Here is a 114489-nt window from a genome sequence, read left to right as displayed (position 1 = left end):
CTGTTTACCCAGCAGGGTATCGCGGTGCAGCAACTGGAATGGCAACTGACCGCGCAACGCATCATGCCGCAGTTCGATGCTAAATGCCGACGTATCGTACGGTTGCCGGAGGTGCCATGAAAGAGGTGATCTATCGCCTATGGCAAATGCTGCTGGGTTGGGGCTTTGTCGGCCTGATTTATAACAGCACTGACCGATGGCAAGGCGCTGGTTATCAGCTGACGCCGAGTTGGCTGGATCGTGCCATTCCCTTCAGTCCGCATGCTATCTGGCTATACCTGTCTTTTTTCCTGATCGTTCCGCTGTGCTATCTGCTGTGTCCGCTGAGCCGGATCAAATGGCTTAGAAGCTCAATGCAGCTTGCCGCTCTTGTTGCGGGGGCCATCTATCTGCTGTGGCCGACGACGATGGACTACCCGGTCGATCAGGGCAGTTCACTCAGCTCAACCATGCTGGCGGCATTGATCGGGATTGATTCCAAACAAAACTGTTTACCTTCTTTGCATATAGCCTTGACGGCCCTGGCCGTGTGGGCCGTGGCGGACAGCCGGAAAAAATGGCGCAGCGTACTGTTGTCGGTTTGGGGAGTGGCGATTGCCTTCTCTATTCTGCAACTGCGCCGTCACCTGTTGGTGGATTTGCTCAGTGGAGCGGTGTTGGCCATGGCCGTAGGCTATGCCTGCCAGCATGTTCGATGGATTGTCAGTGATTATCGTCAGGGAGAACGACCATGACCGATCTGGTAATACCGATAATATTTATGCTGTGCGTGGTGCTGGGCGAAGCCCTGTGGCTGCAAAAGCGCAACCGGGGCAGCGTTGATTGGCACGATGTGATCTTCAACCTCAACTCCGGGCATATCATGCTGTGGCTGTTCCGGGGGCTGGAGATCTTCTGCTATGGCTATGTGGCGACCCATTACAGCCTGGGTCTGGTAGATAGCTGGCCGGTCGCGCTGGTGTGGCTGTTTGCCCTGCTGGCGTGGGACTTTGGTTTTTACTGGTTACACCGTCTGCATCACCGTTTCCGCCTGCTGTGGGCGGTGCATGTGGTGCATCACCAGGGCGAACACTTCAATCTGTCGTTGGGCGTACGTAACTCGTGGTATTCGTCATTAACGTCGATCCCGTTCTTTATGCTGCTGGCGTTGGCCGGTGTGCCGCTTTCGGTGTTTATCACCGTTTCGATCCTGCATTACGGCATTCAGCTGTTTAACCATAATGCGCTGACCCCAAAGCTGGGCTGGCTGGAAAAAATCTTCGTTACCCCGGCGCACCATCGGGTACATCACGTCAACGATCTGGCCTATTCCAACCGTAATTTTGGCGGCAGCTTTATCTTCTGGGACAAGCTGTTTGGCACCTTTGGACCGTCGCTGCCAACCGAGCCTTTCGCCTATGGCGTACGCGGGGAGAAATCGTCGGCTAACCCGTTCTGGGCCAGCAATCAGCCGTTTTTGCGCTACTTCAAACTGCCTTTCAAACCCTCGGCCAATAGCACCCGTTTCCGCAGTTCCGCCTGGTGTATGGTGAGTGGTGCGTTGCTGCTGTTCGCCCTGGTGCTGGGCTACGTGTATCGTTTCGGTTACGGCTACAACGGCCTGACCGGCGAGCAGGCGATACTGTTTATGCTGTTGGCGGTAGGTGCGGTGGCGCTGGGTGGGATTGCCGAAGGCCGTAGCTGGGGCGTAAAGGTCTGGTTACTGGTGGCGTTGGCCGCTCCACTGCTGTTGCTGCTGGCGCTGGGTTGGCACCAACCTTACTGGTGGCTGATGACCTGCGGCATTGCCGTGCATGGCTGCGCCGTTGCTGCTGGCTGGGGACGCCAGAAGGAGGCAGTGCATGGTTGATTCGTTGCCGCCACTCTCTTTCCCTGCCGATGGGGAACAGGCGTTTCATCGTGAACTGAAACGACGGACCTATGCTTATCTGAGCGGCCGTAACGATCACCGCTTTGCCGATGTGGCCCGTTGGGTCAAGGCTATCGTCCTGCTTTTGTTGTGCGTGGGGTTCTACCTGCTTAGCCTGGTGCAGCAGCAGGGACTGGCGTTTATGCTGTGCTACTTTGCCTTTGTCATGATGGGCATGTTGCTGAACGTCAACGTCAATCATGACGCTTCGCATAACGCGTTCGCCCGCACTCCTTGGGTGAATCGTCTGGCGGGGCGTTTGGTGACGATCCCGCTGGGGGTCGATCCGGACTATTGGCGGACAAGGCACGTCAGCTATCATCATGTGTATGCCAACGTCGAACATTACGATCTGGACACCGAAGAGAACGGCTTTTTCCGCCAGACGCCGTTCCAGCAATGGCGAGCGCACATGCGCTATCAGCACCTTTACTGGCCGCTGATTGCCGCCTTGTCGCTGCCCTATATCGCGCTGGTGTTTGATTGGTCAGACCGGTTGGGCAAAACCCCGTTGGCCGCCGAGGGTGTGCTGGCCGGACGCAAGGGCTGGGCGGTGTTTATTGCCAGCAAACTGTGTCACATAGTGGTGGTGCTGGTGATCCCGTTGGTGGTTTGCCAGCAACACGGCATTGGCTGGCAAACGGTGCTGATCGCCTATCTGTTGAGCCAGATGTTAGCCTCGCTGCTGGTGGTGTTCTTACTGCTGGGTACCCACTGGGCGCAGGCTGAGTTTTACGCGGTGCCAGAAGGAGGCCAAATGCCGCAGGGCTGGTATCGGCACAACTTTGCCACTGCCTGCGACTGGGAAACCTCGCCGAAGTGGTTGCATCATCTGACCGGCGGGCTGAATTATCATCTCACCCATCATCTGTTCCCCGGCTGGAATCACCGCCATTATCCAGCGCTAGCCGCCATTCTGGCTGAACTCGCGCCACGCTATGCCATGGATTATCGCTGCATCAGCTATCGTGAGCTGTTGCAACAGCAGCAACGCTTCCTACGTACGATGGGGCAACAGCCTCTATGAAGATGCCAGACACCACGCCGCTGCGGCCCTTGGCGTTCCAAAGGGAGAACCGAGACATTCATCTGGCGCTGATGCGTGGCAGCCAGGCTTATCTGGCGGAGCGGGGCGACCACCGCTTTGCCGACCGAGGGATGTTCGCCAAGGTGTTGCTGCTGATCCTGGTGTGCGCGGGCTTTTATGCACTCAGTTTGCAGCAGCAAAACGCCTGGGCCTATTTCGGCTGCTACGTCGGCTTTATTTTCTCCGCCATGATGTTGACGGTGAACGTGGTGCACGACGCCTCACACAATGCCTTTTTCAAACGGGCACGGCTGAACCACTGGCTTAACTTTATTGTGAGCATCCCGTTGGGGTTGGATGCGGACTGTTGGCGGGTGCGTCACGTTATCTTCCACCATGCCTACAACAATATCGAAGGTTACGATCCGGATATTGAGCCTAACGGCGTACTGCGGCAAACGCCGTTCCAGCAGCGCAAAACCTTTATGCGTTTGCAGCAATACTACTGGCCGATGGTGGCGGCACTGACTTTCCCGTATTACATCTGGCTGTTTGACTGGTTGGATCGGGCTGGCAAAACGCGCATGACGCCCAAGATGATGTTGCAGGGGAGCAAAGGCTGGGGCGTTTTCTTGCTGAGCAAGCTGGCACACTTCACGTTGGCGTTGGCAATCCCGCTATGGCTGATGCCGCCTGAGGTTAGCGCCACCGCGATCTGGCTAACTTACCTGCTGAGCCAGATGCTGTCGTCGTTGGTGTTTGTGATGCTGATTGTGGGTACCCATTGGGCCAAAGCCAATTTTTATCAGGCTCCCGAGCAGGGCAAGATGGTGCATGGCTGGTATCAACATCTGTTTGCCACCACCTTCGACTGGCAGGCCACGCCACGCTGGGTTGGTTACTGGCTGGGCGGTGCCAACCTGCACCTGACCCATCATCTGTTCCCACATTGGAGCCATCGGCATTACCCTGCCTTGGCGAAGATCATTGCCGAGGTTGCGGCCCAACACGGGCTGGATTATCAGTGCCTGGATCTGAAAACGCTGTTGCGGATGCAACAGCGTTTTTTGGGGGCGATGGGGAAGCAGTAGGAACTATTCCGGCTTCATCCCGGCGGCGGTCATCAGCAGGCGAAATAGCGAAGCGACCAAAAACAGCCCCAGGACGCTGGCACTCCAGATAACCACCAGCCAGCCGACGCGTTTCCACCAGGGAATGGTAGCGGTGTTCTCATTCATCGTCTTATTCATCATCAGTGATACCCATCCTCATGGCTCACCTTGCCGCGGAACACGTAGTAGCTCCAGAAGGTGTAGACCAAAATAATCGGAATAATAAACAGCGCGCCCACCAGCATAAAGCCCAGGCTTTGTAGCGGCGCTGCGGCTTGCCACAGGGTGATGGTCGGTGGGATCAGCAGCGGCCAGATGCTGATACCCAGACCGCTTAGTCCCAGAAACACCAGCAGCAGCGTCAGCAGGAACGGTGAATAGTGGGCATCGTGACGTACGCCGTGCCAGATCCCCCAGGCGCTGAGCAGCACCAGCAGCGGCACCGGCAGCAGCCAGAACAGGTTCGGCAGGCTGAACCAGCGGGTCGCAATTTCAGGGTGAGCGATCGGCGTCCAGACGCTGACGGCCAGCAGGATTAGCAGTAGGCTAACCAGCAGGGGAGTGGTCAGACGATGCATCCGGGTCTGCAAGCTTCCGGCAGTCTTCATCACCAACCAGGTGCAGCCGAGTAACGCATAGGTCACTACCAGGCCCAAACCGCAGAACAGGGCGAACGGAGTGAACCAGTCGAAGGGGCCACCGACATAGGCGCGGCCTTCCACCGGGAAGCCGTCGATAATCGCCCCGACGACCACGCCCTGGCAGAAGGTGGCCAGGATTGAACCGCCGATAAACGCCTTATCCCAGATATGGCGCTTTTCCGGTTTGGCTTTGAAGCGGAACTCAAAGGCCACGCCGCGGAAGATCAGGCCAAACAGCATCAGCGTGAGGGGAATGGCCAACGCATCCAGGATCACCGCATACGCCAGTGGGAAAGCGCCAAACAGGGCAGCCCCGCCAAGCACCAGCCAGGTTTCGTTGCCGTCCCATACCGGTGCTACGGTGTTCATCATCACATTGCGATCGTGGCTATCTTTCACCCATGGGAACAGAATGCCGATGCCCAGATCAAAGCCGTCCATGACCACGTACATCATGGTGCTAAACACGATGATCACAAACCAAATCAACGGAAGATCGATACCCATGTTCAGCTCCTGTCGTCCAAAGTTTCGTGTACCGCTGAGAGCGGACGTGCCGGAGTGCCGTGGCCGCTTGGCTCGTCACCTTCATGGGCCTGCGGGCCTTTGCGGATCAGGCGCATCATGTAGGAATAACCGACGCCAAACACCGAGCAGTAGACGGCGATAAAGGCCAACAGGCTCACGCTCATATGGATGTCGCCATGGGCAGAGACGGCATCGGCGGTGCGTTGCAGCCCGTAGACGACCCATGGCTGGCGGCCAATCTCGGTGGTGAACCACCCCGCCAGCAAGGCGATCAGCCCCGAAGGCCCCATCCACAGAATGAAGTACAGGAAGGGTTTGGACTGATACAGTCCGCCGCGCCAGCGTAGCCACAGGCTCCACACGCCAGCCAGGATCATCAGCATGCCCAGCGCCACCATGATCCGGAACGACCAGAACACTACGGTGGAGTTAGGGCGATCTTCTGGTGCGAAGGATTTCAACGCCGGAACCTGCTCGGTAAGGCTGTGGGTGAGGATCAGGCTGCCTAGGTAAGGGATTTCCACCTTAAAGCGGGTTTCTTCACGCTCCATATCCGGCCATCCGAACAGGATCAGCGGAGTGGCCTCTCCCGGCGGGTTTTCCCAGTGGCCTTCGATGGCGGCGATTTTGGCCGGTTGATATTTCAGCGTATTGAGGCCGTGTGCGTCGCCGATCACCGCCTGGATAGGGGCGACGATCAGCGCCATCCACATAGCCATTGACAGCATCTTGCGCATGGCTGGCGTATCACGGCCACGCAACAGGTGCCAGGCCGCCGAGGCACCGATAAAGAAGGCCGACGACAGGAATGCCGCGGTGGTCATATGCAGCAGGCGGTAAGGGAAGGACGGGTTGAAGATCACTTTGAACCAGTCAACCGGCACGACCACGCCGTTGATGATCTCATGCCCCTGCGGGGTCTGCATCCAGCTGTTGGAGGCCAGGATCCAGAAGGTGGAGATCAGCGTGCCGAGTGCTACCATGCTGGTGGCAAAGAAGTGCAGGCCGGGGCCAACACGACTCCAGCCAAACAGCATCACGCCCAGGAATCCGGCTTCGAGGAAGAAGGCAGTCAGCACTTCATAGGTCAGCAGTGGGCCGGTGATACTGCCGGCAAATTCGGAGAAAAAGCTCCAGTTGGTGCCGAACTGATAGGCCATCACCAGGCCGGAAACCACGCCCATGCCGAAGTTGACGGCGAAGATTTTGGACCAGAAATGGTACAAATCCCGGTAAGCCTGATTGCCGGTTTTCAGCCATAGGCCTTCGAGCACCGCCAGATAGCTGGCCATGCCGATGGTGATCGCCGGAAAGATAATGTGGAAGGAAACGGTGAAGGCGAACTGGATCCGTGCCAGCTCCAATGCATCAAGTCCGAACATGGAGCCTCCTTGATTTGTTCATAATCGGCCTCTTAGGAAAGCGAAAGCTTGCTTATTAAAACTTGCGCTAAGTAGAGCATGGAGTAGAGTAACGATAACAGTGACAGTTATTTTACTTTTTCCTATAACAGTTGGAATTGTATGACCAGATATGAACAGCTTGCCCAGCAGATCCGCGAACAGATCCAGAACCGGGTATGGCGTGCCGGGGATAAACTGCCCTCGCTGCGGGAAAGTGGCAAACGTGCCGGGCTGAGCCTGATGACGGTGGTGCAGTCATACCAGCTACTGGAAAGCCAGGGCTGGATCGTAGCGCGGCCGCAGTCTGGTTACTATGTGGCGGCCCGTTCACAGGCGTTACCACAGCCCATTCGGGGTGAGAAACTGCTGGTGAGCGAACAGGTGGATATCAACGCCTTTATCTTTGACGTGCTGCAAGCCTGTAAGGATCCAGAGATTGTGCCCTTCGGTTCGGCTTTCCCGGATGCCACCCTGTTTATGCAACCCAAGTTGGCCAGGGCGCTGAGCAGCGTAGCCCGAAAATTCACACCTCACAGTTCCCTTGCCAATCTGCCGCCCGGCAACGAGGCATTGCGTCGCCATATTGCCCAACGCTATGCGCTGAATGGGATGCAGGTCTCCCCTGATGAGATTGTGATCACCGCCGGAGCGATGGAGTCGTTAAGCCTAAGCCTGCAAGCGGTGACGCAGCCGGGGGACACGGTGGCGATTGAATCCCCGGCATTTTACGGCGCGTTGCAGGCGCTGGAACGCCTGAAACTGAAAGCGGTGGCGATCGCTGCCCACCCGCAGCACGGAATCGATCTAGATTCGTTACAGCAGGCGATTGAGCAGTATCCGATCAAGGCCTGCTGGCTGATGACCCATTTCCAGAATCCGCAAGGGTCGAGCATGTCGGACGAGAATAAACAACGGCTGGTTACGATGCTGCGCGAGCATCAGATCTCGTTGTTGGAAGACGATGTGTACGGCGAGCTCTATTTCAGCGCTGAGCGCCCCTTGCCAGCCAAGGCGTTGGATCAGGGCGGGCAGATTTTGCACTGCTCGTCGTTCTCAAAATGTCTGGCTCCGGGATTTCGCGTGGGTTGGGTAGCCGCAGGGCGATATGCACCGCAAATTCAGCGCTTGCAGTTGATGAGCACTGTTTCAACCAGCGTGCCGACCCAGATGGCGATTGCCGATTATCTGCTGCATGGTGGTTATGATACCCATCTGCGTCGCCTGAGGCGTTTATTGGCCCAGCGCCAAAGTGCCATGCATCAGGCGATCGCCCAACACTTCCCGCCGACGGTGAAGGTCAGCCAGCCGGACGGAGGCTATTTCCTGTGGCTGGAGCTGGAGGCGACACAGTCATCCATGGAGCTCTACCAGCGTGCGCTGGCGGAGGGCATCAGTATTGCGCCGGGGCGAATGTTCACCACCGGCGATCGTTTCAACCACTGTTTCCGCCTGAACGCCTCCTTTGAGTGGAGCGACAGGCTTGAAACCGCCATCAAGACCTTGGCCAGGCTGATCCGTAGCCTGGGCTAGGCCAGGTAATGCTTCAATGCACGTCCTGCCTGATGAATAGCCGAATGCACCGCCGGAACCTGGGCGAGGGGGTTTAACAGGCCGTAATCGTGGATCAGCCCATTGTAGCGGGTGGCGGTCACCTCGACGCCAGCCGCGTTCAGCAGGCGGGCGTAGGCCTCCCCCTCATCCCGCAGTACGTCCAGCTCGGCGGTCTGGATCAGCGCGGGTGGCAGCCCTTGCAGCTGTTCCAGGCTCGCATTGAGCGGTGAGGCGTAGATCTCCTTACGCTGGGCCTTGTCGGTGGTGTAGTTGTCCCAAAACCACTTCATCATATTGCGCGTCAGGAAATGGCCTTCAGCAAACTGATGATAGGAATCGCGATCAAAACTGGCGTGGGTGACCGGCCACAGCAGGATTTGGCAGCGCAGTGCCGGCGTGCCTCGCTCTTTAGCCATCAGGCTGACCACCGTCGCCATGTTACCGCCAACGCTATTACCTACTACCGCCAGCCGGGTACCGTCGACGTTGATTTTTTCTCCGTATTCCGCCACCCATTCCGTGGCCGCGTAGGCTTGCTCGATGGCGGTGGGATACTGGGCTTCTGGTGACGGTGTGTAATTGACAAATACCGCTACCGCTCCGGAACTGTAAACCAGGTCGCGCACCAATCGTTCGTGAGTTGGGAAGTCACCCAAGACCCAACCACCGCCGTGGAAAAACATGAATACCGGCAATTTCCCTTTCACTCGTGGCGGGCGCACGATGTGCAGCAGGATGTCCTGACCGGCCACGTGAATGGTTTTCTCTTCGATCTCGACCTCACGCTGTACCACCTCGACGCTGCGTTGCGCGCCTTCCAACACCTTACGTGCCTCCTTCGGCTTCATCTGTTCCATCGGTTTGCCGCCGCTGGCATTCAACTCCGCCAGAAAGGCGGCTACGTCTTTGACCGCTGCGGGCTGGGTGGCATCAAAGGTTTTCTTGCTCATGTTGGGATCCTTAAGGTTGAGGAGGAACATTGAGTACGGGCTAACTTATCAGTGTAGTCAAAGACTGGGGGTGTGCCCTCACCCCAACCCTCTCCCATAGGGAGAGGGAGCTGATAGCTCCTGCTCATTTGGAAGTAAAGTGGTCCTCTCAGCAAACTCATCTCTCAGGCAAAGGTGAATCACCACAGTTTCAAATCCACTCGATCGGCCCCCCAACAAAAGGACGAACACCCAGATAAATTGTGGCACGGACTGTCCCCGGTCTGTACACCCATAGGGAGAGGGAGCTGATAGCTCCTGCTCATTTGGAAGTAAAGTGGTCCTCTCAGCAAACTCATCTCTCAGGCAAAGGTGAATCACCACAGTTTCAAATCCACTCGATCGGCCCCCCAACAAAAGGACGAACACCCAGATAAATTGTGGCACGGACTGTCCCCGGTCTGTACACCATAGGGAGAGGGAGCTGATAGCTCCTGCTCATTTGGAAGTAAAGTGGTCCTCTCAGCAAACGCATCTCCTCATGCAAAGGTGAATCACCACAGTTTCAAATCCACTCGATCGGCCCCCAACAAAAGGACGAACACCCAGATAAATTGTGGCACGGACTGTCCCCGGTCTGTACACCCATAGGGAGAGGGAGCTGATAGCTCCTGCTCATTTGGAAGTAAAGTGGTCCTCTCAGCAAACTCATCTCTCAGGCAAAGGTGAATCACCACAGTTTCAAATCCACTCGATCGGCCCCCCAACAAAAGGACGAACACCCAGATAAATTGTGGCACGGACTGTCCCCTCTCCCTGTGGGAGAGGGTTAGGGTGAGGGGCATTTTGCTGCGCTAAATGAGGGCGCATTGCACAATTGCGGTGCAAAAGGGCGCCGATCCCGCCATCTCACGCAATTATTTTTGCGAGCAGGATCAGAAAAGCGGAAGAATTTTGCGATTGAATAGGATTTCTCCGTCGCTGATGATTTTAGGCCCTATTTTTGCCATTAATCATTACAAATGCATAATTATTGAATATTTATGCAATATAACTCCTTGTTTTAACGAAAAAAAATAGTAAATCCGTCAAAAACCCCGTTCTGGCACGATAGCTGCTCTACACTATTTATCAAATGGGCTGTATTTTAACTACTCATTAACATTTATTCCCCGCTCCGGGGCGCTAAATGCGGCATTAATAGTGAATAACCGATTTTATGTAACAGGTTTGTATCTGAATAGGCGGCGCTGAGCAGCATTATCGTCGGCCAGAAAAGACACCGGATAATAGGGTTAATTTGCTTTTTCGCCGGCCTTGCGCCACCAGAGCGGTCCTTACCGCCAAAATTCAGCCTTTGCTGACGTTATGAGGTCATTATGGAACAGCCAATCGCAGTTACCCGCCAGTCTTTCGACGACTGGATGATCCCGGTTTATGCCCCTGCGGACTTTATTTTGGTGCGGGGAGAAGGCTCACAGGTTTGGGATCAGCAGGGGAAATCCTATATTGATTTCGCCGGAGGCATTGCCGTCAACGCCCTGGGCCACGCCCATCCGCAGGTGTTGGCCGCGCTGGTCGAACAGGCCGGCAAGCTTTGGCATCTGGGCAACGGTTATACCAACGAGCCGGTGTTGCGCCTGGCCAAACAGCTGATTGATGCCACCTTTGCCGACAAGGTATTTTTCTGCAACTCCGGTGCGGAAGCCAACGAGGCCGCGCTGAAGCTAGCGCGAAAATATGCACTGGATAGTGGTAACAGAGAAAAGAACCAGATCGTCGCGTTCAATAACGCGTTTCATGGTCGCACCCTGTTTACCGTTTCTGCCGGGGGCCAACCAAAATACTCACAGGATTTTGCGCCACTGCCTGGCGGTATTACCCACACGCCGTTTAACGATCTGGCCGCCGCTGCTCAGGTGATTAACGACCGTACCTGCGCGGTGATCGTTGAGCCGATTCAGGGCGAGGGCGGTGTGGTACCGGCGCAACCGCAATTCCTGCAAGGGTTGCGTGAACTGTGCGATCGCCACGGCGCACTGCTGATCTTTGATGAGGTGCAAACCGGCGTGGGCCGAACTGGCTCGCTGTATGCCTATATGAATTACGGGGTGGTACCGGACGTGTTGACCACCGCCAAGGCGTTGGGCGGCGGTTTCCCGATCGGTGCGATGATCACCACCGACAAACTGGCAAAAACGCTGGGCGTCGGCACTCATGGTACCACCTACGGCGGCAATCCGCTGGCAGCGGCAGTGGCTGGGGTGGTGTTCTCGCTGATTAACACACCGGAGGTGCTCGATGGGGTGAAGCAGCGTATCGAATGGTTTATCGCCGGGCTGACGGAAATCAACCTACAGTATCCGATCTTTAGCGAAATCCGCGGGGCGGGTCTGTTAATTGGTTGCGCTCTGAACCCGGAATATGCCGGTAGAGCCAAGCAGATCACCCAACTGGCTAACGAGGAAGGGGTGATAGCCCTGATCGCGGGTCCGGACGTGGTGCGCTTTACGCCTTCGCTGATCATCCCGGAACAGGATGTGAAAGAGGGGCTGGCGCGATTCGCGCGTGCTGTGGCGCGGATTTGCAGCTAATCAAGGCGGCTGCGCCCGGTGCGCAGCCGATGACTTCCGAGGTTCGCATTATGATGATTATCCGCCCCATAGAGCGTCGTGACCTGGCTGACCTGCTGACGCTCGCCGGTAAATCCGGTATTGGCCTCACCTCTTTGCCGCAGAATGAAGAGACGCTGTCGGCACGTATTGAGCGGGCGTTAAAAACCTGGCAAGGCGAACTTCCCCAAAGCGATCGCTGCTATCTGTTTGTGATGGAGGATACCGAACGGCAACAGGTCGTTGGCGTCAGTGCGATCGAAGTCGCGGTTGGGCTGACCGAACCCTGGTACAGCTTCCGCGTCGGTACCCAGGTGCATGCCTCAAAGCAGCTTAATGTCTATAAATCGGTGCCAACGCTGTTTTTAAGCAACGATCATACCGGTCATTCGGAACTCTGTACGCTGTTTCTCGATCCGGACTATCGGCATGGTGAGAATGGCAAGCTGCTGTCAAAGGTTCGCTTCCTGTTTATGGCCGCATTTCGCAATCAATTCTCCCGCAAAGTGATAGCGGAGATGCGCGGTTATTCCGATGAAAATGGCCGTTCCCCCTTCTGGGAAAGCGTTGGCCGCCACTTCTTTTCTATCGAGTTCGCCAAGGCGGACTACCTCAGCGGCACCGGGCAAAAGGCGTTTATCGCCGAACTGATGCCAAAACACCCGCTGTATGTCGACTTTCTGGCCGAAGATGCGCAGAAGGTGATCGGCGAGGTTCACCCGCAAACCGCACCAGCGCGCAAGCTGCTGGAAGCCGAAGGGCTGCGCTATCAGGGCTACGTCGATATCTTTGACGGGGGCCCGACGCTGGAAGCCGAGATCGACGAGATCCGCGCGGTCAAGCGCAGCAAACTGGTGAAGGTGGTGCTGGATGAGGCACAGGTATTCAACGAAGCCTCAGCCTACCTGGTGGCCAACGACAACTATCAGAATTATCGCGCCCTGTTGGTGCATGCCCAACTGCATGATGATCGCCTGCGTATCAACGCCGAAACGGCAGCGGCGCTGGGCGTCGAGCAGGGGAGCCCGGTACGGGTCATCAAGCTTATCGCTCAGGAGAAAGTGTAATGTCGCATCCTGCATTGTTAATTAATGGCGTCTGGCTGGCTGGCCGAGGCGCTGAGTTCAGCAAAACCGATCCGTTGGATAACCTACCGCTATGGCAAGCCAATGCGGCCAATATTGACGACGTGGCTGCGGCCTGCGCAGCTGCACGCGAGGCTTTTCCTGCCTGGGCTCGCACGCCATTTGCGCAGCGCGAACAGTTGGTAAAACGCTTCGCGGCGTTACTGGAAGAGCATAAACAGCATCTGGCCGAGACCATCAGCCGTGAAACCAGCAAACCCCGCTGGGAAACCTTGACCGAAGTCCAGGCGATGATTGGCAAGGTGGGCATTTCATTACAGGCCTATCAGGCACGAACTGGGGTGACGGAAACCGCGATGGCCGACGGAGCCTCGGTGTTACGCCATCGGCCGCACGGCGTATTGGCGGTGTTTGGCCCGTATAACTTCCCTGGTCACTTACCGAATGGGCATATCGTTCCGGCGCTGTTGGCGGGCAACTGCGTGGTGTTCAAACCTAGCGAATTGACGCCGTTAACGGCGGAGGTGACGTTACAGCTATGGCTGCAGGCGGGGCTTCCGGACGGGGTGATCAATCTGGTACAGGGGGGGCGTGAAACCGGTGAGGCCTTGGCAAGCTGTGCTGATATTGATGGGCTGCTGTTTACCGGCAGCGCAGGCACCGGTTATCACCTGCATCGCCAGTTGGCCGGTCAGCCAGAAAAGATCCTGGCGTTGGAGATGGGTGGCAACAACGCGCTAATCGTCGAACAGGTTGAAGATTGTGACGCGGCGGTGAATCTGGCCATTCAATCGGCGTTTATTTCTGCCGGGCAGCGCTGTACCTGTGCTCGCCGCATCTTGGTGAAAAATGGGCCGCAGGGTGATGCCTTTATTACACGCCTGGTTCAGGTGGCATCTACACTGCGCATTGGCCGTTGGGATGCTGAACCTCAGCCGTTTATGGGCGGGGTGATTTCCTCCTCTGCGGCAGAGAACATGCTGGCAGCTCAGCACCATCTGTTGGCATTGGGTGGCAAAGCCTTGTTGACCATGAAATCGCTGGAGAGCGGTAGTGCGTTATTAAGCCCTGGGATTATCGATGTGACCGGCGTGGCGGACGTGCCAGACGAAGAATATTTTGGCCCGCTGACTACGATCATTCGTTACGACCATTTCGACCAGGCGTTGCGCATGGCTAATAACACGCGCTATGGCCTGTCTGTCGGGCTGGTGTCCCCGCAGCGGGAGCAGTTCGAACGGCTGCTGCTGGAGGCGCGAGCCGGTATTGTCAACTGGAACAAGCCGCTGACAGGGGCTTCTAGCGCAGCACCTTTCGGTGGTGTGGGGGCTTCCGGCAACCATCGGCCAAGTGCGTTCTATGCCGCAGATTACTGCGCCTGGCCGATGGCGTCGCTGGAAAGTGCCAGCCTGACGCTACCCACCAGCCTGTCACCGGGCCTGATATTTAACTGATCGTTCGGCAGTTTACAGGAGAGCAAAATGTCCGGATATGAAGTCAATTTCGATGGGTTGGTTGGCTTGACACACCACTATGCCGGGCTGTCGTTTGGCAATGAGGCATCGACGCAGCACCGCAACAGCGTGTCGAACCCCAAGCTGGCGGCAAAGCAGGGGCTGCTGAAAATGAAAGCGCTGGCGGATATGGGCTTCCAGCAGGGCGTGTTGCCACCGCAGGAACGGCCTCATCTCCCCACGCTGCGCAAATTGGGCTTCAGCGGTAGTGACGAGAGCGTGCTGGCCCAGGCGATGCGAACCTCACCGCGCCTGCTCTCGGCGCTTAGTTCGGCCTCATCCATGTGGACGGCCAATGCCGCGACGGTTTCGCCTTCGCCAGACAGTCAGGATGGGAAAGTGCATTTCACCGCCGCCAATCTGAATAACAAATTCCATCGTGCGATTGAGGCCGAAACCACCTCCAGCGTGCTGCGTGCCATCTTCAATGATGAGCAATACTTTGCTCACCACGATGCCTTACCGCAGGTGGCACTGTTTGGAGATGAGGGCGCTGCCAACCATAACCGCCTTGGGGGCGACTATGCCAAACGCGGGGTGCAGGTCTTTGTGTATGGCAAGCAGGAGTTTGGCGGGGAAAGTGCCCCCACGCGTTACCCAGCTCGCCAGACGCGCGAGGCCAGCGAGGCGATCGCCCGCCTGCATCAGTTGCACGAGCAACAAACGGTATTTCTGCAACAGAATCCGGCGGTGATCGACCAGGGCGTTTTTCATAACGACGTGATCGCCGTCAGCAATCAGCAGGTGCTGTTCCATCATCAGCAGGCGTTCCTGCATCAGCAGCAGGGGCTGGATCAAATCCGCCGTAAGATGGCCTTGCTGGAGACGGAGTTGGTGGCGATAGAAGTGCCAACCTCCCGTGTCAGCGTGGGGGATGCGGTGGCGACCTACCTGTTTAACAGCCAGATCCTGACCAAAGCCGATGGCAAGATGATGATCGTAGTGCCGGAAGAGTCCCGCCAGCATCCGGGCGTTTGGCATTATCTGTCGGAGATGGTGGCCAGCGGTGGGCCAATCGACGAGATCAAAGTGTTCGACCTGCGCGAAAGTATGCGCAACGGCGGCGGCCCGGCTTGCCTGCGTTTACGCGTGGCGCTGAACGATGCCGAGTTGGGGGCGGTGAACCCACGGGTGATGATGAACGATACGCTTTTCGCCACCCTGAACGACTGGGTAGACCGCTATTACCGCGATCGCTTGGTACAGGAGGATCTGGCAGACCCGCAACTGCTGCATGAAGGGCGTGCGGCACTGGATGCTCTGACTTCTATCCTTGGGCTGGGTAATGTTTACCCGTTCCAACAGTAACCGGAGGCAATAGTGAACAATTTATTGGCTCTGACGTTGGCAGGAACTCCACCAGCTACCACCCAGGGTGAAAACGCTGCACTGCGCTGGAAGTGGTTGGGGGAAGGGCTATTGGAGCTCACTCCACTGCAAGGCTATCGGCAAGCCGTGGTGCTTTCAGCCGGTATTCACGGCAATGAAACGGCCCCGATCGAACTGCTCGACCGGTTAGTGAACGAAATCTTCTCAGGTGTGCGGCCATTGGCGGTGCGCTTGCTGGTGGTGTTGGGCAATCCACCAGCGATGCGAACCAATCAACGTTATCTGGCAAGCGATATGAATCGCATGTTTGGTGGGCGCTATCAGCAGTTTGAGCCCTCTGGCGAAACGGCGCGGGCGCAGCAGTTAGAGCAAGTAGTCACCAGCTTCTTTGCCGGAGAGCAGGCTACTCGTTTTCATTACGATCTGCATACGGCGATCCGCGGATCGCTGTTGCCACGTTTTGGTATCCTGCCCTATCAACCACAGAGTTACAGCCCCGAGATGTTGGCGTTACTAGACGCCGCCGAGTTGGATGCACTGGTGATACACCAGGCGCCTGGTGGCACGTTCAGCCACTTTTCCAGCGAGCATGCGCAGGCGGCCAGCTGTACCCTCGAATTGGGCAAGGCGCGTCCCTTTGGCAGCAACGATCTGCAGCAGTTTTCCGCTATCAATGAAGCACTGCAGGCGTTGGTTTGCGGGCAATCTCTCCCTTTGCGGGGGGGGGCTCCGATTAGGGTGTTCCGTGTCGATCGGTCGCTGATTAAACGCAGTGAATCTTTCAAACTTCATTTGAGCGATGAGACTGCCAATTTTACCGCTCTGCCGCAGGGCACTTTATTGTATGAGCAACCGGGGGATAGTTATCGGGTGCAGCATGAAAAGGAGTGGGTCCTGTTTCCCAATCCCAAGGTGGCATTGGGGTTACGTGCAGGCATGATGTTGATAGAAGTACCGCGCAGCACCCTGTTTTAATCTCATCCGTTCATTACGCCACAGGTCGGTGACCTGTGGCGCCGTTTTTCCTTTCAAACATTAATAGCGTAATTTATTTAATCAGTTGATAGGGTATTTTGCCTGTTACGTGCCCTTACTTTCGATGATTTACCCCAATAAGTAAAAAACAGAGTAAAGATACAATTATTTGCACCATTCCTGGTAATCAGATTGATATAAGTAAAAAGTGTGAAATAAGTAACGCTATTGATTAGCATGCTAATTTTGTGGTTATTCAAAATCGTAGGTAAATCACACAAAATGAAACGTGGTTGCACTGTTTTGGTGCTTTTAAACGTGATCGTTATGGCTTATGCATTAAATATCTATTTAAATCATTATATTAGAATAGTGTTTTGATGTAATATTTAGTTACAAATAAACATGCTTTATGCGCGCTATTTCATGAACTTTTTTATTTTAAGTTTTTATTCATGATGCTAATGTCACATGGCGCTTTATTAAGGGGCGTAGATAAAAAACAAAATGATAAAAATCACAGCCCAAAGCATAAATTGGGCGTGACGGGCAGCTTTTAATAAAATCTAGGAAAATAAATGATGAAACGCAGTGTAGTAGCCCTGGCGGTTGTTCTTGCCACCGCCGCCTCAATGGCCAATGCGGCCGAAATCTACAACAAAGATGGCAATAAACTCGACCTGTACGGCCGTGTTAACGCCAAGCACTTGTTCAGCGATAACAAATCTGCCGATGGCGACGCGACCTATGTGCGTTTTGGTTTTAAAGGCGAAACGCAGATTAACAGCGATTTGACCGGTTATGGCCAATGGGAATACAACGTCCAGGCTAACCACGCCGAGTCAGCGGGTACCGAAGGCACCAAAACTCGTCTGGGCTTCGCTGGTCTGAAATTCGCCGAGTACGGTTCCTTTGACTATGGCCGTAACTACGGTGTGGTTTACGATGTCGAATCCTATACCGATATGCTGCCGGAGTTTGGCGGCGATACCTATACCTTCACCGATAACTTCATGAATGGCCGTTCTACCGGTCTGGCTACCTACCGTAACCGCAGCTTCTTCGGTCTGGTCGATGGTCTGAATATCGCCTTGCAGTACCAAGGTAAGAACGAGAATGACCGCAGCAACATCCACAAGCAGAACGGTGACGGCTATGGTATGTCTGTGGACTATCAGGACATCGGCGGTAGCGGCATTGGCGCTGCGGTAGCTTTCTCTGATTCTAACCGTACGAAAGATCAGAAGGCCGTTCAATACGGTAAAGGCGACAGCGCGACGGCCTGGACCACCGCGCTGAAGTATGACGCCAACCAGGTGTATCTGGCGGCCATGTATGCTGAAACCCGCAACATGACCCCGATCACGGTTAACAGCGTTGCTGGCTTTGCCAACAAGACGCAAAACTTTGAAGTGGTCGCGCAATACCAGTTCGAAAATGGCCTGCGTCCATCACTGGCTTACCTGCAATCCAAGGGTAAAGACATTGAGAACATCGGCGATGTCGATCTGGTGAAATATATCGATATCGGCGCGACTTACTACTTCAACAAAAACATGTACACCTACGTTGATTACAAAATCAACCAGTTGAATGACGATAACAAGCTGAAACTGAACACTGACAACATCGTGGCAGCCAGCTTGACCTACCGTTTCTAAGTCGTATTCAAACCTCATTCCTGTGTCGGAACGTGGTTCAAAAGGCAGGGCGCAAGCTCTGCCTTTTTCAGTTTGGCGTGTGGGATCAGAAAGGAGCGTACTCGCTGGCAGGCAGCCAGAAGCCGTCGATAAAGTCCTCGATCGGAAAACACCCAGCATGACGTAACCGTTGTTCTTTCATCGCTACCAGGCATTGATGCTCATCACGCAGCACGTCGACAACGATGTCGGCACAGCCACCATCCAGATAGCAAACGAACATCACCAATGCGTACATAACCTATTGCGTCCCCCCATTAAGGTTCCAATCCCTATTGTAGGTAAAATTTGGCTGAATTTAGCTAATTAATACAAAAAAATAATAATTGACCAGACAAAAACGGTATTTTCAGAATTATGGCAGCGTTTAATCATCCCTTAGAGGATTGAAGTTCCGCTCGGTACTGCTAAGCTTAACAAGTTTTAAAATTTCCTAACTATCCAATCATTAACGGGAGCGAATATGGGATTGTTTAACTTCGTCAAAGAAGCTGGCGCAAAACTGTGGGATACGGTGAGTGGTAACGCTGAAGATCAAAGCGCCAAGCTGAAAGCGCACCTTGATAACAGCGGCCTGCCAGATACGGACAAGGTGGATGTTCAGGTCGTTGATGGCAAGGCTGTGGTCACCGGGGACGGTATCAGCCAGGAACTGAAAGAAAAAATTCTGGTAGCCGTGGGTAACGTGGCAGGTATCAGCGGCGTGGAAGATAATGTGGCAGTGGCGCAACCAGAAGCGGAAAGCCGCTTTTACACCGTCAAGAAGGGCGATACCCTGAGTGCCGTTGCCAAAGAGATGTATGGCAATGCCAACCTGTACAACAAGATCTTTGAAGCCAACAAACCAATGCTAAGCCATCCAGATAAAATCTATCCGGGCCAGGTATTGCGCATCCCGCAATGATGCTGAAAGCCAGGGTAATTGACGCTCGAGCTTAGAACGGCGTAATCCGGCGCCCCATCTGGGGCGCTGTGCAGCAATCCCTCACCAATGCGTATGTTCATACATATGTTAACCCCTATAAGTTCCCCACCCGTAATTCGATAAACCCAAAGAATGTTTCCAGTCCACAAGCAGGTGACTAACCTCCAGAATCTTGACCCTGTTGCAGAAAATTGGTAGCGTCTGCATGCAAGAAAAATCTTAGCTATCTCTGGCGTAAATTGGGTTGTTGCTTGAGCCTAGGGTTATCCCTTTTTTGCATCAAGGCGTTATGCTAGGTGATAAGAGAGTAGAGGGTGTGAACGCCCCATTAGACAAAAAAACACCAGGAAAACCATGGACAATGCGCAACGGGTCAGCACAACGTTGACGGCGGTTGCTGCATATTGATCATTCTTACGTTGACGATCACACAGTGGGTGGGAGTTACTTACTGTTTTTAGGAGATAAAATGGAACATAATCCGCATGATGAAACCAAGCTTATTGCGGTCATTGCCTTATTGATCTCAGTGTTGCTTGTCGTGTCGATCTTGTTTGGCATCACGTATTTATCCGATCTGCGGCATAACGATCAAGAGGTCGATGCCAAAAGTTGTTACATCAAAGGCGGCTGAAGTCGGAGTTGCGTTTATCGCAATCCTTGATTCGACAATGAAATATTTTTGCCATATGCCTTGGTTTATTTGGGACTTAACGTACTAGCTGCGATTAAACCACTAATAAAGGTTATGGCGAATCATTCGTCGGTTGTGGGCCGTTAAATAGACAACGGATAGTTGGATGGCATTTTTTCTGCCACGGCAAAGCCGCTACAGCTCAGGTGTAGCAGGGAGACGACACACTTTTTGATGGCCTTTCCTTATGAGAGTCAGGCAGCATGGTCTGCGGACTTTATTGGTTAACTTATCTAAATAAATTCACTTTAATTATATTTAAGTCGCAATAAATTATTAAAGTGAATGTATTTCTTAAATGTGTTTGTGATGTTAATCAAATATTGTTATTTACCCCGAATGAGCACGCTGTCGTAACTAGTCAGGCCCTGCTAAGCTAAGACTAATCTGTACGGAAATCTCTGTCAGTTCTATTGCCGATGTAAGCGAGGTGTTTATGAGTCAATTACTCTCCCGTGCAAGATTATCCCATGTTGTGATCGCCACGGCGGTGTTTTGGGTTTGCATTGCTGTACTCGTGGCGGTAGCACTAAAGTAACGCTGGATGACTAATCAACAATCCTGACATAGCTGACATACTCAGCCAACGGCTCCTTTCTGGGGCCGTTTCTTTTGTAATAACTTAAGCAACCCGCTGCCGTCTCACGCCATCTTCTGGTGAATAATATGCAGCGGAGGCTCGATGTGCAGATCGACACTCAAATCCTGGCGGAAGTCATAGGGCGTAATGTTGAAACGCTTTCTGAACATGTAGGTGAAGTGAGATTGGGAACCGAAACCAAAATCCAAGGCGATATCAAAAATGGAAGCCTCGCTGCTACGCAACTGGTACACCGCTCCGGCAAGGCGGCGCTCGCGGATGTATTTGCCCAGCGAGATCCCCGTCGCTTCTTTGAACAGCTTCTGCATATGCCACAGTGAATAGCCGGAATACTCGGCCAACTCTTCAAGGTGGATCACTCGTCCCAGGTGGGTTTCGACCCATTTACTGAGTGCGCAGACTAGTGCGAGATGATGTTCTTGTATCAATAACTTTACCCAATTGATTTTGTCGTTTAACCGCAGCGCAGAGCTTACGGCAGGCTCACTTAGCGTACCTTACAGGCTCCGGGTTGTCACCTTCGTGCCGGTTAAAGCGGGATCGTTTTGACCTTTGCCATCAGGCGGTCAGCCAGACGAACAATCTCTTCCGGGTCGTCTGGAATAAACCCCATGGTGATCGCCATCCCCAACAGGACGTTATCCTGGCTGAAAATCGGGCAGGCAATCGCGCGTGCCCCTGGGATGCCTTCGGTAACATTGTAACGTACCGCATAGCCCTGCAGACGGATCTTTTCGAGCTCTTTAGCCTCAAGCAGGGGGGTAATAGAGCCATCAAACGCCTGATAGGCATAACCCGCCGCACTGGCATTCATAGGGATGAGGGTGTTTTCGAGGTAGTCGATATCGATATTTTTATGGCTGCGATTATAGCGCGTCAGCAAGATGCTACTTCCTTGTCGCACCGCCCAGCCGGTGGAGTAGTTCAACTCATCACGCAGCTCACACAGCGCATTATTGATGATTGTCGCCAACGTCTGCTGTTTGCCTGCCGCCGCCGCGAGCGCCAACAGCTTGCTGCCAAGCGAGTAGCGGCTGGTCTCCTGCTCTTGATACAGCATCTGGCTACGGCACAGTGAAACCAGATATTTATGCAGCCGGCTTTTCGAAAGCCCGCTGTGTTTGGCGATATCCGAAGCGCGGGCGTTTCCCCCCAGTGCGGTGACACTCTCTAATACCGACACGGCAATATCGACCGAATTTACGCCTTGAACTTCCGACATTCTGCTTACCTTGACTTGCTAATACTTCGATCCGCTCACTTTACCAGTTTAAGGCGGTGAATGCCCCAGTTAACCCGATCCTGGCTTCCGCAGCAGCAGCATTTTCAGCGCGCAAGGACTAACTATTTTGAGGTGGATTGATCTGCTTCAATATACTATGGGTTAACTCGGTTTATTTATAGTGAACACCAGGGCGTGTGATTACCGAGATAAAAACTATGAACGAACTTTCTTCACTCCGGCTCAAACGGCGTACTTTGCTAAAAGGACTTGGCGTTATTGGCCTGGCGTCAATCTCGCCTTGCGCTTTCTCCTTAACATCCGAACAAAAAGAACCCCTACGGCACATCCACCTTAAACTGACGGACTATCAAACTTTCCGCTCAACCTGTGCGATGGAGTGCCTGCACTGCAACCTGACCGCTTACGTCTATCAGAAAAAACTGATGAAGATTGAAGCGACGGAAGGTTTTAATGTGAAATGTTGCCTGCGGGGCATCAGCCGAACCAAATGGGTTTATCATCAGCAGCGAGTCACGACGCCTCTGCTGCGGGTAGGCAAAAAAGGTGAGGGTAAATTCGAGCCTATTACCTGGCAACAGGCACTGGATTTAATCGAAAAAAACATCCGTACCACCATCAAGGAACAGGGCAACGAAGGGCTGCTGTTGTCCACTCATGCTGGCAACATGGACTCGATAAAGAACGATATGGGCAAGGCGTTCTTCGACTATCTGGGCGGTTCGGTGAAACAGGCGGGTTCGCTCTGCTGCTCGGCAGTGACGGCGGCGATGATGCCAATGGTGGGGCTACGTTATGCCGATACCCGCGACACCATTGCCGACAGCCGTTTGATTATCTGCTGGGGTAACAACCCGGCGGTGACCATGCAGGCGTATTTTAAAAATTATCTACGTGCGCAAGAGCAGGGCGCTCGCATCGTGGTTATCGACCCACGTTTTAACGAGACCGCCGCCAAAGCAGACGAATGGATCCCGATTGTTCCAGGTACGGATACGGCTTTAGCGCTCGGGATGATGAAGATCATTATTGAAGAGCAGCATATTGACGCGGATTTCCTGCGTCAGCATACCGGCGCGGTGTATCTGGTGGATGCCAAAGATCAATTGGTGCGTGCCGATGCCAACGACACTGAAAGCTATCTGGTTTATGACTGCACCAGCCAGAGCCTGGTAAGGCATGACAAGGCGGGGATCACTCCGGCGTTGTTCCAGCACCAACTGCCAGCCGACAGCGGCTATCGCACCGTATTCGAAACCGTTTATCAGCAGGCTGCACCATGGACGCTTGACCGGGTTGCGGCTGAAACCGACATTCCCGCCCACACCATTTTGCGTTTGGCCCGCGACTATGCCACCACCGCTCCGGCGATGATTGTGCAAAATATGTCAGGCGCTCAGCGCACCGAATTTGGTACCTACGTGGCCGCCAGCCAATTCTACCTGGCCCTGCTAACTGGCAATATCGGCAAGCGAGGGGCGGGGGTCTGTGACGCAGGCGGAGCACGCCAAATGGCAAAATTCAGCCCGATCATTCCACCAGCGCCTGCGATGAAGAAAATCACCCCGATCCCGGTTGCCAAGGTGGGGGAGTGGGTGGTCAATGACCGGCCTTACCCAATTAAATTCTGGTGGATTATGACCATGGGGGTCATGACCCAACTGCCCAACACCAACGTGGTCAGGAAGGCGTTGGAAAAGGTTCCCTTCGTGGTGGTGGCCGATAACCTGATGAGTTCTACCGCGCTGTATGCTGATCTGGTGCTGCCGGTGACGACCATTTTTGAAGATGTCAGCCTGATGGCGGGCGTGCGTAGCCACTATGTGCAACTGATGGAGCAAGCGGTCGAGCCACCGGGTGAAGCCAAGCCGGATTATTGGATCTTTGCGCGTCTGGCTGAGCGTTTTGGCTTTGGCGACGTGTTTAACCAGCCGATTGAGCATTACATCAATGCGTGCCTGCAAGGTTCCGGTATTACCCTGGAACAGTTGAAAAAAGGGCCTGTGCTGCCGGTGAGCGGCGACTGGATCCCGTTTGAACATGGGGTGTTCCGCACGCCGACCCGTAAAGCCCACTTCTTTATTGAAGAGTGGCAGAAGAAAGAATTTTCGCCGGTTGTTACCTATCTGCGGGTGAATGAATCGCCGCAAGGCTCGCCGGAATTGGCCGCTAAATACCCGCTGATGGCGGTACAACGCAAGCTGGCGCGCAGCATTCATTCCAGCCACGGCATGAACGAATGGATCCTTGAGGTGCAGCGCAATAAGCCTAACGTGATGATCCATCCGCAGGATGCACAGCAGCGCCGGATCAAACATGGCGATTGGACCACCGTATTTAATGAGCGAGGGGCGCATCGGGCGATAGCCGTGGTGACGACACATATCAAGCGAGGAGTGGTTTCCCTGGATAACGGCTGGTGGGAACAACAGGGAGGCAGTAGCAGCCACGTCACCAATGACGCCGTAGAGGCGTTGGGTACAGGGCATTGCTGTAACAGTACGCTGGTTGATGTACGGGCGGAGGGATAACCCATGACCAAACAATATGGCTTTCTGATTGATATTAAACGTTGTTACGGCTGTAAAACCTGTTCCATGGCCTGTAAGTCAGAGAATCAGACGCCACCGGGCGTGCTTTGGCGGCGGGTGCGGGAGTATGAAACCGATGGCCCGAATTCTGAAGGGTTTATTTCGATGTCCTGCAATCATTGTGACGATCCGCAATGCATGAAGGTATGCCCGGCGGATACTTACCATAAGCGCCCGGACGGTATTGTGGTGCAGGATCATGAGAAATGCATCGGCTGCCGCATGTGCATTATGGCTTGTCCGTACAACGCCCCAGTCTTCGATCCGCAGGAAGGTAAAACCAGCAAATGCAATATGTGTGCCGAGCGTTTGGACGAAGGGTTACCGCCGCGTTGCGTGGCGTCTTGCCCCGCAGGCGTCTTGAAGTTTGGTGATATCGAGGAGTTAAGGAAAATCCACTCAACGGATTGGGCGGTACTGGAGGCTAGATATCACATGCCCGATCACCGAATCAGCGGCCCGAACGTGGTCATTATTCCAGCGGATAAATAATAGGGTGCTACCATGAACGAATATGAACTGCCGTTGGTGTTTTTTACCGTGCTCTGCCAATGGGGCATTGGCGGTATTATCGCCTTGACGCTCTATCGGTTGCGACCAACCTCCCAGATGTCCGTTGGGCAACTGAAATATCTGGTTCTGGGATTGTGGCTGGTGGAAGTCGTTGGCTCCAGCTTGTCACTGCTGCACCTGGGGAGCCCGTTTGGGGCTTACCGCGCGGTGCTGGGCCTGCCGCACTCCTGGCTAAGCCGTGAGGTGATCGCCTTTATCCTGGTGAATATCAGCCTGTTCCTGATGTTGGCAGTTTGCTGGCTGCGGCCGCAGAAGTCGGCCTTGATCACCACATTGGGAATGGTGACCTCGGTATTGGGGATTGCCGCCATTCTGGTCTCGGCACAAATCTACTACCAGATGGTCAGCCATCCGCTGTGGCATACGCCACTGACCCAATTGGCGTTTCTGAGTACCGCGTTACTGCTGGGGTTCGCTACCTTGGGGATCTATTTGAATGGCTGCGGCCTGGCCGTTCCGCGTACGGTTCGCTACGGTTTGCTGGTGGGCTGCCTGATGCTGCTGGCCACGCTGGTGGGGCGTTACCAAATTGCCGGGGCCAGCGCTCAAGGGATCATGCTTTGGTGGCAACTGGTTGGCAGCATGTTGGTGGGTGGTGTGCTGTTCGCGGTGCTTGGCCTGCGCACACGTTTGGCCCCGTCAATGGCCGTGATAGCCGGAGTGGTATTAGTGTCGGGGGAGATTGTCGGGCGTATGCTGTTTTATCATAACGTCATGGGCCAATTCCCCTGGTTCTGAGGCAATAAACTGAGGTCGGTCCAGCCGTGCAACCGCCGAGCGATGGGCCGACCCAACATCCTGCAGAAAAAAGCCTCAATACAGGGCTTGCCAGCATTCGGAAAAACCAGCTAATCTGAGATTGCCCGCTACCGCAAATGCCAAGTAGTCCAGGCCAGCAATGTAATTAACCAAAACAGAGAGTCAGCCGTAACAACGCCACGTTGATGGGGTGATCGCATGTTAATGACAGTGATTATTACTCTTTTTGTGATCGTGGGCGTCGCCGCTTTTCTGGCAATGCCAGTTATGATGGTCAATAACACGCAAGGCGTGGGAGGTGAAGAACCGTGAAACTGGCTAGCAACCGGAACCTGCAATGTTAACTCGAAATTCACTCACTACCTGTTGACCGGCTCAGATATGGGCCGAGTCATCAACACTTTGTCAGCACCGCAATTCCCGCACGTTCCGCAATAAATCAGCTCGAAACGCTAAATCACCGCGTGAAGTGATGCGCATACTGCACTAACTGCTTGATGGCGCTACAATGAGTCTTATCTCCTCAACTTGCTCACGTATCAACGCGCTATCCACTTTTCCGGCCACAGTAAAGAGACCATAGCATTATGGAAATCAAGGATTACTACGCCATTCTAGAGGTTAAACCCTCAGATGATATCAAGGCTATCAAAACCGCCTACCGCCGCCTGGCACGCAAATATCACCCCGATGTCAGTACCGAGCCCGATGCCGAAACGCGCTTTAAAGAAGTCGCAGAAGCCTATGAAGTGCTGAAAGACAGCGAACGCCGGGCCGAATATGACCAAATGCGGCTGCATCGTAACGAGCCCAATTTCGGCCGCCAGACCCGACGTGAAGAGTATGGTGGTGCCGAGGATTTCTCCGACATCTTCTCCTCGGTGTTTGGCCAGCGTGCGCGTGGCCGCCAGCAGGGCCAACCGCGTGCGGCCCGTGGGCAGGATGTTGAGATCGGCGTGGCGCTGTTCCTGGAGGAAACCCTCACTGAGCAAACCCGCACCCTGAGCTATAAGGTGCCGGTGTACAACGCATTTGGTCAGACAGAGAAAGAGATCGCTAAAACGCTGAACGTGAAAATCCCGGCGGGCGTGGCAGACGGGGAGCGTATCCGCGTGAAAGGCCAAGGCGTGCCTGGTATGGCTGGCGGAGCCAATGGCGATTTGTACCTGATCATTCAGCTGGCACCTCATCCGTTGTTTGAGGTGATCGGGCACGATCTGGAAATCGTTCTGCCCTTGGCACCTTGGGAGGCTGCGTTAGGAACCAAGGTTTCTGTCCCTACACTGGCGGACAATATCCTGTTGACCATCCCCGCGGGGAGCCAGACCGGGCAGCGGTTACGCGTCAAAGGGAAGGGGCTGGTCAGCAAAAAAGAGACCGGCAATTTGTATGCGGTGATCAAGATTGTCATGCCGGCCAAACCCGATGCAGACAGCGCCGCACTCTGGCAACGACTGGCCGAGGCGAATCAGGCCTTCGATCCTCGTACGCAATGGAGTAAAGCATAATGGCCAAGCTACAGATAACCCTCACCATTACCGAGTTTTGCCTGCATACTGGCGTAACGGAAAGTGAATTGGCCGAGGTGGTGGGGTTGGGAGTGATCCAGCCCCGCGATCTGACGGTGGATGATTGGCTGTTTGATGATGGGGCGGTGGCGGCGTTTAATCGCGCTCAGCGTCTGCAACGTGAACTGGCTCTGGATTGGCCCGGCATTGCGGTGGCGCTGACGCTGCTTGATGAGATTGAACAGTTGCGCAGGGAGAACGCTCAGCTACGCCATCGTCTTGAGCGCTTTATCGCAGAGTGATGCCCCTCACCCTAGCCCTCTCCCACAGGGAGAGGGGACCGATCGAGTGGGGTGAAAGTGCAGTGATTCATCATGAGCATCGGCTGACTCACCCTGGACTAAAGGGTGATCGAGTTTGCTGATATGACCTCTTTAGTTCCAAATGGGCAGGGGCAAACAACTCCCTCTCCCTGTGGGAGAGGGTTGGGGTGAGGGGGCCTCAGACGTTTTTACGCTCGATGGTTTCTTCACCCCAGTAAAGTTGGTCGGCTTCGGTTTTACTGAACGCCAGCGGTAACACTTCATCGCTGCCTTCCTCCCAAATTTTTTGCGCCAAAACCTCGTCATTACCGGCCAACTCAAAGATCGCTTCGGCAATTTCTACCGAGGTTTCACGCACTGTCGCCCAAGATTTCACATTATGATTTGCCATGACTGCTCTCCTGTTGAGTGTGAGGCACAGCCTAGTATAGGCCACAATTCTGCCGCTGGTTTTTGCAAGGCATGCGTATTATTGCCGAAAATTCAGGGCGGAACGCCTGCGGCAAAATGCAAAACGGCGTGGTATTCTTTGCCGCGTATAAATCAACAGAGGAAAAATTATGTCTAGCGCACTGAGCAACGATCAAGAACTGGTTTCCGATCTGGTTGCCTGCCAACTGGTTATCAAGCAGATCCTGGATGTGATCGACGTGATCGCGCCGACCGAAGTACGGGACAAAATGGCCAGCCAGCTCAAGAGTATCGATTTTAGCAGCCACCCGGCCGGCGCCGATCCGATCACCAAGCGGGCGATTGAAAAAGCGATTGCGCTGATTGAGATGAAATTTAACCGCGAGTAACCGGGTTATTTTTTGTTCCAGATGGCTGAGAAATCTAAACGGCCGGTTAAACTTCGTTTAAGTTGCCTATGCTAGCATCGATGATTAGGTTAACAACATAATCATAAGGCTGCTAAGGTTTGGGGCGTAAAAAACTGCTGGTGATAGCGGCAACGCTGTTTGCCTGCTTGCTTTTCTATCTGCTGGCTCTGGATAGCTATTGCGATCAAGGTGAGAAGTTTGCACTGGGCATTTGCTCAATCACGCGTATCGTTCCCTGGTAACATGGCGAAATAACAATTTTTCGCAAACTTGCCCCTGGCCTTGGTGAGAATGTTACTATGTCGGCTTGGTTGAGGCAGTAGAGTAGATAGGGTTGTTCATGTTTGATTTAGCTTCTGGCCCGTCCGGCCTGATTTCCATCGCCGTTGTGGTGTTGGCTGCATCGTTTGGCTTGTGGGTCTGGTTCATCGTGAATCGCGCCAGCGTACGCGCCAACGAACAGATCCAGCTGTTGCAGGAAATCGCCGAGCAGCAGCGCCAGCAAACGGCACTGTTAAAAACGTTGGTGCAAACCGCCCGCGGGGACAAGGCATCGGTTGACGATTATGATGATGACCTTAGCCCGGCACTGAGTTATAAAGGGTTTATCCCAGAGCGTTAATCGCGTCCCTCATTTGGTGAGAAGGTTAAGGACACGTCGGTTATCTCAGTTTCAGTTTTAACCGGATCGCCTTCTCACCATTCCGTTTCAGTAAAACACCATCCCCTGATAGGGTTTCTCCCGGCAGGCTGCCAACCGGCTTGCCAGATCGCCACAGTGAATTTCCAGCGCGTGCCGATCGGGATCGAGAAAATAGCAAGATTCGCCCTCACTGTGATTACTCTTCCACTCCTGTACGCCTGCTTTGCGCAAACGCTCCACAATGATGGTAAAGTTCTCCGGTGCCACGCTAAACGCGTAATGTGTATAGTCGCCCAACATCTGATTTTTTCGGGCATCATCCAATGACAGGCATAACCACAGTTCACCCAATACAAGATAGGCACCTTGATGCCAGCGGGCTTTAGGGATAAACCCCAGCACCTCAACATAAAAGCGAAAACTGCGTTCTACCTCACTTACCGCGAGCGTCAGGTGGTTAAGACCCAGCAACATAATCAATTTATCCGTTAGTAAAAATAATGTTTACGGCACGCGAGCTGTCATAAATCTGTCGTATTGGCATCGTAATGTAGCGCCAACTCTACGAAAGATGGATATCAGCAATGATTAGATGGTACGAAGAAAGCGACGCCGAAGTAAACCGCAGCATTGCGTTAATCACCGGGGAAAATCCGGACAAATGGTACCCTTACGGCGGCGTGAAAGGGAAAGATTACTGCAAGAACCCCTCCGATGCCTGGCCGATTATCTGCGCCAACAAAATAAGCCTTAATGCCCCCGAACAAAGTGACCAGCCACAGTGGCAAGCCAGTATGATCACCCAGCAAGGGGAGTGGCAAGCTGGCAGTCACAGCCCGTTGCGTGCCGCAATGATCTGTTTTTTATTGAGTCAGCAAGCGCAATAAATCAAATGTTAGTCGATAATGTAGATGACCCGTAATGATGAGACACCGCCTTATTCTGACAATGGACCTGTCGCTGACGGAGACTGTTTTATGAAGCGCATTATCAAAGGTGATACCACTCTCTCTCATTTAGTGATTGCCCATGCGGCGATCGATTGTCATGCCAAAAGCTATGGGCTGCACCGACAGGGCTGGCCCTCAACCTACCTGATAAAGTATCAAAACGATCGCGTGGCGGTGGAGGTCATCACCCGCCGTCAATCCTATGTGGCGACGCTGATGATCGGCGCACGTAACCTCAGCAAACTGTGCGGTATGCCAAGCTAGCTGGCGTAGCAAACCTCCTGCAACCCTCTGGCCCGGTTAACGATCGCCGGGCGCTAATCCTTGATGCCTGAAAGGTTAAGTGTTAAAACGCCCGCAGGTTTATTTATTGGTTGGCGATATCTTGCGCAATGCTGCCTGGATACTCAGCCGGACGAGGATAAGATGGGCGGTCAGCTTCAGGATACCCCGCTAAAACGCGGTTTAAAAAACAGACACATACAACTTATTGCCCTGGGCGGTGCCATCGGTACCGGCCTGTTCCTGGGTATTGCACAAACCATTCAGATGGCCGGGCCTTCCGTGCTGCTAGGCTATGCCATAGGTGGTTTTATTGCTTTTTTGATTATGCGCCAGCTGGGGGAAATGGTAGTGGAAGAGCCGGTGGCCGGTTCCTTTAGCCATTTTGCCTATAAATATTGGGGGGACTTTGCCGGTTTCTTATCCGGTTGGAACTACTGGGCGATGTTTATCCTGGTCGGTATGGCGGAACTGACCGCCGTAGGGATTTATATTCAATACTGGTGGCCGGAAATCCCAACCTGGGCATCGGCGGCCGTTTTCTTCGTCGTGATTAACCTGGTCAATCTGGTGAACGTACGCCTGTATGGGGAAACCGAGTTCTGGTTTGCTATCATCAAGGTGGCGGCGATCCTGGGGATGATCGTATTTGGTGCCTACCTGTTGGCCAGCGGTAACGGTGGCCCGGAAGCCAGCATTAGCAACCTGTGGGATCAGGGCGGTTTTATGCCACACGGCATTAGCGGCCTGGTGATGGCGATGGCGGTGATCATGTTCTCGTTTGGTGGACTGGAAATGGTGGGTATTACCGCAGCAGAAGCCGCCGATCCACGCCGTAGCATTCCTAAAGCCACCAATCAGGTGGTGTATCGTATCCTGATTTTCTATATCGGCTCGTTGACGGTGTTATTGTCACTTTATCCGTGGGGCAAGGTTGTGGAAGGGGGCAGTCCGTTTGTGATGATCTTCCATGCGCTCAACAGCAACCTGGTGGCGACCATGCTCAACGTAGTGGTACTCACGGCAGCGCTGTCGGTCTACAACAGCGGCGTGTATTGCAATAGCCGGATGCTGTTTGGCCTGGCGACACAAGGCAATGCGCCAAAGGCGCTGACCAAGGTTAACAAACGTGGCGTACCGGTGCTGTCTATCGCGTTATCGGCGTTGGCCACCTCGGTAGGCGTATTGATTAACTACGTCATGCCCGGCGAGGCGTTTGGCTTACTGATGGCGCTGGTAGTCTCGACGTTGGTGATTAACTGGGTGATGATTTGCCTGGCGCACCTGAAATTCCGCGCAGCCAAAGATCGCCAAGGGGTGATCACCAGCTTTAGGTCGCTATGGTATCCGTTTGGCAACTATCTGTGCCTGGTGTTCCTGTCGTTGATCCTGGTGATCATGTACTTCAGCCCAGGGATCCGCATCTCCGTACTGTTGATGCCGGTTTGGGTACTGTTGTTGTGGGTTGGATTTTTGCTGACCCGGCGTAAAAAGGCAGGTGGTAACAAGAGGTAGTATTCACGTTGGAGGCGCCTCAGCGCCTCCGAACGGTTAACGGGCGACGGCATTGCCCTGAGGGTGGCGCCCCAGCCGCAGCAGCTTTCTGCACAGCAGGAACAGGGTGCTGATAATATCAATCACCACCACGCTAAGCATCAGCAGGCCCAGCATAAAAAAGCCTGCCAGGGTGCTTGCCAGTAACAGCAGCGGTGACGGTACGCGTAGCCGGCGCAGCTTCATTGCCAGATACATTTTCCAGTATTGCCCTTGCGTCGCCAGCGCTCGGCGATAGCGGCCCATACGAACGCGTGACTTGCCTGATGCAGTCCGGCTCATAACTCCTCCTTTTTCAGAATGTCCTAGTAAGTAAATCACAAGGTTCTTAAGAAAGGCTTAACAGGTTCTTGGCGACCTTGGCCTTCTTACTCTGGCTATGACAACAACATCCACAAAAAGGTCAGTTGTTTGTCATTGCGATACTATAAGCTATTGGGTAGGCAATCTTGTAACGATTGCGGCACCACTATGGTACTACAGGGAGAGAATCGGTTGAAAATAACCAACAAATATTACGACGCCAGCAAAGCGCATCATACGCCACAGGGATTCTGCAACCCGGAGCCGTCGTTACACCAGCCCGGGGATCTGAAGCGCTGGCAAGACGAACGCAAGAAGCTCGGGCTGCCCAAACCTCCTCAGGCAGGCTACGAGCAGTTTATCGCCAACTGGTGGCAAGCCGCCGATCTGAGCGGCGATCAGGACCGTGTATGGTGGTTGGGCCATGCTTCTCTGCTATTGCGCCTGGGGGGCCGCCACGTGCTGATCGATCCCGTACTGTCGCCAAGGGCATCACCTGTGAGCTTCTACGGCCCACATCGCAAGACGCCGCCCCCGCTAACGGTAAAACAGCTGCCAGCGGTAGATGTGGTGCTGATTTCCCACAATCACTACGACCATCTGGATCGTCAAACCATCAGGGAACTGACCAAACGCTTTCGCAATGCCACCTTTGTCGTCCCGCTGGGCCTCAAACGCTGGTTCAGCCATTACCCGGCCAAACGGGTGGTCGAACTGGATTGGTGGGAGAGCCTGACGCTGGATGAGATGACGTTCTACGCCACGCCAGCACGCCACTGGAGCATGCGTACACCGTGGGATCGCAATCGTTCTCTATGGTGTGGCTGGGTGATCCATCACCCGGCGCTGCGTTTTTATTTCTCTGGTGACAGCGGTTACAGCGAACGGTTGGTTGATATCGGCACCCGCCTTGGGCCGTTCGATATCGCGGCGTTGCCCATTGGTGCTTACGCCCCAAGATGGTTCATGCAAGAGCAGCATATGGACCCACAGCAGTCGGTGAGGCTGTATCAGCAATTGAATGAACCCAGAGTGATCCCTATCCATTGGGGCGTGTTTGAATTGGCCGACGAGTCGTTGGATGAACCACCTGTGCAACTCAGCCTGGCACTACGCGAAGCCGGGGTCGAGCAGCACAGTTTTTATCCGCTGAAGATTGGTGAACATCTGGAGGTTAGCCCTAACTCCTAATGAGTATCATGGGGTTGCGGCGTACCCCGCATCGGGTGGCGCTGGGCGTGGTGCGGCTTTGCGGGGTTTACGGCGGGTAATGGATAAAACCGTCACGCCAAGAGTAGTGAAAAAAATGCCTTGGCGATTTCGTTAATCTTCGGCGGAAATAGCTGCTGAGTGGCTAGGTGGTATTTTTAATATTTTTTTTATCCTTACTAACTTAGCTACGGATATAAACCCGCAGGGTGGGGTGGCTATTTCGTCCAGTTGCACATTCTTGGTGCAAAATTTGGCTCGCTGCATGATTATGCACTGGCCTGTGTGAGCGTTTTGGCCCGAGTGAACGGTTCTGTTGCGGTGGCCAAAGCATAACTATCCTGCTATGACAGGCTTTGCTCCCCAAAGGTCGGATCAGTGGGCCGTTTGGCCCCCGGCCTTCGATATTCAATAGTTGCATATAAAATTCCATAAAGATTCAAATTTTTTTACGTTCTTTGGCCTGTCTGCGGCTTATATGTGGTCTAAATCGCTCGCTGTCGAGTTGAAAGAATTGTTAAAACTGAGGCGCCACGCGGAGTACAGCGCGGCGTCTTTACAAAGCAGAAAATAGCCAAGGCTTCAACCTCTTTTGCCCTATTTAAGCTATTCTTGCGGCTGACCGTTTCAAATATGTGCGACACGTCCATGAGTGATTAAAAATGGCTTGCCATCGATTCCAGAGTATGTGATAACGCACTTGGGTAAAACGAGGTACAGTTCTGTATATGTGTGGCATTTTCAGTAAAGAAGTTCTGAGTAAAGACGTTAGCGTTGAATACCGCTTCTCTGCCGATCCTTATCTTAGTGCCTCAAGCAGTAACGACTCTAGTTTGTCTATGTAACGCCTACGGGCGGTTTAAACAATCCAAAGGAAATACTCAAGATGGCAAAGATCAAAGGTCAAGTTAAGTGGTTCAACGAGTCTAAAGGTTTCGGTTTCATCACCCCAGCTGACGGCAGCAAAGACGTGTTCGTACACTTCTCTGCAATCCAGGGTAACGGTTTCAAAACCCTGGCTGAAGGCCAGAACGTTGAGTTCGAAATCCAAGATGGCCAGAAAGGCCCATCTGCAGTAAACGTTACTGCAATCTAATCAGCTTCAGCTGAACAAAAAACCCGCCTTAGTGCGGGTTTTTTCGTATCTGGCGTCGATGAATATCACCTGGTGATGATGATGCCGGAATACTGGTTGCGGCCTTTAATCCCCGGATGGTTGGGATCTTGTGCGCGGCGATGGCTGTTGCGGCGATAGCTGGTGTATTTAAAGCGCTGGGGCTGCCGTGGGTCGCTGTTGAGCGTGCAGATGGTGCAAGAGCCTGCGTGATCGACTGCGGCGAAGCCCAAGGCTTTGAGCTTGTTTACGGCGATGGCGGCCAGATCCAGATGGCGTTGGGTCGGGCTGATCAGCTCTGCTGGCAAGGGCAGCGCCTGCTGAAACTGTTCGACCAACTCCTGGTTAACCTGATAGCAGCAAGCGCCCGCAGCGGGGCCGATGGAGGCCAACCAGTTGGCGGTATCGTCATCCTGGCCGATACGTTTGGCCATCTGCTCCAGAATGCCATCCATCAGGCCGCGCCAGCCCGCATGTACCGCAGCAATGGCGCTACCGTCTTTACGGCTGAAAATCACCGGCAGGCAGTCTGCGGTTAATACGCTGATCAGGATCCCTGGCTCACGGGTAAAGAAGCCATCGGCCTCACCGCATTGCTGGCCCGCCTGATGGATATCGACTATGCGAGTACCGTGTACCTGTTTTTTCTCAGGCAGCGTATTGCGAAAGGGCTGTAACGGCGTTGGCAGCAGGGCACCTTTATTGCCAAAGCCATGAGCGATGCCAGGAACGCCGCTGAGCAGCGGGGAATAGTCGGTCATAGAACGTTTTTGCCTGTGGCTGAGAGGAGATATCCAGTGTAGCCAGCTTTTGGATTACTTGGCTAGTGGCAGATGGGCATCCGCCTTGCATCGTACACCAGCCTTCTTTAGACTACCCGCGCCATCTCTCTCTGGGATCTCATCCATGTCTTATCAGTGCCCCCTGTGCTTCCAACCGCTTGATTTCGCAAACCAACAGTGGCGTTGCGAAAATAACCATCAATTCGACCGTGCCAAAGAAGGGTACGTCAACTTAATGCCGGTGCAACACAAGCGTTCTAAACAGCCGGGTGACAGTGCCGAGATGATGCAGGCCCGCCGCGCATTTCTTGACGGCGGCTACTACCAGCCGTTGCAACAGCGGGTGGCTGAACTGTTAGCCAGCACTTTGCCTATTGAGCCACAGGCACTGCTGGATATTGGTTGTGGTGAAGGCTATTACACGGCCGCCGTGGCGGCACGCTTGTCTCAGGAGCGGACCGTAGCGGTGTATGGCCTGGATGTTGCCAAGGTGGCTATCCGCTCGGCAGCCAAACGCTACCCGGCGGTCTCTTTCTGCGTGGCTTCCAGCCATCGCCTGCCGTTTGCTGACGCGTCGCTCGATGCTGTGTTACGTATCTATGCCCCCTGTAAAGCCGAGGAGTTGGCGCGGGTCGTCAAGCCGGGTGGGGTGGTGGTGACAGTGTCACCGGGGCCGCGGCACCTTTATCAGCTAAAACAGCAGGTTTATCAGGAGGTTCAATTGCATGCGGAGCATGATGAGCAGCTTGAGGGCTTCAGCTGTGAATTGGCCGAGTCACTGGCTTATCCGATGGCGCTGCCGGGTGAACAGGCTGCCAATCTGTTGCAGATGACGCCGTTTGCCTGGCGCGCTTCGCCGGAGGTGCAGCAAGGTTTGCTCGACATGGCTACCTTTGCCTGCGAGACGGATTTCGCCATCCGCTTGTACCGTCGGATTACCCCTCACCCCAACCCTCTCCCTGTACAGACCGGGGACATGGTAGACAGGTGTTCAAGGACATGGTGAACACTTTTTAACATCCTTTACCCATGATGATCGACCTATTTCTCAGGTCGATCGTCCCCACTTTCGTGCTGTACCACCATACCTCGTAGTAGCCCTCTCTCTCACTTTCCTTCAGTCCGACATATTCACCGATAAAGGCCTTGCCCACTTTCAGACCCATCCCTTTCAGGCTCAGTTTTCCACTGACATCCACTTTCCTGACCAAAACCCCCTCGTCATACTCGGCTGCCGCCGGATTGCCATTGTACTGTCGCGATGAAGGCTGATAACGGGACGCCGGTACCGCCATTGACAGGGCTTCGTGTGGACGCTCCAGGTTGTAGGTATTTCGCCAGGCGTCGAACACCTCCTGCAACTGCGCGGCATGGGTAAACCACCGTCCCTGCAGGAGCTCTGCCTTCAGGCTGCGGTGGAAGCGCTCCAGCTTACCCTGAGTCTGAGGATGATAAGGCCGAGAGTGACCCACTCGGATACCCTGACGCATCAGCCACAGTTCCAGCGCGGTCCAACTGCCCGTCGTGTCGCCCCAGGGGGCCCCATTATCCATGGTCATTCTCTCCGGCAAGCCATAACGTTCGAACACCGCTATCAACTGAGACTGCACGGTGACACGTCGTTCGTCCGGGCAGTGCGCCAGACAGAGCGAGAAGCGCGAATGGTCATCCAGCAAGGTCAGCGGATGACAACGCCCTTCGGCGAAGGGGAAGTGGCCTTTAAAGTCCATCTGCCAGAGTCGGTTCGGTGCGTCATGTTCAAAGCGTCCGACGGTGGGCGTCGGTGACGGACCGCCCGGTAGCAGGTCATGGCGGCGCATGAGGTTATGCACGGTGCTGGCGGCCGGTAACGTATGCCCCTGCATCTCGAGCCACCGCTTGAGCTTGCGCGCGCCCCACATCGGATGGGTCAGGTGCGCAGCGCGGAGATGTTGGACAACGGTGTCAGAGGTTCTGCTGGGGGAATGGTGTGGCACTCGAGAACGTTCGTTCAGACCGGCCCTCCCATCAGACTGCCAGCGATGTAACCACTTGTATGCGGTAGCAGGCGCTATGCCGAACTGGCGGCATAGCGCACGGATATTAGCGCCTTCTTGCGAGGCGAAAAGCACAAACTCGGTACGTAATGACATGGCAGATCTCTCATCCCACGGCATAAGCAACTCCACTCAGAAGTACTCATACCTATGTTGTAAGTGTCTACCATGTCCCCGAACAAGTGTTCATGATGTCCCCGGTCTGTACACTCCCACAGGGAGAGGGAGCTGACCAGAGTAGGTAATTGGCCCGTGTAGTTTCGGAAACTAGGGTGTAAAAGCAAGAAAGTTGGGATATTACGCAGAAAGATCAACGAACTCGGTCGGTTCCCTCTCCTTGGGGAGAGGGTTAGGGTGAGGGAGTCTTCTTCTCTGCCAAGGATTAAGCCAGGTAGCCCAAGTGCTCCAGCAGGATATTAAAGCCAATCCCGATCAACACCACGCCGCCAAGAATTTCTGCGCGCTTGCCCAGCAGCGGGCCGATAAACCGGCCAACCATCATCCCCAGCGTCGCCATGATCATGGTCGCCATACCTATCGCCATCGCGGTATGCAGGATATTAACCTGTAGGAATGCCAGACCCACACCGATTGCCATCGCATCCAGACTGGTGGCGATGGCCGTAGCAACCAGCACCCAGAAACCATGACGATTGACTTTCTCTTCTTCCGGCTTGTTTTTCACCCCTTCAACGATCATGCGTGCGCCAAGGATAAACAGCAGGCTAAAGGCGACCCAGTGGTCCCATTCCATGATGTATTGGCTGGCAAACAGCCCGATACCCCAGCCGATAAGCGGGGTAATGGCTTCAATGATGCCAAAGATCAGACCGGTACGGATAGCTTCGCGAAAACGCGGTTGATGCAGAGTGGCACCTTTGCCGATCGACGCGGCAAACGCGTCCATAGACATGCCAAAAGCCAGGATAAGAGTTGCGGAAAGGTTCATTGAAATAGTCTCGGCCGGGTGGCTCCATATACACGTAACCCACCCCCAACCATACGACGGAGTTACGTGCCTATGGTCTCGCCAACCTACCTGGCTGCCCGCACCACGTTTCGCTGACGAAACGAGTATGTTGATACGGGCGTTTCTGGTTAAAACTCCCCCAGAAACCGGCTACTCCCCAATGACGGCGCAACCATACCATAATATTTTTGCTGCGGACAACGTTTAATTTCACCGGGGTATTGGGTGAAATTGAGACTTATTTTCATTAGCGGGCTTGGTGAGAGTAATAATGGCGATAGTTGCATCAATGGTGTGGAAAAAATAAGCAGGAAAAATACCAGCCATGCTGATTAATTATCCACAAAAACACTGTTAATTAATCAGGATGGGGTGAGGTGGATTTAACTCATTTATTTTCAAGGAAAAAATGATAGATTTTTTCCAGGTCATCCAGATGCGTAACCTGGATTAATAACCGGCGCTGTTCTAAGTCGATAACCAGAATGCCGTCTTCGGATAAATTCATGGCTTTGATGCGTCGATAGTCAATAAACGCATTTGCATAGAAGAAGCCCGTAGTTTTAAACAACATTTTGGGCTTGCGGATATAGGAGATATATACCGCCATCAACGCCAGGGAAATTAGCAGGTAGGTAGTTATCGGCGCTCCCTGCTCGACCAGGTTGCGGTAGATCAGGATGGCGATCAGACCGACGAAGATCAGGCAGTCCAGGCGGTTACCCCGCTTGAGCTGCACCTTTAACAGCGTTTTTCCTTTCAGAAGGTTCATGCCGAACTCGTCATACAGCGCATACGCCAGCATCAGCAGAATAAAAATCAGTATTACGCTATCGGTCAGCGACATCTCACCACTCCATAAATAAAAAAACCGGGGGTTGCCCCCCGGCTATCAATTGCTATTACAGACCTAACAGACCAATCCAGTAACCGAAGATACCGATGGCGAAGAAGCCGATAATGATCCACAGCGCGTTGACCTTCTTGCGCAGTAGCCACATACAGCCGAAGGTCAGCAGTAGCGGTACCAAGCCAGGCATCAACTGATCAAGGATGGTTTGTACCGTGGTGACGTGGGTTTGCCCGGTCTGGTCGGTAATTTTTGACACCACCAGCGGGATATTCACGTGCGTCCACTTGTTAACCAGAGCCCCCATGACAAACAGGCCGAGGATGGACGCCCCTTCCGTCAGTTTTTGCAGGAAACCACCGCCCATATCGCTAACGATATCGACCCCTTTTTGATAACCGTAGGCGACACCGTAGTAACGAACCAACAGGCGTACCAGGTTAAACAGTACGAAGAACAACAGCGGGCCGAGCAGGCTGCCACTCATGGCAATACCGGCACCCAATGCGGCAAATACCGGGCGAACGGTACCCCAGAATATCGGGTCACCGACGCCGGCCAGTGGCCCCATCAGACCTACTTTGATGCCGTTGATGGCCGCATCGTCGATCGGTGCGCCGTTGGCACGCTGTTCTTCCATCGCCATGGTAACGCCAAGTATTGGCGCTGCGACGAACGGTTGCGTATTGAAGAACTCAAGATGGCGTTTGATTGCCTGCTTGCGTTCGTCGTTGTTGTCCGGATACAGGCGACGGATCACCGGCACCATGGAGAAACAAAAACCTAGCGCCTGCATACGTTCGAAGTTCCATGAACCCTGGAACAGGTTGGAGCGTACGAATACGCCTCGAATATCGGCAGGTGTCAGTTTCTTTTGAGTCGTTGTATCAACCATTTCTTTCACCTATTCCTAGTCCAATTCGTTATCGAGGTCGTTGGCACCGGCAGGGTTGGCCTGAACCACCTGAGACTTGTTGTATTTAGGGCTGAGCTGGATGTAGAGCACCGCCATCACCACACCGATCACACCGAGTGCGACCAGGTTAAAGTTGGTGAAGGCTGCGGTAACAAAGCCCAGGTAGAAGAATGGCATCAGATAGCCGGCACGCATCATGTTGATGACCATCGCGTAACCAACTACCACGATCATGCCACCGGCGATATTCAGACCGCCTGTGACCACTTCCGGAATTGAGTTAAGCAGGGCGTGGACGCCAGCTGTACCGACAGAGACCGCCACGATCACCGCAGGAATAGCGACACGCATTGCCTGTACCAACAGGGCCGCGATGTGGATCACGGTAATACCGTTCAGGTTACCCCGTTCTGCCGCTTTGTCCGCCGCATGCTGGAAGGCCACGGTGATGGTACGCACGATAATGGTCAGTACCTGGCCTGCTGCTGCCAGTGGGATCGCCAGGGCGATACCGGCACCGATGTTTTGCCCACCGGCGATAACCAGAATGGTGGAAATAATCGATGCTAACGCCGCATCGGGTGCAACCGCAGCCCCGATGTTCATCCAACCCAGTGCGATCATCTCCAGCGTACCGCCGATGATGATACCGGTTTTGATGTCACCGAGAACGAAGCCAATCAGCGTACAGGCCACTAACGGGCGGTGGAATTGAAACTCATCCAGGACGGAACCCATCCCGGCGATACAGGCAACGATAAATATCAGTACAATCTGAAGAGTGGTGATCTCCATTGCACTTCTCCTATATGACCAAACAGCTCTGAGTAAAAAAATTAACGACGTTGCCGTTAATTGAGTTTGTTAATCAGGTCCATCATTTTTAGCTGACTGTCGGAAGAGACCTTACGGACTTCAAGTTCAATCCCGCGTTCGTTTAACTTCTTAAACGCCTCGATGTCTTTCTCATCGACGGACACCGCGTTATTCACCTGGGTTTTGCCCTGGCGGAACGCCATACCACCGATATTCACCGATTTGATATCCACCCCTTCCTCTACCAGACGCCAAACGTCGGTTGGATTGGTGAACAGCAGCATTACGCGCTCACCCGCATATTTCGGGTTGTTCCAGACGCGGATCGCCTTTGCCACGTCAACAACGTGAGCGGTAACGCCTGGAGGAGCAACCTGAGTCAGCAAGGTTTTACGGACGTGGTCGGCGGCTACTTCATCACTGACTACGATGATGCGGCTGACGTTGGTCTCTTTGGTCCAGCGGGTAGCAACCTGGCCGTGGATCAGACGATCGTCGATACGTGCCAGACAGATTTTCATATGGTCATTGGGGCCGAGAGGCGCTTGGGGCGCAGCGGCTTTTGGAGCAGGGGCACTTTGTGGCGCGACGGGCTTAACACTCTCTTCCACCGGTTTCTTCAGCGCTTTCACGCCTTCACGGCCGGTTTCCAACGCCAGCGCGACCAGTTCGTCAAAGCTTGGGTTGTCATCACGGGCCATGAATGTTTCCACCAGCATGGGAATGTTAACCCCGGTGATAACCTCATAGTGTGGTTTGTCTACTGCGATGCGGCTGGCCGCGTTAAACGGGCTGCCGCCCCAGGTATCAACCAGAAACAGGACGCCATCGCTGGTATCGAGTTCACTGATTTTCCCATTATATTTCTCAATTAACGTTTCAGCATTTTCACCGGGAACGAAATCTATGTAGGCGACGTTGGCTTGCTCACCCAATAGCATTTCTGCTGTTTTCAGCAGTTGTTCCGCTGCAGTCCCGTGTGTGCCGATGATAATAGCTATTGCCACTCGCTACCTCCTCGTTGAACTTAAGGCACGGATCGTGTCTTGACTCATCACCATCCTGGCAGTCACTTCCGCGGTTCAGATACGTTGGTTCAAATACATTATGGTAGAAAAAAAGAAACTCACACTTAACATTTATCACGCAGTTTCAAAAACCTGTGGCCGTTAATTCCTGTTAACGACATTTATTTTAGTGCGTGAAAAAATAAATTTTGTGACATTGCTCTGCTATTAGTGGATCGATTAAGCCGAATAGTTGGTTTGCGGAATTAAACAGCAAAGCTGTTACAAAATGAGACGTAAACTGAACAAAGCCACTTTTCTGGCGAAAAGTTTCCTGTTAGAGTGCATTCTTCTTTCATAACCAAGGAGTGAAGGGCCTCAGCCCTCCCTATGGACTGTCACCGAAGTTACTGTTTTACAAGGTTTCACCCGCCACCTGTTGGCGCCACAACGTTCGCTCGGCCTTATGGCTGCTTCCTGTTAGTGCCATCCTGTTTTCTCTCTGTCATCGCCAACGCCACGTCTGCGTTTGCTTCCCTACGTCTGAGCACAGCTCTGCCAACCTGTCTTTCTTCTGGAGTCTGATATGGAAATATTAATGGACCCCTCGATTTGGGCCGGGTTATTGACCCTGGTGGTCTTGGAAATCGTGCTGGGTATCGACAACCTGGTATTCATCGCCATTCTGGCCGACAAACTACCGCCCAAGCAGCGTGATAAAGCGCGCATTATCGGTCTTTCATTAGCCTTGGTGATGCGTCTTGGGTTGCTGTCGGTGATTTCATGGATGGTGACGCTGACCAAACCGCTGTTCAGCGTGGGGGAGTTCGCTTTCTCTGGCCGCGACCTGATCCTGCTGTTTGGTGGGGTATTCCTGTTGTTCAAAGCCACGATGGAGCTGCATGAACGGCTGGAGGGCAGCACCCATCAGGAAGGTGCCAACCGTGGCTACGCCAAATTCTGGGCGGTGGTGGTGCAGATTGTCATCCTTGATGCGGTGTTCTCGCTCGACGCGGTGATCACGGCGGTGGGGATGGTCAACGATTTGCCGGTCATGATGGCAGCGGTAGTGATTGCGATGGCGGTGATGTTGCTGGCCTCGAAACCTTTGACCAACTTCGTGAACGCCCATCCGACCATCGTGGTGCTCTGTTTGAGCTTCCTGCTGATGATCGGCCTGAGCCTGATTGCCGAAGGCCTTGGCGTGCACATTCCGAAAGGCTATCTGTATGCGGCGATTGGTTTCTCGATCCTGATCGAGATGTTTAACCAGATTGCACGGCGCAACTTCATCAAGCACGAGTCTCGTCGCCCGATGCGCGAACGCACGGCTGAAGCGATTATGCGCCTGATGGGGCAACAGCGTACCCAGCAGCAGGTGGATGAAGATAGCCTGCATAAGGTGAAAGAAACCTTTGCGCAGGAGGAACGCTATATGATCAGCGGCGTGCTGACGTTGGCTTCCCGTACCTTGCGCAGCGTCATGACGCCGCGCACCGAGATTTCGTGGGTAGATTGCGAACGCTCCCGCGACGAGGTGCGCGAACAGTTGCTAGATACCCCGCATAGCCTGTTCCCGGTTTGCCGCTATGAGCTGGACGAGTTTATCGGCGTAGTGCGAGCCAAGGATCTGCTGGTCGCGTTGGATCAGGGTGTGGATATCGCCGAGTTTGCCGCACGTACTCCACCGATCGTGGTGCCGGAAACCATGGACGTGATCAAGCTGCTGGCGGTATTGCGCCGGGCCAAGGGCCGTCTGGTGATGGTGACCAATGAGTTTGGCGTGGTGCAGGGGCTGGTCACGCCATTAGACGTGCTGGAAGCGATTGCCGGTGAGTTCCCGGATGAAGATGAAACGCCGGATATTATCGAGGATGGCGACCGTTGGCTGGTGAAAGGCGGAGCGGATCTCCACTCGTTGGAGCAGGCGTTGGACTGTGATGATCTGGTTAGCCCCACCGAGGATTACGCCTCGCTGGCGGGCTTCCTGCTCTCATATTCTGGCCAGATGCCAACGGTGGGCGACGTGGTCGAACTTCACGACCTGCGCTTTGAAATCCTTGAGATCTCGGATTATCGCATCGAGCTGGTCAGTATCACCAAGGTGAAACCGCTGCACGAACAAGACGAGTAAGTGTTCAGGCCGGGGGTACCTCCCGGCCACAGTTTGCCGCGTTGCTGGTCCATTGGCTAACGTACATAGCGAGCCGGTTGAATTGTATCAGCCGTCTCGCTTTTCTTTTGTTTGCGGCTTTTTATGCAGCGCGCGTTGGCGGGTTTCATACTGCTGCAGCCACAGCGGGAACACGTTGATCGGCATCGGCTTGGCAAAATAATATCCCTGTAAGGCATTTACTCCCTGTGAACGTAGATACTCAGCCTGTTCCTCTGTCTCAACCCCTTCGGCCACCAGTTTTAATTTCAGGCGCTGTGCCAACGTTATGATGGTATCGGTCACGGTGGCATTGACTGCGTCAGTACCAATGGCGGCGGTAAAGCCACGATCGATCTTCAACACGTCCGGGCTGAGCTTTTTCAGGTAACTGAGCGAGCTGTGGCCGGTACCGAAGTCGTCTATCGCCAGCATGATGCCCATCTCTTTGAGCGTTTTAATCTGCTCATACTGAATTTCTGACAGAGCGGTTCGCTCTGTCAGTTCCAGCATCAATGAAGGCATCGGATGGGCGGGCAGCCATATGCGGCGGATGTCATCGATAATGCTGACGGTATTGAAATGCTCAGCGGCGACGTTGATGCTGATATAGAAAGAGGGGCGGGGGGGGAACAGGTTGAGGTTTTCTACCACCGTGGTCATTAGATAACGCGTGAGGGGAATGATCAGGGCGTGTTGTTCGGCCAGCGGAATAAACACGTCTGGCGAAATCCAGCCTTGTCGCTTGTTCTTCCAGCGCATCAAGGTTTCAACACCGACGCAGCGCCCATTATCGCTGTTGATAATCGGCTGGCAATAAACGCGAAATTCGCGATGCGAAATGGCGTGGCCAATGTGGTAAGACAGGCTCATGCGGTTGGCGGTGATCAGATAGACCACGTAGGCCGCCAGCAGGCTCAGCATCAGCGCCAGAGGAATATGGCGGGGTAGTGCGGCCAGCGCCAGAGTTCGGGCATCAGGTCCAAACAGGGAGATGGAAAAAGGATATTTGGCGGATTTTGCAGTGTATTGCAGGCCGTCTGCATTGGCATCGCTCAGGGTAATTTCCTGTTGACCATATTCCAGCCTGTAGGCACCCACGTTCAGGGCTACGCGGTGAGCGTAAGGCTCTTGTGGTTCCAGCAGGAAATTGGACAATAGATCGATATTGAAAACGTTCAACACTCCGCTGGTACTTTGGTTGGGCAACGGAGTCCATAGCACCAGCGTTGGCGTTCCTTTTGCCACCATGAGGGAGGGGCGCAGTGCCAGCTGCATGCCGCCTTGGGTCATGGTCGGGAAAATGGTGGTAAACACATAGTGTCGCTGACCAAACAGGCTGGAGCAATAAATCGTACCATCCTTGACTAGCAGCAACGAGCGCAGCGCCTGATTCTGTGCGGCACGAAAGCGTAACGTTGGCATCACCGAATCGCAGGGTTGCCCGATTAGCGACATGGTGCTGAGAGCCTGTTGCTCTGCGGGCAGCAGCAACGCATTGAGTTTGGTGATCACTCGGCTGGCCAGGACGCGCTGGTTCTGCTCGGTATTACGGATTTCCTGATAGTAGCGGGTATAAAGCGAAATCAACAAAATAGCCAACCCAACCGCGCCGGCGAGAAGCCAACGGTAATAGCGGTATTTCGATGCGGCAAGTTGGGTCATCAACATCCGGTAAGTCCTTGTTCAGTCTAGCTGCCTGACGCCACTTCCAGGCGCAATTCAGTAATACTATGCTTGGCTAATTCTAGCCTGTTCGCATGGAAAATTGATGGTAACTCAACAAATTATTTCGGTTCGTGCAATCAAAGGGGAAATTTTGGGGTTAACCGGCGGATGGGCGAGGTGGTCAGGTTAGCAGTATTGCTGAATTTGTACGGGGCAACGAGGTTTTTCCCCAGCTACTCTATTGATTCTCTGAGTGTGCGCAGCACGCGGTTGCGTAGCCAGTTCAGGCTTTTTCAGCCGTTCCCCCTCGCCGGTGATGACGAGGGGGGACAGACTTAATCAGTCACACTGAACCTTGATCGCCAGACCGCCACGGGAGGTCTCACGATACTTGGCGTTCATGTCTTTACCGGTTTCGTACATGGTTTCGATCACCTTATCCAGCGACACACGCGGCTCGCTGGTGCGGCGCAATGCCATACGCGCCGAGTTGATCGCCTTCACCGAGGCAATGGCATTGCGCTCGATGCAAGGGACCTGTACCTGACCGGCAACGGGATCGCAGGTCAAGCCCAGGTTATGCTCCATGCCGATTTCGGCGGCGATGCAAACCTGCTCAGGGCTGCCGCCAAGCAATTCGGCCAAGCCCGCAGCGGCCATTGAACAGGCCACACCAACTTCGCCCTGGCAGCCCACTTCGGCACCGGAAATTGAGGCGTTCATTTTATACAGCGTGCCAATCGCACCGGATGCCATAAAGTAACGGACATAGGTTTCCGGGCTGACGGACTCGATGAAATGATCGTAGTAAGCCAGCACCGCAGGGACGATCCCGCAGGCTCCGTTGGTTGGGGCGGTCACCACGCGGCCACCGGCGGCGTTCTCTTCGTTCACCGCCAGCGCAAACATGTTGACCCAGTCGATCACGTTCATTGGGTCGCTGGACAGTTTGTCTGAGGAAACCAGCAAGCGGCGCAGGGCGGAGGCGCGGCGTGGAACCCGCAGAGGACCAGGCAGTACGCCTTCGGTGTTCAGACCACGATCGATACAGGCGCGCATGGTTTGCCAAACGTTACCGAAATAGGCTTCGATCTCCTGCTTGCTATGCAGTGCCAGTTCGTTTTGCATGACCATCCCGGAGAGGGACAGACCGGTGGCGTTGCAGTGGGCCAACATTTCACTTGCCGAGTGGAACGGATAGGGAACCGAGATTTCATTACTTTCGGCTTTGCCGAAATGTTCTTCGTCAACGATAAACCCGCCACCGATGGAGTAATAAGTTTTGCTGTAAATCTGCTTGTCTCCAGCAAAGGCATGGATCTGCATGGCGTTTTCGTGCAGCGGCATATTGTCGCTACGGAATACCATGCCGCCGTCGCGGGGGAAATCGACTTCGTGCAGGCCGTTGGCCAGCATCAGGCGTTGACGTTGCTCAACATCGCGAATAAAGCCTGGAATGCCATCGATATCGACGGTATCAGGCATATTGCCCGCCAGGCCGAGAATGATGGCGATATCGGTATGGTGACCTTTACCGGTCAATGAGAGTGAGCCGTAAACATCGACGGCAACACGCGTGACGGAAGGCATCAAGCCTTCGTTTACCAGATCGTCGACAAACTGTTTGCCGGCTTTCATCGGTCCAACCGTATGAGAGCTGGACGGGCCGATGCCGATCTTAAACATGTCGAAAACGCTAATCACGCTAAAACTCCTTAAAGAGGCATATTGTTATGGCTGCTGCGGTTAAAAACCGCGCAGGGAACGGCGATAGTGTAAAAGGGCCGTACGGGTTTTGCGGCCCTTTTCGCATGAAATAAAGTAATCCTTGGTATTGCTGTTAACGCCTTAAAACGCTACCGGGGTAATCCTTATAATATTAGTGGTTTATTCCGGTCGTGGCTATTTTACAGGTATTTCGTAAGGTTGAAGAGAGAGTTTACAGTTTTTTTAAAACATCGATAGCGGTAACGGTAGTTGATAAAACAGACTGCTGGAGTGATAGCGATCGCTTTATACTCAAAACGACAGGTAATCCCGGCTTTAACGTGATGTATGTCTCAAAAAATGCCCGATTCAAAGGCTGACTTGCTGTGCCAGGCGGCGAATAATCGCGGCCGTCAGACCCCAGACGAACTGGCTCTGATACCAGGAAAGATAGACTCGATGTGCGTGGCCGCCACGATGAATGTCCAGTGGATAATAGCGTGAGAGCCGCAGCGCTTCTTGCAGCGGGATTTCGAACACCTCGGCGACCTCATCTTCGTTGGCATGAAACGCCACATCTGCCGGGATCAGGCCCACCACCGGTGTCACCTGAAAACCGGTGCTGCTGTCGAGCGGGGCCAACTGGCCGAGGATGTGCACCCGCTGCGGCGGGATCGCCACTTCTTCCTGCGCTTCACGCAGTGCGGTAACGATGGGAGAACCGTCTTCAGCATCGGTTTTACCGCCGGGGAAGGCCACTTGACCCGCGTGTTTACGCAGTGAATCGGCGCGGCGGGTGAGCAACAGGGTCGGTTCTGGCCGACAAACGATCGGGATCAGCACGGCGGCTGGACGCGAGTTGTGGGAGATCTGCATCGCCTGCGGCTGTTGCAGTTGAAAGCGGCTGATAAAATCGGCCAATGAGGCCGGATAGTCCTGATGGCTCACGAAACGGTAAACTCCCCCAGCTGTGGCAAGATACGGCCTACCTTATCAAAGGTTTCCTGATACTCCGCCTGTTCCTGACTATCTGCAACGATGCCACCACCTGCAGAACAGCTGATGCGCCCGTTTTCGGCAATCAGGGTGCGGATGGTGATATTGGTGTCCATGGTACCGCAAACGCTGAGATAGCCAATGCTGCCACAATAGGCATTACGACGCTGCGGCTCCAACTCTTCGATGATTTCCATTGCTCGCACTTTGGGCGCGCCGGTAATCGATCCGCCGGGAAAACAGGCGCGCAACAGCTCGCTAGCCGAGCGGTTAGCGGGCAGGGTGGCCGTAATGGTACTGACCAGATGATGTACCGCCGGGAACGGCTCAACCACGAACAGTTCCGGCACCTTGACGCTGCCAGGCTCTGCCACACGGCCAATGTCATTACGCAGCAGATCGACAATCATCAGATTTTCGGCCCGGTCCTTGGGGGAATTGGCCAACTTTTGTGCCTGTTCTGCATCCAGCGCGGCATCGGCAAGGCGGGGTAGTGTGCCTTTGATGGGCCTGGTCTGGATCTGCCGATCGGCCAACCACAGGAAACGTTCTGGTGAAACGCTCAACACCGCGTTGGCGGGCAGGCGCAGGAACGCGGAGAACGGTGCACGGTTGCTGGCGCTTAGCTGCTGGAATGCCTGCCATTCGTCCCCTTGGTACGGGGCGGAAAAACGCTGAGCCAAATTGATCTGATAGCAATCGCCACTGCGCAGATAGCTCTGGATCCGCCGGAATTTTTCGCCATATTGTTGGCGCGTCATGTTGGCCTGCCAGTTGCCGGTCAGTGCGAAGGGGGGCTGTGGCACAACCCGCTGCTGGTTAAGCCATTGCCAGCGCTGTTCTACATCCCCATAGCTGAGCAGGGTCAGTTTTTGCTGATGATGATCGGCGATCAGGGCCCAGTCATAAATACCCACCGCCATATCCGGCAGCTTGATATCGGCCTGTGCCAACTGCGGCAATGCTTCGATACGTCGCCCCAAATCATAGCCAAATAGCCCCAGCGCTCCCCCTTGAAAGGGCAGTTCGCCGTTCAGTGGCGGATGCAGGTTGAGAGCATCTAGCTGTTGCTGCAACAGCACAAAGGGATCTTCCGGTGAGTGACTGCGAGTCTCTCCCTGCTGGATCTCGGTGCTGGCACCGCAAGTCGTCAGCGTGGTGCGCGGTTCTGCCACCAGAATGTCAAACCGGTTATGCGGGTGCTCGGCAAAGCCTGAATGCAGCAGCATAGCCCAAGGCCGTTGTGCCAATGGAGCGAACAGCGTTAATACGGCTTCGCGCGTATAGGGTAACGATTTAAGGTTTGGGGCGGTGACATTCATAGGATCAATCAACCTGACTTACGTAAACAGCGGTGTTGGCAGCCATTCTGCCACATTACGCTATAGGGTGCTGCTTACAGATTAGCCGGATGAAAAGTAAACCAAGCGTAAATGGAGCATTTTTTGCCACGTCTGCCATATTATAACATGTAAAAATCTCGCCTATATTCACCGGAATAAATTTCCGCGATGAATGCTCTAATAAGTAAAAATAAATTCAAAATTATCTTTTTCACCCGAAAATCATTCTGCAGGTGAGGCGGCAATGTCATTAAAATTAAGCGTTATTGTTCCTTTGCATAATGTAGGGGAGCTATTTATTCCTTTCTTGAATTCATTGCTGGCGCAAGATGAGCAGCAGTTGGAGGTGATCATCGTTAACGATGGTTCCACCGACGGATCAGGAGAGATCGCGCACCGCTACGCTGCGCAGCATCCGCATATCAAGGTCATCGACCAGCCCAATTCAGGGGTTTCCAATGCCCGCAATGCTGGGCTGGCCGTGGCCCGTGGCAAATATGTTGCCTTCCCCGATGCCGATGACTTATTGCATCCAAAAATATATTCAACGCTGCTTACATTAGCCGAAGAACATCAATTAGACGTGATGCAATGTAACGGAGAACGCTATTTTGCAAATAATGGTGATGTGAACCCCATTATTCCTGTTGGGCGCTTGAAAGATACGGCGGTTATTTCTGGCGCGCAGTGGTTGGAAATGGCGTTGAAATCACGACGCTTTATTCATGTGGTGTGGTTAGCCGTGTATCGCCTGGATTTTATCAAGCAGCACCAACTTTATTTCGAACCTGGTTTACACCACCAGGATATCCCGTGGACCACCGAGGTAATGTTCAATGCTCAACGAGTGAAATACCTGAGCAAACCGCTATATCGCCAACGGGTACACGACCGCTCGATCAGCAACCGTCGGCGTACCGGGCAGGCGAACGTCGAGTACCAGCGCCACTATATGAAAATCGTCGAGATGCTGGTGGCGCTGAATCAGCGTTACAGCAGCAAGATCCCGATTTGTGCGGCCTTCCACTGGCAAATCGCGCGTGAAGCTCTGGGGATTTGCCATAGTATTCGCCGTGAGCCCGAACTGCAGGCGCAACAACAGATCGCTGAAGATTTCTACCGGCGCGGCATTCAGCGGATGATGATCGACAATATGCGAGGTATCAAGCAGACCTGGCATGTGATGCTGTGGCTGCATCGCTTAAAACAGTGGCGCATTGATAACGCGATCCCCTTGCGGGCCAGCGAATAACAGGTGTAGGGATCTTCGTCGTTAGCGCGTATAATTCACACCTATTTTACCGGGGAGAAATACATGCTTGCAGGTATGCCGTCACTGAGTCACCAAGAACAGCAGGAAGCTGCTGAACGTATCCATCTGCTGATGGGGCAGGGCATGAGCAGCGGAGAGGCCATCGCGACTGTGGCGCAAGAAATCCGCGAAAAACATCAGGGCGATCAGGTTAGCGTGATGTTCGACGATGAAGAAGAAGAACAGCAGCAGGAAGAACCGACCGAGTATCTGGACGAAGATAGCGAAGACGACGAAAACTACTGACGTTAGCGGGGGTCGGCGTCCCGAACCCCCAACCGGTTTACCCTTGCACCGTCACCGCAGCAGCAGCCTGTTTGGCTAGCTCTACCGCTTGCTCTACTTCTGGCGCAACGGCCAGTGCAACGCCCATCCGGCGTTTGCCCTCGATGTTCGGTTTACCGAATAACCGCACCTGATTATAACCATTCAGTGCCGTCTCCAACCCGCTGAAGCGCACGTTGTCGCTGCTTAGCTCCGGCAGGATCACCGCAGAGGCGGCGGGCCCGAACTGGCGTATCGCGTTAATAGGCAGCCCGAGGAAAGCGCGCACATGCAGAGCAAACTCTGACAGATCCTGCGAAATCAGCGTGACCATGCCGGTGTCGTGCGGGCGTGGTGAGACCTCGCTGAAAATCACCTCATCACCGCAGACGAACAGCTCAACGCCGAACAGGCCAAATCCACCCAGTGCGTTAACCACTTTTGCGGCGATCGCCTGAGCACGGCTTAATGCCAGCTCTGACATCCGTTGCGGTTGCCAGGACTCGCGGTAATCTCCATCTTCCTGACGGTGGCCGATCGGCTCACAGAAATGTACGCCATCGACGGCGTTGATGGTCAGCAGAGTGATCTCGAAATCAAATTTGACCAGCCCTTCAACAATGACCCTGCCTCCGCCAGCGCGCCCACCGAGCTGTGCGTAATCCCATGCTGCGCCCAGTTGCTGCTCTTCACGGATCAGGCTTTGCCCTTTTCCGGATGAGCTCATCACCGGCTTGACGATACAAGGGTAACCAATTTCGGCCACCGCTTGGCGGAAGCTTTGCTCGTTATCGGCAAAGCGGTAGCTGGAGGTTGGCAGCTCCAGCGTTTCAGCGGCCAGACGGCGAATACCTTCACGGTTCATGGTTAGACGTGTGGCTTCGGCGCAGGGGACTACATTATGGCCCTGTTGCTCCAACTCAACCAGCATGCTGGTAGCGATAGCCTCTATTTCCGGCACGATAAAATCGGGGCGTTCCTGTTCGATCAACGCTTTTAGCGCCGCGCCATCCAGCATATTGATGACGTGGCTGCGGTGTGCCACATGCATGGCTGGGGCATCGGCATAACGGTCAACGGCAATCACTTCCAAGCCTAAACGCTGGCATTCGATGGCCACTTCTTTGCCCAGCTCGCCTGAGCCGAGTAGCATAACGCGGGTGGCGGCAGGACGCAGGGCGGTTCCAATAGTTAACATAGTCTGATACCTGGATCTGAATGAATTCACGGGTCTGACACTGAGCGCGCAGTATATACGAAAACGATTGCGTACGACCAGCGGTGCATAATAACCGCTTTTTTTAACGCCGAAATCCGGAAACCCCACCAACTCTGTTATCATCTGCGCCTGATCCGGTGCCAGCCAAGCGCAGCGCCGCCTTTCCACTTGCTATATAAGAGTTATTGCCGTGAGCACAGTTTCTTTTTCTTCCCTGCCGCTGCCAGCTGAACAGTTGGCCAACCTCAACGAACTGGGGTATGCCGAAATGACGCCGGTACAGGCCGCAGCGCTGCCTGCCATCCTGAACGGGCAGGACGTACGTGCCAAAGCGAAAACCGGTAGCGGTAAAACGGCGGCATTTGGCATCGGCCTGCTGGATAAAATCAACGTTGCCAAAGTGGCCACCCAGGCGCTTATTCTGTGCCCGACGCGTGAGCTGGCCGATCAGGTGAGCAAAGAGCTGCGTCGCCTGGCCCGCTTTACCCAGAACATCAAGATACTGACCCTGTGCGGTGGCCAGCCGGTGGGGCCACAGCTCGACTCCCTGGTGCATGCGCCACACATTGTGGTGGGTACGCCGGGCCGGGTGCAGGAGCATCTGCGCAAAAAAAACCTGGTGCTGGACGAGATGACCGTGCTGGTGCTGGATGAGGCCGACCGCATGTTGGACATGGGCTTTGCCGATGATATCGATGATGTGATCAGCTACACGCCGCCACAGCGCCAGACCCTGCTGTTTTCTGCCACCTATCCGGCGGGCATTGAACGTATTAGCGCCCGTGTGCAACGCCAGCCACTGAATGTGGAGGTTGAAGATGGCGATGAGCAAGCCTCTATCGAACAACGTTTCTATGAAACCACTCGCGATCAGCGTCCTGCGGTGCTGGTGAGCGCCATCCGCCATTATCAGCCAGCATCCTGCGTGGTGTTCTGTAACACCAAGCGTGATTGCCAGAGCGTGTATGAAGCGCTGGAAGCCCGTGATATCAGCTGCATGGCGCTACATGGCGATCTTGAACAACGCGATCGTGACCAGGTGCTGGTTCGCTTTGCCAACCGTAGTTGCCGTGTACTGGTGGCGACCGACGTGGCCGCGCGTGGTCTGGATATCAAAGAATTGGAGCTGGTGGTCAACTACGAGTTGTCGTTTGACCCTGAGGTTCACGTCCACCGCATTGGCCGTACTGGCCGTGCCGGTCTGAGTGGGTTGGCAATCAGCCTGTGTACGCCGCAGGAAATGGTGCGTGTTCATGCTCTCGAAGAGTATCTGTCCATGCGCGCAAAATGGTCGCCAGTGTCTGAGCTGAGCGGGGCGCCTAACACGCCGCTGGAAGCGGAAATGGTCACCCTTTGCATAGACGGTGGCCGCAAGGCAAAAATCCGCCCTGGCGATATTCTTGGGGCGTTGACCGGTGACGCCGGGCTAACGGCGGCAGAAGTCGGCAAGATCGACATGTTCCCGGTGCATGCCTATGTGGCTATCCGTAAGGCCAGCGCCCGTAAGGCACTGCAACAGCTTCAGCAAGGTAAGATCAAAGGCAAGAGCTGCAAAGTGCGGCTGTTGAAATAATAAACGGCAGGGCGCTTGCAGCCCTGCCCGAAATCACTCTATACTGTATAAAAATACAGTATCATAACCTTTGAGGAAGATGCTCATGGCTGTTGAAGTGAAATATGTAGTAGTGAGAAACGGTGAGGAAAAAATGACTTTCGCAAACAAGAAAGAAGCCGATGCCTACGACAAAATGTTGGATCTGGCCGATAGCCTCGGTGAATGGTTGCAGCAAGCGCCAGTCTCGCTGGAAGAAGAACAGCGTGAAGGGTTGAGCTTCTTCCTGGCGGAACACAAAGATGTGCTGGCGCAGATCCTGCGTGGTGGTGCCCCGCAAGAAGCCGCCAAAAAACCAGCCAAAACCAAAGGTGAGAAACCTGCCGCCGCTCCGGAAGAAGGCGCTGCGTCAGAAGAGCAGCAGGCCGCCTAAGCAGTGGTACAGCAACATGATGATAACCAAGGATCCAGCATGTCCCGTGAGATAACCTTCTTCAGCCGTTTTGAGCAAGATATTCTGGCCGGGCGCAAAACCATCACCATTCGGGATGCCAGCGAAGCTGACTTCCAGCCGAACGAGGTGCTGCGCGTCAGCCGTAACGAAGACGGCGTATTTTTCTGTTATATCGAGGTAAAGTCGGTAACGCCGGTGCGCCTGGATGAGCTAACGCGTGAACATGCGCAGCAGGAGAATATGACGCTCAGCGAACTCAAGCAGGTGATCCAGGATATCTACCCAGGGCTGGATGAGCTGTTTGTCATCGCGTTTACCAAGCGCTGATGCGGTACGCCATCTCACATTGCGATGAGATGCTGACAAACCTAACCGGTTCACTGCGTAGGGGCGCTGCATGCTGCGCCCATTTACTTACGCGGCTTGTTAACCTTGTGAAATTCGTGTCATTCTTGCCTTAATCAAAGTAAGCGGATGATTTAGCAATGATGACACCTCCCAAGGCAGAAAAACGTCCTTATCCCATCACTATCCATGGCGACACGCGTGTGGATGACTACTACTGGCTGCGCGATGACGAACGTACCGATCCTCAGGTATTGGATTATTTGCGGGCCGAAAATGCCTACACCGACGCTCAGCTAAAGCCGCAACAGGCGCTGCGTGAAACTCTGTATCAGGAGATGGTCGCGCGCATCCCACAGCAGGAACATTCCGTACCTTACGTCAGGCGTGGTTTCCGCTATCAGACCCGCTATGAGCCGGGTAATGAATATGCGCTGTATGTGCGCCAGCCTGCAGCGGCTACCGAGCTTTGGGACACCTTGCTCGATGGCAACCAGCGTGCGGAAGGGCACGAATTCTATACGCTGGGCGGGTTGGATGTCAGCCCGGACAACCAGCGCCTGGCCGTGGCGGAGGATTTCCTGTCACGCCGCCAATACGATATCCGTTTCAAGGACCTACGCGACGATAGCTGGGCCGATGAGGTGCTGGAAAACACCTCTGGCAACTTCGAGTGGGCGAATGACTCCGCCACCGTCTACTACGTGCGTAAACACGCCAAGACATTGCTGCCGTATCAGGTCTATCGCCACGTGGTGGGTAGCGATCCGCAGCAGGACGTGCTGATCTACGAGGAACAGGATGACACTTTCTACGTCAGCCTGGAAAAAACCACCTCCGAGCGCTTTATTCTGATCCACCTCAGCAGCACCACCACCTCAGAGATCCTGCTGCTGGATGCGAACAGTGCAGACAGCAAGCCGCAGATGTTTGCGCCGCGCCGCAAAGATCACGAATATGCCATCGATCACTACCGTGAGCATTTCTACATTCGTTCTAACAGAAACGGCAAGAACTTTGGCCTGTATCAGAGCGAGCAGGCTGAGGAAAGCCAATGGCAGGAACTGATTGCCCCGCGCACCGATGTCATGCTCGAAGGGTTCAGCCTGTTCCGTGACTGGCTGGTGGTGGAGGAGCGCATCGCCGGGCTGACCCAGCTGCGCCAAATCCACTGGCAGAGCGGTGAAGACAAGCGCATCGCTTTTGACGATCCGACCTATGTCACATGGCTGGCTTACAATCCAGACCCGGAAACCGAGCTGCTGCGTTACGGCTATTCCTCCATGACCACGCCAACTACGCTGTATGAGCTGAATCTGGACAGCGGCGAGCGGGAGTTGCTCAAGCAGCAGGAAGTGAAAAACTTCACGGCGGAAGATTACCGTAGCGAGCGCGTGTGGGTGAAAGCCCGTGACGGCGTTGAGGTACCGGTATCTTTGGTTTACCGTGCTGACCGCTTCGCACATGGGACGAACCCGCTGATGGTCTATGCCTACGGCTCCTATGGCAGCAGCATGGATCCTGCATTCAGTGCCAGCCGCCTCAGCCTGCTGGATCGCGGTTTTGTCTTCGCGCTGGCGCATATTCGCGGCGGTGCCGAGCTGGGGCAGCTCTGGTATGAAGACGGCAAGCTGTTCAACAAGCAAAATACCTTTAGCGACTTTATCGACGTCACCAAGGCGCTGGTAGAGCAGGGCTATGGCGATGCTGACCGGGTGTTCGCGATGGGGGGCAGTGCCGGTGGCTTGCTGATGGGCGCGGTAGTCAACCAGGCTCCTGAGCTGTTCAATGGCGTCGTGGCTCAGGTGCCGTTTGTGGACGTGGTCACCACCATGCTGGATGAGTCCATCCCGCTCACCACCGGTGAATATGACGAGTGGGGCAATCCAAAGGACAAGGCGTATTACGATTACATCTTGCAGTACAGCCCTTACGACCAGGTGAAAGCGCAGGATTATCCGCATATGCTGGTCACCACCGGGCTGCATGATTCGCAGGTGCAATACTGGGAGCCTGCCAAGTGGGTAGCGAAACTGCGTGAGTTGAAAACCGACGATCGCCAACTGCTGCTGTATACCGATATGGATGCCGGCCACGGCGGCAAGTCTGGGCGCTTTAAGGCTTACGAAGATATTGCGCTGGAATATGCGTTTATTCTGGCGCTGGCGGAATAAATCATCGCGGGCAGGAGACTGCCCGCCTGATTAACCCAACAGATAGTATTTCAACGTGTGTTTCATATCCGGGCTGAGATCGTCGATGGATTTCAGCATCCAACGCAGATAGCCAGGATCGTCCAGCGCAACCTGCTCAATAGATTGCCCACGATATTTGCCGAACTTGAATTTTTTCAACAATACCGGCTGCTCGGTGATTTCCAGCATCTGTTCTGGCGTCCAACCGGAGTCTTGCACAATGCGTTGCAGCAGTGCGGCGGTGACGTAGCAGTCGTACAGTGCGCGGTGTGGATAAAGCGCGGTATCCTGCGGCAGTTGTACATCCAGATTCAGCGCATAGCGCAGGTATTGATTACCATATTTAATGTCTGGGTACAGCGTACGTGCCAGCTTGAGGGTACAAATCCAGGCACCGTTCATTTCCGGCAGCATGGCACGATCAAAGGCGGCGTTGTGCGCAACATAATATTGGCTGCCCTGATAACGCCCAATAGCGACGGCGATACGCGGCTTGCCCTCAACCATCTGCTCGGTGATGTGGTGAATGGCCATGGCGTCCAGGCCGATAGGCCGGTCTGGGCTGATCAGGTCGCTCATCGGATTAGTGATTTGCCCGTCGATCACGTCAACGGAAGCGACTTCCACTACGCCGCCGTCTAGCCCACAGGTTTCAGTATCGATTACACGTAACATCATGATGTTCCCAGCTAAAGTCTACTGCCTAGCTTAACGATATGGGGTTGCGATGCCAACCTGTCTTTTCGCAGGCAACAAAAAACCCGCCTTGGCGGGTTTAACTACGGTCAGAAACTGATTTACTCACCAGATGTAGACGCCTGTCCTTTTTTGGAACGTTTCTCCGCTTTTTTCTCGGCTGGGGTTTTCAACGGCTTCTTCTTCGCATTTTTCTTGCTGTCCATTCCCTTACTCATGATGGCCTCTTGGTTAACCTATGGTTGGGTGGCTTGCCGGACCATTAACCCCCTAGCGACCATCATATGCAAGCAGCAAAGGGTATGGAAACGTCAACGCCTTGTTTATCCAATGATTATTTATTATTAACCTTTATGTGTTAAAAATGTTATAATGTAACAAACTTATGTACACGGAGTGTGCCATGACAGTCATGACATTATTAAGCGAGCAACAACTGCTGGCGATGCCAGAATCTGATTACATGAATACGGAGCAGCGGGCGTTTTTCCGCCAACGCCTATTGGACGAGCAACAAAAACTCTGGCAGCACATCGACGTGCTGAAACGTGATATCGACAGCGGCGATATCAGTGGTGACGAAGCGGATAAAGCCGCGCGCGAAGAAGATCTGCGCCTGCTGTTCCGCCAATTGGATCGGGAAACCCGCCTGCTGCCCAAAATGGCCGCCGCCCTGCAGCGCCTGGAAACCGGTGATTTCGGTTATTGCCTTGAAACGGGTGAGCCTATTGGCCTGCCACGCCTGTTATTGCGCCCCACGGCAGAGCTGAGTATTGAAGCCAAAACCGCACAAGAAATGCGCGAACCCCATATGCGTAAAAGCAAGTCGACTTCATTTTAAGCAAACGCGCACTAACATGTTGGTATAGGTGGAGGTTTTCGCGTTTTACCGTTGACCTGATGAGCGGCTTCGGCTTTGATGAAGGTATCACTCACAGAGAGACGTACGCGCCATGGAACAATTACGAGGTTTGTACCCGCCATTATCCGCCTATGACAGCGGTTGGCTGGATACTGGAGATGGGCACCGGATCTACTGGGAGCTGAGCGGCAATCCAAACGGTAAGCCTGCGGTCTTTATCCACGGTGGGCCTGGCGGTGGTAGCGCACCTTATCATCGCCAGCTGTTCGACCCGCAACGCTATAAGGTTTTGTTGTTCGATCAGCGCGGCTGTGGCCGTTCCAAACCGCATGCCAGCCTGGACAATAACACCACCTGGCATCTGGTCGACGATCTCGAAAGACTGCGTGTCATGGCCGGAGTGGACCAGTGGCTGGTCTTTGGTGGCTCCTGGGGTTCCACGCTGGCGTTGGCCTATGCACAGACGCATCCGCAACGCGTCAGTGAGATGGTGCTGCGGGGGATCTTCACGCTGCGTAAGCAGGAACTGAGTTGGTATTATCAAGACGGCGCTTCCCGCTTCTTTCCGGATAAATGGGAGCGGGTGCTGTCTATCCTTTCGGAGGAAGAGCGCAAGGACGTGATTGCTGCCTACCGTCAACGCCTGACGTCACCGGATCTGCAAGTGCAGCTTGAGGCTGCCAAACTGTGGAGCGTGTGGGAAGGGGAAACGGTAACGCTATTGCCAAGCGGTGCTTCCGCCTCCTTTGGCGAAGATGATTTCGCGCTGGCCTTTGCTCGTATTGAGAACCACTACTTTAGCCATCAGGGCTTTCTCGACAGCGATGACCAACTGCTGAGCAACGTCCCGCTGATCCGTCATATTCCTGCAGTGATCGTCCATGGCCGTTACGATATGGCCTGCCAGGTGCAAAACGCCTGGGATCTGGCCAAGGCTTGGCCTGAGGCTGAACTGCATATTGTCGAAGGGGCAGGGCACTCCACGGATGAACCGGGTATTTTGCACCAGCTGATGCTGGCTACCGACCGTTTTGCTGGCCCCTCACCCCAACCCTCTCCCATAGGGAGAGGGAGCTGTTAGTCCCTGCTCATTTGGAGGTAAATCGGTAACTTTAGCAAATCGGTCGCCTCCTCTGCTGGCTACCGACCGTTTTGCACAACCCTTTCCCACTGGGAGAGGGAGACGTTATTGGAGGTAAATCGGTAACTTTAGCAAAATCGATCGCCTCCTGACCCAAGGTGAGTCGCGAGAAATTGTAAACACACTCGATCGGTCCCCCATTTGGAGGTAAATCGGTAACTTTAGCAAAATCGATCGCCCCCTGATCCAAGGTGAGTCGCGAGAAATTTTAAACACACTCGATCGGTTCCCTCTCCCTGTGGGAGAGGGTTAGGGTGAGGGGTCATTACTTCATTTTAGGCTCGTAAGGCAGGCGAGAGAATTTGTGTGATTCGACGCGATAGTGCATCACACGCTCGCGGAAGTAGTCCTGCAGATGCTTTGGCTGCTCACGTTCCACCATCTCAGGGATCACCGGCATATTGTAGCGTTCCTTGTATGCCACTCCAGACGCGGCCAGATCAACGTTCACCTTGTCCATTTCGTCTTTGGAAAGTTCTGCCAGATTGTAACCCATGGGATCCTCCTTCTTGTGTGTAACGGCAACTCAGCGCAGAAGGTAATCTACCGTGCCGCGCTTGGCAAGTTTCTCAAGCCTACATATCCCTGTATCTTCAGACTCTGAGTATAGAGTCATTACAAAAAGCAGGGTGATATAATGTTTAAGCCTAATGACGTTGGTTTATTTTGTTAAATAAGAATGATTCGTCTTCCTGCAAATATAAAGATGAAAATGATTATCATAATAATTTAATGTTAAATTGAGTTTTTTATAATGCATTGAATTTATGGGTAAATTCACTTTTAAATAAATGAATGTAAATCAAGTGTTTTTATTTTGTGTTAATCAAGGCATAATGCGATCAATTAAGTTTATGACCTGCAAAAATAATAGGGATCCTCATGCTAACGCAAGCAATGACCACGAAACTGAATGAGCAACTGAATCTGGAATTCTATTCCGCCAATTTGTATTTGCAAATGAGCGCCTGGTGCAGTGATAAAGGCTTCGAAGGGGCTGCCGCATTCCTCAAAGAACATTCACGCGAAGAGATGCAGCATATGCAGCGTCTGTTCGATTACCTCAGTGATACCGGGGCATTGCCACTGATTGGCAGCATTTCTGCACCCCCGGTAGAGTTTGAATCACTGGCGGACGTTTTCCAGCAGACTTACGAGCATGAGCAACTGATCACTCGTCAAATCAATGAGCTGGCGCACGTGGCTATGACTACACAAGACTACTCAACCTTCAACTTCCTGCAATGGTACGTTGCCGAACAGCACGAGGAAGAGAAGCTGTTCAAATCCGTTCTGGACAAGTTGGCGCTGGTAGGCAACAGCGGCAAGGCACTGTTCTTCATTGATAAAGATCTGAAGAGAATGGGTGCTGAGGCAGTAAGCGGTAACGGTCAGGCCTGATAACCCGCTTTTGTCATCAATCTGAAAACCGCGTACTTTTCACCGTACGCGGTTTTTTTTTGCCCTGCGTTTATCGAACTGCTATAGCGATACGTGCTGCCAGATCGCAAAATATCAGTGATGTGCTCGACTTGCCGATTCACCGTCGTTATGATTTAACGCGATACGCTACCGGGAGGTAGAGAGTTATAACAGTGAGTTACCCACTCCTTCTGCTGTTTACCCGTGGCGCAATCACAGTGGTGGGTTGAGGCTGCGGAAACATCGCTCCGCGTAACCGGTCTTGGCCCTTATCACCTACATAATTGATAAAGGACTCCTCCGTGATCGCTAAAATTCGTTCATCCTATCGCCTGCTTTCCACCATTTTTGTACTGTTTGTCGGCTTGTCTTCTCAGCAGGCGTTGGCGCATGCCCACCTGAAAGTACAGACTCCGGCGGCAGACGCCACCGTCAGCTCTGCGCCAAAAGTGTTGACGCTGAATTTCTCCGAAGGCATTGAGCCTAACTTCAGCGGTGTGAAAGTGACCGGCCCAGATAACGCCGTGGTTAAAACCGGCAAGCTGGATCTGGAGCCAAGCAACAACACCCAGATTAACGTACCGATTGAAAGTGAACTGGCTGCGGGGAAATACCAGGTCAGCTGGCACGTGGTTTCCGTTGACGGTCATAAAACCAAAGGTCAGTACAGCTTTACCGTTAACTAAGCTATGACTCTGGCGACCCTGTTTGTGCTGTGTCGCTTTGTGCACTTTACGGCGGTGATGCTGATGTTTGGCGTCAGCCTGTTCACCGCCGTCCTGTCGCCACAGCGCCTCTCCCCGATAATCACCCGCGATTTGCGCCCGCTGCTGCTCGCCTCGACCTGGATCTCCGCATTAACCGCCTTGCTGATGCTGGCCATTCAGGCCGGATTGATGGGCGATGGCTGGGCGGATACCTGGCAATTGAGCATATGGTGGGCGGTGTTGGGCACCACCTTTGGTGAGGCCTGGCGCTGGCATCTGGGGTTTTCCCTGCTGGCCTTGTTAGCCTTGCTGTTGCCTGCGGCAAAGCGGGGGCAAGCGCTGGCGCTGTGCTCGGCACTGCTACTGATCAACATGGCGTTTATCGGCCATGCGGCGATGCATGCGGGCATATTGGGGATTGCACACCGAGTTAACCACGCCTTGCACCTGTTAGCGGCAGGCTACTGGTTCGGCAGCCTATTACCGTTGTTGTTTTGCCTGCGCTACTTGCCACAACCGCAGTGGCGTAGTGATGCTATCGCCACCCTGATCCGTTTCTCCCGCTGGGGCCATGTTGCCGTGGTGCTGGTGATCGTCACGGGTATAATCAACAGCCTGATCATCCTTGGCCGCTGGCCAGTCGATCTCGATTCCGCCTATCAACGCTTGTTGTTAGTTAAAGCCGGGCTGGTGGCATTGATGGTGATGGTGGCATTGGCAAACCGTTACGTTATCGTCCCCGCAATGCGCACCTCCCCCAATCTGGCACAGCGCGGGTTGGTGGTCGCCTGTTGGCTTGAGGTGGCGTTGGGCGCAGCGGTGCTGCTGTTGGTGAGTTTATTTGCAACCTATGCACCGGTATGACAATGCGGCTTGCCGGATGCCCGCAAACTGCGGGAAAATCGATTTAAATCGCAACTTAAGGCCAAAAACATGAAATCTGTAATTCTTGGTATTGCGCTGCTGGCAACGGCGTCGAGCGCGCTGGCGGCAGATAAGCTGGTTAACGTCACTAAGCTGGAGTACGGCAAACAGTGGGCGTTCACCAAAGAGGAAGTCACGCTGCAATGTCGCAAAGGGGCTGCCTTGTTCGTGCTCAACAACAGCACCCTGATGCAGTATCCGCTCAATGAAGCAGCAGAAGCACAGGTGAAAGCGGGGCAGCAGCGTGCCCAATCGCTGGATGTGATCCTGTTGGATGATGCCAACAACCCAGGTCATAAAATGAATGTGCAACCTTTCCGCGAAAGAGCAGAAAAACTGTGTGCTGACTAATCAGCTAACCACCCGATACTTATGCAAAAGTTTACGGGTGGTGACGAGATGTACGTAATTAATTTCTGTTTGTAACTATCACTTGTGTGCGCTGGGCTGGCAAAACTGGCACCTTGGACTATTCTTAGAATGCACGGTTGAACAAACCTTGCATAAATGCCAACTTTTAGCGCACGGCTCTCTCCCAAGAGCCCTTTCCCTAGACCGAGTATAGGAATCGTACTCGGTCTTTTTTTATTTTACTTTAATTTCAATGCTTTGCACGACGCTGTCCGAAAATGTCCGAAAATGTCCGAAAATTGTCCGAAAACTGATACTCGGTCTTTTATAGCATCACGTATTCTTTACCCCTCGTATCCAGGTATTTATTGGTCATTTTTTCCGATTTATGCCCCAGTAACTTCATGGCAAACTCCTTCCCTTTCTCCCTCTCATATAACCTTCCTGCCAGGCTCCGGATTTCGTGGAATGTGGGCGGGCTATCCTCCAAAGTAATCCCCGCATCTTTCCTTGCCGTAACAAATTTTTTGGTTAAGCTGTCAGGATTAAGCGATCCGTCTGGACTGTTTTTCCTGATACCAGCGCTGATCATGAAATCTGTGGTGCTTGCCTGCCGGCAGCGATCAATTACCGCCCCCAACTTTAGCTTTACTGCTCGTAATTCCAGATCCAAGGGTAACGAAATCATAGCCCCAGTTTTCCCCTGATTTATCTGTAAACGTCCGTCTACGACATGATCGAAACGCATTAACGCTACATCCTCGCGCCGTTGACCTGTCACCAGCGCTAAGCATTGTTCCCCTTGGGGATGATGCTGACCGAAGGACCGTTAACCTGTTACATACACACCCCGCCGACCATTTACCGGGGTATATCATCAGAAACCCGGTATTCGCTCCCAATTAGCATGAACTACCGAGGGCAGTTAATAAATAATTGACTTTTTAGCCAATCGATAAATCAAACTGGGTAAAACAAAGCCTTTTTTTCCATCAATTAAAACAGGAGAGGTTATGCTTTTTAATTCATAAGTAATGACATTCTTCGCTTCTACCTCATCAACAGGAAAGAAAGCTCCGCCCGGTTCACAATGCATGAAAAAATCCCCCATCTTTGCATTACATTTTTCACAGTGATTCATGAAGTACTTGGAATTTGTCTGTTTTGAATAATCCAATGTGAACCGTGGAGCATTTGGGCCAAGAACGTAAAGTAAATCTTCACCGATTCGTTCTACATAAGAGAAACAATTCAACTTGGAATCAGCGAGGCAATAGACACGACTGAAATGCCTGCAGCGCCAGCAAGGTTCGAAAGATTGAACCAAATAAATTGGTGGATAGAGTTTTCTGCCAGATGTGTTCTCAACTTTGGTTTCAAGCCAACTTGAGAATGGTAGTTGATTATGGGTATTAGTAATAAACCACTTTTTTTCGTTTGGATCCCAGCGTGCTCCTTTGCTTTTTGCTTCATCCTTTTCACTGTAAGGAACATTTAAGTAGATTTTATTATCCATAAAAAACCCTTTTAAATAAGTAACATATAGCATTATTTAAAACGAACATACAAATTTACCGACCGTTGCGGCGGTTTAATCTTATCTAAAAATTGGAGAATCCACTATGGGATTTGCATTACCAAATGGGGCCGTTGTATTTGCTGGCTCCAAAATGGCCGCCGCGTTGCCGACATCGGCTGTCAGCAACGCAAAAGGGGCTGTATTCACGGTCGCTGGCAGCACGTTGGCCGCTGGTGACATTGTATTAATCAAATCAGGGTGGGGGCTTATCGATAATCTGGTTGCCAAGGTCACTACGGCTACAACAACCGCCGTCACTATCGGATCACTTGATACCTCTGACGTTAGCTTTTTTCCAGCGGGTGCTGGCGCTGGCTCATTGACGAAAGTTACTGAATGGACGCAGATCCCGCAAATTACTGAGGTAGCCGCATCAGGTGGTGATCAGCAGTATGTGCAGATTCAATTCCTGGAGGATGACCGCCAGCGCAATCTGGCCACATTCCGAGCGGCGAAAACACAGACGTTCACCTTTGCGCATGATTCCACTCTGCCTATCTACAGCGTGCTGCTTGCTGGCGATCGTTCGGGCGATACGTTGCCGTTTTACATGTATGTGCCAAAGGCGAAAGAAACCCGTTATTGGTCCGCTATTTCTTCATTCGATCCGCAGCCGGCTACCGCAGTGAACGCGGTTGAAACGGTGCAGGTTTCACTCGCCGTGCAGTCCCGCACCATGACGTTCTACAAAGACAAATAATTCACTGGGGCGGGAACTGCGCCCCACTAATCACAGGTGTCGACATGAAATTTACTCTTATCCCTAACCCAACTTTTAAAATTGATGTGACCATTCCCCGTGCCGGGGCCGAGGATGGCGTTCTGACATTCACGTTCAAGCATAAAACTCGTGCCGATCTGGAAGTGTTGGAAAAAACTTGCGTGAAGAGTCTGAAAAACTGGGTGAAGCAGGCAAGCACAGCAATGCGCCGATGGTGTCATTTATCTGTGAAATTGCTGAAGGCTGGGCGATGCCGGAAAAATTCACGAAAGAAAACGTCTTGGTGTTATTGGAGAACTACCCACGCGCCTTTGACTCGATCGCGTTGGCATATACCCGTGAGCTGATGGCGTTGCGTGAAAAAAACTAACAGCGGTTGCCTCGGCATTCTATACGCCTGAACCCTCACCGGAAGAACTGGCCGCGTTCGGGTTGACTCTGGACGATATAGATTCTGACCCAGTGGAAATCCTGCCCGATGTGTGGCCGTCTTTTGAAGTGTTCCGCGCTATGGCCACACAGTGGCGCACGGGCATGAGTGGCGTCACTGGTTTGGATTACAACTGCTTGCCCTGGGTCATGAAGCTGCACGGCGTAGAGGATGAGGCAACTGCTCTTACAGATATCCGGGTGATGGAAGCGATGGCGCTTTCGGTTATTCATAAAAAATGAAGGGGGGATGAGTATTATAGGAAAGCTAATATTTACAATGATATAGCATTATTTTCACCTCATCTGTCGTCTACTTGTCGGTTTTGTTAGCAACGAGATCCTGTTACTCTTTAGCCCAAAATATTAAAGGGATAGGGACATGAAAAGGCTACTTCTGACGTTTGGGGTGATCATTCTCACGGGGTGCGTCAACCCCTACACTTATAGAGAAGATCAAGAGATTGTTGCGACTTTTACGACAAATAAAGGGGTTCAGGATACTCAGGAGTGTATCTTGGTTGCCTGGCAACGCACCTTGGTTGGGTACGATGTTTCATCACAGAAAACAGGAAAGTACTACAGCGTTCTTTCAGGGGTAGATAATGCAGATGTTTACAGTGATGGCGACGTAACCAAGATTGATTTCTACTCGCTGAGAGGTTCAATGGATCCATGGCGAGGAGTAAAGATACGAACAGAAGGGATAAAATCCTGCCTATAACCACCTTCGGGTGGTTTTTTTACGCCTGGAGAAAAGCATGGGTGACATTGCATCACTTTCCCTGCGCGTCGATACCGGCGATTTGCAGCGGGGTAACAATGAGCTGGATAAGTTCCAGCAAAAAGCTACCGTGGCGGCTGGTGTTGCGGATGGTTTCAACGCGTCCGGCAAAAATACGGCGAAGGTATCAAAGGAAATCGCGCAAGAAATTGAAGATACCCATCGCCGTGTTGCTGAATACGCTGCTAGCCTAAATAAAGCCCAATCAGAAGCGAAGGGCAATGCTCAGGCGACAGCGCAGCAACGGCAAGAATTGCGAGATTTACTGACGCAGATTAACCCGGTTACAGCGGCATTCGAACGGCTTGATAACATGGAAAGCCAGTTATCGAAATTCAACGCAAAAGGGATTATTGATCCAGAATCCTTTGCCGAGGCTTCGCGCACTATCCAGCAGACCCGCGTTCAACTGGAGCGGGCAGCCACAGCCAGAACGGAGGAAGGGAAAGCCGCCGCCGCCGCCGCGCAGCAGGAGCGAGCGTCTACTGCCGCCAAGGACGCATTATTATCAAAACTCCGCGAGCAGACCACGCTTTATAAGGCGTCTGCATCAGAAGTTGCTGCATATCGAGCTGCGCAGCTTGGGATCGCTCAGGAGGCCGCGCCACTAATTGCCGCGATGCGCCAGCAGGAGGAAGCCACCCGGCGTGAAGCCGAACAGAAACGAGCTGCGGCGATCGCCTCAAGGGGGTTGAAAGAAGCCCTCAAAGAGCAGGAAGCCGCAGAGCGATCTCAGGCTTTAGAAACCCGGCGCGCTGAATCAACGCGTAAATCCTTTATTGATTCGTTCCAAGATCAAGTAAGCGCCATCGGTAAAACGCGTACCCAGTTACTGGAGCTAAAAGCGGCAAAGCTGGGGGTAACGGCAGAGTCAGCTCCGCTTATTGCCAAACTGCGTGAGCAAGATAATCAATGGAAGGTAGGCACGATCTCCGCTAGGCAATACCGGCAGGCGCTAAGGATGCTACCTGCGCAATTCACTGATATCTTCACCTCTATAGCTGGTGGGATGCCACTGTGGCTGGTTTTGTTTCAACAGGGCGGACAGATTAGTGACTCATTCGGTGGATTAGGCGGGATCTTCCGATACATCAAGGAAGAATTGCTTGGCATGAAAGGGGCCACGGATGAATCTAACGATTCCCTTTCTGAAAGTGCAAACTCCCTCGCTGATAACGCCCAAAATGCTCGCGGTCTTGCCAGCATTCTGACCCCTGCAAGGCTGGGAATGATAGGACTTGCGGGGGCAGGTGCATTGGTTGCGTATCATTTTTACAAGGCTGCAGATCGAGCAGAGCAGCTACGTAAATCGCTGGCAATGACAAACAGCTATTCAGGGCTAACTGCCAGTTCTTTGTCGAAGACTATTGCGGCTGCCCATGACTCCGGTCTTACTTACGCGGAAGCATCTGAGGCTCTCAAAAGCTTGATTGATGCCGGTATGTCTGCGGGGGCCAACTTCGACAAGTTGACCGTAACGATTTCCAACTTTGCGGATAAATCCGGTGTCGCGCTTGATGAGTTAGCAAAGGATTTTGTTTCCATTGCGAACGACCCAAGCAAAGGGATCCTCGCCCTTAATGAGAAATATCACTTTCTGACGGCTGTTCAATATCAGCACATTGCTGCTTTGCAGGAGGAAGGGAAGTATACGGAAGCCTTGGCCGCCGCCAATCAGGCAGCCGTTGATGGAATGGATCGGGCTGCGGACAGGATGAAAGAGTCTCTCGGCACGGTATCCAGCATCATGGAAGGCCTTAAGGACATGGCCAAAGGCATGTGGGATGCCATTGAGGGGATTGGCAGGGAGCCAACGCAGGGGGAAGCGCTTAAATCTCTCATCTCTCGTCGTGACAGTATTCAGGCGCAAGTCGATAACTCAGAACGGACCGGCTATAACCAGAAGAATGGAAAGCTGGATAAGTGGCGGGCTGAACTGAGTGTTCTCAATGCGCAGGTTAGCGCCCAGACACTTTTGTCTGATATGCAGGTCATAGCAGATAAAACCGCAAGCGAAGCGCAGGCGCAGCACAACCAAAACCTTAAAGATGCCATCGACCTGCAGCAAGGGTTAAATCAGGGACTGAAAAACTCTGAGAAGCGTGAGAGGGCGATCAATGAGCTGAATCGGCAGCGTATTCGCATGAACCAAGCTGCTGCAGCTGATCCCAAAAATAATTTGGGTATGTCTGATGCTGATTACCAGAAGCGCCTGGCCAATATAAACAACCAGTTCAAAGATCCGAAAACTCCAAAAGGGCCAAAATTTGTTCCTTCGTCCGGGGATAGTGCCGAGGATTCAGCCCAAGCCGACCTTTTAGCGCTCAAGTCTCAGTTAGTGGTGTTGCGCCAACATGTCGATTTGAACGACAAAATTAGCCAGCAACGCAAGGATTTATGGAAAGCCCAGGCGAACTTCATTGTTCTGGAAAAGGCCGCTGAAGAGCGCCAGTTATCCGCGAAAGAAAAATCGCTACTGGCAAGCAAAGATGCGATTTTGGCCAGCAAGGACAAACTGGCGATTGTAGGCGATGAGGTTGCCCAGCAAGAGCGCCTGAACAAGCTGCAAGACGCATCTACCAAGTATGTCATCCAGATGAGTGAAAAGCGGCAGGCACTGAGGGACAGTGCGGGCTTAAGTAGCCGAATGGGGCAAAGGGAGAACTCCTACGCTCAGTTGCGCCAAGGATGGCGTGCGCAAGGAGGCGATCTGAAAGATCAGGGATATCAAGACCAGGTCAAAGCGTTAAAGGACTACTACGCGGAAGAGGATGCTTTGCGGAGTAATTGGAAGGCGGGTGCGCAGAAAGGGTGGAACGATTACCTGGATTCGGCGACAAACGTCTATGCGTCAATTTCGAGTGTTGCCGGTGCGGCGCTTTCTGGCGTCTCGGATATGCTGACCAGCTTGGTAACTACCGGCAAGGCATCATTCAAGGATTTCACGACATCAATCCTGAAAATGATCATCGATATCATCAATAAGTTATTGGTGGCCTATGCGGTGCAGGCAATGATGGGTTGGATTGGTCAAACTGGTGGCACTGTTGCTAACGGGCAAACAGTCGCAATGCCGCCAAAAAACATATCAACCGGAAAATATGATACAGGTGGCTATACCGGCGATGGCGGTAAGTACGAACCTGCTGGTGTTGTGCATCGTGGCGAGTTCGTGATGACCAAAGAGGCCACGCAGCGTATTGGCGTTGATAATCTGTATGCAATGATGCGAGGTTATGCCACCGGGGGATTCGTCGGAAACACCCTTGCTGATTCCGCGCCGATGCACGGATTATGTGGTTCGGAAGGAGCTCAGTTAACGATCAACGCCCCGATAACTGTGAATCAGCAAGGGCAGCAACAGGACCGATCAGGAAACGGTGACGCTGTAGCCAAGGCTTATCAGCAGGTGATCGACACATCAGTTAGGGAGGGGATTGCGAGAGAGCTTCGGCCTGGCGGCCAGATTTGGTATGCGCAGAATCATAGGTAAGTATTAGTAATGGACTGCCTGCACATCCTCTGCAAGTGGTGATAGGATGTTGCAACTTGCTTCAAAAAGGAATTTCCCCAATGAAAACTCTAGGTTATGTTGCTTTAGTGGTTGGTGTTATTTGGTTATTGGTGGCGTTTAATTTGGACACCAGTGTATCCACCGGCTACGGCACCACTCGCGTGAATAATATTGGCCTAATGGCTTCAAAGCAAAATCATATTGTATTCGGTGCGTTTATCACCCTTTGCGGGTTGCTGATGGCGATTTTTGGTAAGCGTTCGACTGCGACGGTCAAGTGTCCGTTTTGCGCCGAATCGATTAACCCCGAGGCGATTAAGTGTAAGCATTGCGGGAGTGATGTTGGTTCCTTAAAAGCTGGAGGTGCTGCCGAGGGAGTGAAAACTCTTGCTGCTAGCGACTTTGTTACAAAAGACCAGGATGGTGACGTTGCTCTTAATTATGATAGCATTAAAGCCTTTGCTAATCAGCTACATAATGAAATGCCGAAGAACTCGGCCCTTTCCATAATGGTGACGCATGGGCCTGTGATTCGTAAGCTCAAGACTGGTCTCCCGGCAAGCCTCAGGGAAACCTTTGGGGCGGAACTTGAAGGAATGCTTAAAATCATAAAGAAGTAACCAGTGATGCCGCCAACTTCTGGCGGCATTATACGTAAAGCGCATCCTTACGCATTACCTTCAAGTGGTTCCATTGGTTACAGTCAAAGCGCTTTGGAAGGGGGGCTCCAAGGCGCATAATGCCTTTAGAGCATTTCTAATACACAAAACAAATCTCGATGCAATATATTTGTTGATATTTTTTCCAGAGGTGTTATAATCTCCTCAGCTTTAGGTTAGCGTTGGTGGGCGTCGGTTCAACTCCGACCTTGCTGGTTTTACCTCTGATTCTGGTTGTAATTTTTGTGTTTGGGTATATCAAAAATACTCTTCCAACTATCATCTCAGAAAATAAAGGGGCTCAAATGAATAAAAATTCGTATCTAGCAGTTGCAACAATGTTTGAAATGTTTTTCGTGTTTTTGTTAGGATTAGTTGTAAATTCAGTAAGTACAGGCAGCCCGCTAACCTAAGGCACCACTTTTACAACCCACTCTTATATGTGGGTTTTTTTATGCAAAAAATCCATCAAGTACCCGCTCTGGTTTTTTATGTCTAGATACAATATGGCAATAAAAACATTCGGTTGACGCGAGAAGGCTCAGCAAAAGAGCTGCATTAAACCAGCGCTATAGTTAGGGGGTAATTACATTCAGGCGCCAGTTACACACCCATGAAGTGTTGGGTTTTTGCTATCTGGCTAGTGTATCTACCCCATAGTCAAGCGGCGCGTCTAACGAGAAACAACATTAACCAACCCACTTCGGTGGGTTTTTTTATGCCTGGAGAAAACATGGCAATAGATGCTTTTACTTGGCGCACACAGGGCCAGCCAGAGGGTAGCTATAACCAGCGGGTGCGTACCGCGCAATTTGGCGATAGCTACAAACAGGTTGCCGGTGACGGCCTTCACCCTGAAGCCCAGACGTGGCCCTTATCATTCACCGGCCAAAAGGCCGAGATGAGTCCGCTGCTCGACTTTGTCCGCTCGCACACCACGAAGTCATTCGCCTGGGTGCCACCGCTCGGCGTCAAGGGGCTATATCGAGTGGTGGCTGACTCTATACGATCAATCCCTGTAGGCGGCACGGTGATTACCGTGGTTGTGACATTTGAGCAGACATTCGCACCGTAGGAGGTCGAGTGGCAATTACTAACGACGTTCAAAAGCTGGAGCCCGGAAACCGCATTAGGTTGATCGAGGTGGATGGGACAAAATTTGGTGCTGACGTTCTTCGCTTCCATAGTGAAACCATCCCTCACACCCCGACGGAGATCGATGCCGCTGGCGGCAATGAAGCAAAGCTTAAACCCAAGAGTATCTGGTGGCAGGGAAAGGAATACGGCGCTTACGCTTATGAGATTAATGGCCTGTCCTCGTCCAGTGATGGAGCCAGCGCGACGCCAAAATTAACCGTTGGGAACCTGGACGGCCTGATTACGGCTCTCTGCCTGCGGTTTGATGACATGCTACAGGCAAAAGTAACGATCCATGACACCTTTGTGCATTACCTCGATGCACGTAATTTCGCTGGCGGAAATGCCAAAGCTGATCCCTCTCAAGTGTTCAACCAGGTTTATTACATCGACAGCAAAAGCGCTGAAGACAACGAGACAATTGAGTTTACGTTGTCCGATCCGATGTCATTGCAAGGGCGGCGAATCCCAACGCGGCAGATAACTGCACTTTGCACATGGTGCATGCGCGGCCAGTATAAAACCGGCGACGGTTGCGCCTACGCGGGACAAGGTGGTTGGTTCGACAAGAAAGGCAACCGAGTTGAGGATCCCAGTAAAGATGAATGCTCTGGGTTGCTGACGGATTGCAAAAAACGGTTTGGCGAAAATAACGAACTTGATTTTGGCGGGTTCCCGGGTTCAGCGCTGGTGCGGAGGTAGCATGCGACAGAAAACTATCCAAGCGATCATGGCGCACGCCGAGGGAGTGTATCCGGCGGAATGCTGCGGGCTTATCGCCCAGAAAGGACGGGTGGAGCGCTATTTCCCGTGCAATAACCTCTCGCAAAAACCAGTCGAGCATTTTGAACTGGATCCGGTTGACTACAGCAGCGCGGAAGACTGGGGCAATATTGTTGCTATCGTGCATAGCCATACCGGTGACGGGGCCACAACACAGCCGAGCGAACTGGACATGCTGCAATGCGACATTACGGAATTGCCGTGGGTGATCGCCTCATGGCCAGAAGGCGACATCAGAACCATTCACCCACGCGGCGACCGGCCGCTTGAAGGCCGCCAGTTTGTTCTTGGTCACGCTGATTGCTGGTCGCTAATCATGGATTATTACCGGCAGCAGCACGGCATATCCCTTCCGAATTACAGTATTGACCGCCACTGGTGGGAGGAAGGCGAAAGCCGGTATATGGAAAACTGGTATGAATGCGGTTTTCGTGAGTTCTACGGCCCGACACAACCAGGCGACATGGTCATCATGCAGGTATCGGCTGCGGTGCCGAATCATGCGGGGATCCTGTTGGAAGGGAACATGCTACTTCACCACATGTATGGACAGTTAAGCCAGCGGGTGCCGTATGGCGGATATCTTCAAGAAAGAACTATAAAGATAGTTAGACACAAAGACTTCTTCATAGCGAACTGTAAAGCATAGTAATTTTTCCTCCCTTTTCTCTTTTTAAATGATAAAACACGTTAAGGTATTCATTTTCTGGAGTTACTATGGGGTTCAAAGGTAGGGTCGTCGGCTGGGTTTTAAGTGCACTTCTGGGTGTGCCATTTACTATTTACGGTATGGAGTTTATGTTTCTAAAAGTCGTGAAGCAACAAATAAATTGTATAGAGGACGTTTCTCTGTCAGTCACCACTTTAGAACCAAAGATCGGTGTCAGTATGGCAAATGATTTCAAAGAAATTCAGGACTCGTTTGATAATTGCCGAAAGAATGTTGATATGCGTAAGAGTAATATTGAGTTTATAAAGGAGGAGCACAGAAGGGCTAGTCTTCCTCTTTAGATAGGCTGATCTTTACCTGTTTAGGACACTCATCCATTTTATAAATGCAAACATCCAAATTGTTATGAAATGGATTGATGGTAAAGACTGTCACTCTTTTTTTAGGAACAGGGCGTGTATCGACTGATAAACTTGACAGTTGTCTTTGGATGGAAGTATGAATGAAAATCATGAGCCAATCAGAAAAATAAAGCTTGGCGGCATTCTTGGTAAAAAATTCGTCAAAGAATTTCACTACCGCGCCCGCGATATTCCTCACGCAATTAGAGCACTCAAAGGACAATTTCCCGGTTTTGAGCGCTTCATGAACGAGGCGCAGCTACGGGGGCTAACTTTTGCTGTTTTCGTTGGGAGTAAGAACGTCAGCGAGGAAGAGGTCGACATGACGAAAGGCGTAGATGATATAAGGATCATTCCTGTCATCATAGGTAGCAAGCGCGGGGGGATGTTCCAGACCATCCTCGGTGCAGCCCTTATAGCCGCGTCATTTATACCATTTTTGGCCCCAATATCCCCATACCTGATGATGGTCGGCGCATCAATGCTGATGGGGGGCGTGGTACAAATGCTATCCCCGCAACCCGGCGGTCTTTCGGTCGGCCAGGAGGCCGATAACAAACCCTCTTACGCCTTTGGTGGGCCGGTCAACTCGACAGTCCAGGGCAATCCTGTAGGTGTGCTTTACGGGGAAAGAGAGATCGGAGGTGCGATTATATCAGCAGGGATCTACGCCGAAGAACAGCAGTAACTTTTCTGGGTTAAAACTGGCTCGCCTTGGCGGGCCTTTTTCATGGAAAAAAACATGACCGAAGTTATCCAAGGCCGAAAAGGCCCCAGTCAACCGCACGTGCCGGTAGAGTCACCCGATAGCGTCCAATCCACGGCAAAAGCCAAGTTGCTCTTGGCGCTGGGAGAGGGCGAGTTTGCGGGGGGACTGGATGCGCAAAACATATTTCTCGATGGCACGCCGGTAATGTCGCCAGATGGAACCCTAAACTATCCCGGTTTTGAATGGGATTTTCGCCCTGGTACACAGATGCAAAGCTATATCCAGGGTGTGCCAGGGGCAGAAAATGAGATTTCTGTAGGTGTCGTTCTAAAGGCAGCGCAACCATGGGTGAGAGCGATCAGCAACACCCAATTATCAGCGGCAAGGGTTCGCGTTGAGTGGCAAAGCCTGGTTAAGCAGGAGGATAACGGTGATCGTGTAGGTACGCGGGTTGATTATGCTATCGATCTATCTACTGACGGCGGTGCATATCAAACCGTTCTGAATGGTGTGATAAACGATAAAACCACTTCGTTATATGAACGTAGCCATCGTGTGAATCTGCCTGCGGCCACTACCGGTTGGCAAATTCGACTGCGCAGGATCACTCCTGACTCGACCACTGACAAAGTGGCGGATCAGATGAAGGTCATGGCCATCACGGAAGTGATCGACGCCAAACTACGCTATCCCAATACTGCCTTGCTATTTGTATCGCTCGATGCGAAGCAATTCCCGAGCATCCCCCGTATCAGCTGCAAGCCTAAAGGGCGCATTATCCGCGTGCCAACGACTTATAACCCGGAGACGAGGACATACAACGGCACATGGGATGGCAGTTTCAAGTGGGCCTACTCAAACAATCCAGCCTGGGTGTTTTACGACATTTTGTTGAGTAAGCGGTTCGGACTTGGCGATCGGTTGGACGCAACTCAGGTTGATGAGGTGGAGTTATATCGCATTGCGCAGCATTGTGATCAGCGGGTGCCTGACGGGCGCGGCGGCAGCGGAACCGAGCCGCGATTTGTTTGTGACATCTATATTCAGTCGCAAAATGAGGCATTCACGGTACTGCGGGATCTGGCTTCTATTTTCCGTGGCATGACGTACTGGGCTAATAATCAGGTTTGCGTGTTGGCTGATATGCCGCGGGATCTTGATTACACATACACCCGGGCCAACGTGGTTGATGGCAAGTTTTACTATCAAGGCGGCAGCCAGAAAAATCGTTACTCAACCGCCATGGTGAGCTGGTCGAATCCCGACAATCATTATCAGGACGAAGTTGAATCGGTCATGGAAAATGAGCTGGTTCAGCGCTACGGGGTCAACCAAACCGAAATTTCAGCGATCGGGTGCACGCGGCAAACGGAGGCAAACCGGCGCGGGCGCTGGGCGTTGCTCACGAATAGCAACGATCGCACAGTATCGTTCTCGACTGGGCTGGATGGTTATATCCCTCTGCCTGGGCGGATCATCGGCGTAGCTGATCAGATGATGGCCGGACGGGTGCTCGGTGGTCGCATATCTGCAGTTAACGGTAGGACGATAAAGCTGGATCGCGTGGCTGACGTTTCTCAAGGTGACCGGCTGATCGTCAATTTGCCGAATGGCAAGTCCCAAGCGCGTACTGTTGCCGTCGTCAATGGGGCCAACGTTACAGTCAGCACGGCTTATAGCCAAGCCCGGAGCCGGAGGCAGTATGGTCGGTTGATGCTGGCGATCTGGCTGTTCAGCAGTATCGGGTTTCAAACGTTACCGATAATGATGACGGCACATTTACCATTTCTGCTGTTTGGCATAGCCCGGACAAATACGATGCGATCGATACTGGTGCCCGGCTGGATGAGCGACCGATATCAGTGATTCCGCCAGGCGTGCAAGCGCCTCCAACCAATATTCAGGTCAGCAGCTTTACGCAGATTAACCAAGGGATCGCAATCACTACGATGCGCGCCAACTGGGATGCTGTAGATAATGCTGTGGCGTATGAAGTCGAATGGCGGCGTGACGATAGCAACTGGGTTTCAGCGGCACGCACATCGGCCCTGGGGTTCGAAGTGCAGAATATTTTTGCTGGACGATATCTAGTGCGCGTTCGAGCTATAAATGCCAGTGATGTTTCCTTTATCTGGGGAACATCAAAGGAAACCAGGCTAAACGGCAAAGAGGGAACAATACGTGGGGATTTGGCTTGAGAATTATCAGGGCAAGTTCTCAACCTGCGCAGTCTGTAGATATTATCCTCAGTAATAATGGGAGAATGGGATATCGATATCACAGCAATGATAAAGACTATAAATTCATCACAACGGGCAATACAACGTTTGATGCTAATGGTTTTGTCAAAAAAGCAAGCCCGATCGTCAAGTTGTTCGGTAACGGCGAATGTGAACTCAATGACGAGAGCCAGGGGGTGATAACTGAGCGTATTGGTACGGGCGCTTACCGTATAACAGGTGTTCTCGGTTTCAATGGTGACGGAGCCTGGGGCGGTCACGGGAACGGCATAGAGATCCCTGTGGATGACAACAAGCGGCCCCTAATTTGGATTGAGTCCAAGGTGCTTCCCGACGGCGACATTGAAATCCGCACATATCACCGTACATACGGCACAGGTCCATACTCAGCTCGGAACATCGAAGCCATGGATAGCGGTGAAGTGGACAAGAAGAAGAGGCCTATCGTTGTCGAAATGCCGGACGGTACGCCGATCGATATCCCTGCAGGCCGATTTATTGATATTCGCGTTGAGATGTCAGCAGTAGAAAATCCAGTGCAAGAGTTAGATCCGGAGCTAGAGTTGCTAATGAACGAGGCGGTCTACCTAGAGGACAGCGAAGAAATTAAACATTGTGAAGAAGTAGGCAACACAGAAGAATAAATAGAAGCCAAGGAGTAATTTCGGAGCCGGGGGAAATCCCGGTTAAACGGATAGTGCTAGCAACAGATTATTATTGAAGTTGATATCCAATAACTAACTTGACCATTATACAAAAAATCGGACTTTAATCTTACATCTTGTTATAGTAATAGACGATTATCTCACAATCACAGAGTGGAAAGGTTGATTTTTATTCAATAGTAATCTAGAAGGTGTATAAGGATGCGTGATAATATACAGATTAGAGCAACGGCAATTGATATTCTTGATCATTTTCGTAATGCCGTTGACGGAGATGAAGAACTCATTCTGCATGAGTTTACGAAAAGACTTGAACTGGCATTGCTTTTAAGTCCACCTCAAAAAAATGATTTTTATTCTGAAGCTCATTATAAGCTATTACGCCTTTCTGAAATATGGTATTGTTATGAACTACTAAAACCTGTTATAACAGGGTATGGGTTTGATAAAGGAAAAGAAGAGTCTATAGAGTCAAAAAATAAAAAATGGCTAAACTCACAAAGAGTGTCAGTTTATGGTCGTATTGCAGCGGAAAAAATAAGAACTGATAATTTATTTTTAAATGTTGACTTTTCTTATAATCCTAGTGGATATGCTTCTATTTTTAATGAAGAGTATATCCATGACAAATGGCTTGGTTTCTATCTTGATGAGGTAATTGGACAGTTTTTTTTAACTGGATTTACTAATATAGCCATTAACACTGATGAGCAAGTAGATAATCTCATAAAGTATCTTGATGTTCTAACGGAACGTGCGTCCGGAGAGCAAAGAAAATTTCTCGCAAGAGGATTTAATAAACTTCTTGGGAATAGTTCTGCCAGCCTTGAGTCAAAAGATATACTTTCTTTAGTATATGCGATGCGCTGTAATTATGTTCATGCAGGCGAACTACCTGATAGTTACGGAGTCGATATTGAATATAAAATAAGCATGATAGATATGTGTACTGAATTTTTTATTTCTTACTGTTGTCTTGTGGCTAGTTCCATTATATTTGAGCTTTATGATTCGTAGTGTGAATTTGTTATTGTTTTACACAACGTATGTGTAATTAATTTTATGGCCAGTAATATACTGGCCTAATACTTAAAGTCAATAGGTTGTAAGCTTTGTATATGCCTTTTGTACAACCTCATTATGTTCAGTAAGTTGGGCGGATAGTAATATTATGCTTTTTCTAACATACTCTAAATCTTTTTCACCCCAACGCCATAACAATAAATCAAAAAACCTACCGGCTAATGTGGTCATTTTGGCTGCATCTATTTTTACTAAATCAAAGTATTCTTTTATATCCTCGTCTAAATAACCTTTAGGTAATATTTTCATAGCCTCTTTTTCGAGAATTATCCTATCCCATGCTGAATTAAGGTCACTGAATTGTTTTTCTGCCATTTTTATGACATTATCACTAAGTAAATTAATTTCTATGTGGTTTACATTTTCTTCAAGAGTTGTAATTATGGTCACCGTCCTGGATGACAGGAAAGTGAACTTTAATATATCAGATATTATTCGTTGCCTTTTATTGAATCGCTCCTCTTTTTCTCTTTCTTTTAACCATTCCCTTGCACTTTTAACACCATAACAAGCAGCTAGAGCCATGATTGTATTTGCCAGTGCAATAATAAAGTCAGCATAAGTCCCAAAGCCTGAAATATGATATTTAAATATGGCGAAGGTGATACCTGATATGCATACAATAACAACGGAAATCAGTATGGTATTAAAAATAGGTAAGCAATCAATATTTTTTTTCATCATTCTCCCTTAAAATTAATGAATGTATACGCTGCGCTTCTCCTAACTTAAGCTAAAGAAAGCTATTGTGGCAGAAGATTGCTCCCCTTGCGAAACTTTCTTTCCTTATCGATCATACCTATACCATTCACGAAAGAAATCCATCTTTCACCTGCCATTCACTACATTTATACTGTATAAAAAACCAGTATAGAGTCATGACTATGAAAATCCTGTTTCCAACAGCAACACTAGAAAAAATGTACCTGCCTCTGTTTGCCGATCGTGTGCCAGCTGGCTTCCCAAGCCCAGCGCAGGACTACGTCCATACCAGGATCGATCTTAACGAGTATTGCGTCAGCCACCCGAACGCGACTTACTTTCTCTACGCATCTGGGGAGAGCATGCTGGAGGCTGGCATTACGGATGGCTCGATGCTTGTTGTCGATCGCAGCATTGGAGCTGAACATGGTGACATCGTGATCGCCAGTGTGGGCGGAGAGTTCACCGTAAAGCGGCTATGCCTGCGGCCAGTCGCTCAGCTCGAACCGATGAACCCCAAATATCAGCCCATTCAGCTACACGATGGCGCTGACGATTTAGATATCGTCGGGGTGGTGGTGTCAACTATCACAAGGTTGAAATAATGTACGCCCTTGCTGACGTGAACAGTTTCTATACCAGTTGCGAAACCCTCTGGAGGCCAGATCTGCGTGGCAGGCCTACGGTAGTCCTATCAAACAACGACGGCTGCGTGGTTGCCCGCAGCAAAGAAGCAAAAGCCATGGGTCTCAAAATGGGGGAGCCATATTTTAAGATCAAAGAGAACTTTGAACGGGCCGGTGGCGTGGCATTTAGCTCTAATTATGAATTGTACGCTGACATGTCCCAACGAGTGATGTTTGTGCTCGAAGAGATGGCGCCCAGGGTTGAGGTTTACTCGATCGATGAGAGTTTCATGGATCTAACCGGCGTTCGAAACTGTATCGAACTTGAGGCATTTGGGCGACAGGTGCGCACTCGGGTGCTACGTGAAACAGGCCTAACCGGGGGAGTCGGCATTGGCCAAACAAAAACCTTGGCGAAGCTTGCCAATTTTGCGGCAAAAAAGTGGAGCAAAACAGGTGGAGTGGTCGATCTCTCTAACCAAGTGAGGCAGCGCAAATTGATGGAATTGGTGCCGGTGGCTGAAGTCTGGGGCATTGGCCGGCGGATCTCAAAAAAACTCAACGTCATGGGTATCGAGAACGCACTACAGTTGGCCGATGCAAGCACCACGATGATCCGCAAGCATTTCAGCGTTGTTATCGAAAGGACTGTAAGAGAATTGCGCGGTGAACCCTGCCTGGCACTTGAAGAGTTCGCTCCAACAAAGCAGCAGATAATTTGCTCACGCTCTTTTGGCGATCGCATTACTGATTACGATCAAATGCACCAGGCGATTTGCATGTACGCCACTAGGGCGGCAGAAAAACTCAGGGAGGAACGACAGTATTGCCGACACGTTACCGCCTGGATAAAAACCAGTCCGTTCGCACTGAATGAGGTGTATTACGGCAACACGGCTAGCATAAAGCTGAGCACACCAACACAGGACACCCGCGATATTATTACCGCTTCCATGCGTTGCTTGGATGTGATCTGGCAATCGGGCCGCAGGTACCAGAAAGGCGGAGTGATGTTGCAGGATTTTTTTAGCCAGGGTGTGGCACAACTTGGGTTATTCGATGAGTATCAGCCACGGCATAACAGTGAACCCCTGATGAAGGTTATCGATCAGATCAACAAATCAGGCAGAGCAAAGCTTTGGTTTGCCGGGCAGGGCGCCCAGCAGGCGTGGTCTATGAAACGCGAATTGCTCTCGCCGGCCTACACAACCAGAATTCGCGATCTGCCACATGCTCGGGTGTACTGAGTATAAACTTAGGTAGCAGGATAGGTTTACTCAAAACTGCACCACCAGGGCGGTAATTGTTAGCGGATATACAGTTATCTCCTGCCACTAAGAAACCTTGCTAGATATCATATCTTGCGAATTGCATTTTGTTGAAAAATGTAGCAAAATATTAATCTAGTTATTTTATTTTAATGTTTAATAATAGTAATTAGCCCATAAGATCTTTTTAAACCATGCTTAATGGACTTTTTACAAAAATAATAAGGATGCCATTATGCTCGAAGCAGGTGCATTATTCGCTGGTAAAGTTGTATTGCAAACTATAATTGCAGAATCAATGAAACGTATAATTGAAAAACAATGGAGGCTTCAAACGGATGAGGGGAAAAAAATATTAGAGCATTTTAAAATTGATGATGTGAGAGATAAATACGCATCAAAAATCAGAAGTAACGTTTTAACGTTTAGGAGTTTATCTCAAGGAGGGAGTAATGTAAGCCTCGAAGATGTCTACTACCCACTAACAGTAACTGTTAAAGACTCAAAAGATACCATTTTAGTAACTGACGAAACAATAATCAAACATAAAGGTATAGTGGTTATAAGCGGTAGTGCTGGGCAGGGGAAAACGACAGTTTTACGAAAGTTATTTCTTGAGGAGATTAAAGGCGGTTATAGATTTCCATTCTTCATCACATTGAGAAATATTTCTTTTAAGAATGGGATTACGTTAATAGAGATATTCATGGATCATCTTCTTGAGTTTGGAATAAAAGCAAGAGAAGAAGATGCTAGCTTATTATTACAGTCAAATAATATTGTTTTGTTCTTTGATGGCTTCGATGAGATAGCAAATAAAGAAAGAGCGCATGCGTTAGATGTTTTGAAAAGTGCGTGGTTTAGATATACATGTCCGGTAATTGTTACGACAAGGCCAAACACAGAGTTGTATAGAGAAGGTGGATTTAAGAACCTTATCGTGAATCCTCTTGCGTCCGATGATATTACTGGTATTATCCATAATTCAGTTAGAGATGAAGAAACAAGAAAGGCATTAATTAATCTGCTTAAAAAGAAAAAATTCATCTTAGAAGCTCTGATATATCCTATCCTTGTTGATATTTTCATTGTGAGTTTCTATTCAATGAAAGATACCCCAGCTACAATTGGAGACTTCTATAACGGGTTGTTCCGATCATTACTATTTAGTCACGACCAGCAAAAAAACTTTAGCCGCGAAAGAAAGTCAGGATTGGATGTAAAAGAGTTACAAGATTGTTTTAATTTATTCAGTTTAATCTCATTTTTAGAAGGTAAACAAGATTTTAACGAAAATGAGCTGGAAAAGCTTTTCATAGAAACATGCGAAACACTTGATAGAAAAGAAGGGTATAAAAATATCAAAGAGGATATAGTTGATGGTACAAATTTAATCTCATTGAATGGGTATAGATTTTATTCTTATATACATCGTTCAATTCAAGAGTATCACGCTGCATTATACATTTCCGGGCTAGATGACGTTGAAATTAATTACAAGAAACTTTCTTGCCTATCCGATTATAGTCAAATGACATTTCTAAACTTCCTAGAGTCAATTGATGATAAGAAGTTTTATTTAAATTATGTACGACCATATTTAAAATCTATTGGACTATCCGATATCATAAATCAATCAATCTATGATTTAAGTCATATTTTGAAAGAATCGCTTATTGGCTCAAGCATAACTATCTCTATATCTGAGGATACATTAAATATTTTATCGTATAGTGTCTCCCTCGGTCGAGGAATTAAGTTTTTAAGGCGACTTAATAGGGTTTCTTTTTTGAATAGCTTATTGAACGGCTCGCTTAATAATGATTCCCTTGATGCCATTGATTTAATTGATTTAAATGGCTTTGATGATTTGTTTAAAAAAGATGATTTCAAGTTGCTAGCATCACATAAGGAAACGAATGAAGTAAAGTTAAGTGATAAAATCGACGCAGAGCCAATGCACACGATCACTTATGATTTTAATATGTTAGATGTTTTTAATTATAAAGCTGATCTATTCAGATTGGAGTTTTATTATGAGGAGTTTGTAAGCATTCATTCCTCATTGATCTTATTCTATAAAAATAAAATCTTACCGAAAATTAACGCTAAAAACCCTAATGAGAAGATTAGGTCTTTGATAAAAAGGAATAATAGTGGTGAGTGAGATTATGTAATTCAAAGTTAGCCCGACATGGTGTTTTAACTTTGTTGGCATAACTGTGGTTCATTCTGGATTAGATGGCGTTATTAATACAGAGATGATTTTAAGGATGTGATCTTCTTATTTTATTAGTCGATCACATCAACAAACTACAGCGAGAAAAAACCAACACTCAAGTTCACTTAAACCTACGGATTAGGTAGGGGCCTAATCAGGTCGGCTTTGTCGTTACTGATGTTACCGACTGATTTATCCACCGGATGCCATGCGAAATCATCTGGTGGCATGTCCGCCTTAGTGGCCAGATCGTGAGTACGCTCTGTGGTTGTTTCCGGGTCCATCCATTCGCGTGCGGCGGCCGGTGGCAGAACAGAAGGGCGGCGATCGTGGAGGTCTAGTAACCCAGAATCGCTGGCTGCGGTCACGATAACAAAGCCGTCATCATCCGGGGGAATTACCTCATCGAGGTGATACCGACCAATCGCAGCAATATACCGACCGATTGGAACGTTATCTTGAGCGCTGGCTACTTCCAACTCGGAGGCCAGTACATCCAAGTAATCAGCTCTAGTTTGTACCGGGGCAAATCGACCGCACATTTGTGATATTCCCACGCCAAATTTTTAGTATAGAGGCCTGTGGGAATTGGTGCCTGCAACTGCTACAGCAAACACGGCCTAGTGGATGCTGTTTTTTTGCTGCGGTGTGAATATGTTGGTGGGGTCTGGCTCGTCATCATCCAAGAATCTATAGTTCACAACATCGCCGTCTTTGAACTGGAAAACTACGCGAGCAAAATTGATGCTCTTTAAGTCGATGCCTAGCCGCTCAAAGTAAGCAGTGATTTTTTCATTGGCTTCTTCTTCTAACATGACCGGGATCCTTTTATTGGGTTCCACAAAACCTTATCTTGGCTTTTTGGTGATTTCAACAGCAATGATGTGGTGTTCGGCAATACGCAAGATTTAAGGATAAATCTTGATAGTAGGGTAGATTTATCAATGAGATATTGCTGGCTGGCTGTGTTCATAAAATTGCATGCTATTTGGCTGAGGTCGGGCGCTGCTGCACTCGTAAAATAATGGTGACTGGTCACTAAAAAGGCCTACATTTTTGCGATCTTGCAGCCGAAATTTTCCCGAATAGATCCGAAAATATACATAGGTGTATGATTTTAAAGGCAGCCGAACGAAGGTATTGGAAGGTGTTTTTTGAGGATTTCGTGATTATCTATCTGAATTTTAATGATTTTATTTTTTTGATTTATAATGAAAAGTCCTGGATGACTCGAATTTCTATACTCGGCCTTTTACAACATTACGTATTCTTTCCCCCTGGTATCAAGGTATTTGTCCGTCATTTTTACCGACTTATGCCCAAGCAATTTCATAGCAAACTCCTTTCTCCTTCTCATAAAGTCGCCCGGCCAAGCTTCGGGTCTTATGGAACGTTGGCGGCGAATCCTCAAGAACTATTCCTGCCAGATTCCTGGCCGCTACAAATTTTTTGGTCAAGCTATCAGGATTCTGTGAGCCATCCAGGCTGTTTTTCCTGATACCAGAACTGACCATAAAGCCTGTGGCACAGGCTTGCCTGCATCGTTCAATATCCAGACTGCCCGATCTGCAATGACGATGATGGCATGCTGATCTGTGGTGTTCTCGATGTTCTTTATGAGATAGACCGGCGCGCATTTGGCATGCTTCTGCTGCGCTATGTGTAGGGTTCTTCGGATCGGGCTATTGCTCGGCATTATCACGCTACAGCAAAACCACGGCTTATGGTGCGTAGAAATGGGAAGGAAAGCTACCGGGCACTATCGCATATAGCATGCCGAAGGGAGGTAGCAGAAATCCTTTGCGCAGCGAAATACCAAATCTAGCAACCGTTACAAGATGCGTTTATAAAACGTGAAAAAGAAAGGAAATGCAGGAAAATGGTGCAAACGTGTTGACTTTGATGAATCAATGAGTCAGCGTTTCGGTATACGTTGCCGTAATATGTAAGCGCATTTAGACTAAAACCCGCCAATAGTGCGGTTTTTGCGTTTCTGGAGATCAGGAAACTGAGCAGTTGTATCGTGCATGGTACAACAGTCACGAATATCACTAATCCTTTCTTCTTGAGATACTGTTCATCCAAACAGCAGTTAGAGTTAAATAACCAAAGAGGAAAGAACCATGCAAGTAGCTGAAACTCATTATCTGGATAACACTTTCACCTTCAATATCCCTCCTGTTCCATATCGTCGCCGTATTGCAGTTCCACTAATCATGGCGTTAGCTTCAGGAAAGGATGCCAAAGCATCTCATAGGCTTCTTTTTAATGGAGTTTCCGTGGCTTATGTAGAAGCTAACGCTGGGCGTATCAATGCGGTGACAGGAGTGTCGTCTTTCCCCAATGGCAGTGTGATGCCATCATACGGGAACTTTTTCCTACCTGAGTCAGATTGCGATAGCTGGTTTGGCGTTATTGAAGCTAATCAGGCGGCTTCAATTAAGGCTGAAGCCAGTACCAGTAATGGTGGTAAAACACCTAAACACATTACCGTTCATTTGGGTGTGTGATGATGTAATTTTTGCCCCGGCATAGTTCGGTGCTTTTTCATATCTAGCGCCCGGCGTTTGCTGAGCGATACAGCAAACCAGCAAACAAAGGAGCAATTATGAGTGAGCCGACCTCTGGTAATGGGGCGGCGGTTTTCGTCCTGTATTCGAATGACTTGTCCAACTTTAAAAAAGTATGGATGTTCGCCTCCTCGTTCTTGGCCGGGATGTTCTTTGCAGAGTTCTTTGCTGACGTGATCGAGGCTTTCCTTTCCGTGTTGCCGGGAAAACATATTGAAGTAGGGGACACAATCGGGGCGTTAGTGGGTGACGCTGTTGCAGTTTGCTTTCTGATGTACCTCATCGCCAAATCTTCTGATCCGACTGCACTGGACGAAATAACCAGGTGAGGGGGAGATCGTGAATGAATACCTGCTGACGATAAACGCAATTGCTTACGGTGCAACAGCCTTCCGCCTGATGGCTTGTCGCCGAAACGGGGCAACGTATCGCCCTATGGTTACGGTCTTCGCTTGGTTGCTGATAGTGGTCAGCGCATCAGTAACGATCCGCACGCTGACTGGTGACTATCACGTAGCGAACTGGTCGGAAACCCTCATCAACGTTGCTTCATGCATCGCGGTGGTATGGGGGCCGTACGGATACCCCTTACTCAAACGTTTGACTGCCGTCACTCAGGAACGGGCACTGCAAGAACGCCGGGAACATCTGAGCCGACCAATGGTGCGCTATTAACTTAACGCCGCCTCGGCGGCTCCCTAAGCCGTAGTCCCTTACGGCTTTATTATTAAGCGGTTGTAGGTAATGATTTTAAATTAAACATTCTCTTATTAATAAGCAATGATGGTTTTTCTATTGTCTTGAAGCTTAAATACGCTATTGCGCTGGAAATGAGCATTGATATTAATATGTTCATATAAGGTGAGCTAGAATATATGGATGCGACAATTTGTTGAGTAGGAAATGCCCATAGGTATATCCCGTAAGATATGTCATGCTTAATTTTTAATTTTTGTAGCAAACTAATTGATGCAAAGTAAAGTAGTGATACTGTGAAAAACAAATAAAATAAAGCTGTTTTAAGCTTCTCATCATTACATGTAAAGAACAAAAGTAATGATAAACCAGAAATGATAAGTAGTGAGTTTGTTGTAGCTTTGTCTTTTAAAATTGCAATAAGGCACCCTATCGAGAAGAACGGGTAAAGTAGATATATGCTAGGGTCATTTGATTTTGAAATCAGAATGCCTTTGAATGGTGTAAATGGCTCAACGAGTATAGCCAGTGAAACAAGGCCAATGAATATCTTTTTATATGGACCAAAAACCAAACTGAAAAGATAAATCAGTAACAAATAAAAATATGCTTTTATTTCCATAGGTATGGTCCACAGCGAACCATTTACAGCATTTATATTATTGTTTTCAAAAACACCTGGGAGCGTGTATTGCACATCCAATTTTAATGTTCTCAAAACGTATAGCCAAACATCTCTTGATGAAAAATAATCAACAAAGCTAAGGTTGCTTAACCATGGACCAATTAGCAGTGCTGTTATGATAATTGTAACGGCATATGCTGGGTACACTCTGAAAAAACGAGATCCAATATAATTAAGTATTTTGCCATTGGATAAAATGCTATTGGTAACAAGTAGTCCACTAATTAAAAAGAATGTCTTTACAGCAACTCCGCCAAATGAAACATAACTCAATAAAGTTAACTTGTATAGAATGTCATTTTCGCCAATAGCAGGAGAAATGACAAATGCATGAGAGTAGATTACGAAATACGCGCATAATACTCTAATTAAGTCGAGGTTGTTATTACCCCTATTTAAAAACTGGCCAATAGTGTTTGAGGTCATTAAAAGTATACTCATAGCATTTTTATACAAGTAATATTATCACCTGAAAAGCCTAAAAGAAACAGCCGCTGCGATGAGCTGTGATTTACCTCTTCTTTGGTGGCTCCCCGAAATCGTAGTCTTTTATGGCTTCGAATACTTCTTCAAAGCTGCTCAGTGGTTCAAGGATCGCCCGGCGCCACTCTCTCTGATAATGTACATCCAGCCAATACTGACCTTCTTCATCTAGCCACACGGCAAACGATTGACTTGAGTCACGATCGGGAGCCGGGTAAGCCTCGTTTTCGTTCATGAAGAAAATGGTTTGCCCCATAATGGTTACTCTACGCATGTGCATTTTCCGACCGATTTTGCATTAGCAAATGGTAGACCACAAGCAGTTGTGCCATGGTAATGGTGACCGGTCATGATATAGGTGTTGAATTTTGCGGTTTTTGGTGCCGAATTTTTTCCGAATTGAAACGAGAAATCTGGTAGGTATCTGAAATTAAAGGATGGAAAACGAAGGTACTGATAGGTTTATTTTGGGGGATTTTGGAGTTATCACATTGAATTTAAATGATTTATTGATAAACTGACACATAAAGGAATCGTGCTCGGTCTTTTTTTATTTTTCTGATTTATAACGGTTTTTAACTGCATCGCGAAAACCGCCAACCCTCTCCCCGAACACATCTTAGGTAACATTAACGTTCCCACAGGGAGAGGGAGCTAGTCCGCAGTTGCGGGCTGGAACTGTATTAACATGTAGCACGTACTGTCCCTGATCTGTAAAGGGAGAGGGCTAGGGTGAGGGGGACGATCATTGATGCTGTATTGACCACAATCCCCTTCAAACCCCCACCCAACACCGCTATACTGTATAAAAAATCAGTATGGAGAGTACGATTGACCAGACGTTCTGCCGCACCAAGGCTTGAGTTTGAAGCAGAAGCTATCTACCAATACCCGGAACACCTACGCCAATGGCTGGAAGGCTTGCCCCCTTTACCTGGGGTGTACCTGTTCCACGGTGAAAGCGAGACCATGCCGCTCTACATCGGTAAGAGCGTGAACCTTCGCAGCCGGGTGCTTTCACATTTGCGCACCCCGGACGAAGCGGCCATGCTGCGCCAGGCGAGGCGTATCACTTTTATCAGAACGGCGGGTGAAGTTGGGGCCTTGTTATTGGAAGCGCAACTGATTAAACAGCAGCAGCCGCTGTTCAATAAACGCCTGCGCCGCAACAAGCAGCTGTGTGCACTGCAACTCAGTGATGATAAACCCACGGTGGTTTATGCCAAAGAGGTTGATTTTGCCCGGCACGCCGGATTGTTTGGGCTGTTCGCCAACCGGCGAGCAGCATTACAGGCGTTGCAGTCTATCGCCGACCAACATCAACTCTGCTATGGGCTGTTAGGACTTGAACCGTTGAGCCGGGGTCGCCCATGTTTTCGCTCGGCACTGAAGCGGTGCGCCGGTGCTTGTTCTGGCAAAGAAAGTTTGGCCGATCATCAGCAGCGTCTGATTTCAGCACTAGAGCAAAGCCGCGTGGTGTGCTGGCCGTGGCGTGGCCCGATCGCCTTGCGAGAGCAGGGGGCTGATATGGCGCAGTACCATATTATTCACCACTGGTTATGGCTGGGTGCAGTAGATAGCCTGGATGAAGCGAGGGAGTTAATGATTGCTGCGCCGGGCTTTGATAGCGATGGCTATAAAATTTTATGCAAACCCGTGATCGGCGGAGAGTACGAGATTATCGATCTCTACGAAAAAACCTGAGTTAACGTCTTCGCACCAGCCAGAAGGATTGCGCGAGTGCCTGCATCAAAGGCGGACGCCAGAACCGATACCAATAGTGGCCGTTGAACGCCCCGAACTACCGCCAGAACCAGAAACACTGACTGAAGTGCATCCTGCCAGCAGGATGACTAAAAGGGTACCTGCAATAATTTTCATAAAGCCCGCCTGGTTAGCCCTGCAACACATGAATCAACTTAGCACAAAACCAACTCTAAGATGAATCCATATTGCTCGGTAGTCAGGGGAGGGCTAGATTGATCGGGTATCCCCCTCATTGAGGTTAGTTAAAATGCTCAAGCATCGCTGTTCTGCCCTCGCACTTGCGTTGGTCGTGTTCACTTCCTCAGCCTCCGTTATGGCCAATCCAGGGAATGGTAATGGTAATGGTAATGGAGGTGGGCATGGTAATTCCGCTAACCATGGCGACAATCATGGGAAGGGTAATTCAGGCAAAGACCATTCAGACAAAGGCAAAAAAGCCAAGAGCGGTCATGATGATCTGGTTACCGTGGATATCAATTATGACCGTGTCCGGCCCCTGGCGGTAAACTATGGATTAACCGGGTATCAATCTTTACCTCCCGGCATTGCCAAGAACCTGGCACGGGGCAAGCCATTGCCGCCAGGGATCGCCAAGAAAATGGTGCCTGCTTCAATGCTGGGACAACTGCCATCTTATCCTGGCTATGAATGGCGTATCGCCGGGAATGATTTAGTCCTGGTGGCCTTAAGCACGGCTATTGTTGCCTCTGTCATCAATGGGGTATTTGACTAGCTACTGGCCAGCTCTGGGTAATTATTTCAACGATAGTTACCCAATAAATCAATGGTTACATGTCGGCGGCCCCTATCTTAGCCGATGATGAGTATTGGCAGAGAGGCCAACTTTCTTTCCTTACCGATCATAGCCATATCATTCATGGTGAAAATCTCTCTTCCTCCCACCATTCGGCATATCTATACTGTATAAAAACACAGTATAGAGACATGTCCGATGAAACACTTTGTTCCAACACCAACCCCAGAGAAATTGTACCTGCCACTGTTTTCCGATCGGGTGCCTGCTGGCTTCCCAAGCCCGGCGCAGGACTACGTCCATGCCAGGATCGATCTCAACGAATATTGCATCAGCCACCCGAATGCCACTTATTTTCTCTACGCCTCCGGTGAAAGCATGTTGGAGGCGGGCATTACTGATGGCTCGATGCTGGTGGTCGATTGCAGCATTGGGGCCGAACATGGCGATATCGTGATCGCCAGCATTGGCGGGGAGTTCACGGTAAAGCGGTTATGTCTGCGGCCAATCGTGCAGCTCGAACCGATGAACCCCAACTACCAGCCAATCCCGCTACATGATGGCGCTGAAGATTTAGATATCGTCGGCGTCGTGGTGTCGACTATTACGAGGCTGAAGTAATGTACGCGCTGGCCGATGTGAACAACTTTTATGCCAGCTGTGAAATGCTGTGGCGGCCCGATCTGCGTGGCCGCCCGGTGGTGGTGTTATCAAACAATGATGGCTGCGTGGTGGCCCGTAACCAAGAGGCCAAAAAATTGGGGATGGCGATGACCGGGCCGTATTTCAAGGTCAAGCAGCAGTTGGAACGGGCGGGAGGCGTCGCTTTTAGCAGTAACTACGAGCTGTATGCCGATATGTCAGCTCGGGTGATGACGGCATTGGAAGCGTTGGTCCCCCGCGTTGAGATCTATTCTATCGATGAAAGCTTTCTCGATCTCTCCTCGGTGCCTAATTGCGGCAATCTGGAGCTGTTTGGGCGGCAGATCCGGGACAAAGTGCGGAGCGAGACGAGGCTAAAGATCGGGGTCGGGATTGCGCAAACCAAAACGCTGGCCAAGCTGGCAAATTTTGCCGCCAAAAGATGGGTGAAACAAACCAACGGCGTGGTCGACCTTTCCAGCCTGGAGCGGCAGCGTAAGCTGATGAATAAGGTGCCGGTAGAGGAAGTCTGGGGCATTGGGCGGCGGATAGCAAAAAAGCTGAACGCGATGGGCATAGAAAGTGCGCTGCAACTGGCTGATGCCAGTACCACCATGATACGTAAACGCTTCAGTGTGGTGGTCGAACGTACGGTACGGGAACTGTGTGGTGAGCCTTGCCTTGAGCTGGAAGAGTTTGCGCCAACCAAGCAGCAGATTATCAGCAGCCGCAGCTTTGGTGAGCGCATCACCGAGTATGAACATATGCATCAGGCGATTTGTTTATATGCCACACGAGCGGCAGAAAAGCTGAGGGCAGAACGGCAGTATTGTCGGCACGTCAGCGCCTGGATCAAAACCAGCCCGTTCGCCACTCACGAGGCCTATTACGGCAATTCGGCCAGCGTAAAATTGAATACGCCAACGCAAGACACCCGCGATATTATTGCCGCCGCGATGCGCTGTCTGGATGCCATTTGGCAACCCGGTCATCGCTTCGATAAGGGTGGCGTGATGCTGCAGGATTTTTTCAGCCAGGGTGTGGCACAGCTCGACATGTTCGATGAATATCAGCCTCGGCATGGCAGTGAAGAGTTAATGAAGGTGATGGACTCCATCAATAACTCGGGCCGGGCCAAGCTGTGGTTTGCTGGTCAGGGAACGCAGCAGGTGTGGTCGATGAAGCGTGAACTGCTGTCACCGGCTTATACCACCAGGCTGAGTGATTTGCCCCGTGCTCGGGTATACTGAGCGGCGCTTTTCCCTGACCACTACGTCATAATGTGGTGGTTAATGTATTCACAGGTTTGATCCTTTCCCGGACGAAGGGCGGGTCTTGCCTTTTATCTCGGGAACCGCCATTTTCTACAACTATATCGATCCGGTGCTGCATAACTCGACTCAGGATGGCTTTCAGCTCGTGTTCAACGTTGTGGGGCACCAGTTTGAAGGATAGTTGCTGCGTTCGGCCCCTCACACGGTTAAAGATCATATCTACCAAAAATCCCAGCGATTTATCCGTCGGCATCAGCGTCCTGCCATTGACAGCACAACGGTAACAGAAGGAATCCTTATCATTAAGTGGGTAATCTTTAATTAAGCAGAACAAACACTGCGAATTAAATCAGGTGGAACATCAGTTTCACTGTGCTCTCTTATTAGGATAAGGATATTTATCATGAATAATACCGTCAATGGAACCATCAACTTTGCTGGACAAATCGTTGCCCAAACCATGGGGATTGAAGAGGGTGGCATTATTGTACAGCGGCCACGCAATGCAGGCCTCACCGTCAGCGTTAACGGCAGCGAAACGCAAAATGGTTACGTGCAGCTTGGTGCAGTAAGCGAAGTGCAGCTGGCAAATCCTGGCGACAGGGCCATGCCACACCAATTTAACATCCGCGTTGCAGGTATCCCGGAGCAATATACTCACGCCTTGGTGTTTTTTGAGGGGGGTGCCACGGTTGATGCTGCCACCGGCGGCCTGATTAATATGGCGGAAGCGGGTAACGTGCAGATCCAACTGCGTAACCAGCAAGGCGATATTGTCCAGGCAGGGAGTCACTCTCAACTGGTCAGTTCGGCGTTTGTCCCGGTGATGGATGGTGAGGTTTATGCCTCCTTTGCCGCAAACTTCTGCAGTACCGGCCGCGCAACGCCGGGTAATGTGGCGAGCAAGGTTGACTACACGCTCTATTTATTTGAGCTGGCTGCCTGATTGATCAATAGCGATCTCTAACCCACCGCTCGGTGGGTTTTAGTCTGCTGACAACATGCTGCGCCCGTCTGGAAAATCAGCGGATAAGGCAATATCGGATCTGCATTTATTGCCCAGCCAAACCATCAGCTTTCACCCAGCCCGTGGTTTTATCGCCGGTTTTGGGGTGAAGATAACTCACAAACAAAAATCCCTTATAAGCCTGCCCGTGCATGGCGGTCACGCTATCGCCATTGACGACAAATTTCCCACCCTCATCCTGGCAGAGCTTATCCGGCGAGTCGTAAAAATAGAGTTTCTTGTTCTTCACCAGAAACCTCGCCGTAGGCGAGGCCGTTTTGCTTATTGCGGATTCGGCGCTGGCCTGCGCATCGTGGCAAACCTCGTCGAGCGGGGCCAGACGGTCAACGTTGATCCAGCCGGAGGCATTGCCATAACCGACTAACAGATAGCCATTGTTCTCGCCTTCGACGGGTTCAAGCGCGGCATAACCCACCACTTGCACTTTGTCATCCGGGATCACAAATTGAGACTCATTGACGCACTGCTCGGTGGGGGCAACGTGAAAATAAGCCCGTCCTTTACCACGCACCACATATTTAGGGGAATCGGCAATGATTGGGCCTAATTTCATCTGGTCCAAAATGGCCGCGCAGCGCTGCTCCTTCTGTAGGCATTGCTGATATTGTTTGCCGTACTGTGGATTAAAGGTGAGTTGCAGCGGATGCTGTTCGTCGGCGCTGTTATCCAGTAGCTGGCCGGTTTGCGGATCGTACATGACCCAACCAAGATGTCCGGCCCCTGGCGAATCGGGTGAGGTTGACTTGCGGCGGTCGAACAGTTGAATGGCCTGTATGCCGTTGGCCCGTGGTTCAATATTGATTTCCAGCTTGTTCGCTGGCACTTTCTCCGCCCGGATCAGCGCCTGATTGCTGCTGGCTAACAGCTTGATCAACGGAGCCTGACAGTCAAACAGCGAAGCAGGCCGGTCAGGGGTAAAACCTGGGCCCACTGGCGTCACGGCCTGTAGCGCTGTCCAGGGCGCAAGCAGCACTATTCCAACTACGGCTAATGTGGCGAGCTTCTCCATTTCTATCCTATCTACGGTGAGGCAGCATACCTGCCGGCCGCTATCATACCCGGCCAGCAGTGAGTTATGCCACACCGGCTACCCGCAACAGTGCCGTCACTGCCGCCGCAGCCAGCAACACCACGATTAACGGCGTTTTCCGCCAGGCTAATAATGCTCCCACGGCCACACCGCCTAAACGGGCATAACCAGCAAAGTGTTGCCCTTCGAACAGCGTCGCGATCACCGCTACGGCGAGCAGCAACGTGGTGGCAGAGTCGGCGAGCAAGGCCTGAACCCGATCAGAAAAGCTCAGGCTGCGGCCCAGCAGGAAACCGGCAAAGCGAAACGCAAAGGTGCCGCTGGCCAGAAGCAGAATGCCGATGATGAGTGTTTGGTTATCCATTATTTTTCTCGCTTTCTGATCAGTAAACCCAACAGTGAAAACAGCACTGGCATGCCAATCGGTACCAAGGGCACGCTAGCCAGGGCAATCAGGGTGCCGGAGCAGGCGGAAATACAGGTGCGCAGTTTTTTCAGCGAACCGACAATCAAGGCCAGCAAAATGGTGGGGAACACGGCGTCCAGCCCGATGGCATTGATATCGGGAATAAAGCTGCCGATGGTACCGCCAATCAACACGCCCAACGGCCAGCAGGCGGCAATCTCCAGCCCACAGAGCCAGTAGGCCGCCCGTTTTTTGGCCAACGTCGGTTGGGAAATGCCGAACACCACGCTTTCATCATTCATGATATGGCAACCCAATAACTTAAAGCGGCTGCGCTCGATCACCTCTTTCACTGCCATACCGAACGGCAGGTGGCGTGCATTTACCAGCAGCCCGGCTGCCGCCGCAGCGAAGGGGCTACCACCGCTGGCGACGATGCCGATAAACAGAAATTCAGAGGCGCCCGCCAACACCAGCAACGACAGCATCAGCGGGACCCAGAGCTCGAAACCCAGGCCGGTCGCCAGCGAACCATAGGAGATCCCCACGATGCCGTCCGCCAGGCAGACCAGCGCGATCCCTTTGATCACGCCCTTATCGAGCGAGGGGAAAAAGTTTTTAGCCATACTATTTTTCTCACTGCCTTTCTCAAAACGAACGGTTGTTCTATTATAATGAACACTTCAATCTCGATTTACAAGTCGAACGATCGTTCGTTATAAAGTGAGTTACGCGGCCTATGAAACAACCCATCAATATCATTGCGGAAGCTCTGGTGCGCGAACGCCAGCGTACAGGCCTCTCGTTGGCAGAAATTGCTCGCCGGGCAGGAATTGCCAAATCAACGCTGTCTCAACTGGAAGCGGGGAATGGTAATCCGAGCCTGGAAACGTTGTGGGCACTCTGCGTTGCGCTGGATATCCCCTTTGCGCGTTTGATGGAGCCGCAGCAGAGTAAAACGCAGGTGATCCGGCGTGGGGAAGGGGCGGCTGTGGTGTCGGAAGTGGCTAACTATACGGCGGTGCTGTTGGCAACCTGTCCGCCTGGCGCACGGCGAGATATCTATCTGCTGACGACCCAGCCGGGAGCCGACCGTCTTTCTCATCCGCACCCGTTAGGCTCGGTGGAACACATCGTCATCACCCAAGGGCGTGCCTTGGTCGGGCTGGTGGAAGGGCCTGCCGAGCTGAATGCCGGGGATTATATTTGCTACCCAGCCGACCGGCCGCACATCTTCCGCGCCCTGGAGCCGGATACGCTGGCCGTGCTGGTCTCAGAACAAAACTAACATCCCCATCACTCTAACTCTCTCCCAGAAGGGAGAGGGAACCGAATGTTGACTACGGCGTTCTGCCTTATACCTCCAGACTGACTTCCGTTCTTACCTACAACACCGTACCCGCTCCCTCTCCCTTAAACAGCTGTTTATGGGATCCCCCGATTTTACAATGGGAGAGGGCTGGGGTGAGGGGGAGCAGCGGTCACTTTACGTCCATTTGTTAGATCCCTGTCATGTTTTTGTTATTTGCTCATTCCAAAACACACGTTTCGCTTGTTTGGGTTAAAAAATTTCACTAGTCTCTTTTTTGAAATAAACGTTTGATATCTGTGTGGGATGTTTAACAGTCACATCAGGAGTTCATTTCAATGCATTGTTTTAATGATTATTTTTAATTATCCCTAAGCATCTCATAACCAGTATTAACTGATGAGATACCGCGCGGAACAGGGTTTTAAGACGATAATAACGAGCGGGTTGTTGTTTGAATGTAAAAAATATTTTTCATTAGTCGTCAAATCAACAGGCCTCTTCATTCTAACAATTAAAGGGTACAGAACATGAAGCTGAAGAAATTGATCGTCACCTCGCTACTGATGTGCATGCTGCCAGCCTCGGTGTTAGCCAAAGATATCAAGATCGGCGTGTCGATGGCCTACTTTGATGACAACTTCCTGACCATCCTGCGCCAATCCATGCAAAACAAAATGAAGCAGGAAGGTAACGTCAGCGGCCAGTTTGAAGATGCCAAAGGCGATATCGCGCAGCAGATCCAGCAGATAGAGAACTTTGTCAGCCAAGGGGTCGACGCTATCATCCTTAACCCGGTAGATACCCAGGGCGTCAAGCCAATGATCAAGCTGGCGGAGAACGCCCATATTCCACTGGTGTTCGTCAACCGTCGGCCAGAGGCCACAATGCCAGCCGGTATGGCCTACGTAGGTTCAGACTCCAAACTGGCGGGCAAGCTGCAGATGGAAGAGCTGGCCAAGCTGATGAACGGCAAGGGCAATGTGATGATCCTGCTCGGCGAGCTTTCCAGTGAAGCCACCCGTGATCGGACTCGCGGCGTTGAGGAAGTGGTGGCCCAGTATCCGAATATTCATATCATCGATAAGCAAACCGCCAAGTTTTTCCGCAAAGAGGCGGTTGATGTGACGACCGACTGGATCCTCTCCGGCCAGCAGATTGATGCCATCGCTTCCAACAACGATGAAATGGCGATCGGTGCCATTCTGGCGCTGAAGCAGGCGAAGAAAACCGGTGTGCTGGTAGCGGGAGTGGACGGTACGCCAGATGCCCTGGAGTTTATCAAGAAGGGAGATTTGAGCCTCAGCATCTTCCAGGATGCCAAAGGTCAGGGGGAGGGCGCCGTGCAAACCGCCATTCAACTGGTCAAGGGCGAGAAGGTTGAAAGCAGCGTCATGATCCCTTACCAACTGATCACCAAAGCCAATTACCAGGACTTTGCCGACAAGAATAAAAAGTAATGACCAACCGGCCCCTTGCCCAACGGTACGGGGCATCGTTCACAGCGATCGGCAGGATAACGGCGGAGGTTATCAGTATGTATCCTTATGTGTTGGAGGCGGAAGGCATCAGCAAGCAGTTCCCGGGCGTTAAGGCGTTGGATAACGTGTCGCTCAAGATCAAACCGGGCAGCGTACATGCGTTAATGGGGGAAAACGGTGCCGGTAAATCGACGTTGATGAAGTGCTTAATCGGTATTTATCGGCCCGATGCCGGCACCATCAAGGTCAAAGGGCAGCCGGTGACGTTTAACGATACGCAGGCGGCCTTGCACTCGGGCATCTCGATGATCCACCAGGAACTGAACCTGGTGCCGCATATGACGGTGGCAGAAAATATCTGGCTGGGGCGTGAACCCGCCAAGCTGGGTTTTGTAAACCACGAGGAATTAAACCGTAAAACCCGCGAACTGTTGGCGCATCTCAAGATTAAATTAGACCCGGAAACCCAACTGGGCACGCTGAGCATCGCCAACCAACAGATGGTCGAGATTGCCAAGGCGGTGTCTTATAACGCCGACGTATTGATCATGGATGAGCCGACCTCGGCATTAACGGAAGGGGAAGTGGTGCATCTGTTTGCGATCATTCGTGAACTGAAGCAGCAGGGCAAAGGCATTATCTATATCAGCCACAAAATGGATGAGATCTTTGCCATCACCGACGAGGTCAGCATCTTCCGTGATGGCACCTCGATCGCCAGTGATAAAACCGAAAACCTGACCAAACAGTCGCTGATCACCATGATGGTGGGGCGCGAGCTGACCCAGATGTTCCCCAAGTTTAATAACAATATCGGTGAAGAGGTGTTGCGTGTGGCCGGGTTGCGGCGCAGCGGTTGGTTCCACGATATCTCCTTTGCGGTTAAGCGTGGGGAAATTCTCGGGGTTGCTGGGCTGGTGGGAGCTGGGCGCAGCGAAGTGATGGAGAGCCTGTTTGGCATGCATCCGGCTGAGGGGGGCGAGATTTATATTGAAGGCTTGCCGGTAAAAATAGGTTCCCCCTCCAAAGCCATCGAGCAAGGGCTGGCATTCCTGACCGAAGACCGTAAAAAGTCTGGTCTGTTTCTGGTGCTGTCGGTGGTGGAGAACATGAGTATCGTCAACCTTTCCGCCTATACCAGCAAAAACGGGTTTGTCAGCCAGACGCAAATGGCCAAAGACTGCATGGAGCAAATCAGCAAACTCAATATTAAAACCCCGACGATGGACCAGATTATCAATAACCTCAGCGGCGGCAATCAGCAGAAGGTCTTGATTGCCCGCTGGCTATTGGCGCAGCCGAAGGTCCTGATCCTGGATGAACCCACGCGCGGTATCGACGTGGGGGCCAAGGCAGAAATTTATCGCCTGATCAGCGAATTGGCGCACCGCGGCGTCGCCATTATTTTGGTTTCGTCTGAACTGCCGGAAATACTCGGCATGAGCGATCGCGTCATGGTGATGCACGCCGGACGCATTACGGGGATCCTGGATAAAGATGAAGCAGACCAGGAAAAAATCATGGCGTTGGCCTCGGAATAACGCAAAGGTAAAACACAATGAATAACGTCAAAGTGGAAACTCAGCCAGTCAAAGTCTCGCCGTTTGCCGGTTTCAGCGGCAAGTTGCCGAAAGATACCGGCATCTTTATCGTCATGATCGGTATCGCGCTGATTTTTGAAATGCTGGGCTGGTACGTGCGCGATCAGTCATTCCTGCTTAACCCGAACCGCCTGCTGTTGATCGTTTTGCAGGTGGCGATTATCGGCATCATTGCTGTTGGTGTAACTCAGGTCATTATTACCACCGGTATCGATCTCTCATCTGGCTCGTTGATTGCCCTGACGGCGGTGGTGGCGGCCAGCCTGGCGCAAACCTCCGAAAGCATTTCGCCAATGTATCCGGGCCTGCTGGACCTGCCCGCCGCGATCCCCATCGGGGCCGGGATTGGGGTGGGTATTATTTGCGGATTTATCAACGGGTTCTTGATCACTCGCACCGGTATTCCGCCGTTTATCGCCACCTTGGGGATGATGGTTTCTGCCCGTGGTTTGGCGCAGTATTACACCAAAGGTAACCCGGTCAGTTTTCTGTCGGACGGCTTCACCTCGATTGGCCAGGGTGCCATGCCGGTGATTATTTTCCTGGTGGTGGCGGTGATTTTCCATATCGCCCTGAAGCACACCCGTTATGGCAAATACGTGTATGCCATCGGCGGCAATATGACCTCGGCCAGGGTCTCTGGGATCAACGTCAATAAATACCTGGTGACGGTCTACACCATTGCGGGTGGGTTGGCAGGATTAGCGGGCGTGGTGCTGGCGGCACGAGTCAGTAGCGGGCAGTCGAGCATGGGGGTGTCTTATGAGTTGGACGCCATTGCCGCCGCGGTCATCGGTGGCAGTAGCCTGATGGGCGGAGTGGGGCGCATTACCGGCACGCTGATCGGCGCGGTGATCCTCGGCCTGATCAAAAGTGGCTTTACCTTTATTGGCGTGGATTCCTACATTCAGGACATTATCAAAGGCATGATCATCGTGGCCGCCGTGGCTATCGATATGCGCCGTAACCGCAAGAAGCAGTGATCCTCGCCTTGGCCGCCGGAGTAGTGACCGGCGGTTTGGCCTGGTGGGCAGGTTTATGCATCGCTGCCATTGATACGCCGGGCCAGTTCGTAACGCGCGCTCCAGTATTGGTTATCCAGGCTGGAAACGGTGACGCCCATACTGGTAGAGGCGTGAACAAACTCACCCTCCCCGATATAAACGCCGACGTGGCGCTGACGGGATGAGGTTTTGAAAAACACCAGATCGCCTGTGTTTAACTCGCTTTTGGCTACGCGCGAGCCCAGTTTCATTTGTTCACCGGTGCTGCGTGGCAAGCTGACGGCAAATTCATCTTGAAATACGCGCTGCATATAGGCTGAACAGTCGATGCCTTTGCGCGAGTTACCCCCGAATTTGTAACGTACTCCTTCCCATCGGTCATAATGCGACAGGATTTTTTTTAGCTCCTGAGTATTATTGTGGCCGGAACTGGCTGAAGCGGAAAAGCTCATGCAAAACGCTGAGCAAGTGAGAAATACAGCAAAAAATTTAAGCATAAAAGATTTCTGAAAGAGCAACTGAACGTCTATCCCTGTAATGGAGTGGCCGGATCGCCTGACTCATTCCTTCTGAGTGGTGGTAATATACACAGCTGTCGCTCATAAATAAACCAAAAACAGGCTAATTATTGACCATTTCTATGCGGGTTATCGGCTTGTTACTTTTGATAGCGCACCTCTGGTTGGCTGTGGAAACCCGGGAATGACGGGCAATCAAGGAATTAGCAACCGGTGGCAGATTTTGCCAACCAAAATTGCAACATGTCGCTGCTATCGGTTTATCGGATGGGTACAGAGGTGGGATCTCAAATTGAGACGAATCATATTGGTAATTTTATCAATTGCACCATTTTCGCTGAGGGGGAATGTTATTTTTTATCTAATATAATGTTAATTAAATCGAAATAAATTAAGCCTCATCTGTGATGGTTTTCGCATTTAAAACACTCCCCTGCACAATACCACCTGAGAACAGCTCACTCTGCACACAAAATGCATGCCCCAAACTCGTGCCGTACATCCATTATCAGGGGGGTTATCAGGCTGTGCCCTCGAATCGTAGCCATCAGGAATGACAACCTGATCAAGGCCGTACAGGAGTGAGGTTTCATGACCAACTTGAATACTATTTTGCCCGGCGAAAAGGCGCAGACGACTGAAAAACTGATTGATAAAGTTGAAGAGATATTACCCATTGCCCATCTTTTTACCCTGGGGCTTCAGCATGTCCTGGTGATGTATGCGGGGGCGGTTGCCGTCCCATTGATGATCGGCGGCAGCCTGGGGTTGGATAAGCTGCAGATTGCTTATCTGATCAGCTCCGATCTGTTTTGCTGTGGCGTGGTGACGCTATTGCAATGCATCGGGATGGGGCGCTTTGCGGGTATTCGGTTGCCCGTCATCATGTCCGTCACCTTCGCAGCCGTCACGCCGATGTTGGCCATCGGTGCCAACCCCGAAATCGGCCTGACCGGTATCTTTGGTGCCACCATTGCGGCTGGAATTATCACCACGTTGCTGGTGCCGTTGGTAGGCCGTTTGATGCCGCTGTTCCCAACCCTGGTGACGGGGATTGTGATCACTTCCATCGGCCTGAGCATCGTGCGGGTCGGGATAGATTGGGCTGCAGGGGGCAGGGGCAATGCCAACTACGGTAACCCGGCCTATATTGGCGTCTCGTTGCTGGTGCTGATTTTTATTTTGCTAATCACCCGGTTTAGCAAAGGCTTTATCTCTAATATTTCCGTGCTGTTGGGGATTGGCTTCGGTTTTGTGGTGGCGCTGTTGATGGGAGAAGTCAGCTTTTCTGGCCTGGATGATGCCGCCTGGTTTGCCATCGTGCGCCCCTTTGCCTTCGGTTGGCCCACCTTTGATCCTGCGTCGATTATCACTCTGACGATCGTCATGCTGATCGTATTTATTGAATCGATGGGTATGTTTATGGCGCTGGGCGAAATTGTCGGCCGCCCAACCACCAAGCAGGACGTGGTACGCGGGTTGCGTGTTGACGGCCTGGGAACCGTTATCGGCGGTATTTTCAATACGTTCCCGCATACTTCATTCTCCCAGAATATTGGCTTGGTCAGCGTTACTCAGGTGTCCAGCCGCTGGGTATGCGTGATGGCAGGTTTGATTCTGGTACTGTTTGGCCTGATCCCCAAAATGTCTATTCTGGTGGCCTCGATCCCGCAGTTTGTCTTGGGGGGCGCAGGTATCGTGATGTTTGGTATGGTGCTGTCTACCGGCATCAAGATCCTGACCAGGGTCAACTTCAATACCAATCGTTATAATGCCTATATTGTCGCCATCAGCCTGGGGCTTGGCATGATCCCGATCGTAGCGGCTGATTTCTTTACCCAGATGCCAGCGAGCCTGCAACCTTTGCTGCACAGCGGCATTTTGCTTTCTTCGGTGGCGGCGGTGCTGCTGAATCTCTACTTCAATGGCTATCATCCGGAGGAATAACGCTGCCGTTTATTGATTGTCTCCGTTAACAGTGACTTGCCAGCCAGTGGTTATAACAGGTAAAAACATTGTTCGACTTAAAAGGAGTAATCAATGCGGATAACCTTGGCCCAATTTACCTGCCGTGAAGGGGACATTGCCCATAACCTGGCCGCCGTGCTGGCGCAGATTGAACGTTGCAGCGGCCAAACCGACCTGTTGGTGTTGCCAGAAACGCAGCTTACCGGCTTTACCCATCCTGATGGCAATACGGACTACGCGCTGCAACTGCAAGGCCCGGAACTCGCGCAAGTGGTGGCGGCAAGCCAGCGTACGGGGATTGCCGTCGCCGTGGGTTTTCTTGAGCAGGATGGCACGCAACTGTTCAACAGCTCGGTGCTGATCACACCGGAGCAGGGCATCTATCTGCATTATCGCAAAAGCCATTTATGGACCAATGAACGCGCCGAAGCGCAAGCGGGCGATCGCCTGGTCTGCGGGCTGTGGCGGGGGCGGCGTATTGGTTTACTGATCTGCTACGACATCGAATTCCCAGAGGCATCACGAGCGTTGGCTCTGATGGGGTGCGATCTGTTGCTGGTTACCGATGGCAATATGGATCCCTATGGTCACGTGCATCGTAACGCTTTGCTGGCTCGCGCTCAGGATAATCAGATGTTTGTGGCGATGGCCAACCGCGCCGGGCATGGATGTGGGATGCAGTTTGCTGGCGAAAGCCTGGTTGTTGATCCCTTGGGGCGTGAGGTGGCCAGACTGGGGCGCGAGCCGGGAATAGTGCAGGCAGAGCTGGATTTCAGCCTGCTGGAAGCGGCTCGCCGCGAATATCGTTATCTGCAAGACCGGCGTTTGGCACTCAGCGGGGAGACGCAGTGGCAGCAGCGGGATGATGAACAACGTTGGTGGCCGCTAATTCCACGTTAACACCGCTTGCTGAAAGGCCAATGGCTTAGGTAAAGTCATAGACAGATTGGTCACTGTAATTGATAGACTTGCAGCACTCTAAGGAGCCGTACCATGCAATACCTCGCCCTGAGTAAAAGAATCTTGCCATTGGCTGCGCTGCTGGTGCTGTCGTTGCCCACCGCCTGGGCAGCACAAAACGCCCCAGCCCCGATCCCATCGGCGTTAATCGGCAACTGGAGCGTGACCAAGATCATTCCCACCCAAACCGTGGGCTGCTGGGATGAAAAGCAGGCACAGCAGTTGGTCGGTAATAGTATCAACTATAAAGCAGACGGTTTTACCTGGCATGAACAGCACCTGATCAATCAGGGGGCGATCACCACCACGGTAGAGGCGCAAGAGTTTGTGGAAGATAACTCGGGCGATAATTGGTACGTCGATTTCCCAATTTTGGGTATCAGTACGCCTTCGGTGCAGCGTGTCATCATTCAGCATCAGGATGTCACCGTACCGGGGATCACCGATCAGGGGACTGAAGGCGTTCCCGGTGATAACGTGTTGGTGAAAGATCGTAATACGTTGCTCTTCTCCCAATGCGGCGTGTGGTTTGAGGCGCAACGGCAGAAAAAATAGCGAGATGTTAGACGGCGGGGGCGCCGCTGCGCCCCTATGTCGTGAAGCTGCTGGGTATCAGTTCGTTGGTTGGCAATCGGGGATTTCGAGTTTGCGTAACAGCGCGGGAATATCGACGGTATCTATTTTATCGGCTTGCAGATAGCTCAGTGCATAGTCATGCCAAATACCAGACTCCAGGAACAGGATCATCAATTCGCGGTCCAGATGATTTTCATTTGCCATGCTGACCAAGATATTGAGTGCCTCAGATAACAGCTTGCCCGGTTTATAAGGCCGATCGGCGGCCGTCAGGGCTTCAAACACGTCGGCGATCGCCATCATGCGCACCGGAATGCTCATCTGTTGGTGGGTTAACTGGTAAGGGTAGCCTTTACCATCCATGCGTTCATGATGGCCACCGGCAATTACCGCCACGTTGGCCATGGTGCGTGGGAACGGCAGTTTTTCCAACATGATGATAGTCTGTATAATGTGCTCGTTGATTTTATAGCGCTCCTCCTCACTCAGGGTGCCTCTGCGGATACCCAGATTGTAAATCTCCCCGTGGTTATAGAGTAAGGTCGGCTCCTTGAGTTTGAAGTGATAGCTTTCAGGCAGATGGCTTTTCTCGTCGCGGTAGATGATATGTTCTTCTTTATCCGCCAGCAGTGGTTCCTGAGTAGGTAAGGGGACGGCAGGGCGGCGGTTTTTGCGCGCCAATTCTTCCCGTGCCACGCCTGCGGTATCATCCAGAGTGCGGGTCCATTGATATTGTGCGATTTGTTGAATGCGTGCGAGCGCGCTGTCAGACAGGAATTCGCCACCGATATTACACTGGGCAATAAAATAGAAATCTTCATCCAACTGCTGCAGCTCATCGCGTAGCCATTGTTCTTCCTGCTCGGTAGCGGCGATCGTAGCGTGCTTGCGCAGGAAGCTAACCTCTTTATCCCGCTTCAGCACCTCAAAGCGCATCCGCACCTCGTGAATACGGTCGTAAATCATCTCCAGCTTGGTGGCCTTATCCACTATGGCCTCCGGCGTAGTGATTTTCCCGCAGTCGTGCAGCCAGCAGGCGGTGTGCAGTTCCTCCCACTCATTGGCGGAAAGGGTAAAATCGGCGAACGGCCCTTGTTTGGCCTCAACCGCTGCCTTGGCCAGCATCTTGGTAATGACCGGTACGCGCTGGCAATGGCCGCCGGTATAGGCGCTCTTGGCGTCGATCGCTCCGGCGATTAACTGAATAAAGGCTCCCATCAGATGCTTTTGCTCTTGCAGCAGATATTGCGTCTCTATTGCTACCGATAAGCTGCCCACCAGAGCATTAATCAGTTGTACTTTGGCTTGCCCATGTTCCGGACCAGCTTCGGCAGGATTAAGCAGCAGTAAGAACCCCATCAGTTCCCGATCATGCGTTTGCATCGGGACAGCCACATAGTGCAGCGGCAAATGGGAACCAAAGATGGTGTGCAGTTGGCTGGGGATATTCTCGTTGGTAAAGACTCCGGCAACGGTTTTACCCTCCAGGATCTGCCAAAACGCGCTGAAATGTTGTGGATCAAACTGCAACGATGCCACCTCCGAACTGGCCACCTCTTTTCCAGCCCAGTTGCAGGCTATGGGTGAAAAGCAGCCGGGCGTTTTGTCTGACAGGAAAATAATGCCGCCGCTCATGTTCGCGATTTTGCTGGTTTCATTGAGCAAGCCCTGCATCTGCTGCGGGAAATTATCCTTGGCGGATAACAGGCTGCCCATCGAGATAAACTGCTTGAGCGTCAGCTTCATTTTGGACATGGCTTTGTGCAGGTCGTCCACTTCTTCAATCACCGAGCGTTCCTCCGCCCGCTCATCAAAATGCAGATTGCTGATGGCGTCGGCATCCTGGCGCAGGCGGATCAGCGGCCGTGAAATACGTAGGGAGAAATACCAGACCAGCGGCAGGCCGAGCAGCAGCAACGCAAAGGCGATCAGGGTCGAGCGGTTGCGGATGGCGTTGGCATCAGCGGTCAGATAGGCCGAGGGCGTGGCAATCACCAACTGGTAGCCTTGGCTTTGCCCCTTAAGCTCCACAACGGCTCCAAACCAGCTCTGCCCTTGTGCCGTAAATAGGCCGCTTGCGCCGTGATGGGGATCTAGCAACGCTTGCAGTACCGGGATGTGCGCAATGCTGTTGAGTCCATCCTGGCTTTTGGTGTTTTGTGCAGGCAGGCTGGCGATAGCTTCATTGGCAGAGTTAATGATCGCCGCCTGGCTATCCGGCGGTAGGCTTTGTTGAAGAAACAGCGAAAGTGAAGCCAGTGAAACGTCCAAACCGATCACGGCATGGCCATCTGGAGCCTGGATGCTGTAGGTGAAGCCGGTCTCACCGGTGCCTTTGAAGGTATAGAGCGGGGAGGTAATCAGTTGCTGAGTTTTTACTGCCAACTGATACCAGGTACGCTCCCGGGGATCATAATTATTATACGGCACGGTTTTTACCGCCATAACCTGCTGTTTACCGTCCAAAAAGATATTCTGAGCCTGGGGCGAGGTCTCTAAAAAGCGGTAGCTTTGCGCCAGCCATTCGGCATCTTCCGGCGCATTAAATAAAGCTCGGTTGGCTGGGGTGAGGCGGCGTAGTATAAAGAAATCGCCGTTGGGGTAAGCGCTGTATACCGCATTGGCATAATCATTTTGCTTGAGTATCTCGATCAGCGGGCCGATAAATGCCATGCGTTGCTCGAGGGTGGTGGCTTCTGTTATTGGCATACGTGCCAACATCTTCGCCGACATTTTCATGCTGCGGGTCACGGAGTCCAGCTCCGCAGCAATGGCTTCGCCGGTTTTTTGATACTGCCGGTTGGTGCTGGTCTCGGTCAGTTTGCTGAGTTGGCTGTGGCTAAAAAGCACGATTACGCTGCCGATGGAGACAATCAGCAAGGTAAACAGCGCGGCAATCTGGATATGTAGCGGATAGCGGCTTCTTAAACCTGTGATCTTTCCTGCCATAGTGTCCACCTTGGATGCCAATTTTTAGCTTTTTTAAATTATAGACGAAGCAGGGGGGATCTGATTGGTGGCGTAGTAAGGCTATTGAGTTGAATTTAAGGTGAAATTTTTTGTTTCGTAGCTAAATAAACCAATACGTTATTAAAAAATAAAGCTTTATGAATCAACGGCGACAAAGATAACACTTTTGTCGCGCGGGCGTTGTTCCTGAAACCCTTGAGGCTGTTACTTAACACCAAGCTTCTCCCTCAACAGTGGCATGTAGCTATCGATGTTATAAGTTTTATCCCCGGTGATGCTGGCGCAGGCGTTATGAGCATAAATAAAATAGCTTACGCCAACGCTTAGGCCTAAATCATTAAGATCGGGCTTTTGGGGGTCTAAAAGACTGTAGCTTTCTGGGATTAAGTGAGTGAAAACATCTTCTGATCCGATATTTAAGACTTCTCTAACAATAATAGACTTGCCCATGGCGAGGTCTAAAGGTGCTCTAGATTTAACAGTGTCATATTGCTCACTCATGCATAAGCGGTATTTATCGCATCCAGATAATTTGTTACTCTCACAATAAGCCGTTGACATTTCGGTTAGATTGTCAATATATAAATAAGAGATGTAGTTACTTTTGCACCCAGAGGTGAAAAGTAATAAAAAAAGCATGTGGTTATATTTTTTCAACTTTATTTGACTCCAGCTTAAACATTTCTTCGGCGTTAGCATGTCCGGTATAGGACATGCGAGGTAACACATTTAGTGCCTGATTATAATCAGCACCTGGACAGCTCTCCCAAGGGCCACCCGTGCGAGCGATTAGATTCGCGGAGCTCCCATCCGCAATCGAATAATCAATGTAGATATTATCCCAGCGTTTGACATTGGCGGGTTTGGGGCTTTTTCCCTTCCTGGATACCGGATCAAGCGTTACCAATAGTTCAATCGGAATATCGGGGTTTTCCTGCGCCAATAAAATCGCCCGGTCTCCACCCCAGCTATGACCTACCAGCACGATTTTCTGCCCGGCAGCATGCCATTCTTTCATTAGCGGCGCGACTTTTCCACCGCCATGTTCGGAGTAGGCCACATCCTGTTTGCGCAGGGTGATAACCTTACCACCGTTATCCGTGGTATCTCTGCCATTTTTTTTCTCATAAGGAGCAAAAACAAACTTTAACAAGGGTTGAAAACTTGCGTCCATCGCGCCACCAATAAACACCACTAGTGTCTTTAAACAATTGGCGGTAATCTTACCTTGCTGCTCTTTTACGCTAGGTAAGATAATATAGTCACTCGGGTCGTTATTCTTGTATTTGTAATCAAAACCCGGAAAAATAATTCCATCTGATGCGCACATTATCTTGCCTCCAAATGCTTACGTAACATCAATAGTTCCTTTCTGATGCGTCGCTGAGTGTAGGCCACCAACTCAGCGAGCCGTATGTCTTCCTGATTAATGGGGTTATCAGCAAAATGCACCTTAACCCAAGGATAGAGCGGGTCGTCAAAGACTTTATGGCCCAGGAAGAACTGTAATGCCAGGATAACCGCCTGCCCGTGGAACGTGGTGACCCCATGCTCCTGAAACCAATGTTGATCTTGAGCTAATAGGCCGAACATCTGATGTATGGGAACGTACTGCGCCCGCTCAGGGTAAAGTGAGCGTACATAATCCACCACGTGCTGTTCTTCATACATATAGGGCAACTGGGTAAGTTGCAGGGTTTTTAGCCTTTCCAGCGCTGCCAGGTAGAGCTCTAACCGCTCGCCCATGCTTCGTACAAAAACCAGCCCCAACTGCTGATTTAACACGGCCAACTGCCCTGGCTCCTCTGCTGCGGTTGTCAAATAGGGCGCGACGATGTGCTCAAGCTGGAGATCGGTATCAAAATGGCTGCCTAAACTGCAGGCTAAATCAAGGAATTGGCAACGATCGTTAAAACGCTCCAGCCGGTGAGTTTGGCATTTTTCCGTGATGAGGGTAATGAACCGCTGGACCTGTTCATCGCCCAACAGGCGGGTGCGCTTCGGATATTTATCGGTAAAGTAGCGCTGTAGCTGGCTAACCTGCTCGTTCTGGTTTTGCTGCTTTAACTTGGCGAGTTGCGCTTCTTCCAGCGTCACTTTCCCTGTCAGAATTGGGGCTGCCTGGGCGGGTAATTCAATCATCTGTTGCCGGACCCAAAGCGAGCTGAATACCCCCATCAGCTGATTTTGCTGGGACTCGGTGGAGGCCGCCAGGATTAACGGTAGAAACTGGGCGTCCCAATAGCGGAAAAATACCGTCTTCCCATCTGGCAAATTAATCTGCGTCAGGCCCCGTAAATGGTCGAGAATGCGCTGACGCGGCTGTTCACTGACTGCCAGCCATCCCCAGTCCGTTGAGGATGCTTCACTCACCCACGCTAAAAACGGGCTATTAACCGACAGCTCCACCAGATAGGGCATCACTTGGTGCCAATCTTTGTAAGCCGTATAGTGATAAATCCCTTCTGCAACGTGGGAACCATCCAGTTGATAGTAGTGTTTCAATGGCTGCGCATCGCTAACGGTGGACAACACCGCATACAGCCGTTGTCCTGATGCGCAATTGGCCAGCCATTGCTGTAGTTGACTCTCCATATCTTCGTTGCCTCCGGCAAGCTGTCCCGATTAAATCGCGCAACCCTGTTGTTTACATCGCTCACACTCTTCGCAAAATGCTCGCGGTTGTTTAAACGCACTAACCTGTGCAGGATTTAGCGCAAAGGCAGGGACGCTGGCTGGGATAGGAATAACATCGGGCATTCTGCCACCCCATCCTCTGCCGGAGCCCGGGCTGCCGGTACCCACATTGAGCGTGGGGCCGATCGTAACGCCGCTGGGATCGATTTTTATAAAGCTGGAGCCGGCCTTTAAGGTGATCTCCGTACCGGTTTCTATCACTATTTTAGTGCCGGACTTCAGGTGAATTTCCTGTCCAACCTCCGTCAATAAGGCGTTGCTGGCGTTAATGTGGAAATTGCTATTCACGGTCAGGGAATAATCGCTTTCTACCCGGTCACGCTTTTCGCCATTAACCTGCAGAAAATCATTGTGGACAACCTGTTGTCTGCGATCGTTGCCTATCCGCTGGTTCTCATCGTGATCGATACGTGCGCAACTGTCATGCAGCACTTCGGTTGTCATGTTCTTTTGCGCATGCAGATAGAGCTCTTCCTGGCCTTTTTCATCTTCAAAACGCAGTTCGTTAAACCCTTCGCCTTTATGGGTTTGCGAACGGATCGACATCTGGGTTTTGGTGCCCGGCAGCTTGCCCGGGGGCAGGTTGCTGGCGTGATAGGTGCGGCCGATAATTATGGGTTGATCGGGATCGCCATTCTGAAACTCGACGATCACCTCATGGCCAACGCGTGGCACGGCCGACATGCCCCAACGTGGCCCTGCCCAGGGGTGTGATACCCGGATCCAACAGGAACTGCTGTCGTCGGTTCTGCCCGAGCGATCCCAGAGAAAACGGACTTTTACCCGACCGAACTCATCACAAAAGATTTCTTCAGTGGCAGGCCCCGTGACAATGGCGATTTGTGCACCATCAATCCGTGGCTTGGGGAGTAAAGCAGGGCGCCAGGTCTGATCGTGGGGAATAAACGCAAACTGGCTGGTTACGATAGTTCCCGTCCCGCCTGCGTTACTCTCAAGCGCTTGGGGTTGCTGCCCTGAATGGTTAGCCTGGGTGATTTGCCAACGCGTATTGAGCGCCTCCAGAGGATGGTTTTCCAAGGTAAAGCGCACGCCGGGTTGCAGCGCCGGGCAGTTGCTTGCCCCTTCGCCCTGATGAGCATCGTTACGCAGCGCCTGGATGCGCCAGCGGGCAAAAGATTTACCCACCTCGGTGCTTTTGAAACGCCCTGGGAAATCGTAATGAAAGTACTTGCCGGGCTGATGCTCAGTATCGCGGGCGTCATCGCCAAACTCTGCCAACCATAAGGGATCTTTAAAGGTGTAATCTTTCAACAGCACTTCGGCGAGGCGTAAACTTTCCCGGCGCTTAAAGGTGGTGACGCAGGGTTCATCCAACGAGGTCGATGACTGGTCGGGATAATAGGGGAGCGTTGGCCCGTCATGCAGTGCGGCGCAATCATCGGAAAACACCAACGTATGTTTGCCATTTTGGTGCTCAAAGAAATAGTAAATCCCTTCTTCTGCGGCCAGGCGGTTAATAAAATCGAGATCGCTTTCATTATATTGGACGCAAAACTCACGTACGGCATGGGGATAGCGCAACGCGTGGGCATAGTCGCCGATCTTGTTTTCTTTTAACAGAGTTTCCAGGATTTCCAGAAAGTTTTGTTGCTGGAAAATACGTGAACGGTGACCCAACCCGGCTCGCCAGAGCGAGGGACGAATGCTAAATCGATAACGCGTTTGATGAAGTCCGGCATCCCCTTGTTCGAGGGAGGTGACAATGCCATTAACGACTCGCTGTACCTCGGTTTCACGCCAAATCGTCAGCGTGGCGGTATTATCCAGGATTGAACGGAACTCCACGCTGGGCTTGGCGCTAGCCACCTCAAGCTCTAGCGCGAACGGGCTGGAGAATTGTTCATGCAGAGTAAATTCCACCACCACAAAAGCGTCTGCTGGCAGGTTGCCAACGCTTAACGTAAACCTCAGCCCGCTGGCTTGTTTGCTCATCCCTGGCATGCGCTTCCCCCCATTTATTACATGAATATATTCCGCTCAATTACAACAAAAAAACCATAGATATATAAATAATATTAATGTATTGGTGGTGAAATAACAACCAGTGGCGTTTTATAAATGTGATCCAATACGACAATGTGTGATTACGCTAATTGTTGTCCTGCCTGGTTTAGAGCGGATTGGCGTATTACGCCATTTTCATGCGAAATGTCATGGAAACCGATCAAATATAACCACTATATTTACATGGTTATAACCTTACTGACACCTGCCTACGCCAGCCAAGATAAGGAGATAACGTCAACGAAAGCGTGTTTTTTCAGTCAGCCTGTTCGGAAAGGATACCTATGAATCAATTTATCGTTGCGGAATCAGAAGCCTGCATTGGCTGCCGGAGTTGTGAGGTCGCCTGCGTGACCGCACACCATCACGGGGCATACCCAAGCAAGCGCGAATATTTCACCCCAAGAGTCAAGGTTATTCAGGGCACCCATGGCAATACGGCCGTGTTCTGCCACCATTGCGAAGATGCGCCCTGTGCCAATGTTTGTCCTACCGGGGCCATTGAACAAAGTGATACCAGCATCCAGGTCAGCCAGGAGAAATGCATCGGCTGCAAAGCCTGTGCGGTCGCTTGTCCGTTTGGCATGATGACGGTGGTGACCGAAACGGTGCAGCCCGCCAATCATCGCCTGGCCGACAGCTATCAGAAGGTTGAGGCACAGAAATGCGACCTGTGTAGCGAGCTGAACCATGAGCCTGCTTGTGTACGTGCCTGCCCAACCCATGCACTCAGCCTGGTGAACAACCAAACGTTGCTGGACCAGCAGCGAGAAAAGCGGCTACGTGCTGCGGCGCGCGATCACCATAGCCAACTGTTTGGCAGTGCGGCTAATCAGAGCCCGGAAGCGAAAGCCCCGAAGAAATCAACGCCGATCCTTCATCTGCTGCAACAGCCTCGGGCACCTCGCCTGGAAGCCAGCAAAATTCCGCTCGAGTTGCGCAAAACCAGCTTTGCCGAAATCTACCAACCCTTTAATGAGCAACAGATCCAGCAACAGGCCGAACGCTGCCTGAGCTGCGGCAAGCAGAGTATCTGCTCCTGGACCTGTCCGCTGCATAATCAGATCCCTCAGTGGATCAAGCTGGCCAGCCAGGGGCGCATCTGGGAGGCGGCGGAGCTATCGCACCAAACCAGCAGCCTGCCGGAAGTGTGCGGCCGGGTATGCCCACAGGACCGACTGTGTGAGCAATCCTGTACGCTCAATGAGCACGGGGGAGCCGTCACCATCGGCAACATTGAGCGCTACATCACCGAAACGGCCTTTGAGATGGGCTGGCGGCCAGATATGTCGGCGGTGAAAGACAGCGGCAAGCGCGTTGCCATTATCGGCGCGGGTCCGGCGGGGCTGGGCTGTGCCGATATCCTGGTGCGCAATGGCATCAAACCGGTGGTGTTCGATCGCTACCCGGAAATTGGCGGGCTGCTGACCTTCGGCATTCCGGCGTTCAAGCTGAATAAGGACGTGATGGCCAGAAGGCGTGAGATCTTCAGCGATATGGGCGTGGAGTTCCGTTTGAATACCGAGATTGGCAAAGACGTCTCGATGGAAACTCTGCTCAATGATTACGACGCGCTGTTCCTTGGCGTGGGGACCTATAAATCGATGCGTTCCGGCCTGGAAAATGAAGGTGCGCCGGGAGTGTATGACGCCTTGCCATTCTTGATCGCCAATACCCAACAACTGATGGGCTATGCCGAAAACCCGCAAAGCCCTTACGTCAATATGGCGGGCAAGCGGGTGATCGTACTGGGGGGCGGTGATACCGCTATGGACTGCGTCCGTACCTCATTACGTCACGGTGCTGAGCAGGTGATTTGTGCCTATCGGCGTGATGAAAAGAGCATGCCGGGTTCGAAAAAGGAAGTGAAAAATGCGCGGGAAGAGGGCGCAGAATTCATGTTCAACCTGCAACCGCTAAGCATCGTGATCGATGAAGAAGGTAAGGTCAGCGGCATTCAGATGCGGCGAACCGAAATAGGGGCTCCGGACAGCCAGGGTAGGCGGCAGGCGGTCCCTGTTGAGGGTTCGGAACATATCGTACCGGCGGATGCGGTGATCATGGCCTTTGGCTTTAGCCCGCATCGTATGGGCTGGTTGGCAGAACATAACGTCATGCTGGATAGGCAAGGGCGCGTGGTGGCGCCAACGGTGGCGGGTTATCCGTACCAAACCAGTAACCGCAAGATTTTCGCCGGTGGTGACATCGTGCGCGGTGCCGATCTGATCGTGACCGCCATTGCCGAAGGGCGCAAGGCGGCGGAAAGCATCGGTTATTACCTCAATGTGCTCTAACGCGGCTCAAGGAGAGACGGTATGAATCAGTTTGTCATTGCCGATATGAAACAGTGCATTGGCTGCCGCACCTGCGAGATAGCCTGCGTGATGGCGCATCTGGGGGATAATCCGTTGCCGATGACGGCGGAAAACTTCAATCCTCGCTTACGGGTGATGAAAACCCTTAGCGTCAGCGTACCGATGCTGTGCCGCCAGTGTGAAAATGCCCCTTGCCTGAACGCCTGCCCGAACGAGGCCATCTATAACCAGGATGGCAGCGTACATGTGCTCCAGTCGCGTTGTATTGGCTGCAAGAGCTGCATGGTGGCTTGCCCTTATGGTGCGATGGAGGTGGTGGTCAATCAGGGGTATGTCAGCAATGGTGTCGCGTACCAACGGGCTCAGGCGAATAAATGCGATCTGTGTCAGGGGCGCGAAGCGGGGCCAGCCTGTGTCGAGGTGTGTCCAACGGCGGCGTTAACCC

At 51.8% G+C, this 114489-nt stretch carries 115 protein-coding genes, 4 pseudogenes and 1 riboswitch (2 of these 120 running past the window's edge); of the genes and pseudogenes, 77 read left to right on the top strand and 42 right to left on the bottom strand.

All coding sequences use genetic code 11. The features are described from left to right. The 5 genes in view from KGP16_RS15735 to KGP16_RS15715 are tightly spaced (at most 2 nt apart) and all read left to right on the top strand, a layout consistent with a single transcriptional unit that may run on beyond the window. Positions 1–120, top strand: the 3' end of a protein-coding gene (locus tag KGP16_RS15735) for a F390 synthetase-related protein (protein ID WP_223499956.1). The gene continues 1167 nt to the left of window position 1, outside the view; 120 of the gene's 1287 nt are visible here — the last part of the coding sequence; its start codon lies beyond the left edge, outside the window; its stop codon occupies positions 118–120. Beyond that, positions 117–734 (top strand): phosphatase PAP2 family protein, encoded by a 618-nt coding sequence (locus KGP16_RS15730; RefSeq protein WP_021805667.1) that lies wholly within the window; start codon positions 117–119, stop codon positions 732–734. Before KGP16_RS15735 ends, KGP16_RS15730 begins: the two co-directional genes overlap by 4 nt. Then, positions 731–1849, top strand: coding sequence for a sterol desaturase family protein (locus tag KGP16_RS15725; protein WP_223499955.1), 1119 nt, complete (start codon positions 731–733; stop codon positions 1847–1849). Before KGP16_RS15730 ends, KGP16_RS15725 begins: the two co-directional genes overlap by 4 nt. Beyond that, entirely contained in the window at positions 1842–2936 is a 1095-nt protein-coding gene (locus tag KGP16_RS15720; RefSeq protein WP_223499954.1) for an acyl-CoA desaturase, read from the top strand. The genes KGP16_RS15725 and KGP16_RS15720 overlap by 8 nt, the downstream gene beginning before the upstream one ends. Positions 2937–2938: 2 nt before the next feature. After that, positions 2939–4027 carry an acyl-CoA desaturase gene (locus KGP16_RS15715; RefSeq protein ID WP_218520379.1) on the top strand — a complete coding sequence of 363 codons (1089 nt, stop codon included), beginning with the start codon at positions 2939–2941 and terminating at the stop codon, positions 4025–4027. A 3-nt stretch (positions 4028–4030) separates the two neighbouring features. Here KGP16_RS15715 and KGP16_RS15710 read toward each other — a convergent pair whose 3' ends face one another. The 3 genes from KGP16_RS15710 to KGP16_RS15700 are packed head-to-tail and all read right to left on the bottom strand — an operon-like array spanning position 4031 to position 6599. Continuing rightward, positions 4031–4174 carry a DUF2474 domain-containing protein gene (locus tag KGP16_RS15710; RefSeq protein WP_094983222.1) on the bottom strand — a complete coding sequence of 48 codons (144 nt, stop codon included), beginning with the start codon at positions 4172–4174 and terminating at the stop codon, positions 4031–4033. 14 nt (positions 4175–4188) lie between these two features. Next, positions 4189–5196 (bottom strand): cytochrome d ubiquinol oxidase subunit II, encoded by a 1008-nt coding sequence (cydB, locus tag KGP16_RS15705; RefSeq protein WP_218519212.1) that lies wholly within the window; start codon positions 5194–5196, stop codon positions 4189–4191. Between the two features lie 2 nt (positions 5197–5198). Further along, positions 5199–6599 carry a cytochrome ubiquinol oxidase subunit I gene (locus KGP16_RS15700; protein ID WP_223499953.1) on the bottom strand — a complete coding sequence of 467 codons (1401 nt, stop codon included), beginning with the start codon at positions 6597–6599 and terminating at the stop codon, positions 5199–5201. Between the two features lie 141 nt (positions 6600–6740). Between KGP16_RS15700 and KGP16_RS15695 the strand changes: the two genes are divergently transcribed. After that, positions 6741–8150, top strand: coding sequence for a PLP-dependent aminotransferase family protein (locus KGP16_RS15695; protein ID WP_223499952.1), 1410 nt, complete (start codon positions 6741–6743; stop codon positions 8148–8150). Here KGP16_RS15695 and KGP16_RS15690 read toward each other — a convergent pair. Beyond that, positions 8147–9121, bottom strand: coding sequence for an alpha/beta hydrolase (locus KGP16_RS15690; protein ID WP_021805659.1), 975 nt, complete (start codon positions 9119–9121; stop codon positions 8147–8149). The genes KGP16_RS15695 and KGP16_RS15690 overlap by 4 nt on opposite strands. A gap of 1358 nt (positions 9122–10479) precedes the next feature. Between KGP16_RS15690 and KGP16_RS15685 the strand changes: the two genes are divergently transcribed. The 6 genes from KGP16_RS15685 (at position 10480) to ompC (ending at position 18276) form a co-directional block, all read left to right on the top strand. Further along, the gene (locus KGP16_RS15685) at positions 10480–11694 is read left to right on the top strand and encodes an aspartate aminotransferase family protein (RefSeq protein ID WP_223499951.1); all 1215 of its coding nucleotides are present in this window, start codon (positions 10480–10482) and stop codon (positions 11692–11694) included. Positions 11695–11744: 50 nt separating this feature from the next. Continuing rightward, positions 11745–12779, top strand: coding sequence for an arginine N-succinyltransferase (gene astA / locus KGP16_RS15680; RefSeq protein WP_209554861.1), 1035 nt, complete (start codon positions 11745–11747; stop codon positions 12777–12779). Continuing rightward, positions 12779–14251 (top strand): succinylglutamate-semialdehyde dehydrogenase, encoded by a 1473-nt coding sequence (astD, locus tag KGP16_RS15675; protein ID WP_179246469.1) that lies wholly within the window; start codon positions 12779–12781, stop codon positions 14249–14251. Before astA ends, astD begins: the two co-directional genes overlap by 1 nt. A gap of 27 nt (positions 14252–14278) precedes the next feature. Further along, on the top strand, positions 14279–15619 hold the full coding sequence (astB, locus tag KGP16_RS15670; RefSeq protein ID WP_037375384.1) for an N-succinylarginine dihydrolase: 1341 nt from the start codon (positions 14279–14281) through the stop codon (positions 15617–15619). A 12-nt stretch (positions 15620–15631) separates the two neighbouring features. After that, complete coding sequence (gene astE / locus KGP16_RS15665; RefSeq protein WP_223499949.1) at positions 15632–16615, top strand: succinylglutamate desuccinylase; 984 nt, start codon at positions 15632–15634, stop codon at positions 16613–16615. Positions 16616–17193: 578 nt separating this feature from the next. Next, positions 17194–18276: a porin OmpC gene (gene ompC / locus KGP16_RS15660; protein ID WP_021805655.1), complete on the top strand. Its 1083-nt coding sequence runs from the start codon at positions 17194–17196 to the stop codon at positions 18274–18276. An 85-nt stretch (positions 18277–18361) separates the two neighbouring features. Here ompC and KGP16_RS15655 read toward each other — a convergent pair whose 3' ends face one another. After that, entirely contained in the window at positions 18362–18553 is a 192-nt protein-coding gene (locus tag KGP16_RS15655; protein WP_021181014.1) for a YebW family protein, read from the bottom strand. A gap of 225 nt (positions 18554–18778) precedes the next feature. On the opposite strand from KGP16_RS15655, the gene lysM reads away from it, so the two are divergent. Both lysM and KGP16_RS15645 read left to right on the top strand, forming a co-directional pair. Continuing rightward, positions 18779–19219 (top strand): peptidoglycan-binding protein LysM, encoded by a 441-nt coding sequence (lysM, locus tag KGP16_RS15650; protein WP_024486819.1) that lies wholly within the window; start codon positions 18779–18781, stop codon positions 19217–19219. Positions 19220–19709: 490 nt separating this feature from the next. Continuing rightward, the gene (locus tag KGP16_RS15645; RefSeq protein ID WP_021805654.1) at positions 19710–19874 is read left to right on the top strand and encodes a hypothetical protein; all 165 of its coding nucleotides are present in this window, start codon (positions 19710–19712) and stop codon (positions 19872–19874) included. A 702-nt stretch (positions 19875–20576) separates the two neighbouring features. Here KGP16_RS15645 and KGP16_RS15640 read toward each other — a convergent pair. After that, complete coding sequence (locus KGP16_RS15640) at positions 20577–20963, bottom strand: helix-turn-helix domain-containing protein (RefSeq protein WP_024486415.1); 387 nt, start codon at positions 20961–20963, stop codon at positions 20577–20579. Positions 20964–21064: 101 nt separating this feature from the next. Further along, positions 21065–21757: an IclR family transcriptional regulator gene (locus tag KGP16_RS15635; RefSeq protein WP_021805653.1), complete on the bottom strand. Its 693-nt coding sequence runs from the start codon at positions 21755–21757 to the stop codon at positions 21065–21067. 218 nt (positions 21758–21975) lie between these two features. Here KGP16_RS15635 and KGP16_RS15630 point away from each other — a divergent pair, with 218 nt between their 5' ends. The 5 genes from KGP16_RS15630 to cbpM all read left to right on the top strand — a co-directional run bounded on the left by KGP16_RS15630 (position 21976) and on the right by cbpM (position 27511). Continuing rightward, positions 21976–24309 carry a molybdopterin-dependent oxidoreductase gene (locus KGP16_RS15630; RefSeq protein WP_223499948.1) on the top strand — a complete coding sequence of 778 codons (2334 nt, stop codon included), beginning with the start codon at positions 21976–21978 and terminating at the stop codon, positions 24307–24309. 3 nt (positions 24310–24312) lie between these two features. Further along, complete coding sequence (locus KGP16_RS15625; RefSeq protein WP_024486412.1) at positions 24313–24861, top strand: 4Fe-4S dicluster domain-containing protein; 549 nt, start codon at positions 24313–24315, stop codon at positions 24859–24861. Between the two features lie 12 nt (positions 24862–24873). Further along, on the top strand, positions 24874–25680 hold the full coding sequence (locus KGP16_RS15620; RefSeq protein ID WP_223497974.1) for a DmsC/YnfH family molybdoenzyme membrane anchor subunit: 807 nt from the start codon (positions 24874–24876) through the stop codon (positions 25678–25680). 608 nt (positions 25681–26288) lie between these two features. Beyond that, on the top strand, positions 26289–27209 hold the full coding sequence (cbpA, locus tag KGP16_RS15615; protein WP_059201073.1) for a curved DNA-binding protein: 921 nt from the start codon (positions 26289–26291) through the stop codon (positions 27207–27209). Further along, a complete protein-coding gene (gene cbpM, locus KGP16_RS15610) occupies positions 27209–27511 on the top strand; it encodes a chaperone modulator CbpM (protein WP_021181020.1) in 303 nt (100 codons plus the stop codon). The genes cbpA and cbpM overlap by 1 nt, the downstream gene beginning before the upstream one ends. Positions 27512–27710: 199 nt before the next feature. On the opposite strand, the gene KGP16_RS15605 is transcribed toward cbpM, so the two are convergent. Beyond that, the gene (locus KGP16_RS15605; RefSeq protein WP_021181021.1) at positions 27711–27923 is read right to left on the bottom strand and encodes a YccJ family protein; all 213 of its coding nucleotides are present in this window, start codon (positions 27921–27923) and stop codon (positions 27711–27713) included. 169 nt (positions 27924–28092) lie between these two features. Between KGP16_RS15605 and KGP16_RS15600 the strand changes: the two genes are divergently transcribed. The 3 genes from KGP16_RS15600 (at position 28093) to KGP16_RS15590 (ending at position 28975) form a co-directional block, all read left to right on the top strand. Continuing rightward, positions 28093–28332, top strand: coding sequence for a DUF2766 family protein (locus KGP16_RS15600; RefSeq protein ID WP_021181023.1), 240 nt, complete (start codon positions 28093–28095; stop codon positions 28330–28332). A gap of 119 nt (positions 28333–28451) precedes the next feature. Beyond that, entirely contained in the window at positions 28452–28595 is a 144-nt protein-coding gene (locus KGP16_RS15595) for a PhoP/PhoQ regulator MgrB (protein WP_021181024.1), read from the top strand. 98 nt (positions 28596–28693) lie between these two features. Continuing rightward, positions 28694–28975 carry a YebO family protein gene (locus tag KGP16_RS15590; protein WP_059201072.1) on the top strand — a complete coding sequence of 94 codons (282 nt, stop codon included), beginning with the start codon at positions 28694–28696 and terminating at the stop codon, positions 28973–28975. Positions 28976–29062: 87 nt separating this feature from the next. Here the strand turns inward: KGP16_RS15590 and fos are convergent, their stop codons facing one another. Beyond that, entirely contained in the window at positions 29063–29470 is a 408-nt protein-coding gene (gene fos / locus KGP16_RS15585) for a fosfomycin resistance glutathione transferase (RefSeq protein WP_209554856.1), read from the bottom strand. Positions 29471–29580: 110 nt separating this feature from the next. Here fos and KGP16_RS15580 point away from each other — a divergent pair, with 110 nt between their 5' ends. From KGP16_RS15580 to KGP16_RS15570, 3 genes are all read left to right on the top strand, one after another. After that, a complete protein-coding gene (locus KGP16_RS15580) occupies positions 29581–29883 on the top strand; it encodes a phage protein NinX family protein (RefSeq protein WP_024486479.1) in 303 nt (100 codons plus the stop codon). A gap of 90 nt (positions 29884–29973) precedes the next feature. Continuing rightward, positions 29974–30210: a DUF4060 family protein gene (locus KGP16_RS15575; RefSeq protein ID WP_021181027.1), complete on the top strand. Its 237-nt coding sequence runs from the start codon at positions 29974–29976 to the stop codon at positions 30208–30210. A gap of 162 nt (positions 30211–30372) precedes the next feature. Next, a complete protein-coding gene (locus KGP16_RS15570; RefSeq protein ID WP_024486480.1) occupies positions 30373–31743 on the top strand; it encodes an amino acid permease in 1371 nt (456 codons plus the stop codon). A 36-nt stretch (positions 31744–31779) separates the two neighbouring features. On the opposite strand, the gene KGP16_RS15565 is transcribed toward KGP16_RS15570, so the two are convergent. After that, positions 31780–32064, bottom strand: coding sequence for a hypothetical protein (locus KGP16_RS15565; protein WP_179249034.1), 285 nt, complete (start codon positions 32062–32064; stop codon positions 31780–31782). Between the two features lie 213 nt (positions 32065–32277). Between KGP16_RS15565 and KGP16_RS15560 the strand changes: the two genes are divergently transcribed. The 3 genes from KGP16_RS15560 to cspE all read left to right on the top strand — a co-directional run bounded on the left by KGP16_RS15560 (position 32278) and on the right by cspE (position 34390). Next, positions 32278–33276 (top strand): MBL fold metallo-hydrolase, encoded by a 999-nt coding sequence (locus tag KGP16_RS15560; protein ID WP_021806779.1) that lies wholly within the window; start codon positions 32278–32280, stop codon positions 33274–33276. A 746-nt stretch (positions 33277–34022) separates the two neighbouring features. Continuing rightward, a complete protein-coding gene (locus KGP16_RS15555; protein WP_002211058.1) occupies positions 34023–34139 on the top strand; it encodes a DUF2627 domain-containing protein in 117 nt (38 codons plus the stop codon). 41 nt (positions 34140–34180) lie between these two features. Continuing rightward, complete coding sequence (cspE, locus tag KGP16_RS15550; protein WP_002221949.1) at positions 34181–34390, top strand: transcription antiterminator/RNA stability regulator CspE; 210 nt, start codon at positions 34181–34183, stop codon at positions 34388–34390. Positions 34391–34455: 65 nt separating this feature from the next. On the opposite strand, the gene pgeF is transcribed toward cspE, so the two are convergent. After that, positions 34456–35169, bottom strand: a complete 714-nt coding sequence (gene pgeF / locus KGP16_RS15545; protein ID WP_223499947.1) for a peptidoglycan editing factor PgeF — start codon at positions 35167–35169, stop codon at positions 34456–34458. Between the two features lie 145 nt (positions 35170–35314). Here pgeF and rlmA point away from each other — a divergent pair, with 145 nt between their 5' ends. Further along, positions 35315–36196, top strand: a complete 882-nt coding sequence (gene rlmA, locus KGP16_RS15540; protein ID WP_223499946.1) for a 23S rRNA (guanine(745)-N(1))-methyltransferase — start codon at positions 35315–35317, stop codon at positions 36194–36196. Between the two features lie 7 nt (positions 36197–36203). On the opposite strand, the gene KGP16_RS15535 is transcribed toward rlmA, so the two are convergent. The 6 genes from KGP16_RS15535 to manX form a co-directional block, all read right to left on the bottom strand. After that, a complete protein-coding gene (locus KGP16_RS15535) occupies positions 36204–37358 on the bottom strand; it encodes an IS481 family transposase (RefSeq protein WP_371822128.1) in 1155 nt (384 codons plus the stop codon). Between the two features lie 250 nt (positions 37359–37608). Continuing rightward, positions 37609–38175 (bottom strand): manganese efflux pump MntP, encoded by a 567-nt coding sequence (gene mntP / locus KGP16_RS15530; RefSeq protein ID WP_024487163.1) that lies wholly within the window; start codon positions 38173–38175, stop codon positions 37609–37611. A 12-nt stretch (positions 38176–38187) separates the two neighbouring features. Continuing rightward, positions 38188–38367: riboswitch (yybP-ykoY riboswitch) on the bottom strand. Between the two features lie 217 nt (positions 38368–38584). Beyond that, entirely contained in the window at positions 38585–39043 is a 459-nt protein-coding gene (locus KGP16_RS15525) for a DUF986 family protein (RefSeq protein ID WP_021806775.1), read from the bottom strand. Between the two features lie 55 nt (positions 39044–39098). Further along, the gene (locus KGP16_RS15520; RefSeq protein ID WP_037376029.1) at positions 39099–39941 is read right to left on the bottom strand and encodes a PTS mannose transporter subunit IID; all 843 of its coding nucleotides are present in this window, start codon (positions 39939–39941) and stop codon (positions 39099–39101) included. A 15-nt stretch (positions 39942–39956) separates the two neighbouring features. Beyond that, positions 39957–40757 carry a PTS mannose/fructose/sorbose transporter subunit IIC gene (locus KGP16_RS15515; protein WP_021181036.1) on the bottom strand — a complete coding sequence of 267 codons (801 nt, stop codon included), beginning with the start codon at positions 40755–40757 and terminating at the stop codon, positions 39957–39959. A 56-nt stretch (positions 40758–40813) separates the two neighbouring features. After that, positions 40814–41785: a PTS mannose transporter subunit IIAB gene (gene manX, locus KGP16_RS15510; protein WP_021806774.1), complete on the bottom strand. Its 972-nt coding sequence runs from the start codon at positions 41783–41785 to the stop codon at positions 40814–40816. A 586-nt stretch (positions 41786–42371) separates the two neighbouring features. On the opposite strand from manX, the gene KGP16_RS15505 reads away from it, so the two are divergent. Next, positions 42372–43919 carry a transporter associated domain-containing protein gene (locus tag KGP16_RS15505; protein ID WP_021806773.1) on the top strand — a complete coding sequence of 516 codons (1548 nt, stop codon included), beginning with the start codon at positions 42372–42374 and terminating at the stop codon, positions 43917–43919. 87 nt (positions 43920–44006) lie between these two features. On the opposite strand, the gene KGP16_RS15500 is transcribed toward KGP16_RS15505, so the two are convergent. From KGP16_RS15500 to pabB, 4 genes are all read right to left on the bottom strand, one after another. Continuing rightward, positions 44007–45608 (bottom strand): EAL domain-containing protein, encoded by a 1602-nt coding sequence (locus KGP16_RS15500; protein ID WP_223499945.1) that lies wholly within the window; start codon positions 45606–45608, stop codon positions 44007–44009. A gap of 336 nt (positions 45609–45944) precedes the next feature. After that, positions 45945–47309, bottom strand: a complete 1365-nt coding sequence (gene sdaA, locus KGP16_RS15495) for an L-serine ammonia-lyase (protein WP_021806771.1) — start codon at positions 47307–47309, stop codon at positions 45945–45947. A gap of 372 nt (positions 47310–47681) precedes the next feature. Further along, entirely contained in the window at positions 47682–48260 is a 579-nt protein-coding gene (locus KGP16_RS15490) for a CoA pyrophosphatase (protein WP_021806769.1), read from the bottom strand. Beyond that, positions 48257–49630 carry an aminodeoxychorismate synthase component 1 gene (gene pabB / locus KGP16_RS15485; RefSeq protein ID WP_209526771.1) on the bottom strand — a complete coding sequence of 458 codons (1374 nt, stop codon included), beginning with the start codon at positions 49628–49630 and terminating at the stop codon, positions 48257–48259. The genes KGP16_RS15490 and pabB overlap by 4 nt, the downstream gene beginning before the upstream one ends. 265 nt (positions 49631–49895) lie before the next feature. Between pabB and KGP16_RS15480 the strand changes: the two genes are divergently transcribed. Together KGP16_RS15480 and KGP16_RS15475 are read left to right on the top strand one after the other, a co-directional pair. Beyond that, positions 49896–50903 carry a glycosyltransferase gene (locus KGP16_RS15480; protein WP_223499944.1) on the top strand — a complete coding sequence of 336 codons (1008 nt, stop codon included), beginning with the start codon at positions 49896–49898 and terminating at the stop codon, positions 50901–50903. Between the two features lie 63 nt (positions 50904–50966). Further along, positions 50967–51209 carry a YoaH family protein gene (locus KGP16_RS15475; RefSeq protein WP_021806766.1) on the top strand — a complete coding sequence of 81 codons (243 nt, stop codon included), beginning with the start codon at positions 50967–50969 and terminating at the stop codon, positions 51207–51209. A 37-nt stretch (positions 51210–51246) separates the two neighbouring features. Here KGP16_RS15475 and purT read toward each other — a convergent pair whose 3' ends face one another. Further along, positions 51247–52425 (bottom strand): formate-dependent phosphoribosylglycinamide formyltransferase, encoded by a 1179-nt coding sequence (gene purT, locus KGP16_RS15470; RefSeq protein ID WP_094982826.1) that lies wholly within the window; start codon positions 52423–52425, stop codon positions 51247–51249. Between the two features lie 211 nt (positions 52426–52636). On the opposite strand from purT, the gene dbpA reads away from it, so the two are divergent. The 4 genes from dbpA (at position 52637) to KGP16_RS15450 (ending at position 56971) form a co-directional block, all read left to right on the top strand. Beyond that, on the top strand, positions 52637–54019 hold the full coding sequence (gene dbpA, locus KGP16_RS15465) for an ATP-dependent RNA helicase DbpA (RefSeq protein WP_223499943.1): 1383 nt from the start codon (positions 52637–52639) through the stop codon (positions 54017–54019). Between the two features lie 85 nt (positions 54020–54104). Further along, positions 54105–54431 carry a YebG family protein gene (locus KGP16_RS15460; protein ID WP_021181047.1) on the top strand — a complete coding sequence of 109 codons (327 nt, stop codon included), beginning with the start codon at positions 54105–54107 and terminating at the stop codon, positions 54429–54431. Between the two features lie 39 nt (positions 54432–54470). Next, positions 54471–54779, top strand: coding sequence for a N(4)-acetylcytidine aminohydrolase (gene yqfB, locus KGP16_RS15455; protein ID WP_021806763.1), 309 nt, complete (start codon positions 54471–54473; stop codon positions 54777–54779). Between the two features lie 158 nt (positions 54780–54937). After that, entirely contained in the window at positions 54938–56971 is a 2034-nt protein-coding gene (locus KGP16_RS15450; protein WP_223499942.1) for a S9 family peptidase, read from the top strand. A 30-nt stretch (positions 56972–57001) separates the two neighbouring features. Here KGP16_RS15450 and exoX read toward each other — a convergent pair whose 3' ends face one another. Continuing rightward, entirely contained in the window at positions 57002–57670 is a 669-nt protein-coding gene (gene exoX / locus KGP16_RS15445) for an exodeoxyribonuclease X (RefSeq protein WP_021806761.1), read from the bottom strand. A 421-nt stretch (positions 57671–58091) separates the two neighbouring features. Here exoX and KGP16_RS15440 point away from each other — a divergent pair, with 421 nt between their 5' ends. Both KGP16_RS15440 and pip read left to right on the top strand, forming a co-directional pair. Continuing rightward, a complete protein-coding gene (locus KGP16_RS15440; protein WP_021806760.1) occupies positions 58092–58529 on the top strand; it encodes a TraR/DksA C4-type zinc finger protein in 438 nt (145 codons plus the stop codon). Between the two features lie 112 nt (positions 58530–58641). After that, positions 58642–59631 carry a prolyl aminopeptidase gene (pip, locus tag KGP16_RS15435; protein ID WP_121607109.1) on the top strand — a complete coding sequence of 330 codons (990 nt, stop codon included), beginning with the start codon at positions 58642–58644 and terminating at the stop codon, positions 59629–59631. Between the two features lie 325 nt (positions 59632–59956). On the opposite strand, the gene KGP16_RS15430 is transcribed toward pip, so the two are convergent. Continuing rightward, positions 59957–60187 (bottom strand): DNA polymerase III subunit theta, encoded by a 231-nt coding sequence (locus tag KGP16_RS15430; protein WP_209526777.1) that lies wholly within the window; start codon positions 60185–60187, stop codon positions 59957–59959. Between the two features lie 386 nt (positions 60188–60573). Between KGP16_RS15430 and ftnA the strand changes: the two genes are divergently transcribed. The 4 genes from ftnA (at position 60574) to KGP16_RS15410 (ending at position 63095) form a co-directional block, all read left to right on the top strand. Then, positions 60574–61092 carry a non-heme ferritin gene (ftnA, locus tag KGP16_RS15425; RefSeq protein WP_021806759.1) on the top strand — a complete coding sequence of 173 codons (519 nt, stop codon included), beginning with the start codon at positions 60574–60576 and terminating at the stop codon, positions 61090–61092. 323 nt (positions 61093–61415) lie between these two features. Beyond that, positions 61416–61799: a CopC domain-containing protein YobA gene (gene yobA / locus KGP16_RS15420; RefSeq protein WP_223497906.1), complete on the top strand. Its 384-nt coding sequence runs from the start codon at positions 61416–61418 to the stop codon at positions 61797–61799. Positions 61800–61802: 3 nt separating this feature from the next. Continuing rightward, a complete protein-coding gene (copD, locus tag KGP16_RS15415) occupies positions 61803–62684 on the top strand; it encodes a copper homeostasis membrane protein CopD (RefSeq protein ID WP_223497905.1) in 882 nt (293 codons plus the stop codon). Positions 62685–62753: 69 nt separating this feature from the next. Beyond that, positions 62754–63095 carry a YebY family protein gene (locus KGP16_RS15410; protein WP_071683295.1) on the top strand — a complete coding sequence of 114 codons (342 nt, stop codon included), beginning with the start codon at positions 62754–62756 and terminating at the stop codon, positions 63093–63095. 325 nt (positions 63096–63420) lie between these two features. On the opposite strand, the pseudogene KGP16_RS15405 reads toward KGP16_RS15410, so the two are convergent. After that, positions 63421–63885, bottom strand: a pseudogene (locus tag KGP16_RS15405) (tyrosine-type recombinase/integrase); the annotation flags it as partial. Positions 63886–63903: 18 nt separating this feature from the next. On the opposite strand from KGP16_RS15405, the gene KGP16_RS27690 reads away from it, so the two are divergent. Beyond that, positions 63904–64035, top strand: coding sequence for a hypothetical protein (locus KGP16_RS27690; RefSeq protein ID WP_371822028.1), 132 nt, complete (start codon positions 63904–63906; stop codon positions 64033–64035). Here KGP16_RS27690 and KGP16_RS15400 read toward each other — a convergent pair. Next, positions 64021–64611 (bottom strand): DUF5710 domain-containing protein, encoded by a 591-nt coding sequence (locus KGP16_RS15400; protein WP_223497845.1) that lies wholly within the window; start codon positions 64609–64611, stop codon positions 64021–64023. The genes KGP16_RS27690 and KGP16_RS15400 overlap by 15 nt on opposite strands. A gap of 106 nt (positions 64612–64717) precedes the next feature. Here KGP16_RS15400 and KGP16_RS15395 point away from each other — a divergent pair, with 106 nt between their 5' ends. The 14 genes and pseudogenes from KGP16_RS15395 (at position 64718) to KGP16_RS15330 (ending at position 78403) form a co-directional block, all read left to right on the top strand. Beyond that, the gene (locus tag KGP16_RS15395) at positions 64718–65374 is read left to right on the top strand and encodes a phage tail protein (protein WP_223497844.1); all 657 of its coding nucleotides are present in this window, start codon (positions 64718–64720) and stop codon (positions 65372–65374) included. Between the two features lie 44 nt (positions 65375–65418). Next, positions 65419–65765 (top strand): annotated as a pseudogene (locus KGP16_RS15390) (phage tail assembly chaperone). 92 nt (positions 65766–65857) lie between these two features. Continuing rightward, positions 65858–66067 carry a DUF1799 domain-containing protein gene (locus tag KGP16_RS15385; RefSeq protein ID WP_371822027.1) on the top strand — a complete coding sequence of 70 codons (210 nt, stop codon included), beginning with the start codon at positions 65858–65860 and terminating at the stop codon, positions 66065–66067. A gap of 139 nt (positions 66068–66206) precedes the next feature. Next, a complete protein-coding gene (locus KGP16_RS15380) occupies positions 66207–66548 on the top strand; it encodes a hypothetical protein (protein ID WP_223497842.1) in 342 nt (113 codons plus the stop codon). A 37-nt stretch (positions 66549–66585) separates the two neighbouring features. Next, positions 66586–70101, top strand: coding sequence for a phage tail tape measure protein (locus KGP16_RS15375; protein WP_223497841.1), 3516 nt, complete (start codon positions 66586–66588; stop codon positions 70099–70101). A 260-nt stretch (positions 70102–70361) separates the two neighbouring features. Then, positions 70362–70742, top strand: coding sequence for a hypothetical protein (locus KGP16_RS15370; protein ID WP_371822204.1), 381 nt, complete (start codon positions 70362–70364; stop codon positions 70740–70742). Between the two features lie 772 nt (positions 70743–71514). After that, the gene (locus KGP16_RS15365) at positions 71515–71856 is read left to right on the top strand and encodes a phage tail protein (RefSeq protein WP_223497839.1); all 342 of its coding nucleotides are present in this window, start codon (positions 71515–71517) and stop codon (positions 71854–71856) included. An 8-nt stretch (positions 71857–71864) separates the two neighbouring features. Next, positions 71865–72620: a phage minor tail protein L gene (locus tag KGP16_RS15360; protein ID WP_223497838.1), complete on the top strand. Its 756-nt coding sequence runs from the start codon at positions 71865–71867 to the stop codon at positions 72618–72620. Position 72621: 1 nt separating this feature from the next. Further along, positions 72622–73350, top strand: a complete 729-nt coding sequence (locus KGP16_RS15355; protein ID WP_223497837.1) for a C40 family peptidase — start codon at positions 72622–72624, stop codon at positions 73348–73350. 68 nt (positions 73351–73418) lie between these two features. After that, positions 73419–73712 carry a hypothetical protein gene (locus KGP16_RS15350; protein WP_223497836.1) on the top strand — a complete coding sequence of 98 codons (294 nt, stop codon included), beginning with the start codon at positions 73419–73421 and terminating at the stop codon, positions 73710–73712. Between the two features lie 157 nt (positions 73713–73869). After that, complete coding sequence (locus KGP16_RS15345) at positions 73870–74460, top strand: tail assembly protein (RefSeq protein ID WP_223497835.1); 591 nt, start codon at positions 73870–73872, stop codon at positions 74458–74460. A 42-nt stretch (positions 74461–74502) separates the two neighbouring features. Next, positions 74503–76655: pseudogene (locus KGP16_RS15340) on the top strand (host specificity protein J); the annotation flags it as partial. A gap of 20 nt (positions 76656–76675) precedes the next feature. Beyond that, positions 76676–77365, top strand: coding sequence for a hypothetical protein (locus tag KGP16_RS15335; RefSeq protein WP_223497834.1), 690 nt, complete (start codon positions 76676–76678; stop codon positions 77363–77365). 222 nt (positions 77366–77587) lie between these two features. Further along, complete coding sequence (locus KGP16_RS15330) at positions 77588–78403, top strand: hypothetical protein (protein ID WP_223497833.1); 816 nt, start codon at positions 77588–77590, stop codon at positions 78401–78403. Positions 78404–78481: 78 nt separating this feature from the next. Here KGP16_RS15330 and KGP16_RS15325 read toward each other — a convergent pair whose 3' ends face one another. Further along, the gene (locus KGP16_RS15325; protein ID WP_223499941.1) at positions 78482–79153 is read right to left on the bottom strand and encodes a hypothetical protein; all 672 of its coding nucleotides are present in this window, start codon (positions 79151–79153) and stop codon (positions 78482–78484) included. 200 nt (positions 79154–79353) lie between these two features. Between KGP16_RS15325 and umuD (KGP16_RS15320) the strand changes: the two genes are divergently transcribed. From umuD (KGP16_RS15320) to KGP16_RS15310, 3 genes are all read left to right on the top strand, one after another. Next, entirely contained in the window at positions 79354–79776 is a 423-nt protein-coding gene (gene umuD / locus KGP16_RS15320) for a translesion error-prone DNA polymerase V autoproteolytic subunit (RefSeq protein ID WP_223497831.1), read from the top strand. Further along, a complete protein-coding gene (gene umuC, locus KGP16_RS15315) occupies positions 79776–81044 on the top strand; it encodes a translesion error-prone DNA polymerase V subunit UmuC (RefSeq protein ID WP_223497830.1) in 1269 nt (422 codons plus the stop codon). The genes umuD (KGP16_RS15320) and umuC (KGP16_RS15315) overlap by 1 nt, the downstream gene beginning before the upstream one ends. Positions 81045–81300: 256 nt before the next feature. After that, a complete protein-coding gene (locus KGP16_RS15310; protein ID WP_223497829.1) occupies positions 81301–83232 on the top strand; it encodes an NACHT domain-containing NTPase in 1932 nt (643 codons plus the stop codon). A gap of 185 nt (positions 83233–83417) precedes the next feature. Here KGP16_RS15310 and KGP16_RS15305 read toward each other — a convergent pair whose 3' ends face one another. The 3 genes and pseudogenes from KGP16_RS15305 to KGP16_RS15295 all read right to left on the bottom strand — a co-directional run. Further along, positions 83418–83786, bottom strand: coding sequence for an SOS response-associated peptidase family protein (locus KGP16_RS15305; RefSeq protein ID WP_371822026.1), 369 nt, complete (start codon positions 83784–83786; stop codon positions 83418–83420). Between the two features lie 120 nt (positions 83787–83906). Then, complete coding sequence (locus KGP16_RS15300) at positions 83907–84101, bottom strand: hypothetical protein (RefSeq protein WP_223497827.1); 195 nt, start codon at positions 84099–84101, stop codon at positions 83907–83909. 437 nt (positions 84102–84538) lie between these two features. Then, positions 84539–84836 (bottom strand): annotated as a pseudogene (locus tag KGP16_RS15295) (tyrosine-type recombinase/integrase); the annotation flags it as partial. Between the two features lie 573 nt (positions 84837–85409). On the opposite strand from KGP16_RS15295, the gene KGP16_RS15290 reads away from it, so the two are divergent. The 3 genes from KGP16_RS15290 to KGP16_RS15280 all read left to right on the top strand — a co-directional run bounded on the left by KGP16_RS15290 (position 85410) and on the right by KGP16_RS15280 (position 86531). Then, positions 85410–85796 carry a hypothetical protein gene (locus tag KGP16_RS15290; protein WP_037376026.1) on the top strand — a complete coding sequence of 129 codons (387 nt, stop codon included), beginning with the start codon at positions 85410–85412 and terminating at the stop codon, positions 85794–85796. Between the two features lie 98 nt (positions 85797–85894). Then, the gene (locus KGP16_RS15285; protein ID WP_021806754.1) at positions 85895–86185 is read left to right on the top strand and encodes a putative holin; all 291 of its coding nucleotides are present in this window, start codon (positions 85895–85897) and stop codon (positions 86183–86185) included. Between the two features lie 10 nt (positions 86186–86195). Further along, positions 86196–86531, top strand: coding sequence for a phage holin family protein (locus KGP16_RS15280; protein WP_071784871.1), 336 nt, complete (start codon positions 86196–86198; stop codon positions 86529–86531). Positions 86532–86583: 52 nt separating this feature from the next. On the opposite strand, the gene KGP16_RS15275 is transcribed toward KGP16_RS15280, so the two are convergent. After that, positions 86584–87693, bottom strand: coding sequence for an acyltransferase (locus KGP16_RS15275; RefSeq protein WP_160170763.1), 1110 nt, complete (start codon positions 87691–87693; stop codon positions 86584–86586). Between the two features lie 55 nt (positions 87694–87748). Next, the gene (locus KGP16_RS15270) at positions 87749–87994 is read right to left on the bottom strand and encodes a hypothetical protein (protein WP_223497826.1); all 246 of its coding nucleotides are present in this window, start codon (positions 87992–87994) and stop codon (positions 87749–87751) included. 557 nt (positions 87995–88551) lie between these two features. Here KGP16_RS15270 and cho point away from each other — a divergent pair. Then, on the top strand, positions 88552–89424 hold the full coding sequence (gene cho / locus KGP16_RS15265; protein ID WP_223499940.1) for an excinuclease Cho: 873 nt from the start codon (positions 88552–88554) through the stop codon (positions 89422–89424). A gap of 45 nt (positions 89425–89469) precedes the next feature. On the opposite strand, the gene KGP16_RS27595 is transcribed toward cho, so the two are convergent. After that, complete coding sequence (locus KGP16_RS27595) at positions 89470–89601, bottom strand: hypothetical protein (RefSeq protein ID WP_021181060.1); 132 nt, start codon at positions 89599–89601, stop codon at positions 89470–89472. Positions 89602–89734: 133 nt separating this feature from the next. Here KGP16_RS27595 and KGP16_RS15260 point away from each other — a divergent pair, with 133 nt between their 5' ends. The 4 genes from KGP16_RS15260 (at position 89735) to KGP16_RS15245 (ending at position 93103) form a co-directional block, all read left to right on the top strand. Next, positions 89735–90220 carry an anti-virulence regulator CigR family protein gene (locus KGP16_RS15260; RefSeq protein WP_223499939.1) on the top strand — a complete coding sequence of 162 codons (486 nt, stop codon included), beginning with the start codon at positions 89735–89737 and terminating at the stop codon, positions 90218–90220. 219 nt (positions 90221–90439) lie between these two features. Beyond that, positions 90440–90862: a translesion error-prone DNA polymerase V autoproteolytic subunit gene (gene umuD, locus KGP16_RS15255; protein ID WP_021806749.1), complete on the top strand. Its 423-nt coding sequence runs from the start codon at positions 90440–90442 to the stop codon at positions 90860–90862. Continuing rightward, entirely contained in the window at positions 90862–92133 is a 1272-nt protein-coding gene (gene umuC, locus KGP16_RS15250) for a translesion error-prone DNA polymerase V subunit UmuC (protein ID WP_021806748.1), read from the top strand. The genes umuD (KGP16_RS15255) and umuC (KGP16_RS15250) overlap by 1 nt, the downstream gene beginning before the upstream one ends. A 427-nt stretch (positions 92134–92560) precedes the next feature. Next, the gene (locus KGP16_RS15245) at positions 92561–93103 is read left to right on the top strand and encodes a fimbrial protein (protein WP_059201044.1); all 543 of its coding nucleotides are present in this window, start codon (positions 92561–92563) and stop codon (positions 93101–93103) included. A 106-nt stretch (positions 93104–93209) separates the two neighbouring features. Here KGP16_RS15245 and KGP16_RS15240 read toward each other — a convergent pair whose 3' ends face one another. The 3 genes from KGP16_RS15240 to KGP16_RS15230 form a co-directional block, all read right to left on the bottom strand. After that, positions 93210–94193, bottom strand: coding sequence for a hypothetical protein (locus KGP16_RS15240; protein WP_223497824.1), 984 nt, complete (start codon positions 94191–94193; stop codon positions 93210–93212). Between the two features lie 64 nt (positions 94194–94257). After that, the gene (locus tag KGP16_RS15235; RefSeq protein ID WP_021806744.1) at positions 94258–94578 is read right to left on the bottom strand and encodes an AzlD domain-containing protein; all 321 of its coding nucleotides are present in this window, start codon (positions 94576–94578) and stop codon (positions 94258–94260) included. Further along, entirely contained in the window at positions 94578–95246 is a 669-nt protein-coding gene (locus tag KGP16_RS15230) for an AzlC family ABC transporter permease (protein ID WP_223499937.1), read from the bottom strand. Before KGP16_RS15230 ends, KGP16_RS15235 begins: the two co-directional genes overlap by 1 nt. A gap of 113 nt (positions 95247–95359) precedes the next feature. Here KGP16_RS15230 and KGP16_RS15225 point away from each other — a divergent pair, with 113 nt between their 5' ends. From KGP16_RS15225 to KGP16_RS15210, 4 genes are all read left to right on the top strand, one after another. Further along, a complete protein-coding gene (locus KGP16_RS15225) occupies positions 95360–95908 on the top strand; it encodes a helix-turn-helix domain-containing protein (RefSeq protein WP_223499936.1) in 549 nt (182 codons plus the stop codon). Positions 95909–96459: 551 nt separating this feature from the next. Beyond that, on the top strand, positions 96460–97389 hold the full coding sequence (locus KGP16_RS15220) for a sugar ABC transporter substrate-binding protein (RefSeq protein WP_223499935.1): 930 nt from the start codon (positions 96460–96462) through the stop codon (positions 97387–97389). A gap of 77 nt (positions 97390–97466) precedes the next feature. Beyond that, positions 97467–98951, top strand: coding sequence for a sugar ABC transporter ATP-binding protein (locus KGP16_RS15215; protein WP_021806742.1), 1485 nt, complete (start codon positions 97467–97469; stop codon positions 98949–98951). 17 nt (positions 98952–98968) lie between these two features. Continuing rightward, entirely contained in the window at positions 98969–99994 is a 1026-nt protein-coding gene (locus tag KGP16_RS15210) for an ABC transporter permease (RefSeq protein ID WP_021806741.1), read from the top strand. Positions 99995–100047: 53 nt separating this feature from the next. Here KGP16_RS15210 and KGP16_RS15205 read toward each other — a convergent pair whose 3' ends face one another. Further along, positions 100048–100467 (bottom strand): NlpC/P60 family protein, encoded by a 420-nt coding sequence (locus KGP16_RS15205; protein ID WP_021806740.1) that lies wholly within the window; start codon positions 100465–100467, stop codon positions 100048–100050. Positions 100468–101124: 657 nt separating this feature from the next. Between KGP16_RS15205 and KGP16_RS15200 the strand changes: the two genes are divergently transcribed. The 3 genes from KGP16_RS15200 (at position 101125) to KGP16_RS15190 (ending at position 104016) form a co-directional block, all read left to right on the top strand. Then, a complete protein-coding gene (locus KGP16_RS15200) occupies positions 101125–102480 on the top strand; it encodes a nucleobase:cation symporter-2 family protein (protein ID WP_218519235.1) in 1356 nt (451 codons plus the stop codon). Positions 102481–102573: 93 nt separating this feature from the next. Further along, positions 102574–103401, top strand: a complete 828-nt coding sequence (locus KGP16_RS15195) for a carbon-nitrogen hydrolase family protein (protein ID WP_021806738.1) — start codon at positions 102574–102576, stop codon at positions 103399–103401. A 93-nt stretch (positions 103402–103494) separates the two neighbouring features. Beyond that, on the top strand, positions 103495–104016 hold the full coding sequence (locus KGP16_RS15190; protein ID WP_209523821.1) for a hypothetical protein: 522 nt from the start codon (positions 103495–103497) through the stop codon (positions 104014–104016). A gap of 57 nt (positions 104017–104073) precedes the next feature. On the opposite strand, the gene KGP16_RS15185 is transcribed toward KGP16_RS15190, so the two are convergent. The 5 genes from KGP16_RS15185 to KGP16_RS15165 form a co-directional block, all read right to left on the bottom strand. Next, a complete protein-coding gene (locus KGP16_RS15185; RefSeq protein ID WP_223499934.1) occupies positions 104074–106986 on the bottom strand; it encodes an HD domain-containing phosphohydrolase in 2913 nt (970 codons plus the stop codon). A gap of 225 nt (positions 106987–107211) precedes the next feature. After that, positions 107212–107664, bottom strand: coding sequence for a hypothetical protein (locus KGP16_RS15180; protein WP_223499933.1), 453 nt, complete (start codon positions 107662–107664; stop codon positions 107212–107214). Then, a complete protein-coding gene (locus KGP16_RS15175; protein ID WP_223499932.1) occupies positions 107651–108337 on the bottom strand; it encodes an alpha/beta hydrolase in 687 nt (228 codons plus the stop codon). Before KGP16_RS15175 ends, KGP16_RS15180 begins: the two co-directional genes overlap by 14 nt. Next, positions 108337–109602, bottom strand: coding sequence for a DUF4123 domain-containing protein (locus KGP16_RS15170; protein ID WP_223499931.1), 1266 nt, complete (start codon positions 109600–109602; stop codon positions 108337–108339). Before KGP16_RS15170 ends, KGP16_RS15175 begins: the two co-directional genes overlap by 1 nt. Before the next feature lie 30 nt (positions 109603–109632). Next, positions 109633–111657, bottom strand: coding sequence for a type VI secretion system Vgr family protein (locus KGP16_RS15165; RefSeq protein WP_223499929.1), 2025 nt, complete (start codon positions 111655–111657; stop codon positions 109633–109635). 356 nt (positions 111658–112013) lie between these two features. Between KGP16_RS15165 and aegA the strand changes: the two genes are divergently transcribed. After that, a complete protein-coding gene (aegA, locus tag KGP16_RS15160) occupies positions 112014–114023 on the top strand; it encodes a formate-dependent uric acid utilization protein AegA (RefSeq protein ID WP_223499928.1) in 2010 nt (669 codons plus the stop codon). 21 nt (positions 114024–114044) lie between these two features. Continuing rightward, a protein-coding gene (locus KGP16_RS15155) for a 4Fe-4S dicluster domain-containing protein (protein ID WP_223499927.1) crosses the window boundary here: on the top strand, positions 114045–114489 show its 5' portion. It continues 83 nt past the right edge of the window; 445 of the gene's 528 nt are visible here — the first part of the coding sequence; its start codon is at positions 114045–114047; the stop codon falls past the right edge of the window.

The sequence above is a fragment of the Serratia sp. JSRIV006 genome, from assembly GCF_019968685.1.
Classification (GTDB): domain Bacteria; phylum Pseudomonadota; class Gammaproteobacteria; order Enterobacterales; family Enterobacteriaceae; genus Chania; species Chania fonticola_B.
This window is presented reverse-complemented; position numbering and strand designations above follow the sequence as displayed.

Bases quoted from the DNA above. Each gene is read 5' to 3' on its own strand.
- KGP16_RS15730 (WP_021805667.1), top strand. From the start codon at position 117: ATGAAAGAGGTGATCTATCGCCTATGGCAAATGCTGCTGGGTTGGGGC.
- KGP16_RS15725 (WP_223499955.1), top strand. From the start codon at position 731: ATGACCGATCTGGTAATACCGATAATATTTATGCTGTGCGTGGTGCTG.
- KGP16_RS15720 (WP_223499954.1), top strand. From the start codon at position 1,842: ATGGTTGATTCGTTGCCGCCACTCTCTTTCCCTGCCGATGGGGAACAG.
- KGP16_RS15715 (WP_218520379.1), top strand. From the start codon at position 2,939: ATGCCAGACACCACGCCGCTGCGGCCCTTGGCGTTCCAAAGGGAGAAC.
- KGP16_RS15710 (WP_094983222.1), bottom strand. From the start codon at position 4,174: ATGAATGAGAACACCGCTACCATTCCCTGGTGGAAACGCGTCGGCTGG.
- cydB (WP_218519212.1), bottom strand. From the start codon at position 5,196: ATGGGTATCGATCTTCCGTTGATTTGGTTTGTGATCATCGTGTTTAGC.
- KGP16_RS15700 (WP_223499953.1), bottom strand. From the start codon at position 6,599: ATGTTCGGACTTGATGCATTGGAGCTGGCACGGATCCAGTTCGCCTTC.
- KGP16_RS15695 (WP_223499952.1), top strand. From the start codon at position 6,741: ATGACCAGATATGAACAGCTTGCCCAGCAGATCCGCGAACAGATCCAG.
- KGP16_RS15690 (WP_021805659.1), bottom strand. From the start codon at position 9,121: ATGAGCAAGAAAACCTTTGATGCCACCCAGCCCGCAGCGGTCAAAGAC.
- KGP16_RS15685 (WP_223499951.1), top strand. From the start codon at position 10,480: ATGGAACAGCCAATCGCAGTTACCCGCCAGTCTTTCGACGACTGGATG.
- astA (WP_209554861.1), top strand. From the start codon at position 11,745: ATGATGATTATCCGCCCCATAGAGCGTCGTGACCTGGCTGACCTGCTG.
- astD (WP_179246469.1), top strand. From the start codon at position 12,779: ATGTCGCATCCTGCATTGTTAATTAATGGCGTCTGGCTGGCTGGCCGA.
- astB (WP_037375384.1), top strand. From the start codon at position 14,279: ATGTCCGGATATGAAGTCAATTTCGATGGGTTGGTTGGCTTGACACAC.
- ompC (WP_021805655.1), top strand. From the start codon at position 17,194: ATGATGAAACGCAGTGTAGTAGCCCTGGCGGTTGTTCTTGCCACCGCC.
- KGP16_RS15655 (WP_021181014.1), bottom strand. From the start codon at position 18,553: ATGTACGCATTGGTGATGTTCGTTTGCTATCTGGATGGTGGCTGTGCC.
- lysM (WP_024486819.1), top strand. From the start codon at position 18,779: ATGGGATTGTTTAACTTCGTCAAAGAAGCTGGCGCAAAACTGTGGGAT.
- KGP16_RS15645 (WP_021805654.1), top strand. From the start codon at position 19,710: ATGGAACATAATCCGCATGATGAAACCAAGCTTATTGCGGTCATTGCC.
- KGP16_RS15635 (WP_021805653.1), bottom strand. From the start codon at position 21,757: ATGTCGGAAGTTCAAGGCGTAAATTCGGTCGATATTGCCGTGTCGGTA.
- KGP16_RS15630 (WP_223499948.1), top strand. From the start codon at position 21,976: ATGAACGAACTTTCTTCACTCCGGCTCAAACGGCGTACTTTGCTAAAA.
- KGP16_RS15625 (WP_024486412.1), top strand. From the start codon at position 24,313: ATGACCAAACAATATGGCTTTCTGATTGATATTAAACGTTGTTACGGC.
- KGP16_RS15620 (WP_223497974.1), top strand. From the start codon at position 24,874: ATGAACGAATATGAACTGCCGTTGGTGTTTTTTACCGTGCTCTGCCAA.
- cbpA (WP_059201073.1), top strand. From the start codon at position 26,289: ATGGAAATCAAGGATTACTACGCCATTCTAGAGGTTAAACCCTCAGAT.
- cbpM (WP_021181020.1), top strand. From the start codon at position 27,209: ATGGCCAAGCTACAGATAACCCTCACCATTACCGAGTTTTGCCTGCAT.
- KGP16_RS15605 (WP_021181021.1), bottom strand. From the start codon at position 27,923: ATGGCAAATCATAATGTGAAATCTTGGGCGACAGTGCGTGAAACCTCG.
- KGP16_RS15600 (WP_021181023.1), top strand. From the start codon at position 28,093: ATGTCTAGCGCACTGAGCAACGATCAAGAACTGGTTTCCGATCTGGTT.
- KGP16_RS15590 (WP_059201072.1), top strand. From the start codon at position 28,694: ATGTTTGATTTAGCTTCTGGCCCGTCCGGCCTGATTTCCATCGCCGTT.
- fos (WP_209554856.1), bottom strand. From the start codon at position 29,470: ATGTTGCTGGGTCTTAACCACCTGACGCTCGCGGTAAGTGAGGTAGAA.
- KGP16_RS15580 (WP_024486479.1), top strand. From the start codon at position 29,581: ATGATTAGATGGTACGAAGAAAGCGACGCCGAAGTAAACCGCAGCATT.
- KGP16_RS15575 (WP_021181027.1), top strand. From the start codon at position 29,974: ATGAAGCGCATTATCAAAGGTGATACCACTCTCTCTCATTTAGTGATT.
- KGP16_RS15570 (WP_024486480.1), top strand. From the start codon at position 30,373: ATGGGCGGTCAGCTTCAGGATACCCCGCTAAAACGCGGTTTAAAAAAC.
- KGP16_RS15565 (WP_179249034.1), bottom strand. From the start codon at position 32,064: ATGAGCCGGACTGCATCAGGCAAGTCACGCGTTCGTATGGGCCGCTAT.
- KGP16_RS15555 (WP_002211058.1), top strand. From the start codon at position 34,023: ATGTGTGGCATTTTCAGTAAAGAAGTTCTGAGTAAAGACGTTAGCGTT.
- cspE (WP_002221949.1), top strand. From the start codon at position 34,181: ATGGCAAAGATCAAAGGTCAAGTTAAGTGGTTCAACGAGTCTAAAGGT.
- pgeF (WP_223499947.1), bottom strand. From the start codon at position 35,169: ATGACCGACTATTCCCCGCTGCTCAGCGGCGTTCCTGGCATCGCTCAT.
- rlmA (WP_223499946.1), top strand. From the start codon at position 35,315: ATGTCTTATCAGTGCCCCCTGTGCTTCCAACCGCTTGATTTCGCAAAC.
- mntP (WP_024487163.1), bottom strand. From the start codon at position 38,175: ATGAACCTTTCCGCAACTCTTATCCTGGCTTTTGGCATGTCTATGGAC.
- KGP16_RS15525 (WP_021806775.1), bottom strand. From the start codon at position 39,043: ATGTCGCTGACCGATAGCGTAATACTGATTTTTATTCTGCTGATGCTG.
- KGP16_RS15520 (WP_037376029.1), bottom strand. From the start codon at position 39,941: ATGGTTGATACAACGACTCAAAAGAAACTGACACCTGCCGATATTCGA.
- KGP16_RS15515 (WP_021181036.1), bottom strand. From the start codon at position 40,757: ATGGAGATCACCACTCTTCAGATTGTACTGATATTTATCGTTGCCTGT.
- KGP16_RS15505 (WP_021806773.1), top strand. From the start codon at position 42,372: ATGGAAATATTAATGGACCCCTCGATTTGGGCCGGGTTATTGACCCTG.
- KGP16_RS15500 (WP_223499945.1), bottom strand. From the start codon at position 45,608: ATGTTGATGACCCAACTTGCCGCATCGAAATACCGCTATTACCGTTGG.
- pabB (WP_209526771.1), bottom strand. From the start codon at position 49,630: ATGAATGTCACCGCCCCAAACCTTAAATCGTTACCCTATACGCGCGAA.
- KGP16_RS15480 (WP_223499944.1), top strand. From the start codon at position 49,896: ATGTCATTAAAATTAAGCGTTATTGTTCCTTTGCATAATGTAGGGGAG.
- KGP16_RS15475 (WP_021806766.1), top strand. From the start codon at position 50,967: ATGCTTGCAGGTATGCCGTCACTGAGTCACCAAGAACAGCAGGAAGCT.
- purT (WP_094982826.1), bottom strand. From the start codon at position 52,425: ATGTTAACTATTGGAACCGCCCTGCGTCCTGCCGCCACCCGCGTTATG.
- KGP16_RS15460 (WP_021181047.1), top strand. From the start codon at position 54,105: ATGGCTGTTGAAGTGAAATATGTAGTAGTGAGAAACGGTGAGGAAAAA.
- yqfB (WP_021806763.1), top strand. From the start codon at position 54,471: ATGTCCCGTGAGATAACCTTCTTCAGCCGTTTTGAGCAAGATATTCTG.
- KGP16_RS15450 (WP_223499942.1), top strand. From the start codon at position 54,938: ATGATGACACCTCCCAAGGCAGAAAAACGTCCTTATCCCATCACTATC.
- exoX (WP_021806761.1), bottom strand. From the start codon at position 57,670: ATGATGTTACGTGTAATCGATACTGAAACCTGTGGGCTAGACGGCGGC.
- KGP16_RS15440 (WP_021806760.1), top strand. From the start codon at position 58,092: ATGACAGTCATGACATTATTAAGCGAGCAACAACTGCTGGCGATGCCA.
- pip (WP_121607109.1), top strand. From the start codon at position 58,642: ATGGAACAATTACGAGGTTTGTACCCGCCATTATCCGCCTATGACAGC.
- KGP16_RS15430 (WP_209526777.1), bottom strand. From the start codon at position 60,187: ATGGGTTACAATCTGGCAGAACTTTCCAAAGACGAAATGGACAAGGTG.
- ftnA (WP_021806759.1), top strand. From the start codon at position 60,574: ATGCTAACGCAAGCAATGACCACGAAACTGAATGAGCAACTGAATCTG.
- copD (WP_223497905.1), top strand. From the start codon at position 61,803: ATGACTCTGGCGACCCTGTTTGTGCTGTGTCGCTTTGTGCACTTTACG.
- KGP16_RS15410 (WP_071683295.1), top strand. From the start codon at position 62,754: ATGAAATCTGTAATTCTTGGTATTGCGCTGCTGGCAACGGCGTCGAGC.
- KGP16_RS27690 (WP_371822028.1), top strand. From the start codon at position 63,904: ATGATGCTGACCGAAGGACCGTTAACCTGTTACATACACACCCCGCCG.
- KGP16_RS15400 (WP_223497845.1), bottom strand. From the start codon at position 64,611: ATGGATAATAAAATCTACTTAAATGTTCCTTACAGTGAAAAGGATGAA.
- KGP16_RS15395 (WP_223497844.1), top strand. From the start codon at position 64,718: ATGGGATTTGCATTACCAAATGGGGCCGTTGTATTTGCTGGCTCCAAA.
- KGP16_RS15380 (WP_223497842.1), top strand. From the start codon at position 66,207: ATGAAAAGGCTACTTCTGACGTTTGGGGTGATCATTCTCACGGGGTGC.
- KGP16_RS15375 (WP_223497841.1), top strand. From the start codon at position 66,586: ATGGGTGACATTGCATCACTTTCCCTGCGCGTCGATACCGGCGATTTG.
- KGP16_RS15370 (WP_371822204.1), top strand. From the start codon at position 70,362: ATGGCGATTTTTGGTAAGCGTTCGACTGCGACGGTCAAGTGTCCGTTT.
- KGP16_RS15365 (WP_223497839.1), top strand. From the start codon at position 71,515: ATGGCAATAGATGCTTTTACTTGGCGCACACAGGGCCAGCCAGAGGGT.
- KGP16_RS15355 (WP_223497837.1), top strand. From the start codon at position 72,622: ATGCGACAGAAAACTATCCAAGCGATCATGGCGCACGCCGAGGGAGTG.
- KGP16_RS15350 (WP_223497836.1), top strand. From the start codon at position 73,419: ATGGGGTTCAAAGGTAGGGTCGTCGGCTGGGTTTTAAGTGCACTTCTG.
- KGP16_RS15345 (WP_223497835.1), top strand. From the start codon at position 73,870: ATGAATGAAAATCATGAGCCAATCAGAAAAATAAAGCTTGGCGGCATT.
- KGP16_RS15330 (WP_223497833.1), top strand. From the start codon at position 77,588: ATGCGTGATAATATACAGATTAGAGCAACGGCAATTGATATTCTTGAT.
- KGP16_RS15325 (WP_223499941.1), bottom strand. From the start codon at position 79,153: ATGATGAAAAAAAATATTGATTGCTTACCTATTTTTAATACCATACTG.
- umuD (WP_223497831.1), top strand. From the start codon at position 79,354: ATGAAAATCCTGTTTCCAACAGCAACACTAGAAAAAATGTACCTGCCT.
- umuC (WP_223497830.1), top strand. From the start codon at position 79,776: ATGTACGCCCTTGCTGACGTGAACAGTTTCTATACCAGTTGCGAAACC.
- KGP16_RS15310 (WP_223497829.1), top strand. From the start codon at position 81,301: ATGCTCGAAGCAGGTGCATTATTCGCTGGTAAAGTTGTATTGCAAACT.
- KGP16_RS15300 (WP_223497827.1), bottom strand. From the start codon at position 84,101: ATGTTAGAAGAAGAAGCCAATGAAAAAATCACTGCTTACTTTGAGCGG.
- KGP16_RS15290 (WP_037376026.1), top strand. From the start codon at position 85,410: ATGCAAGTAGCTGAAACTCATTATCTGGATAACACTTTCACCTTCAAT.
- KGP16_RS15285 (WP_021806754.1), top strand. From the start codon at position 85,895: ATGAGTGAGCCGACCTCTGGTAATGGGGCGGCGGTTTTCGTCCTGTAT.
- KGP16_RS15270 (WP_223497826.1), bottom strand. From the start codon at position 87,994: ATGCGTAGAGTAACCATTATGGGGCAAACCATTTTCTTCATGAACGAA.
- KGP16_RS27595 (WP_021181060.1), bottom strand. From the start codon at position 89,601: ATGAAAATTATTGCAGGTACCCTTTTAGTCATCCTGCTGGCAGGATGC.
- KGP16_RS15260 (WP_223499939.1), top strand. From the start codon at position 89,735: ATGCTCAAGCATCGCTGTTCTGCCCTCGCACTTGCGTTGGTCGTGTTC.
- umuD (WP_021806749.1), top strand. From the start codon at position 90,440: ATGAAACACTTTGTTCCAACACCAACCCCAGAGAAATTGTACCTGCCA.
- umuC (WP_021806748.1), top strand. From the start codon at position 90,862: ATGTACGCGCTGGCCGATGTGAACAACTTTTATGCCAGCTGTGAAATG.
- KGP16_RS15245 (WP_059201044.1), top strand. From the start codon at position 92,561: ATGAATAATACCGTCAATGGAACCATCAACTTTGCTGGACAAATCGTT.
- KGP16_RS15240 (WP_223497824.1), bottom strand. From the start codon at position 94,193: ATGGAGAAGCTCGCCACATTAGCCGTAGTTGGAATAGTGCTGCTTGCG.
- KGP16_RS15235 (WP_021806744.1), bottom strand. From the start codon at position 94,578: ATGGATAACCAAACACTCATCATCGGCATTCTGCTTCTGGCCAGCGGC.
- KGP16_RS15230 (WP_223499937.1), bottom strand. From the start codon at position 95,246: ATGGCTAAAAACTTTTTCCCCTCGCTCGATAAGGGCGTGATCAAAGGG.
- KGP16_RS15225 (WP_223499936.1), top strand. From the start codon at position 95,360: ATGAAACAACCCATCAATATCATTGCGGAAGCTCTGGTGCGCGAACGC.
- KGP16_RS15220 (WP_223499935.1), top strand. From the start codon at position 96,460: ATGAAGCTGAAGAAATTGATCGTCACCTCGCTACTGATGTGCATGCTG.
- KGP16_RS15215 (WP_021806742.1), top strand. From the start codon at position 97,467: ATGTATCCTTATGTGTTGGAGGCGGAAGGCATCAGCAAGCAGTTCCCG.
- KGP16_RS15210 (WP_021806741.1), top strand. From the start codon at position 98,969: ATGAATAACGTCAAAGTGGAAACTCAGCCAGTCAAAGTCTCGCCGTTT.
- KGP16_RS15205 (WP_021806740.1), bottom strand. From the start codon at position 100,467: ATGAGCTTTTCCGCTTCAGCCAGTTCCGGCCACAATAATACTCAGGAG.
- KGP16_RS15200 (WP_218519235.1), top strand. From the start codon at position 101,125: ATGACCAACTTGAATACTATTTTGCCCGGCGAAAAGGCGCAGACGACT.
- KGP16_RS15195 (WP_021806738.1), top strand. From the start codon at position 102,574: ATGCGGATAACCTTGGCCCAATTTACCTGCCGTGAAGGGGACATTGCC.
- KGP16_RS15190 (WP_209523821.1), top strand. From the start codon at position 103,495: ATGCAATACCTCGCCCTGAGTAAAAGAATCTTGCCATTGGCTGCGCTG.
- KGP16_RS15185 (WP_223499934.1), bottom strand. From the start codon at position 106,986: ATGGCAGGAAAGATCACAGGTTTAAGAAGCCGCTATCCGCTACATATC.
- KGP16_RS15175 (WP_223499932.1), bottom strand. From the start codon at position 108,337: ATGTGCGCATCAGATGGAATTATTTTTCCGGGTTTTGATTACAAATAC.
- KGP16_RS15170 (WP_223499931.1), bottom strand. From the start codon at position 109,602: ATGGAGAGTCAACTACAGCAATGGCTGGCCAATTGCGCATCAGGACAA.
- KGP16_RS15165 (WP_223499929.1), bottom strand. From the start codon at position 111,657: ATGAGCAAACAAGCCAGCGGGCTGAGGTTTACGTTAAGCGTTGGCAAC.
- aegA (WP_223499928.1), top strand. From the start codon at position 112,014: ATGAATCAATTTATCGTTGCGGAATCAGAAGCCTGCATTGGCTGCCGG.